The following is an 84,662-nucleotide window of genomic DNA, read 5'->3' as shown; positions in this document are numbered from 1 at the left end:
GACAAACGCCACCAAGCTACTGCTCGGCTTGAGGGTGACAATTCGGACGCGGGGTGGAGCAGCTCGGTAGCTCGTCGGGCTCATAACCCGAAGGTCGTCGGTTCAAATCCGGCCCCCGCAACCAACTTTCTGTACGTTCCCTTCCTGCATTGCCAATGATTGAACAATCCTTCTTGATGCTCGTCACCATCTGGTGATTGCTGCTATTTCTGACGCTTTTTCAAGACCAAAACTGGTCGTATCAACCATTTGTTGGGTATCATCAGGTATCTCTTCATGGATGAGGCACGCGCCTGTGATCACTCCCTTCACCTATCTTCCTCCTGCTATTGAAAGCCGGGATGCCACGCTGGCCGAAGCCCTTGCCCAAGGGCTGCCGTTGCAACTGCTGCTGATCGCCGAAGAGCAGAAGGAGTCCTTGCTTTCGCTCCCCGCCCTTGCGGGTCTCCAGACCCAGCTTGCGCTGGGGAAAAAAGCGCCCTTTACCCTGATGCATGGCAATACCCTGTTGCAGGTGATGTTTGTGGCCGGCAGTGTGACGCGGGATCACCGCCTCTATAAACAGATCAGAGGCTGGATTGCTCCTCTTTCTGGGCTCAATGTGGAGCGGCTCGGGCTGCATCTGGAAGGTTTTTCTCCCTCCGAGCGAGTGATGCTGGCCGAAGTGATGTTGTCAGCCCTGCTTGCCGCCAATATTTCGTTGCCCACCAGCAAGCGCCGCAGTGAAAGCAGCTGGAGCTATCAGCAAATCAAGGTTTCACCCGTGGTGGTGCTGGACTTGGCGCGCCTCTACAGCGAAGCGGGGGGCAACGGGCTGGCTCGCCATCTGGCGGTGTTGCCTGCCTCCGAGTTGACGGCCGCCAGCTATCGCGAGTTTGTCAGCAAGCTGGCGCAAGATGAGGGGTGGCAGTGCCATCACTATGATCAGGCACAGCTGGCCGAGCTGGGGGCGGGGGCGTTTCTGGCCGTTGCTCGTGGTTCGGAAGACAATCAGGGAGCCATGGTCAAGCTCAGCTACTACCCGCCCAAGCCGGTGCGCCGCATTGCACTGGTGGGCAAGGGAATTTGTCACGACTCCGGCGGTTACAACCTCAAGGTCTCTGGCAGCATGTATGGCATGCATCTGGACATGGGGGGCAGCGCGGTGGCGCTGGGGGCCCTCTACGCCATCAGCCGAGCTCAGCTACCCTACGAGGTACACTGCTGGCTGGCCATTGCCGAGAACCATATCGGCCCTCACGCCTATCGCCCCGGTGAGGTGGTGACTGCCATCACTGGCACCTCCATCGAGGTGGTCGATACCGATGCCGAAGGGCGAATGGTATTGGCCGACACCCTGGCGATGGCGGTGCAGGATACTCCGGATCTGCTGCTCGATTATGCGACCCTGACTGGGGCCTGCAAACGGGCGCTGGGTAGCCGCTACAGCGGTGTCTTTACCAATCGCAGCGAATGGATGGCATCACTGGTCAATCTGGGTCAGCGCAGCGGTGAGCGGATCTGGCCCTTCCCGCTTGATGACGATTACGACGACAACATCGAGAGCGAGTGGGCCGATTTGTTGCAGTGTGCACCGGGCAGTTCGCCGGATCACATTGATGCGGCCCGTTTCCTCGCCCACTTCGTGCCCGAGCAGACCCCCTGGCTGCACTTCGACCTTAGCGGTTTTCGCAACAAGGGGGGCAATGGGGTGGTCTCCAGCGAAGTGACCGGCTTTGGCGTGCGTCTCACGCTGGATCTGCTGGCCAGCCCGCTTGGCAGAGTTGGTCGCCAAGCCTCTGAATAATCTGAATGATAACAAGGAGTTATGTGAAACAACCAAGCTATGACTGGGTGCTGTTCGATTTGGATGAAACCCTGCTCGATTTTCCGGTCGCCTCTGCGCTGACGCACACCCTGCAGATCTATGGCGTACAGGCTGATGACGCCAGCATGGCGCAGTACCACGCCCTCAACCACGGGCTCTGGCAGCAGTACAACGACGGCGAGATCGATGCAACGGCGTTGCAGCAGACCCGCTTCTCCCTCTTTGCCCAGCAGGTTGCCGCCGATCCCATGGCGATGAACAACACCTTTCTGGAGCAAATCATTGCCCTTAGCATGCCTCTCGAAGGGGTGGTCGAGACCCTGCAGCAGCTGCGCAGCAAGGTGCGGATGGGGATCATCACCAATGGTTTCAGCGTGCCTCAGCGGGGGCGGCTCGGCAAACTGGGCTGGAGCGAGTGGTTCGAGCCGCTGGTGATCTCCGACGAGATCCGGGTGACCAAGCCGGCGCCAGCCATTTTCCAGCACACTCTTTCCTTGATGGGGCAGCCGGATCCTGCGCGGGTGCTGATGGTGGGGGATAATCCGAAAACCGATATTGCCGGGGCGGCGGCGCAGGGGCTGGCAACCTGCTGGTACAACCCGGCGTGGCAAGCGGGCGAGTGCGATGCCACCCACGAAATCCACCACTTCGCCCACCTTGCCGACATTGTACTGGGACGCTGATAGCCAGGCTTAACCATCACGTTATCGGTGACCAAAACGTCCTGGCAAGTTGCAACCAGGGTTGTTTGAGACAGGATTGAGTTTGCTTGAGACAGTAAGGGGAGCTGATGCTCCCCTTACTTATGAGTATTTTCCTGTGAATGCAGGGATCTGAACTGATAGCGATCGAGGATCTGCTGATAGTCGGGACTCTGTTTCAATTGATCGATAGCCTGATTGATCCGCTGCAGTTGCGCCTCAGTAGTGCTCTCTTTGCTCAGCATCAGGTGAACCGGCGTGACTTCGATACGCAGCAGGGTATGCAGCTGATCCTGCGTTTCATCCTTATCCTGCCACCCCTACAGTCCGTGAGGATCCAGAATAAACCCCTGGATCCGACCCCCTTGCAACATCTTCAGCAGCTGATCCAGCCGCAGGCGTATCTGCAAGCGAGGCTGCAGCTCGGGCCTTGCCATCAACTGGCGGAAGGTATTGCCGTAATCAAAGCCCTTGAGCACCCCGATATGGAAGTCGGGGGTGTTGATCAACTGCTCCAGGGTGGTGATCCCGCGCCAGCGTTCGGCATCTTGCCGACGGATAATGATGGCCGTCTCCTCTTCCCGATAGGGGTGGCTGAAGCGGGCATATTGCTGCCGCTCGGCGGTGATATTGGCTGACATGGTCAGCTGAACCGTGCCGAATTTCAGCTCGTGCAGCACGCGAGCCCAGGGCATTTCATTGAATTTGGCCCGATAACCGGCCCGCAGGAAGATGGCGTTGAGCAGCTCCACATCCAGTCCCCGGAGCTGTTGCTGTTCATTGCGATAACTGAAGGGCTGCCAGTCGACCCAGCCCACGACCAATGACTCCTGTGCCGTAGCCTGGCAACACAAACACCATAACAACAAGAGTCTGTACACAACGCATACCCTCGAACAGGCTGATACGGTGAGTATTGGACAGGAACGACGGAGTAACCAGTGCTGAGGGTTGAGCGGATGCACAGATGTGCATCCCTCACAGTTCGTGGGCGTGGAATCCCTTGCGATAACGGGTTTCACAGCGCGGGCAGCGTTGCAGGGTCGGATCCTGTTCCAGCTGTTCGATGGAAAGCGGCTCTTCACAATCGGAGCAGAGGCCATAGAGGCCGAGATCCATCTGGCAGAGTGCCGCGTCGATCCGCTTGAGGCGGGCCACGCTCTGCTCTACCTTCGGCAGATCCAGCCGGCTGGTCAGTTCCACCAGTTGATCCTGCTCGCAGTGACCGACCTGTTCGGCCCACTCGTCACGGCGGCAGGCTTTGAGCTGACCGATCAGCGTTTCTCGTACTTGGGCCCAGTCTGACAGCAGGCGATTACGCCAGACAGTCAACTGTGCTTGCGTCATTTCACACACATTATCCCCCACAGGACAGACGACATATTCGGGGCAGTATAGGGATCCGATAACTCTATCAAGATGATATGCGTCAAGTTAAACGTGGTTAGCCGTGGCTTTTGGCTGCTTGCAGCAGGGCATCGCGGATGGGATCCGTCTCTTTGAGTACCCGGATCTCCTGAAACAGCAGGTCCGCTTCGGGATATTCCCGCTTGAGATAGCTGAACCACTGTTTGATGCGACTGGGGTAGTAGTCGGCTTTTTCGCTGGCCAGATCCTGCTCGGTATAGCTCACCATCAACTGCAGCACCTCGGCCCAGCTCATGTGCGGGCAGCCGGTTTTCATCACGTTGGCCAGATTGGGCAGGGAGATGGCGCCGCGCCCGACCATCAGGGCATCGCAACCCGAGACTCTGGCGCAGGTGAGGGCATCTTTATGATCCCAAATCTCGCCGTTGGCAGTGACGGGGATGGGCAGGGCGCGGCGAATGGCGTCCACATATTCCCAGTGGGCGGGGGCCTTGTACCCTTCGCGCTTGGTGCGGGCATGAACGGCCAGCTCGTTGGCGCCCCCCTGGAGGACCGCCTGAGCGTTCTCCAGATAGAGCTCCTTGTCATCGTAACCGAGACGAATTTTTGCGCTCACCGGCAGATGGGCGGGCACTGCCTCGCGCACCGCCTTGACGATGCGGTAGATGGTTTCGGGCTCTTTGAGCAGCACCGCACCGCCTTTGCTCTTGTTGACCGTAGGGGCGGGACAGCCGAAGTTGAGATCGACGCCGGGGGAGCCCAGCTCGATGGCGCGCACGGCGTTCTCGGCCAGCCACTCGGGGTGTTGCCCCAGCAGTTGTACTCGCACCGGGGTGCCTGCGCGGGTTTTGCCATCTTGTAGCAGTTCAGGGCAGAGGCGGTAGAACACCTTGGCGGGTAGCAGCTGATCGACGACCCGGATAAACTCGCTCACGCAGAGATCGTAATCATTGACGGAGGTGAGAACCTCCCGCATCAGGTGATCCAGTACCCCCTGCATGGGGGCCAAAATAACGCGCATAACGGCTTTCCGACGAGAGTGGCAAGAAAAAAGAGCGCAGATTGTAGTGGGGTTGCGGCCCGCTGTCAGCACCCGCTCAAACTCTGTTAGGCTAGAGGGAGATAAATCACGCAAGGAGAAGGAATGAAGCGTTGGTGTCTGATGGCGCTCGGGTGGCTGGCATTTGCCACCGGTATCGTAGGCATTGTGCTGCCGCTGTTGCCGACTACCCCCTTCATGTTGCTGGCTGCCGCCCTGTTTGCCCGCTCGTCGCCCCGTTTTCATCGCTGGTTGCTGACCCATCCCTGGTTTGGCCCGCCCATCGTGGATTGGCAGCAGTATCGCGGTATTCGTCGTCAGGCCAGACGGCGCGCCATTATCTTCATTTTGCTCACCTTTTCGGTGTCGCTGGCGGTGGTGCCACTGCTGTGGGTCAAGGGGCTGCTGGTTGTCATAATGGTGATCCTGCTCACCTGGTTAATGCGTCTGCCAGTGCTGGAGCCAGTTGCAATGGCGAAGTGAAGTCCCTAAGCTATTTCAGCAATAATGCTATGGAGTCGGCCTGTCATTTTTGCGTGACAGGCTTTTTTATTTCCCGCAGAAGGGAATTGAGAAAAAATGGCCACCCCTGGGTCAAAAAAATAAGCGGTCAACACATGAATCCGGAAACCCTGAAATTTATCGAAGCAAGCATCAAGACCATTCCCGACTATCCGAAGCCGGGCATTCTGTTTCGTGACATTACCAGCCTGATTGAGAACGCCGAGGCCTTCAAGGCCACCATCGATCTACTGGCCAATCATTATCGTGATCAAGGGATCACCAAGATTGTTGGCACCGAAGCTCGCGGCTTCATCTTTGGCGCGCCGGTTGCCTATGCCATGGGGCTGGGCTTCGTGCCGGTCCGCAAGCCGGGCAAGCTGCCGCGCGAAGTGATCGAGGAGTCCTATGCCCTCGAGTACGGCACCGACACCCTGCAACTGCACACCGATGCCATCGTGCCCGGTGACAAGGTGCTGGTCGTGGACGATCTGCTGGCGACCGGTGGTACCGTCGATGCGACCGTCAAGCTGATCCGCCGTGCCGGTGGTGAAGTGGCCGATGCGGCCTTCATCATCTCCCTGCCGTCTCTGGGTGGCGATGCCCGCCTGACTGCCGCTGGCATCAAGGTGGTCTCACTGGTCGAGCTGGCCGGCGAGTAATGCCTCTTCGGCCCGATCCTCTGCATCGGGCCTGCATTGAACCGATGCCCTTGCGGGCATCGGTTTGAAAATCAAGCGATCCCTCCCGCTCTCACCGATAGCCGATACAGCCAGCCCGCCATTTGTGTTAGCATCCGGCCCCAATGCCCTGTCTTCCCTGCATGATGGATTTATGAGCTATCAGGTTCTGGCGCGTAAATGGCGCCCCCATACGTTTGAACAAGTGGTAGGCCAGCAACATGTGCTGACCGCCTTGACCAACGCCCTGGATCAGGGACGGCTGCATCACGCCTATCTGCTGAGCGGTACCCGCGGGGTCGGCAAAACCACCATCGCCCGTATTCTGGCCAAGAGCCTCAACTGCGAGCAGGGGATCAGCAGCCACCCATGCGGTGTCTGCGATACCTGCCGCGAGATCGATCAGGGCAACTTTGTCGACCTGCTGGAGATTGACGCGGCGTCGCGAACCAAGGTGGAAGATACCCGCGAGCTGCTCGACAACGTGCAGTACCGTCCGGCCCGCGGCCGCTTCAAGGTCTACCTCATCGATGAAGTGCACATGTTGTCGCGCCACAGCTTCAACGCGTTGCTGAAAACCCTGGAAGAGCCCCCCCCCTATGTGAAGTTTCTGCTGGCTACCACGGATCCGCAGAAGCTGCCCATTACCATTCTCTCGCGCTGCCTGCAGTTTCATCTGAAGAGTCTGGATCAGACCCAGATCGCCAAGCAGCTCGAATGGGTGCTGGATCAGGAGGGGCAGCCCTTCGAACCGCGCGCCCTGCTGGCCCTGGCCAAAGCCGCCGACGGCAGTATGCGAGATGCCCTGAGCCTGACCGATCAGGCGCTGGCCCACGGTAACGGCAGCGTGCGCCTCGAGAGCGTGCTGGCGATGCTGGGCACGCTCGATCACCGCCATCTGCACCAGCTGCTGGAAGCCATTTTGCGGCAAGATGCCCCCGCGACCATGGCCAAGATCACCGAGATCGCCACCCTGGGCCCCGATTTTGATCAGCTCCACGCCGAGCTGGAAGGCTTGCTCCATCGTATCGCCATGGCGCAGCTGCTGCCTGCCAGCGTGCAGGAGCAGGGGGCGGATGCTGATTCCCTGCTGCAACTGGCCAAGGCGATGAGCCCGGAAGAGGTGCAGCTCTGCTACCAGATCGTGCTGGGTGGCCGTAAAGATCTTCCCTGGGCCCCCGATGGCCGCACCGCGCTGGAGATGACCTGCCTGCGGATGCTCGCCTTCTCCCCAAGGCGCGATGCCCTGCATCCGGCCAGCCTCACTGCGTTGCCCCCGTCAATGACGAGCAGTGCGGCGAGCTGCGCTACTTCGGTTGCCTCTTTGCCGGGAAAGCGCCCGGCCGCTGAATCGGCCGCAGTGGCACCGATCAGCGGCGCCGTGCCTGCACCGCTAGCCAGCCCTGTTGCCAGCACGCCTGTTGCTACCAGTGCAGTGCCCGCGGTTGATGTCTCCCTGCCTGCGATGACGGATGACATCGGCAACCCCGCCGACAGCGAGGAGGATGCGCAAGCCGCCGAGCTGTTTAGTCAGCAGGATGAGTTGCTGCGTGAAGCTGCGGGCATGGGGTATCAACCCGAGCCCGAGTTGCCCCATGCGCAGCCCGATGTGTCTGCGCACTCAGCTGCACAGCCCGCAGATGCTGATGAACAAGCTTCTGCCGCAGCCGATACCGACTATTCCCGTGGCGAGCCGCTGACCGCCCCCTTCGAGCCCGCGCTCGCAGCGACAGCAACGCCTGTTGCCGCTGCTGAACAGGTATCAGCGGTATCGAGCATGCAGAGTCTGCTTGGCAAGCGAAATATGCTGCGCAGCCGCCAGCGAGGTCAGGATGCCCCGGCGGCGCCTGCGCCGCGCGCAGTACCAGTTGCGCCAGCTCGCCCTGTTGCGCTCGCTACTGCACCGGCCGTCGCGCAACAGCCTGTCTCTGTCAGCCAACCGGCCGGGCAGGGGATGGCGGCGATGGGTCACTATGATGATCTGCCGCCAGTGGATCTCTATGGCGATAGTTACGAGCCGCAGGGTGACAACGGGGAATACGAGGAGTACCTCAATCAGGGCTTTGCCGGGCAGACTCAGGTGATGAGCCACGCCCCTGTCACGGCACCGGCCCAGCCAACCGATCTGCCACCCTGGGATCTCGACGGGCAGCCGAGCTATCGACCCGGCGAGCGCAGCGCTGCGGCGCCTGCGGTGACGCCAGCACCTGCGACCCTGCCACCCGTTGCCACCACGGCGGTGGCTGCTGCACCCGTGACGCAGAGCGAACCCCCTCAGCCTGTGATGGAGACCATCGACTGGGATGAGCTCGAGAGCGACAGCGAGCCGCAAGAGGGAGAGGCGACTCGCCTTATCCCCTCCTCGCTGCTCAATGGTTGCGGCGACCCTTGGGCCGAGTTGATTGCCCACACTCAGGTGGGTGGTCGGCTGCGCCAGCTGGCCATCAACTCGGTGATGACGCGGGAAGGGGACAAGGTGCTGCTAACCCTCAAGCCCGAGCAGCGCCATCTGGTGAGCGACAAGGCGCGCGCCGATCTGGCCGAGATCATTGGGCCAGCGCTGGGACAACCGGTGCAGGTCGAGGTAACGCTCGGTGTGGTGCCTGACCAGGAGACCCCCCTCGAGATCGAGCACCGCCTTTATCTCGGGGTGCGCGAGCAGGTGACCCGGGATCTGGAGCAGGATCCCAACGTACAGTTTTTAGTTCAGCGGTTTGGTGCCGTGCTTCATCACGAGAGCATCGAGCCACTCAACCGCTAAATTCCGTGGCCGGGAGCTTGCTTCCGGTTGAAAAGCAGTTTGGCTGTCCCCATCTAGGACAGACAAGCCCACAGCCCGGCGCTGGATGCCGGATTTCAAGACGAGAGACGACATATGTTTGGTAAAGGTGGAATGGGGAACCTGATGAAACAGGCCCAACAGATGCAAGAGCGTATGCAGAAGGCGCAGGAGCAGCTGGCTCAGATGGAAGTGACCGGTGAAGCCGGTGCTGGCATGGTCAAGGTCACCATGACTGGTAGCCACAGCGTCCGTCGCATCGAGATCGACCCCTCCCTGATGGAAGATGACAAGGAGCTGCTGGAAGATCTGGTCGCCGCCGCTTGCAACGATGCCGTGCGTCGTGTGGAAGAGCAGAACAAGGCCAAGATGGGCGAGCTGACCGGTGGCATGCAACTGCCGCCGGGTTTTAAAATGCCCTTCTAAGGCGACTCTCCCCGCGCATTCTTGCTCCCTTGTCGCTAGCTAGCCATTCGGGCCACGGCAAGGGAAACGGCCGAGAGACCCAAAGACGCAGCGTTATTGCTCAGGCGATACGCTGCGTTTTTTATGGGCAGCCATGCTGGCGTGGACGGGCTCTAACTATCCCTTCTGCGGAGCGGTTGCTACAGTGCAGGCCGATTACGCCATGAAACGCAGTGCTTCGATTCGCCAAGGTGGCGCTATTTGTCGATACCCGCTATCGGATATCCCGGTTTGGCGTGGCCGGGCGGGAGCGGCATAATGGCGGCTTGCCGTATTGAGGAGATTGTATGAAATATATTGGAGCCCACGTCAGTGCGGCCGGCGGGGTGGAGAATACTATTGCCCGCGCCCAGGCCATCGGGGCCAACGCGTTTGCCCTCTTTACCAAGAATCAACGTCAGTGGCAGGCTGCCCCCTTGTCGGATGCCACCATCCGTGCCTTCAAGGCGGCTTGTGACAAGGCCGGTTTTCTGCCGGAGCAGATCCTGCCTCACGACAGCTATCTCATCAATCTGGGCCACCCGGATCCCGATGGTCTGGCCAAATCCCGCGATGCGTTTCTCGACGAGATGAAGCGTTGCGAGCAACTGGGGCTCTGTTATCTGAACTTCCACCCCGGTAGCCATCTCAAGCAAATTCCCGAATTGGCCAGCCTCAAGCTGGTGAGCGAGTCCATCAACTGGGCGTTGGAGCGTAGTGAAGGGGTGACGGCGGTAATCGAGAATACCGCCGGGCAGGGGACCAACCTCGGCTGGTCGTTCGAGCACCTAGCCACCATCATCGAGGGGGTGGAGGACAAGAGCCGGGTCGGGATCTGTTTCGATACTTGCCACGCCTTTGCCGCTGGCTACGATCTGCGCACTGCCGAGAGCTGCGCTGCCGTCTTTGCCGAGTTCGACCGCACGGTGGGTTTTCACTATCTCAAGGGGATGCATATCAACGGCGCCAAGTGTACCTTCGGTAGCCGGGTCGATCGCCACCACAGCTTGCGGGAGGGCAATCTGGGGGAGGCTGTATTCCACCACATCATGAATGATGATCGCTTCGATCGCATTCCGCTGATCCTCGAGACCATTGACGAGTCCATCTGGGGCGAGGAGATCAGCTGGTTGCGCAGTCTGGCGCAGTGATACCGAACATGCGAATCAAAGAGAGGGAGCCGTGGCTCCCTCTCTGCTTTTTCCGTCATTGGCGGGCGGGCGTGCCAGCGGCGCTCCGAGCGCGCGTTACTCTGCGCGGCTCACCTCGGCATCCTTCACCTGAGTCCGGCAGAAGTGGATAAAGTGGCGCAGGGAGGTGGAGTGGTACTTCTGCTTGTGCCAGATAAGGGAGAGCTGGCGCGGGAAGCGGCGGGAGAGTGGCAGGGCGATCAGCCGCCCATCTGCCAGGCGATCCGAGGCTGCCAGCCGGGAGATAAAGGAGATGCCAAGCCCCTTCTCCACCGCCAGCATCACCGCCTCCAGGGTGTTGAGTTCAAGCCCTGGTTGCCAGCGGGGCAGCTCGGGCTGGATCTGCTGGATAAACTGCTCGCGGCTGCCCGATTGCGCTTCACGCAATACCCAGGTTTCGCCCCCCAGTCGGGAGAGGGAGAGTTCCTTCTTGTTGGCAAGCGGGTGACCGGGTGGGGCCACCACCAGCATCTCGTCCTGCAGCCAGGGTTCGGCGAGCAGGTCGGGGTGGTGGTTCTCCCCCTCGATCAGTGCCATATCCAGCTCGAAGTTGGCCAGCGCATGGCAGAGCAGGTGAGTGTTGTTGATGGTCACCTTGGGGGGGAGCCCCAACTCCTGTTTGCTGCTGGCGAGCAGGGTGGGGAGCAGGTAGTTGCCGATGGTCTGGCTGGCACCAAGGCGCAGCTGGCCGCTCGGTTCGGCATCGGGGCTGAACAGGTTCTCGATATCCTGCATCCGGGTCAGCAGCTCTTCGGCGGCCGGTTGCAGCAGGCGCCCCTCATTGTTGAGCTGTAATCTGGGGTGAATGCGGTCAAACAACGGGGTGGAGAGCTGGCGCTCCAGCTCCTGCAGCGACTGGGAGACGGCCCCCTTGCTCAGGCAGAGCTCGTTGGCGGCAAGGCCAAGGTTTCCATAACGGGCAATGGTGGCGAACACTTTCAGCTGCTGCAGGGTCAGTTTCATCGTGTTTGGTTTTCCTGAATGATTGATTTAATTCATTTAGATATCGTAAACGATAAGGGACCATTATCCTATCGCCATCGTCATCAATAGAAAGGTGTCATCATGATCGCAAGAACCCGTAAATCACTGGCTGCCGCCCCAACCCCAATGGCGGGTCTGGCGCTGGGCATCGCTAGCCTTGGTTGGTGTTGGGAAAATGCCGGTCACTTCGATGGCCGGATGCAACTGCTGGGCGCTGCCATTGCGGCCGTGCTGCTGGTGATCCTGACCTTCAAGTTTCTGCTTCACCCCCGCCTGCTGTTGCAGGATCTCGCTCACCCTGTGGTGGGCAGTGTGGTTCCGACCTATGCCATGGGCACCATGGTGGTCTCCAAAGCGCTGGGTATGATTGCGCCGCAAGCGGGTGAGGCCCTCTGGCTGTTTGCCGTGGCGGTTCACCTGCTGTTCCTGGCCACCTTTATCTGGCATCGCGCCAAAGAGTTTGAAATCCACCACATGGTGCCGAGCTGGTTCGTGCCGCCAGTGGGGATCATCGTGGCTGACGTCGCCTTCCCGGGTGGTCAGTTTGCCCCGCTGGCCAACGGTCTGCTCTGGTTCGGGATCATCTGCTACGGCCTGATGCTGCCGCTGATGCTCTATCGCCTGATCTTCAGCCATGAAGTGCCGGATGCCGCCAAACCGACCATCGCCATTCTGGCGGCCCCTGCCAGCCTCTCTCTGGCTGGTTACCTGACCGTCAGCCAGGAGCCGTCACTGCTGCTGGTGGCCGTGCTGTTGGGGATTGCCATCCTGATGACCGGTATCATCTATCTGGCCTTCATCAAACTGCTGCGTTTGCCCTTCTCGCCAGGTTATGCCGCCTTCACCTTCCCGCTGGTGATCGGTGCCACCGCTCTGTTCAAAGTGGCCCATCTGGTTGAAGGGTTTGCGCAAGGCAGTCACTACGTCGAGCAGATCAGACTGCTGGCCCACTTCGAGCTGGGGGTGGCTACCGTGATCGTCGGGTATGTGGCACTGCGTTACCTGATGTTTTTTCTGCCGCAGCGTGATACCGAAATGAATAACGGCATGGCCCGCCAGGGCGCTCACCATTAAATCTTGAAGAAGATGTGACATCGGGAAATGGATAAGCAGTGCGCTCCGAGAGCGACGGGATAAACGACCAGTCATACGATGGATGGACAAAGAGCCTCCACCCTGGTTGTGTAACGAGCAAAATGCCCCGCAGTGCGGGGCATTTTTTTATGGTTTTTTGATGTGGCGCCCGTGGCGGGCTATTTGCCATGGATTTAACTGGTATTACCTGTCAGGACGACTACAATGCAGCACCACTTTTTCGCTCGACCCCAATACATGTCGTCCCAAGATCCCGTATTTGACTCCTCTTTTGAAGCCCGTTTTCTGCATCCCCGCTACTGGTTCAGCTGGCTGGCGCTCGGCGTGCTGATGTTGCTCGCCTTTGTGCCGGTGCGATTGCGCGACCGTTTGGCCGAAGCCTTGGCACCGCTGGTGTTTCGTATCTCGAAAAAACAGATCTATATCGCCAGAACCAATCTGGAGATCTGCTTCCCGGACAAGAGCCCGGAAGAGCGGGATGCCATTGCACTGACCTCGATCCGGGTCGGCCTCAAGAGTCTGTTGGGATTTGGCGAGTTCACCATGCGCAGTCAGCGTTATCTGATGAGCCGGATGCAGGTGAGCGGTTGGGAGCATATCGAGGCGGAGCGGGCTGCCGGTCGTCCGGTGATCCTGGTGGTGCCCCATACCTGGCCGGTGGATGCCGCCGGTTACTGCTTCACCCAGCGCGGGGTGCCGATGTGCACCATGATGAAACGGGCGCGCAATCCGGTGTTTGACTGGCACCTCAACCGTGCACGGGCCAAGAACGGTTGCCGCGTCTATGAGCGCAGCGCCGGGATCAAGGCGGTGATCAGGACCATCAAGAGCGGTCGCAGCTTCTTCTATCTGCCGGATCAGGATCATGGCCGCGCGAAGAGCATCTTCGCCCCCTTCTTTGGCTATCCCAAAGCGACCCTGCCTGCCTTGCCCCGTCTGGTGCAGGTCAGTGGCGCCAAGGCGGTGCCGCTGCTCGCCTGCTATGACGAAGAGAACCACTGCTACCGGCTGGAGATTGAGGCACCGTTCGACAACTATCCCACCGAGGATGTGATGGCCGATACCTGTCGCATGAACGACATGGTGCAACAGCAGCTGATGCGCCATCCGGGTCAATACATGTGGTTCCTCAAGATCTTCGATACCCGTGAAGATCAGGAGGGGCTGGATGGCCTCTACGAAGAGGGGATACGCCGGATCCGCAAGGGATTGTCGCCCCACGGCTGACCCAGAATTTGGATTGATTGAAATGGCCCCATGTGGGCCATTTTTTATGATAACTCGTCTGATCAGTGCCTTGCAGGCTGATGGCCAGCCTCCCCAGGGTAGAAAAAAATGTCAGGATAACTACAATAACCGTTTGTTTTTGATGACTTGATGGCCGCCATGTCTGCGTTAGATCCGGTATTTGATACCTCATTTCATAGCCGCCTGCTGCATCCCAAATGGTGGGGCAGCTGGTGTGCGCTGGGCCTGCTCTCCCTGCTGGCATTTACCCCCGCGAGACTGAGGGATCGCTTTGCCGATCTGGTCTCTCCAACCCTGCTGCGTTTTTCGAAAAAGCAGGCCTATATCGCCGATACCAATCTCAAGATCTGCTTTCCCGAGCTGGATGCCGCCGCACGGCAGGCGCTGCTGCTCAAATCGATCCGGGTCGGGCTCAAGACCTTTATGGGCTTTGGCGAGCTCAGCTGGCGCAGCAAGGCGCGGCTGACCCGCCGCATCAAGGTCACCGGCTGGGAGCATGTGCAAGCGGAGCAAGCCGCGGGCCGCCCGGTGATCCTGGTGGTGCCTCACACTTGGGCGGTTGACATGATTGGTCGCTACTTCTCCATGATGGGCATCGAGATGTGCACCATGATGAAGAGCCCGAAAGATCAGGTGTTCGACTGGTACATCAACCGCGAGCGGGCCAAAGCAGGCAAGGTCTATGAGCGCAGCGCCGGCATCAAACCGGCGATCAAGTCGATCCGCGCTGGTGCCAGTTTTTTCTACCTGCCGGATCAGGATCACGGCCGCGAGGCGAGCGTGTTTGTTCCCTTCTTTGGCCGCCCCAAGGCAACCCTGCCAGCCTTGCCCAAGCTGGTGAAGCTGACCGGTGCCAGGGCCGTGCCCATCTTCGCCAGCTATGACGAGGATGAGGGGTGCTATCTGCTGGAGATTGAGCCGCCGTTTGACCCTTATCCCACTGCCGATCTGCTGGCAGACGTCAACGCCATGAACCGGGTGGTGGAGATGCAGGTGGCGCGCCATCCCGAGCAGTACATGTGGTTTCTCAAGATCTTCGAAACCCTGGAGCATCAGGAGGGGGATGACGGCCTCTATGAAGCGGGGATCCAGCGCATTCGTCAGGGCTTGCCGCCCGAACCTTGAAAATTGGCCCGCTTGCGGGCCATTTTTGTTGGCATAGGCGCCTTTCGTATTTGGTCTGCTGCTGGTGGTTTTTAAGGCGAACGGGTGGACAAAAACAGCGCAAACAGGGGATAACAGGGTGTCTTATGAAAGGGAGAAGCAGGTGAGCGTGCGCGGAGCTATCTTCGAGAGCGGAAATAGGGTAAAAGGGCGGCCATGAAAATTCCAAATCGAATCCAACCTCTGGTTGATGACGGCCTGGTCGATGAGGTCGTCAGCCGGTTGATGAGCGGCAAAGAGGCCGACGTCTATGTGGTGCGCTGCGGCGACGAGATCCGCTGCGCCAAAGTCTATAAAGAGGCGTCCAAGCGCAGCTTCAAGCAGGCCGTGGTCTATCAGGAGGGGCGCAAGGTGCGCAACAGCCGCAGCGCTCGCGCCATGGAAAAAGGCTCCAAGTACGGCCGCAAACAGCATGAAGAGGTGTGGCAGAACACCGAGGTCGACGCCCTGTTCAAGCTGGCGGCGGCCGGTGTGCGGGTGCCGCAGCCCTATGTCTGCCTCGATGGTGTCCTCTTGATGGAACTTATCACCGATGAGGATGGCAATGTCGCGCCGCGCCTCAACGATGTGGCGCTTACCCCCGAGCAGGCAGTCATCGATCACCACAAGGTGATCCGCTATGTGGTGCGGATGCTCTGCGCCGGTCTTATTCACGGCGATCTCTCGGAGTTCAACGTGCTGGTGGATGAGCAGGGCCCCGTGATCATCGATCTGCCGCAGGTGGTCGATGCCGCCGCCAACAACCAGGCCAAGGCAATGCTGGAGCGGGACGTCAACAATATGCGCAACTACTACGGCATGTATGCCCCCGAGCTGCTCAAGACCCGTTATGCCCAGGAGATGTGGGCGCTGTTTGAAGATGGCAAACTCACCCCCGATAGCGAGCTGACCGGTCACTTTGAAGAGAGCCGCGCCGCCATCGATCTCGATTCGGTGCTGCAGGAGATTGAGAGCGCCGAGGAGGAGGCCTATGCCCGTCAGGCCCGGATGAAGGCGGAGCAGGAAGACAGCTACTAACGGTCTTGCCACGTTCGCAAAAAGAGCGCCTTCGGGGCGCTCTTTTTATTACTGCTGCGGCTATGGTCGGCTGGGGCAGGGGGCTAGCTGATACATCTCCAGCCAGTTGCGATCCCCCGGATGGAAGCGCCGCCCCAGCAACACGCCCCCGGCAGCCGTAATGACCTTGCGGGAAGCCAGATTGTCTAGGTCACAGCAGATCAGCACCGGCGCCACCAGTACCTGTTGTTGCACCCAGCGCAGCAGCACGGTCGCGGCTCCTTCGCCACGGCGAGAGGGGCGGGTTTCGTAACCGATATGACCGAGCCATTGGCGGGTTGCCTCATTGTCACCGTGACGCAGGCGCAGGGTGGCGATGATCTCCTCGCCATCGAGGGCAAAATAGGTGGTGGTCGGCAGGTATCCACTGGGCAAGTTGCGTCCTTTGGCGTGATCCAGCAGGCTCTGTAGCCAGCCGTCCGGGTCAAATTGCGCCACCTGATAGAGCGGCTGTCCGTCCTCGGCGCATTCGGTGACATAGCGCCGGTAAGCCGGGGCATCTGCCAGCCTGGCCGGTCGGCACTGCAGAGCGAGCACTGCGCTCATGACAGGAGCGCGCAGGGCGGCAGCGGCTGCGGCTCGTTGTGGTGGAGCTCCTGCACGCAGGCCCGTTGCCTCCCAGCCTGTTTGGCGGCGTAAAGGGCCTGATCCGCGCGCAGGTAGGCCGCTTCAAACCCCTCGTCAGTGTGCAGCGAGGTGAGGCCGATGCTGAGGCTGATGGGGCCACCGGCCAGCGCCCGGGTCGCCTCGGCGATCTGCTGTTGCAGGCTGTGACAGTAGTCGGGCAGGGTCTGCGGGTCCGCCATCAACAGCAGGGCCAGCTCATCGCCGCCAAGCCGACCGGCCATGCCCTCAGCAGGCAGGGTATTGGCGATCACCCGACCCACGGCCCGCAGCATGGCATCACCGGCGGGGTGGCCGTGGCGGTCATTGATCTGCTTGAAGTTGTCCAGATCGATCAGCAGCAGCTGGCCGGGGCTTGTCACCTCGCGGGCGCGCAGGGTCACCTGGCGTTCGAAATAGTGGCGGCTGAACAGGCCGGTCAGCTCATCCTGATTGGCGCGCCGCTCCAGCTTGCGCTGGGTGGCCAGCAGGGCTTGCTGTTGGCGGGTGTGGACCAGGCTCAGCAGCAGATAACTGCGGGCGATAGTAAAGAGCAGGCTGAGCAGGATCACAGGCCCGAGCAGCGGGTCGGTGAAGGAGTTGGCCGCCAGCTCCGGCTGCCAGAGGTGTTTGGCGATCCGCAGTAGTTGCAACAGCAGTTGCAGGCCGAGCAGCAGAATGGCAAAGCGCAGCACCCGATAGACGGGGGCCAGCCGCTGGTAGCGCCAGAGCTGCCAGATAAGCAGCGCAATCTGCAGCGAGAGCACGCCGGAGAGCACGATGATCCGGCTATGCACATCAAAGAGGGGTTGCTGCAGGGCGGTCAGGGCAAACAGGACGAAACCGCCGAGGGTAACGGCGGGTAGCAGCCAGCCCAGTTGATCGGCTTCACGGCGAAAGAAGTGGCGCATCCCCCGTTCATAGAGCAGGGTGGTCGACATCAACAGCAGGTTGGTGCAGAGAATATTGGCAAGGGATGCATTTCCCTCGAGGGGGCGCAGCAGCAGGCAGCAAAAAGCCCCCGCGATAACCAGTTCCCCCGCTGACCAGTAGATCAATGCCCTGATCTGGCGATGGGTGTGCCACATGGCGGCGAAAATGGTGGCGACCCCCACATGTGACAGCGTGACGAACAGCACCAGACTCAACAACTGGGCCGAGGAAAACAGACTTGGCATCAAGGAGCTCTCTGGGAAGTCACCTGTGAACGAACAGGCGATGGGGTATCGCCCGCTGGCAGTGGCCGATCACAACATGAATCCAACCTATTATCAATGGGTTAAATGGCCGAATGTGCTCACCTCCGACTTCTTGCACGATGGCAACTGCTGACTCGATTTATCAGAGCGCAAGAGGGCATTTTATTGTCTTGTCAGTCAATTTCGCTGCGTGAAAGGTGGTTGTGTTGGCGGCAGGGTGAACCCAACCGCCAGACGTTGTGCTAATCGCAGGTTGCAGCAGGCAAGCGCATTACGATGGCCTCCCTGTCCAGATGGGTCAGCAGACGGCGCACGTCGTCGAGGCGGATGATCAGAGTAGCGGTGTTGACCAGCGGATGGCACTGCACCTGTTCGGCCTGCCAGATGGCCTCGTCCACCACCAGCTCTACCGCTTTTTCCCTGTCGCGCACCATGGCGAGCAGGGTCACCGAGCCTGGGGTAAGGCCGAGCACCGCATCGAGCCGCTCGGGGGAGCCAAAGCTCAGCCGCTTGACGCCGAGCATGGCTGCCAGCGCCTTGAGATCGACCCGGCGCTCCTCCGGACTCACCACCAGAAACAGCCGCTCGCTTTTCGGATCGCGCAAAAAGAGGTTCTTGGTCTTGGCGGCGGGCAGGTCGGGCAGCAGCCTGCTCGCTTCCTCACAGGTAAACACCGGGGGATGGTCAAAGCGCTGGTAGGGGATAGCCAGCTGATCCAACAGGGAATAGATTGCCACAAAGACTCCTTTCGTCGGCGAAGAGTGGTAAGAACGGGATGGGCGGGAATAACGACCGGATCGAGCTTACCAGTTTGACTCTCGCCTCGCAGCCAGCGTGACGATTGCGAGCAGGCACTGTATGAACGTACAATAGTCCCATTCTCGGACAGCCCCTTTACGCTTCATGACTGCAACCCAGCCCACCGTACCCGCCACTCCGCCCCTCGACGGTTTTATCCTGACCCGCCACGGTCGGGACGTGCGCGGTCGCAACGGGCAGCCTGCAACCACCGAAATCGTGATGTGGCTCTGGAGCGCGCAGGGGCCGGTGCGGGTGGTGGTGCCGGGGCAGGAGCCGGTGTTCTTTTTGCCACAGAGCCACATGGTAGAAGCCGCCGAGCTGTTCAAAGGGGCCGGGGTGAGCGGGCGGTTTCGCCGCCTGCCGATGCACACCTTCGACGGTCGCCCTGTGGTGGGCTGCTATTTCACCACCCTGAGCGCCTTTCACCGCGCTATCGAGCTGCTGCTTATTCGCGGACTGGAGCACTTCGAGGCGGATATCCGGCTGCCGGAGCGCTTCCTGATGGAGCGTTTCATCACAGCTGGCGTGCGCTTCGATGGCCGGGCTGTAAAAAAGGGGGGCAAGCAGGGCTACTGGGAGGTCAACGAGGCGCGCTGCGCGCCGCAGGCGGTGACACCGACCCTCTCCTGGGTGTCGCTCGACGTGGAGTGCGCCATGGACGGGGCCCTCTTCTCGGTCGGTCTTTACAGCGAACAGGATGCGCGGGTCATCATGATCGGCACCCCGGAAGCGGATGCCGACAGCTGGGGCACCCAGGTCCAGTGGGTGGCGGATGAAAGCGCCCTGCTTGGCGCGCTGGAGACCTGGTTCAGCCTGCACGACCCCGATCTGGTGATTGGCTGGAACGTGGTCAATTTTGACTTTCGTCTGCTGCTGCGCCGCGCCGAGCTTAACAAGCGGCGGCTGCGGCTCGGGCGGGGGCGCGAACTCTGCTTCTGGCGCTCGTCACGGGGCGATCCCCAAACCGGCAACGTCATCATTCCCGGGCGCATGGTGCTCGACGGCATCGATACCCTCAAAAGCGCCACCTGGCAGTTTGCCAGCTACAGCCTGGATGCGGTGGCGAGCGAACTACTCGGCCGTGGCAAGGATATCGAGGACGTGGCCAATCGGGGGGAGAAGATCACCGAGCTGTTCCACTCCGACAAGGAGGCGCTGGCCCGCTATAACCTGGAAGATTGCAAACTGGTGTGGGAGATCTTCGACTACTGCCACCTTATCCCCTTTGCCATCGAGCGCGCCTCCCTCACCGGTCTTGAGCTGGACAGGGTAGGGGGCTCGGTGGCGGCCTTTACCAACCTCTATCTGCCGCGGCTCCATCGTGGCGGCTACGTGGCCCCCAATTTGCCAGCCGACGGGGGGCTGGCGAGCCCCGGTGGCTATGTGATGGACTCCAAACCCGGTCTCTATCGCCATGTGCTGGTGCTCGATTTCAAGAGCCTCTATCCCAGCATCATCCGCACCTTTTGCATCGACCCCATGGGACTTATCGAGGGGCTGCAGCATCCCGAGCACGCTATTCCGGGCTTTCGCGGCGCCATGTTCTCCCGCGAGCGACACTTCTTGCCGGATCTCATCGCTACCTTGTGGGCGGCACGGGACAGAGCCAAGGCTGCCAGCAACAAGGCACTCTCCCAGGCCATCAAGATCATCATGAACTCCTTCTACGGCGTGCTGGGGTCGGGGGGCTGCCGTTTCTATGATCCGCGCCTTGCCTCATCTATCACCCTGCGTGGCCACAGCATCATGCAGCAGACCCGCGAGTGGATTGAGGCGAAGGGGTTCGAGGTGATCTATGGCGATACTGACTCCACCTTTGTCCATCTGGGGCGCGAGACCAGCCCCGATGAGGCGGACGAGATTGGCCAGCGACTGGCGCAAATGATCAACGACAACTGGGCTGCACTGATCAGGCGCGAGTTCGATCTGCCGAGCTATCTGGAGATCCAGTACGAGACCCACTACCGCCGTTTTCTGATGCCCACCATCCGCGGGCTGGAGAAGGGCAGCAAGAAGCGCTATGCGGGGCTGGTTGGCAAGGCCAGTGAGGGGAGTGAACAGCTGGTATTCAAGGGGCTCGAATCGGTGCGCACCGACTGGACCATGCTGGCCAAGCAGTTTCAGACCCGCCTCTATGAGCTGGTGTTTCACGATGAAGATCCCAGCGGCTATGTGCGCACCATGGTGGATGAGACCCGCGCCGGTCGTCACGACGATCTGCTTATCTACCGCAAACGGCTGCGCCAGAAGCTCGAAGAGTATCAGAAGAATGTGCCGCCCCATGTGCGGGCGGCGCGGCTGGCCGATGAGGAGAACCTGCGCCGCGGACTGCCCCAGCGCTATCAGCATCGGGGCGCCATCGCCTATCTGATGACCCTCAATGGCCCCGAACCGCTGGAGTACCGGCGCAGCGCCATCGATTACGAGCACTATATCGACAAGCAGTTGCGGCCCATTGCCGATGCCATCCTGCCCTTTATTGGTGAGTCGTTCGACCGGATCTGTGGTCAGCAGCTGGATCTTTTCTGATTGGTGCAAGTTGGCACTTTACTTCCCATGAATACTGGATAAAAATACAGTTATAAATCATGGAGAAGTTTCCTATGCGTCTTGAAATCATCATCGACAGAAAACATCAGATCCCGACCTCGACCATGGAGGCGCTGCGTCAGGAGCTGCTCAAGCAGCTTGGCGAAAAATTCCCCGACATCCATGTGCGGGTCGCACCGGGCAGTGCCATGGCCCTGACCGTTAGCCGAGCCAGCAAGGAAGACAAAGAGCTGGCCGAAGCCATGGTGCAGGAGGTGTGGGAGAACGCCGACAGCTGGATGCCGGAAGAGAACGTCGCCTCCTGATCCCGCACTGTCAGTGGATAACACGGGCGTTGGATACATGGGCGGCGGATAAACGTGCATGCCCGCTACTGATCCGCCGCTCCCCGGACAACAAAAAACGCAGCCAGGTGGCTGCGTTTTTTGTGGGTGGTGAGAGGTTCGCGGTGGCTTGTCTGGCTCTGGGTTGAGCCTGGCCCGTTACAACCCCGCCCAGCTTTTCAGGCTCTGTTGCTGCACCCGGCGATTGGCTTCGCGGATCTCCCCTTTGGCGCGCAGATCGGCCAGCGCAATGGGGAGTGCGGCGCGGATCTCGCCACTGCTCATTCCGGCCTTGAGGGCCGGGTGATAGGCCATCTTGAGCAGCACATAGTCCAGCCCGGTCAAAAAGCTGTCGATGCTGTTGTCATTGAAGATGGAGGGGAACACCTTGTCCGAGTCGTTGGGCAGCCCCATCACCTGGGTGAACTCCTCCACCACGCAGTCGAGAAAGCGTCCCTTGGCCCGGCTGTAGTCTACCGGAATGATGATGGTGGCACGGCTGATCTCGTGTTTTGCATTGGTTGCGAAGTTGGCAAGGCAGAGCCCCTCCTTGAGCGCCATCTTGACCGATGGATCCCCCCCCATGGTGCGGTTGGCCCAGCTCTTCATCTTGCTGTAGTCGGTCATGATCAGGGTGAGGTTGGGCTTTGCGGTCACCATGCTGATGGGATGGCCGGTGATGCGAGCCAGATGGGCCGCCTGAACCTTCACCACGTCGGCCTGTAGCGGCTTGTCACCCGACTCGTTGATAAGCTGCAGCCGGATCGGCTGCTGCCAGCGGGCGAAACGGGTCTGCCTGGCTTCGCCATACTCCCGCTCCATGGCGATGGCCATAAAGCTCTCGACCAGATAGCTATCGCTCTGCCAGCGCTCATCGGCTCGGGCGCTGTGGCCCGCGAGCAGAAGCAGCAGGGCCAGCAACCTGCGTGACGTGAAGCGGGGACGAGCAGTACGGTTCACGTTAGCCAATACCAAAGTGGCAATAAAGCGGGTGGCACCAAAGGGGGTGGCGGCAAATGACATGTTTCCTCCCTGAAACGGTTGTCAGCCTAGCGGTTGGCCTTGTCGATGTCGCGCCAGGTGAGCCAGAGCCTGAGATCAAACTCCAGTTGATGATAGTCCGGCTCCATATGCTGGCAGAGCTGGTAGAAACTCTTGTTGTGATCCTTCTCTTTGATATGGGCCAGCTCGTGCACCACGATCATTTTCAGGAACGGGGGCGGCGCCTCCTTGAACAGGGCGGCGATGCGGATCTCGTTCTTGGCCTTGAGCTTGCTGCCCTGTACCCGGCTGACGTAGGTGTGCAGGCCGAGGGCATCCTTGATCACGTTGATCTTGCCATCGAACACCACCTTTGACAGGGGCGCCGAGCTCTTGAGGTAGCGGTTCTTCAGCTCCATGGTGTAGGCAAGCAGCGCCTTGTCGCTCTGGATCTGGTGGCTTTCCGGATAGCGTTTGGCCAGCATCTCTCCCAGCTTGCCCGCCGCAATCAGCTGCTGTACCTGTGCCTTGAGAGGGTCGGGATAGCCGCCCAGATAAGTCAGTTCCGCCATGGTGTCACTCGTTACATCAAAAAGAGCGTCATTGTAGTTATCTCGGGCGGGCTTGCCTACTGCGGGCCGTCGCTGCAAGGGGCTTTGGCGCAAGAAAAAGGGCGGCCATTGCAACAATGGCCGCCCTGCGGGGCGTGATGGGTGATCAGCGTCGGCGATAGAGACCCGGATCCACCTCTTCATAGTGGCTGGTCAGGTATTGATAGAAGGCAAGATGGGAAGGGGAGCTGGGTTTTTTCAGCTCTTCGCTCACCCGATCCGGCTTGGCGATGATGAACTTCGGGCTCTGGCGCTGGATATCGGCCAGCACCCGCTCGCGCACGTCATAGGGCGGATTGACGTTGGCAAAGAAGAGGTAGGCGGACGCTGGCTGGCGATCGGTCCAGAGATAATATTGTGGCTGGATGCCATCGACCCAGATCTTGTCGCTCGGGACTGTCTCGGCCTTGATGCGATCGACCCGTACCTGCGCCGCCGGATTGAAAGGGCGACCCTTGAGGGTGCCTTCCCAGGCGTTGTTGATCATCAGCAGCAGCATGGCCAGCGTCGCCAGCCAGGGGGTGGCACTGCGCACATCCCAAGCGCGCCAGAGGGGGATGAGGATCAGCACCGGCAGCGCCCACAGCAGGCTGGTGCCGAGCACCTCGTTGACCCGCTCGAGGGACCACTCCTTGGTGCTCCAGCCAAAAGCGAGCTGCTGGGCCAGCAGCCAGCTGGCGGTCAAGACGACCAGCGAGATGCAGAGCAGGCCGATCGCATCAGCCTGCTGTTCGCTGCGATCCAGCAATACCGCCAGCGGCAGCACCGCCAGTTGCAGATAGAGGACGTCGTAGTGATCGAACACATGGCCGGAGACCGAGTTGGCGATCAGGGTAAACAGCACCCCAAACAGGGTCGCCAGCAGGGCGGGCAGATACCACTCCTGACGGCGGCTCAGCATCAGAATGATGAAGGCGGGTAGCAGCATGATAAGGCCGGTGCGCAGCAGGCCGACGGCGCCCACCATGGGGGAGAAGCCGTTGCCGTAGCTCCCTTCGAAGAAGATGTCGAAGGCGTAGTATTTGAAGGCCGCCAGCAGATCATGTTGCTGGAAGTAGGCGTAAAGCGGGCCACCAATCAGCGCCAACCCCAGCAGGCTGGAGATGAGCAGCAAGATGGCGTCACGCCACTTTTCGTGCAGACACCAGTGGCAGAACAGCACCAGATACCAGGCACCCCAGAAAGCGCCGTTGTTGGTGCGCATCCAGGCGACGATGGCGAAGGTGAGGGCCGCCACCAGCGCGGGCCACCAGCGAAATCCCTTGTCCAGCAGCAGGGTGATGAAGGCCCACTGGGCGATGAGGGCGAGATGGAAGGTCCAGTCCTCGGTCATGTTGCCGTAGTAGTAACGGGTGCCGTAGAGAGCAAGCACCGCCAGCATGGCGCCGAGACGCGCCTTGAACGAGAGGCCAAGTTGGGCAAAGGCTTGCCAGCTGGCCAGCAGTCCGAGCCAGCAGAGCACCCACTCCAGCGCCCAGATCCCGACAAAACCCCCCATTCCATAGCCCAGCGCGTCGAGAGCGAAGATCATCGGCCCCTTGATGTCGATCATGTCGCGATAGAGCACGCCCCCTTCGCTCCACATCTTGCCCATCACCGCAAACAGCGAGGCATCAAAGCCCGGCGCCATGGCGTGGAAGAGCGGGTTGCGCAGACAGAAGAGCAGCGCCAGCAGGGCGGTCAACAGCACGATGGCTGGCTTGATACCCGGGTTGACGCGAGGGGGAGTGAAACGGATGGAGTGATTCATGAAGTCGCCTGTTCCTGCAGCTGGTCTTGAAAGCGGGCCTATCTTGCCGAGCTAGTGAGTGCGATGCAATGGGGCGGGCCCGTGTGGGGCAAATATTCTCGAAAAAGCCCGGTTCTTGCAGGGAACCGGGCGCTGGCTGCGGCAATTTTGGCCGTCAGGGGATGTGGCAAAGGCATCCCCCCGATATCAACTGAAGTACTCAAGCAGGGGCGGCTGCGCTTCCAGCGTGGGCAGGTGGCGAGCCCAGCGGATAAAAGCGTCGGCCAGGGTGATACCGAGCTCCTGATTGTGCTGGGTCAGGGTGCGCGCCAGTGCGGTGTAACCCTCCTTGCCGGAGGCGGTATAGGCGCTCGACACCCCGCGATAGACCTGTTCGGCATTGACCGCTTGCCACTGGCCGGGAGTGGCTTCCCACTCCAGCCGGGTGATGCGCTGGCCCTTGGGCCGATCGGCCTGATAGGTGAATCGCACCCCTGCGGTGTAGGGGAAGCTGCCGTTGCCATTGCCGACCACGCCGTTGTTGGTGGCGTTGTCGATGGCATTTTCCAGCGCTTCCGCCAATTCGTGACCGTGCACCCGATAGAGGGTGAGGGGAATGGCAAACGGCAGCAGGCGACCGGCGATATCCGCTTCGCTCAGGGGGCCCGGCTCCAGCGAGCAGCGCACGCCGCCAGCATTGTGCAGGGCAAAGTCCACCTCGCCTACCTGTTCACGGGCGGCGGTCAGCATGGCGCGGGCCACCAGCGGGGCGAGCTGGCTGCCGTGGGGCAGGGTGGCATCCGGCAGCCGCTGATGGGGAAGTGGCGCCGCCAGTCGGGTGACGATGCGCTGGCTCATTGTCTCTATCTCAGGCCGATAGCGTTTGGCCAGATGTTGTTCAAGCTGTGGATCCGGTTCGCAGAAGGTGAGCCCGACAGGTGGCGTGGAGGCAAACGGCCAGGGTTGCCAGGGGAGCCACTCCAGCTGCCCCTGACTCTGCACGACGCGGCCCGACTCATCGAAGGTGAGCTCGCAGACACCGAGGCAGATGGCGCTGTGGCCAGCATGCAAAATCGCCACCCCGTTGTTCATCAGCGGATAACTGCCTTCGCTTGGCAGACCCAGCGGCGCGAGGTCGCCGAGCAGGCTGTGGGTGTGGCCACCGATGATGAGGCTGAGCTCGGGGAAGCGCTCGGCCAGCAGCTTGTCCTGATCCAGCCCGAGGTGGCTCAGCAGCACGATATGGTGGATCCCTTCGCGCTTGATCTCCTGCAGCACCCGGGTGAGGGTGTCGGCGACTGCGTGGAAACGGGTGTGGGGATCCGGGTTGGCGATGGCAGCCATCTGGGCGAGGGTGATGCCGAGCAGCGCAAAGGGAACCCCGTCGATCACCTGACGATGCCAGGGCTGATGGGCGTCGTAGAGGTGGGGAATATCCCACAGCCCAAGCGGCGTGTCGGCAGGCTCCTGACTGTTGTCCAGATTGGCGGCCAGCACCGGAAAATCGAGCTGGCGCAAGAACTCCACCAGCGGGCCGTTACCCAGATCGAATTCGTGGTTGCCAAGTACCATGGCATCGGGGGCCAGCATGGCGAGCAGGTCGGCGTTGGCGCGCCCTTTGAAGCGGTTGAAATAGAGAGAGCCCTGAAAGGAGTCGCCACCGTGCAGAAACAGAAAACGCTGACTGGCTGCTGCGGCTTTGGCACGCAGTTGGGTCAGTCGGGTCAGGATCCGGGCATAACCGCCGCACTGGGTGCGCCATTGGCCTTCACCGACAGGGGAGAAGCTCATGGGCGCGCCATCGAAGTGGGAGTGGCAATCACTGAAATGGGCAAGTTGAACCGTAATACTCATCTCGGTCCTCCTTAGGGGAAAATGAGCACCGAGTCTACTGCAAAGGGGGGGGAGGATACCAGCCCGGCAGGGTGCCGGGCTGGTCAATGATCAGGCGGGTACCATGATCTGGGTGGCGACGATCACCACCAGCAGGCCGACGGCGACCGGCATACTGGTGCGCTTGACCACCTCGAACGGCGAGAGCTTGCCCATCCCCGCACAGGCGACCACCACCCCGGAGACTGGAGAAATGGTGCGACCCAGGTTGGAGGCTTGCAGCATCGGGATCACCAGATAGGCCGGGTTGATGCCAAGGCTGCTGGCCAGGTTGGGGATCAACTCTACGAAGGCGTAGAAGGGGGCATTGCCCGAGCCGGTGGTGAAGGCGGCCAGGGTGGTGATCACTACCAGTGACAGCATCATGATCAGGCCGCCCGAACCGAGATCCTGCGCGTGAGCCAGCAGGGTGTCGATAAAGCCGATGGTCATCAGACCCTGGGCGAAGACGCCGGCACCGACCAGCAGCATGACCACACCGGCAAAGGCATCAGCCATGTTGCGCCAGCAGACCTGCAGACCGTCCAGCAGCTCCTTGCCATTGCGGATGCGGACAAGTTCCAGCAGGCTGGCCAGCACCATGCATATGACGATGATGGTGACGATGTCCAGCTGTGGACCCCATTTACCGTCAAACGCCAGTACCCCGATGATTGGGGTGAACGGCAGGATGGCGTAGAAAGCGGGGGCGGTAGTCACCAGATCACCCGGGGCGACCGGCTCGTTGTGCTCACCGGATTTTTGATCAAGGTAGCGCTGCCAGAAGAAGTGGGTCACCGCCATGCAGGCGATCGCCACCAGCGAGATGGGCAGGGTCAGCTTGAAGGCAAAATCCAGCAGCGGCATGTTGGCGGCCTGAGCGGCCATCACCACGTCCCCTGAGGTCGGTGCCAGAATGATGGCGGCTGGCGAGGCGCACACGGCCGCAGCCGCGCCACGGGAGATCCCCATGTTGACCATCAGCGGGAACAGGGTGGCCATCAACAGCACGCCGAGGCCGGTGGCGGAGCTGACCGCCAGCGACATGGCACAGGCCACCAGATAGGCAGCCACCAGCAGGATATAGGGGGACTTGATGATGCCGAGCGGTTTGCTGGCCAGCTTGACCAGAATGGTGTTGGCGCCGATATGGCTCATGTAGCCGGCGAAGCCGCACAGCACCATGATCAGCATCCCCAGTCCACCGCCACGGTCATTGAGCAGGAAGCGGACGTATTCGAAGATATCGGTTGCGATATAACCGGTGCTGACCACCTTGCTCGGCAGTACCGGCTTGCCCATCATGGCGGTGATGACCAGCAGCAGCAAGCCGCCGCTCAGCAGCACCCCGGTTGCGGAGTATCCTTTGAAAATGGCACGGCCCACCACCAGGGTGACCAGGGTGCCAACGATGAGTTCCAGCATATGTTGCCTTCTGATTGGATGAGAGTGGAGGGAGTCTATTCCGATAGGGGTAGAGTGGCGACTGGAAACAGGATGTTGTGTGAGCTAAATCAACGTTTAACCCCATGAACAGAATTAAAGAAAGGTAAAGGTACTTTACCCAGCGGGTTTGGCTACCTACCCTTGCCAGCCTTGGTTGTCCTTTGAGGCTTTTATATGGTGGTTGGTGATTTTTCAGGCATTAAACGCTCTATTTTCCTGCTTGCGATGCTATTTTCACCTACTTGCGTGTTTGCGGTAACCAATGACGGTTTTCATCAAACCGGTCCTCATCAGGCGGTCGCCATGCGGCGTCTCATGGCTCCTCACTCTTACGGCGTACTGGTGGTTGCCGAGGGTAACAGACCCCGTTTTGCCGCGCTGGCATCCAAAACCACCGAAGCAAACTGCCTGGCCCGTCATGCCATCCGGGTAGATGGGGTTGCGTTGCTGGTCACCCCGAGATTCTATGCCAAAGAGGGAAAACGGGGACTTTGCGAGCTGTGGCTCAATGAGGGGGCAGATCAGGACTTTTTTGCCAACCGTCTTAAAAATGATCATTTTATTCAGATAGATGGTCATGACATCAATGTGAAAAACTATCACCTCGACTGGCAGCGCATCAGCCGTCATGCTCAATAAAAATACAGTTTTGGCCTTGTGCCATACTCTGCTCACGCAACCTGTGAGCGTGCTCTGATTTCTGGGCGCATCATTGTATTGCGCCGCCTCGTCGTCACACATAGGCTATACCCGTCATCTGTGTGGCGGTGGGGTTCACCAAGGTTGGTACTCCGCCCGTGCAATCAAGGAAGGTAGTCTGGCATGGTCAGCAAGGTTTATGGAGTAGTGGGGGTCGGGTTGTTGCTGTTGCCCCTGATGAGTCAGGCTCAGCCGAGCCGGCCGCAAGTGGTGCCAGAGTCCCGCATCAATGTCCGTTTTTATGAGGTCAATGCAACCAGTCCGGAGCAGCTTGCCCGGGCGATTGCCCAGAGTGCTCCCAAGGTGAATGGCAAGCCCGTACTCGGCAAGGCGAGTTATCAAGTGGACTGGCAGCTGGATACCGAGCAGTTGCCGGGTCGCTGCCAGCTCAACCGGGTGACGGTGACCACCAACGCCACTGTGTTGCTGCCCCGCTGGCGTCAGAGCGCGAACAGTAACGATCCTGCCCGCCAGCGCTGGGGGCGGCTGCTCTCCAGCATGTTTGACTACGAATCCCGCTTCAAGGAGATGGTGCTGCAAGGGGCCAATCAGGTGGGTGGCGCCATTGCGGGATTACCCGGTCATGCAGATTGCCAGGCGCTGCGCTATGCCGCGTGGGCAGCGGGCAGTGGCGAGCTGAACAAGATCAAGGGACGGCTCGACGGATTCCAGCGTCAGACAGGTTACGGCGAACAGCTCGGGGTGCACTGGCCCAAGTAAGCGCTATCTCAAGACGCAATATTCAGCATCGCACGATTTGATAAATAGAATGGCCGCCTGATGGGCGGCCATTCTATTTGTTTGCAGAGTCCGGTTCAGACCAGCGCTTTGCCCTTGAGCAGCTTGCGTACCCAGTAACGGGCAGGGTGGAGCGCTTCCAGCAGATCGGCGGCCAGCGGTAGGGGATCGCCGCAGATCTCGCTGGCGAGCTGCTCGCCACAGAGCGGCGCCGAGCAGAGGCCCCGCGAGCCGAGCGCCCCCAGCACATAGAGGCCGGGGTGAAGGGGGAGTGGCTGGGCGTTGTGCTGATCATGCTGCAGTTGCGCATAGTGATCCGCCAGACCTTGCAGTCTGGCCACTGGCCCCACCACCGGCAGGTGATCCCGGCTGGCACAACGCACCCCCACGCGCGCCTCGTTGCCGCTCACATCCACCTCGGCTGGCCAGGTTTGCTCCGGCAGGCAGGCTTGCAACCGCACCTGATTCTGGATTTGCTCCTCGACACGAAAATCAAGGCTGCTCTGATTGCGGCCATAGCTGGCACCGATGCAGTGGTGAGCGTTGTGCATTGGCGTGAGGTAGCCATCGTAGCAGAGCACGGTCTTGAGCTGACGCAAGCTGGCCGTGGTCGGCACATGGCTCACCTGACCGCGCACCGGATAGAGCGGCAGCTCGGCAAAGGGGAGCAATGCTGGCAACTGGTGACCGGCAGCGACCACCAGATTGGGGGCCTGCCAGTGGCGGCCGTCCTGGCTCTCTATGTGCCAAGCATCTGTCTGCTCGGCAATGGCAACCACCTCGGTGTTGAACACCACCTCAAGCAGGCCGCTGGCTTGCGCCTCTTTCAGGGCGGCTCGGGTGAGATCGGCCGGACAGAGCCAGCCCCCCAGCGGGTAACTGACGCCGCTGTGGCCACAGGGCAGGCCAACCACCTGCTCTACCTCTGCTGTAGAGAGGGGATGCATCAGTTCGGACGGGAAGGGGCCCTGGCTCATTTTCGCCAGCTTGGCTGCCGATTTGTCGTCATAGCCGAGCTGGGTCACTCCACATAATTCGAAAGCGATAGGATGGCGTTCGGCCAACGCCAGCAGCCGTTGGCGGGCATAGCCAAAGGCGAGCGAATAGAAGCGTGACAGGGCATCGTGCTCGCCGTTGAGCAGGGGATAGAGCGCCCCCTGGCGGTTGCCGGAGGCGCCGGTGGCCGGTTCGCCATCTGCACACAGCAACGTCACCTTGCGACCCCGCTCCACCAGAGAGAGCGCCGTCATGGCCGAGGCGATGCCGCCGCCGATGATCACCACCTCGCCAGTGCGTCCGGCAGGACGGGCATACCAGGGGGCGATGGTCTGCTGCGGCTGCTTGTCGGTGCGATCCCCCACCAGCATCTCCCGCTTGCTGCCGTGGCCCTTCACCTTCTTCATGGCAAAACCGGAGGCAATCAGGCCACGACGGACAAAACCGGCACAGGTAAAGGTGGCGATGGAGCAATCGGGACGGGCGAGGCGAGCGAGACCATCAAACAGTTCCTGTGTCCACATCTCCGGGTTCTTGGCCGGGGAGAAACCATCCAGATACCAGGCGTCCACCAGACCTTCTGCCCGGTGAGGCACCTGCGGCAGCATATCCTTGATGTCGCCAAACCAGAGATCGAGGCGAATGCGGCCACCCGCAAAATGAAGGCGGTGGCAACCGGAAACCGGCAGCGGCCATTGGGCGACAAGATCCTGACTCAAGTGGCCAAGTTCAGGCCAGGCGGCCAGCGCCTTGCACAGATCGTCTTGGGTCAGGGGGTATTTCTCGAAACTGATGAAGTGCAGACGGGAGCCGTTACCGGATTGGGGCGCCTGTTCCAGGAAGGCTTGCATTGTCGCCAGAAAGTTAAGGCCTGTGCCGAAACCTGTTTCACCTATCACGAAACTGTCACTATCGTGGTGCGAAAATCGCGCAGGTAGCCGGTTTTGCTGCAAAAAGACGTAGCGGGTTTCACTTAGACCGTTATCATTGGAAAAGTACACATCCCCGAAGTCACTGGAGACAGGAGTTCCCGCTTCATTCCAGTCCAATCGGGCATGATGTAAGGATGTTTGACTCACGTTTTCCTCGGCTCGCGTCACAAAATCGCGGGCATTCTACGTGAAAGCAGACCAGTTTGGCAGCCGAAAGCGGGTAGACTTGGCGCCAGTTTTTCCAGACGAGATGAATTAATGAGAAGAGCAGTGATCACCGGTATCGGCGTCATCTCCAGTATCGGCAACAACAAGGAAGAAGTGCTGGCCTCCCTGAAAGCAGGTAAATCCGGCATCACCTATTCCGAGCAGTTCGAGCAGCACAACCTGCGCAGCCGTGTCTGGGGTAACATCAAACTCGATCCGTCTGAACTGATCGACCGTAAAGTCATGCGTTTCATGGGCGACGCTGCGGCCTACGCCTACCTCTCCATGCAGCAGGCCATTGAAGATGCCGGTCTGGCGGAAGATCAGGTCTCCAACGAGCGTACCGGCCTGGTGGTCGGTTCAGGTGGTGCCTCCGGCAAGAACACCTCGGAATCTGTGGATATCGCCCGCGAGAAAGGGGTCAAGCGTGTGGGTCCTTACATGGTGCCACGCACCATGTCTTCCACCACCTCTGCTTGCCTCGCGACCCCGTTCCAGATCAAGGGTGTCAACTACTCCATCAGCTCAGCTTGCGCCACCTCTGCGCACTGCATCGGTCACGCGCTTGAGCTGATCCAGCTTGGCAAACAGGATGTGGTCTTCGCCGGTGGCGGTGAAGAGCTGGACTGGTCCTCTACCATCCAGTTTGACGCCATGGGTGCCCTCTCCACCAAGTACAACGACACGCCGGAACAAGCGTCCCGTACCTATGATGCGAACCGCGACGGTTTCGTTATCTCCGGTGGCGGCGGCATTCTGGTGATCGAAGAGCTGGAACATGCGCTGGCCCGTGGCGCTCACATCTATGCCGAGCTGACCGGTTACGGTGCTACCTCCGATGGCTATGACATGGTCGCGCCGAGCGGTGAAGGCGCGGTGCGTTGCATGAAGATGGCGATGCAGGGTGTCGGCAAGGTTGATTACATCAACACCCACGGTACCTCCACTCCGGTCGGTGATACCAAAGAGCTGGAAGCTATCCAGACGCTGTTTGGCGCCAACGGTCCCAAGATCTCTGCCACCAAGGCGATGACCGGCCATGCGCTGGGCGCTGCGGGCGTGCACGAGGCTGTCTACTCCCTGTTGATGATGGAACACGGCTTTATCGCCCCCAGCATCAACATCGAGACCCTGGACGAGAAAGCGGAAGGTCTGCCCATCGTGCGCGAGTACGAAGCGGCCGAACTCAATACCGTCATGTCCAACAGCTTCGGCTTTGGCGGTACCAACGCCTCTCTGGTGTTCAGCAAGTTCAAAGGCTGATATCCGGTTGATATGAAAAAAGCGCCTCAGGGCGCTTTTTTTGTCTTCGGGATCTGCCATCACTCATTGCAGAGCAGAGCAGAGCAGAGCAGAGCAGAGCAGAGCAGAGCAGAGCAGAGCAGAGCAGAGCAGAGCATCGGCCATTGTGGAATAGGAAGAGTGGGTTAGTGGCAGAGTTCAGCGCAGATGGTGGGGGGGGGGGGGAGGTGACGCCACACCAATGAGCCTGATCTACATCTCTCTAGCGGGGCAGATAGCAAGAAGGGAGCCTGATGCTCCCTTCTTTGTTAGCGGTAATGTGATGGCTGCTGGCTAGAACCAGAAGCCGATGATAAAGGAGCCCGCAAGGGTCAGCATCACGTTGGCCACCGCATAGGTACCGGCATAGCCGAGCGCCGGAATGGAGCTGTTGGCTGCCTCGTTGACCACATCCATCGCCGGGGCACAGGTACGGGCACCTGTGATGGCACCGAGCAGCAGCGCCGGGTTCATCTTGAGCACCCAGACCCCGAACAGATAGCCTACCAGCACCGGCAAGGTGGTCACCAGCATGCCGGAGAAGAGCACTACCGTACCCACCTCGCTGAGGTGGTCGAGGATGCCGCCACCGGCTTTCAGGCCCGTGCTTACCATAAAGACCGCCAGACCGAGATCCTTGGCCAATCTGAGCGCGCCGGGCGGCACATAGCCTACCGTCGGGTGGTTGGCCCGCAGGTAACCCATCAGAATGCCCGCCAGCAGCAGGCCGACGGCGTTGCCGAGACCGAATTCGATCTGACCGAACACCAGCGAAACGGAGCCGATCAGCAGGCCAAGCACAAAGAAGGTGGTGAAAGCCACCAGGTCCGTGGTCTGGCTGTGGATGCTGATAAAGCCGATCTTGTTGGCCAGCAGTTTGACCCGTTGCTTCTCGCCGCTGATCTGCAGCACGTCGCCCTTTTGCAGCATGATGTTGCGATCGAACGGCATCTCGATTTGGGAGCGCACTACCCGGTTGAGGAAGCACCCTTTCTCGGTGAGGTTGAGCTCCACCAGATGGCGGCCGACCACTGAGTCGTTTTTCACCACTATCTCTTCGGTGACGATCTGCAGGTCGAGCAGGTTGCGATCAAATACCTCTTTACCGTTGCGGTAGTTGACGTCCAGCTTCTCGTGGCTCTCGGGATAGCCCACCAGGGCGATCTCGTCCCCTTCCTGAATGACGGCATCTCCATCGGGGCTTGCGAGAATGCCGTTGCGGCGGATCCGCTCTACATAGCAGCCGGTATGGGGATAGATGCCGGTCTCCCGCAGGGTACGACCACCTATCCATGCCGCCAGCTCGGGGCCAACCCGATAGGCGCGGATGATGGGCAGATAGGTCTTGCGACTCTCGCTGTCGGAGAGACCCCGCTCACGGGCGATTTTTTGTGCCTCGGTATTGAGGTCGAGGCGAGCCAGTGAGGGGAGGTAGCGCACCACCAGCATCAGACCCACCAGACCCACCAGATAGGTCAGGGCGTAGCCGATGCCCATGTTGTCCAGCACCGCCTGCATATCGGTTTGATGAGGCAGGTTGAGCAGACCACTGCGCAAGGCATCCTGGGCACCCACCAGCGCCGGGGTCGAGGTGAGGGAACCCGCCAGGATCCCCGCCGCCATGCCCGGCCCCAGATTGAAGAACTTGGCCAGCCCCACCGTCAGCAGCAGGGCAGTCAGCAAGATCACCAAGGTCAGGGTGATGTAGTGGATGCCGTCGCGCAGGAATACGCTGAAGAAGTGGGGGCCAGCCTCAATCCCCACACAGAAGATGAACAGCATAAAGCCGACGTTTTCAGTGGTGGCTGCAAATTCGAAGCCCATCTGGCCGAACAGCAGGGCGGTAAACAGCACACCGATGGTGTTGCCAATCTGAAAGTTGCCAATTCGCACCTTGCCAAGCAGCAGGCCGAAGGCCAATACCACGAACAGCAGCAGGGAGTCGCTTTGATGTAGCAGTGTCACGAAATCTATGGTCATGCCCGGAAAAACCGAGGAAAAAAGTGGGGTCGATATTGTGCCGGATCTATCCCCAATAAAGAAGCGCAAGGGAGCGATTAATCGGACGTTATCGGACGCTATTTGTGGAACCGGCGGCGTGATAGGGAGACAAGCGGATGAAATCTGGCAATTTTTGCTGTAACCGTCGTTGTCAATTAGTGAAATCAGCTGTCCGCGACCGAAGTGCTCTGGCGCAGGCCGATATTTTAGATTCTGCTGTCCGGCCGCTTGGCGGGGATCAGTTTCAGCAGATTCAACCGATGGCCGCCATGGTTGGCTGAGGGTCAAATCAGCTTGATATTTGCCCGTTCGCCCACGGGAAAAGGGTTGGCAAAAAGATGCCTCTGAAAAGTGCCAATAGAGCCTGTCACTAGGTGGTTCCGGAGGGAGCAAAAAAACAGCATAAAATCAGGTTGGCCAGCAAAATGACTCTTCGCCGGGGGCCATCAAGGGCAATCCCGCGTCCTGACAGGGCTTGCTGCACTTACCCACAGAATCTGTGGATAACCCTGTTTATGAAACTTGTTCATCGCCCTGAAAGCCGCGCCAGCACTGGGATGCAAGGGCTGTTCAAAAAATACCGGAAGAAAAATGTTTGTATAAAAATCAAATAGTTAGATGCGACAGGAGAAAACTCTGTCGAGCAGGAACGGGTAACAAAAGGGAGCGTCAGCAGCAAGAAGGATCTTGTGCATTAAAATTGGCAGAGGAGGGCACTAAAGTGGATAACTTGCACCGAGATGGTGAGGAATTGGCTCCCCCGACTGGACTTGAACCAGTGACATACGGATTAACAGTCCGCCGTTCTACCGACTGAACTACGGGGGAACATCAGGCAAGGAGGAGCATCATACAGAAGGTGTCCGAGGTGGTCAAGCCATTCGCGGGATGATGGCACGGGTGTACCGCTGCCAAACCCTCGGTTACACTGCTCCTCTGCTGTTTTGTGTCGGGAGTGTTCATGAGCAAATTGTTCAAGTTAGCCAGCCAGTTTCAACCCGCCGGGGATCAGCCCACGGCGATTGCCCAACTGCTGGATGGCATCGAGTCAGGGCTGGCCCATCAGACCCTGCTCGGGGTGACCGGTTCGGGCAAGACCTTCACCATGGCCAACGTCATCGCCACCCTGAACCGCCCGACCATGATCCTGGCTCCCAACAAGACCCTGGCCGCCCAGCTCTATGGCGAGATGAAGGAGTTCTTCCCCGACAACGCTGTAGAGTATTTCGTCTCCTACTACGACTATTACCAGCCCGAAGCCTATGTGCCGACCACCGACACCTTTATAGAGAAGGATGCCTCGATCAACGATCATATCGAGCAGATGCGATTGTCCGCCACCAAGGCGCTGCTGGAGCGGCGCGACGTGGTGATTGTCGCCTCGGTGTCGGCCATCTATGGTCTGGGGGATCCCCAAGCTTATCTGAGCATGATGCTGCATCTCAAAGTGGGGGATGTGATCAACCAGCGGGATATCCTGCGCCGTCTCGCCGAGCTGCAGTACACCCGTAACGACATGGCGTTTCAACGCGGCACCTTCCGGGTGCGCGGTGAAGTGATCGATATTTATCCTGCAGAATCGGACAAGCTGGCCCTGCGGGTGGAGCTGTTTGACGAGGAGGTGGAGCGCCTCTCCCAGTTCGACCCGCTGACCGGCGCCATCGAGCAGACGGTGGTGCGCTATACCATCTACCCCAAGACCCACTACGCAACCCCGCGGGAGACCATTCTGGGGGCTATCGAGCATATCAAGGAGGAGCTGCGCAGTCGCCGCGAGCAGCTGTTGTCCCTCAACAAGCTGGTTGAAGAGCAGCGCATCAGCCAGCGTACCCAGTTCGACATGGAGATGATGCAGGAGCTGGGTTACTGCTCCGGTATCGAGAACTACAGCCGCTACCTCTCCGGCCGTGCGCCGGGGGAGCCGCCGCCGACCCTGTTTGACTACCTGCCGGGGGACGGTCTGCTCATCATCGACGAGTCCCACGTCACGGTGCCGCAGATCGGCGCCATGTTCAAAGGGGACCGCTCCCGCAAGGAGACTCTGGTGGAGTACGGCTTCCGGCTCCCCTCTGCGCTGGACAACCGGCCGCTCAAGTTCGACGAATTTGAAGCGCTGATGCCGCAGACGGTATTTGTCTCGGCGACTCCCGGCCCCTACGAGCTGGAGAAGTCCGGCGGCGATGTGGTGCAGCAGGTGGTGCGCCCAACCGGCTTGCTCGATCCGGAGATCGAGGTGCGTCCTGTGACCACGCAGGTGGACGATCTGCTCTCCGAGATCCGCAAGCGGGTCGCCGTCGAGGAACGGGTGCTGGTTACTACCCTGACCAAGCGGATGGCGGAAGACTTGACCGAGTATCTGGCGGAGCACGACGTCAAGGTGCGCTATCTCCACTCCGATATCGACACGGTCGAGCGGGTGGAGATCATTCGCGATCTGCGCCTTGGCAAGTTCGATGTGCTGGTGGGCATCAACCTGTTGCGGGAAGGTCTCGACATGCCGGAGGTGTCGCTGGTGGCGATTCTGGATGCAGATAAAGAGGGCTTCCTGCGTTCGACCCGCTCGCTGATCCAGACCATCGGCCGGGCGGCGCGTAACCTCAACGGCAAGGTCATTCTCTACGGCGATACCATCACCAACTCAATGAAGGTAGCCATTGAGGAGACCGAGCGGCGCCGCGCCGTGCAGCATGCCCATAACCTCAAGCATGGGATCACCCCCAAAGGGCTCAACAAGTCCATTGGCGATGTGATGGACATGGGAGGCAGCCGCACGGCAGGCAAACCTGGCAAGGGGATGCGCAAGGCGGCCGAGCTGCAAGGGGAGTACCATGTCCGCTCTGCCAGCGAGATTGCCAAAGAGATCAAGCGGATGGAGGAGCAGATGTTCCAGCATGCCCGGGATCTGGAGTTCGAACAGGCGGCGGCACTGCGGGATCAGATCCAGCGGTTGCGCAGCGAGTTGATCGAATCATGAGCCGCAAACGCTGGCTAATTTGGCAACGACTGCGTCGTCTCTATCAGGGCTTTCGCCATCCCGGTACCCCCTGGTGGGCGAGGGGGCTGGTGATCCTTATCCTGCTCTATGGCATCAGTCCGGTGGATCTTATCCCTGACGTGGTGCCCTTGCTGGGTTGGTTCGATGATGTGACCCTGCTGCTGGTGTTGCTATGGGGTTGGGAGCGTTGTCTGCCCCCTGCAGTGCGCAGCGAGCTGGAACAGGCCTCCTAGTTCACCTTTTCAACACGGTGCTCGGCATCTCTCTTTGTGATCCCACCCTCGAAGGAAGCGGAAAAACGGTTTCATTTGAAGGTGGGCACTGCAGGATGAAAAAGAGGCAGGCCCGGTGATTGTCGCCCGGATGGCATTGGCGTAGACTCCACGCCGTTCACTTTATGGGTATGGAAAAAATGGATCTGATCCTCTTTGCAATCGACTTTATCCTGCACGTTGACGTGCACTTGAAAGAGCTGTTCGAGAACTATGGCGTCTGGGTTTACGCCATCCTGTTTCTGATCATCTTCTGTGAAACCGGGTTGGTAGTGACGCCGTTCCTGCCGGGTGACTCCCTGCTGTTTGCCGCCGGTGCGCTTACTGTGGGCAGCGTGCTGGACGTCCATACCCTGGCGGCCGTGCTGATCATCGCTGCCGTGCTGGGCAACGTGGTCAACTACACCATTGGTCACTTCTTCGGCGAGCAGCTGTTCCGCAACCCGGACTCCAAAATCTTCCGCCGGGATTATCTGGAGAAGACCCACGCCTTCTATGCCAAGCATGGTGGCAAGACCATCATCATCACCCGCTTCCTGCCCATCGTGCGTACCTTTGCGCCGTTCGTGGCAGGGATGGGGGCCATGACCTATCCGCGCTTCCTGGCGTTCAACCTGGTTGGCGGCCTGCTGTGGGTACTCTCCTTCGTTTATGCCGGTCACTTCTTTGGCAATCTGCCGGTGGTGCGTCACAACTTTACCCTGCTGATCTTCGGCATCATCGGTATCTCCCTGTTGCCCATGGTAATCGGCGCGGTCAAGGCCAAGATGAGTACAGCCAAGGCATAACCAGAAATACGGTCAACCAGAATGAGAAGGGGGAGCCATTATGGCTCCCCCTTTTTATCTCCACGCGGGCATGACACTCAGTTGCAGCAGCGCCCTTTCACCAGATTGCCGATGGCCACTACGGTGAAGACCAACAGGTAAGCGGCGAAGATGACGACCAGCCACTGGGGCATGGAGTAACCGAAGAACTGCCAGGTGATCTGGGCACAATCCCCTTCCGGCATAAAGAGCCAGGGGAGCCACTGATCGAGCGGAGCCCAGCTCGGGAAGTCGGCAAACGGGCTGCAGACGTTGAACGGGGAGGGGTTAACCTGATAGTCCACATGCTTGAGGGCCAGCTGGAAGCCGCGGAAGGCACTGTAGCCCCATAGCAACATGGCACTCCAGCGAACATACCACTTATCCGGCGCCACCATGCCGAGCAGACCAGCGGCCAGCACACCCAGGGTCGCCAACCGTTCGTAAACACACATCACGCACGGGGAGAGGCCCAGCACATGCTGGAAGAAGAGGGCGCACAACTCGAGGAACAGGGCTGATGCTGCCAACAGGCCCCAGGCCAGCCGATGGGCGGCAATACGGCGGAGAAACTCGATCATCTCATTGATCTCTCAGAAAAAACAGTGGCTGAATTAGAGCAGAGCGGGGCAGAAAAGAAAAGGGCCCTGAAAGGGCCCTCGGAAACCGTCGCAACGGATTAATGCAGTGCCGGTTGTACCGCTGGCAGCGCACTCTCCATCACCAGCCATCCGTGCTGATAGAACCACTCGGTGGCAGGACCAAGCAGTAATTCGACAGAGAAAAAGCCGATCAGCCCCAGCACCAGGGTGTAGGGCAGCGCCATCCAGACCATGCGGCCATAGGAGAGACGCAGCAGCGGCGCCAATGCCGAAGTGAGCATAAACAGGAAGGCGGCCTGACCATTGGGGGTGGCAACCGACGGCAGGTTGGTACCTGTGTTGATGGCTACCGCCAGCAGATCGAACTGGGCGCGGTCGATGGCACCATTGAGCATGGCCGTCTTCACCTCATTGATGTAGACGGTGCCGACAAAGACGTTGTCACTGACCATGGAGAGCACCCCGTTGGCCAGATAGAAGAGGGCCAGCTGGTTCTCCGGTTTGGCTGCCAGTACCAGCTGGATCACCGGCTTGAACAGCTGCTGATCGATGATGACGGCGACTACGCTGAAGAAGACCGCCAGCAGGGCGGTGAAGGGGAGTGCCTCCTGGAAGGCTTTACCCAGCGAGTGCTCCTCGGTGATCCCGGTCAGGGAGGTGGCCAGCACGATGACCGAGAGGCCAATCAGACCAACGGCTGCTAGGTGCATGGCGAGACCGACGATCAGCCAGACCGCAATCAATGCCTGAACGATCAGCTTGGCCTTGTCTTGTGGGCTGCGTTTTGCCTCTTCGTAGCGGTTGTACTCCTCCATGATGGCACGCACCGTGTCCGGCAGGCGGGCGCCATAGCCAAACCAGCGGAACTGTTCCACCAGCACGCAGGTCAGCAGACCACAGATAAAGACGGGGACGGTGACGGGAGACATGCGAATGGCAAATTCGGCGAAGTTCCAGCTGGCTTGCTCGCCGATGATGAGGTTTTGCGGCTCGCCCACCAGAGTGCAGACACCACCCAGCGCGGTACCGATGGCGGCATGCATCATCAGACTGCGCAGGAAGGCGCGAAAATCATCGAGATCCTGGCGATTGAGCTCGGCGACTTCCTTATCATCGGTATGGTCATGGCTGTGACCAAACTCCTTGCCGGACGAGACCTTGTGATAGATAGCGTAAAAGCCGGTGGCGACGCTGATCACCACAGCAATCACGGTCAGGGCATCGAGAAAAGCTGACAGGAAGGCGGAGACCAGACAGAAGGAGAGGGAGAGCAGGATCTTGGAGCGTACGCCGATCAGCAGCTTGGTGAAGACATAGAGCAGCAGCTGCTTCATGAAATAGATGCCTGCCACCATGAACACCAGCAACAGCAGCACCTCGATATTGGCGACCAGCTCGTGCTTGACCTGATCGGCGGAGGTCATGCCGATCAACACGGCTTCGATCGCGAGCAGGCCACCCGGTTGCAGGGGGTAGCACTTGAGGGCCATGGCCAGGGTGAAGATAAACTCAACGACCAGTAACCAGCCCGCAATGAAAGGATCAAGGTGGAAGGCAATCGGATTGATCACCAGAAATAGCAAGATGGCGCTTTTATACCACTGTGGTGCATTGCCCAAGAAGTTCTTGGCGAATGCCTGCCCTAGGCTTATTGGCATGATAATGGGTCTCAACTTTGTTGTTAGGATCTGCTTCTATGCAGTCAAGGATGATTCGACCTGTGCCTCCGGATGTTGGCCTTTATCTGTCTGATTCCTCGTGATTTTAATCAAAAAGCGTGACGATTATAAATGATAGCCGATGGATCTCTGCCCATCTGTCTGTTTTATAACCACCTTGTCGGGGTTGGCTGGCTCCCTCGTGGCGATTAGATACATATTCCCAACACTATATTTGCCATATGTGAGCAGAGGACTGACCTTATGCTTGCCAGCCATCATCGCTTTGATATCATTCGTCAGCCTTTTTACGCATTACAACAGAGTCAATTCATGGTTATAAAAGCGCAGAGCCCAGCTGGGTTTGCCGAGGAATACATCATCGAGTCCATCTGGAACAATCGCTTTCCTCCCGGATCTATTCTGCCCGCCGAGCGTGAATTATCCGAGTTGATCGGGGTGACGCGGACCACCTTGCGCGAAGTGCTGCAGCGACTGGCCCGTGATGGCTGGTTGACCATACAGCATGGCAAGCCGACCAAGGTGAACAATTTCTGGGAAACCTCCGGCCTCAATATTCTGGAGACGTTGGCTCGTCTGGATCAGGACAAGGTACCTGATCTGATAGCTCAGCTGCTCTCCGCCCGTACCCATATCTGCACCATCTTTATCCGCGGGGCGATCCGCCACAATCCGGAACAGGCCGCCGAGATCCTGCGTGGCGCCGATGGGGTCGAGAACAACGCCCAGGCTTATGCCGAGTTCGATTATCGCCTGCACCACCAGCTGGCGTTTGCTTCCGGCAATCCGATCTACGCTTTGATCCTGAACGGTTTCAAAGGGTTGTACAGCCGAGTTGGCAGCTACTACTTCTCCGACAAGCAGGCCCGCGAGACCGCAGATGCCTACTACAAGACTCTGCTCAATCTGGCGGAGACCAAGAACCACGAAGCCGTGTTCATGACGGTGCGTCAGTACGGTATCGAGTCCGGCAAGCTGTGGACCCGCCTGCGTCAGGACATGCCAAGCGATCTGTGCGACAACTGATCCCTTGCCTGTGCTGTCCAAGAAACGCGCCATCCGGCGCGTTTTTTTATTCTGCCGTGTTTGTGTCTATCCTTGATTGGCGGTGGTAATTGCTTGAACTGCATGGATATTTGGCCAAAAAGCTTGATCCAGCGCAAATGAACCCTGCATTTATCACTTTGGTGGCATAGGACCCAACCGCTGATTGAGGTCAAATGGAGGCATCAAGAGCGGAGCCAATATCCGCCAGAAGGAACACACCTTTCACCGGATGAAGGACACAACAATGAGTCTTCTTGAACACACCATCTGGACAGTACTGGGATACGGGGCCATGCCCTTTATCTTTCTGAGCGGATTCGTGGCGGTGGCAGTGACCTGTTGCATGCTGCTGAACGCGTTCGGGGTACAGTCCGCCGAGAAGTGAGTCGCTTCTCCATGCCGCCAAATGCCAGTCTTCGGACTGGCATTTGTTTTTTGTGTCTTTTAAAGCACTTATCCCGGCAGGGAAGGGGAAATCTTTGGTCAGGATGGTCGAACCTGCCGCCGATTTTGATTACACTGGCGCCCGTATTTCCCACTCACCCTTCTCTTATCAGGTGTTCAAGGTTTTCTATGGCTCTCAAGGCAACCGTATTCAAGGCCCAGATCAGTTTGTCTGATATGGATCGCAATCTGTATCAGGACTTCTCCCTCACGCTGGCACGCCACCCCTCCGAAACCGATGAGCGGATGATGATCCGGCTGGCGGCCTTTGCCTGGCACGCCGCTGAGCGACTGGAATTCACCAAGGGATTGAGCGCCGATGACGAACCCGAGCTCTGGTGCAAGAACTACTCGGACGAAATAGAGCTCTGGATCGAGCTGGGCCAACCCGATGAAAAACGGCTCAAAAAAGCCTGCAACCGCGCCCGTCAGGTGGTGCTCTATCTCTACGGCGGTCGTGGCACCAGCGTCTGGTGGAAGCAGAACCAGGGCAAGCTGAGCCAGCATGACAACCTCAGCATCATCGAACTCTCCGACAGCCAGACTCTGCCGCTCACCGCCATGGTCGAGCGCACCATGCAGCTCACCTGCACTATCTCCGATGGTCAGCTCTGGGTCAGTAACGGCGCACTGGAAGTGACGCTGGATCCGGTGGTGCTGATGGGCAAACCGGCCCGCGAACTGTAACGGACGCAGCCCATGTTCAGCGCCTTGCTCAATATCGTCATTCCGGTGTTCGGTGTGGTCGGGCTCGGTGCACTCTACGGGCGATTGCGACCGGGGGCTGCGCTCGGTTACGTCAATCGGGCCAATATCGAGCTGTTTACCCCTGCGCTGGTCTTCTCCGCGCTGGTCAAGTATCCGCTGGCGCTGGCGGAGCATCTGCCGCTGATTGCGGCGGGGGCGCTGGTTATTCTGTTACCCGGTCTGCTGCTCGCACTGCTCAAACTCAAAGGGATTGAGCGGGCAGCCCTGATCTTGCCCGCCATGTTCCGAAATACCGGCAATCTCGGTATCCCCTTGATGGTGCTGGCGTTTGGCGAGCAGCAACTGGGGGCCATCGTGATCCTCTTTGTGCTCTCCAATCTGCTGCACTTTTCGGTCGGCATGTTTATCCTCTCGGCCAATACCTCCCGCTGGCTGTGGCTGCGCAGCCCTGTGCTGTGGGCCGCGCTGGCAGGTTTGCTGGTGGCCAACCTGCACATTTCGCTGCCGGAATATGTGGTGACAACGGCCTATCTGCTCGGCCAGATCTCGGTGCCCCTGATGCTCTTTGCGCTGGGCATTCGCCTGATGGAGGGGGAGCTTGATCACCTTGGCCTCGCGCTCAAGTGCAACCTGCTCTATCTGCTGGCGGGGGGATTGTCGCTGCTGCTGGCGATCTGGCTGTTGCCGCTCAAGACGGAGTGGATCCCGCTGTTGATGTTGTCGGTTTCCTTGCCCCCTGCTGTGTTGAATTACATGCTCTGCGAGCAGTATCACTGCCAGCCGGACAAGGTGGCCAGTATCGTGCTCGGCGGCAATGCCCTCTCTGTGCTGGTGATCCCGCTGGCGGTCTGGCTGGCACTTCATCTGCCCGGCTAAGCCAGATTGCATTGGTGCGACGGTGCGACTCACTGGCCAATTGCTTGATCGAACCGAGTCACAGTCGTTCGCATCTCATCCTTGCAGGGGAAAGTTAACCTATCAGGATCAGCAAGCTCTTCCATGCCATCTCTGTCCATCATTGCCTCCGTAATATATCTGTCGTCCCCCTATCCAACCCCGAGCCCCGGGCCTGACGGCGACAGCTATAGTTGAAAAAGAGCTGACTGACACTGTTTAACCAATGCCAGTGAGGGAAACCGGATGAGCACAAGTGAGCAATCTGAGCCTGTGGGGCAGGCAAAATCGCGCTATGACCCGGCATTGCCTACCGGTTATGACTGGCGCAGACACCGCCGTTTTATCCTCAGTGGCGGTGGTTACAAGGCGGAATGTCGCCGTCGCAACTGGTTTCTGGAGTTGCTCAACCCGGTGCCCTATGTGGTGGTGCGCGACATAGCCATCGGCGGCATCGGCATTCTGGGGGCCATACGGTTGAAAGAGGGGGATGAGCTGGTGATTGCCATTCCCTCTGGCGAGAAGCTGCGCGGTCTGGTCGTGAGATCCCAGTCAGACCCACTCTTTCCCAAACTCTATCGCACCGGTATTCGTCTGCATCGTTATCCGACGGCCGAGCTGTTTGCCCGCTGGCAAAGTTACATTCAGCCGCAAGATAAAGCGGATTTCGACCATGAGTGCCAAGTCTTGAAACAGGTACGCGGCGCGTGAACCAAATGTCTTTTCAGAGGTTGTTTTCCCCACATTCAGCATGATCCGCCGATGGAGTCCGCAGTTCAGCAGGCTTGGCTGACCCGAGTGGTTTATCTCACTGCATGTGTTTTCATCTTTATGTTTTTATTGAATTTTATCTGTGCCTCTGAAGTTGTGGAGGATACGGATCATTTTCCCTTTTCGTGATCCCCCCCGAAGTAGTTCCCCCTGATATCCCTTAGTATCTGGCCAGCATGACTCCCTTTAGGGGGAGGATAACAAGAACAAAAAGGAATGATGGATGAGATCCGTGAGCAACCAGTGTCTGTTGATGCAGATCCAGCCGACCATCTTGCGCTTTGCCAAGATGCTGGCCAGTGTGCTGCAGCTTGAGGTCGAGATTGTGGATGCCGATATGGTTCGGGTGGCTGGCACCGGGCCCTATGGCAAATTCTTTGGACGTCAGCTGGAGGGGGATTCCCGCCTGCTGCGCTATGTGATTGATAACCAGCGGGAGAAGATCGTTACCCACACCAGCGATGATCCCGTGTGTGACGGTTGTACCTGCAAGGAGAGCTGCCGTGAGCGCGCCTTCCTCGGGGTGCCCATCATGGTGGACGAGCGCTGCATCGGGGTGATCAGTCTGGTGGCTTTCAGCGACGAGCAGCAGGCGCGCCTTAACAACAATCTGCAGGATGTGTGTGACTATGTGCGCCACATCTCCACCATCTTTGTGGCCAAGTTGCTCGATTCACGCGGGCTGTCGGACGGGGTCAACAAGGTGTTCCTCAATCTGATGACCAACATGGATCAGGGTTGCCTGCTGCTCGATGACAAGAGTCAACTGCTCTACGCCAACGAGGCGGCACTCCATCATCTGGGTTGCCAGCAGGAACAGCTGCAGGGGCGCGAAGTGGGGATCCGCCCGCTCACCTTCTCCCAACAGGGGCTGAGTGGTCATCTTCAGCACATCATCACCTTTGAAGGTCGTCAGGAGCTGATCATTGGCCAGCTACACCATGTGCAGGGCCAGCAGCTCTTTCTGATGGCGTTTCACCAGTCCCACTCCGGTCAGGTTCAGGAGCCGGATCCGGATGTGCGGATCGATCAGCTGATCGGCGAGAGCAAGCCGATGCGCACCCTCAAGCGACTGCTGCACCGCATCGCCCAGAGTCCCTCCAGCGTGCTGATTTGTGGCGAGAGTGGCACCGGTAAAGAGGTGGTGGCACGCGCTGTCCATCGCCTGAGTCCCCGTCAGGACAAGCCTTTCATCGCCATCAACTGTGCCGCCATTCCCGAACAACTGCTGGAGAGCGAGCTGTTTGGTTATGTGAAGGGCTCCTTTACCGGTGCCTCCAGCGGTGGCAAACAGGGTCTGATCCAGGCGGCCCATCAGGGCACCCTGTTCCTTGACGAGATTGGCGACATGCCGCTCACCATGCAGGCCAAGCTGCTGCGGGTACTGGAGCTGCGGGAGGTGACCCCCATCGGGGCCAGCCGACCGGTGCCGGTGGATATTCGCATCATCGCCGCTACTCACCAGCATCTCGATCAATACATCGCCGAGGGGAAGTTTCGTGAAGATCTCTATTACCGCATCAACGTCATCCCTCTCAACCTGCCGCCGCTGCGGGAGCGGGAAGGGGACGTGGAGCTGCTGACCCACTACTTCCTCAACCTGCACACCAGCCGCATTGGCATCGTCTATCCCGGTTTGGCGCCCGAGGTGATGGCGTTGCTCAAGGGGTATCGCTGGCCGGGCAACGTGCGCGAGCTCAGCAACCTCATCGAATATCTGGTCAACGTCAGCCAGGCGGGCGAGGTGATTGACGCCGGCCTGCTGCCCCCCAACATCATCCGCAATCAGGAGCCCCATCACGTCTCCGCCCAGTCGATCCCGGTGACCAATCTGGATGCGGCGTTCAATGTCCCTGCCACGGCTCCGCTCGCCGCCACGCCGGAGAAGCTGCCTGAACCCGTTCCGGGTGAGAGCGGCCTTGAGAGCATGGAGAAACAGATGATAGAAGAGACCCTGCAGCGGCTCGGCAACAAGAAACTGGCTGCACAGGCGCTGGGGATTGGGATTGCTACCCTCTATCGCAAGATAAAGAAGTACGAGATTGCCGTGCAGAGCTGAGGCGCTGGCGGCATCTATCCGGCCCGTGTCGTTTATCAGACGACACGGGTTTTTTTATGGGAACAAGGCTTTGCGCCATTGCCGAATTGTGCTGAACGAATTGGCGGGGCAGGGGATTGGCTGCATGGCAGAATGCAAAAAGCCCGCTCGATGAGCGGGCTTTTTTAATCTGGTGCGTCCTAGTGGATTCGAACCACCGACCCCCACCATGTCAAGGTGATGCTCTAACCAGCTGAGCTAAGGACGCAGGGTGCGCAATTCGACTTTTATTTCTTTATGCAGAAGTGGTGGGTTTAATTGGATTCGAACCAACGACCCCTACCATGTCAAGGTAGTGCTCTAACCAACTGAGCTATAAACCCACATCTGGAATATCTGCAAAGTTTTTAAACTGAATGGTGCGTCCTAGTGGATTCGAACCACCGACCCCCACCATGTCAAGGTGATGCTCTAACCAGCTGAGCTAAGGACGCATAATCAGTGTTCTGTAATGGTGCGTCCTAGTGGATTCGAACCACCGACCCCCACCATGTCAAGGTGGTGCTCTAACCAGCTGAGCTAAGGACGCATCACAGAAAAAGTGGTGGGTTTAATTGGATTCGAACCAACGACCCCTACCATGTCAAGGTAGTGCTCTAACCAACTGAGCTATAAACCCACTTTCTCTTACTTCACTACGCCAGCGCTGCTGACGTGGTCGGCATACTACCCATGCCCCCCAAGGCTGTCAACAGGCCATATGCACAAAGGAGACTGTTTGCCCAGTTCTTGCGCAGCCTGTTGATTTTGCAGGCGAGTTGTCGCTTGCCAAGCCCTGTTACTGAGATCGCGACAGGGTAGTGCAGGCTTCCGGAGTGGCAAAGCGGCCATAGATGTAGCGCAATCTCGCCCCCAGCATCAGGGCCGCACTGGTGAGGCCGACGATAAAGCCGATCCAGAAGCCCTGCGGCCCCATCCGCGGCACCAGCCAGTCGGTCAGACCCAGGATCATGCCGGTGGGCAGCCCCAGTCCCCAGTAGGCGACGATGGTGACGTAGAAAATCGCCTGGGTATCCTTGTAACCGCGCAGCGCAGCGGCCGCGACCACCTGCACCGAGTCGGAGATTTGATAGATGGCGGCGAAGAACAGCAAAATGGCCGCCAGGACGATCACCTGCTGATCATCGGTATAGATGGAGGCGATCTGCTCGCGCAGCAGCACCGTCATGGCGGCAGTGGCAGCAGCGATGGCCATCCCCAGCATCAAGCCGGTGCGAGCCGCCACCCGGGCGTGATGGGGTTGCCCTTCGCCGATGCTGTGACCGACCCGGATGGTGACACCCACCCCGATGGAGAGGGGCAGCATAAAGACCAGGCTGGAGAAGTTGAGGGCAATCTGGTGGCTCGCCACCGTCTCGGCGCCGAAGGGGGCCAGCATCAGGGCCACCACGGTAAACAGGGTCACCTCGCAGAAGATCGCCATGGCGATGGGGAAGCCCAAGCGGAACAAGCGCCAGATCCGGCTGCCGTTGGGGCGAGCCAGCTGGGAGAAGAGGCGGATCTCGGTGAAGTGACGGGAGAGCTTCACATAGAGGATCATCGCCAGCAGCATGGCCCACAGCACGATGGCCGTGGCCACGCCACAGCCGACCCCGCCCAGTTTCGGCATGCCGAAGTGGCCGTGAATGAAGATGTAGTTGGCGGGAATATTGACCGCCAGCCCGACAAAGCCGATCACCATGGTAGGCATGGTGTGGGAGAGCCCCTCACTGAAGTTGCGCAGCACCTGGAACAGCACGAACGCGGGAAGGCCCCACAGAATTGCGTGCAGATAACCAGTGGTCTTGGCCGCCATCACCGGCTCCACATCCATGAACTGCAACGCCAGCGGGCTGTAATAAAGCGCAATCATCGCCAGCGGGGTGACGATCAGTGCCAGCCAGAAACCCTGATGAACGGCCGGGCGAATTGCCTCCCGTTTACGGGCGCCATTGAGCTGGGAGACGATGGGGGTGAGCGCCATGATGATCCCCTGCACCAGCAGGATCACCGGTAGCCAGAAGCTGGACGCCACTGACACGGCAGCCAGATCGACAGCACTCACCTGTCCCGCCATCACGGTATCGACGAAGTTCATGGCGACCTGGGCGACCTGGGCGACCAGTATGGGGCTGGCTAGACGGACGAGCTGCTTCGCCTCGGACCAATAACGTTGCACTGACACCTCCGAGTGGATCAGATAAGAGTAAAAAAGAGCGGAAATCGGGAAGAGCCTTTGCACTTTCGGACGAAAGTGCAAAGGGTGGGGGAGGCATTCTAGCCTGAAATTCAGCCAGGACGAAATAGTTGCCACCCCGAGGGGCAGGATCAGGCGTCTTCGTGATCGCTGATCAGCAGGTTGGCAGCGGCATAGGCAGCCTGTTCACGCAGTTCGGCGGGTACCCGCTCATCGGCGGCGACCGCGTTGAGGGCGCGAATAGTGGCGGCAATGGCGTTTGGCACATAGCCCTGTTCACCGGATCCAATCTGGTTATAGGCGATACGGATCGCTTCACAGCACTCATAAACCATCATGATTTGCTTCCTTGAAAGTAAAAAGGCGAGCAAATATAGCGGTTTTGCTCCCATTTTGTCAGTCTCGCGGTTGTAATTTGCGGCAAGCCCGTTAGTTTGGTTACCCCCTTTTCCTGTTTCGGCCTCTTTGATGCTGTTCTCTTCGCGCAACTCACTGGCGATCTTTCTGACGCTGTTTGCACTTCTCGCCCTGACGCTTAAGGATGGCGCAGACAAATATCTGGTACTCCATGGCTACTCCGTGATGGAGATGGTCTGGTTTCGCTTCTTTGTTCCTTTCCTCGGTCTGCTGCTGTTGTTGCCAAGGCGCACCATGTCGGCGCTGCTGGCGGTGGATCGCTGGCTATTGTTGCGCTCGCTGCTGTTTCTGGTCTGTGCGCTGGTCTCGGTGATTGCGCTGGCCCATGTACCGCTCAACGTCTACACCATCATTTGCCAGCTTGGTTCGCTGGCTTTCGTGGTGGCGGGCGTGATCTTTTTCAGGGAGCGGCTGACCCGGGGCAAGGTGGCGGCCGTGCTGTTGGGGTTGTTTGGCGTGCTGGTGGTGACCCATCCTGACGGGGGCGACGCGAACCTCTACTATCTGCTGCCACTGGTCATTGTACTGGCCAACACCGGCTACAACCTCATCACCAAGCTGGTGGATCCACATCTGACCACCCTCGATATCCTAATCGTCACCTGCTTCATGCTGGGGATGGTGGCAATGGTCGCACTCTGCTGGCAGCCTGCACAGTGGCGCTTTCCGGCGCTTGCCGACTGGCCCTATCTGCTGGCGCTACCAGTGGTGACCCTGCTCTCCCAATATTGCCTTATCAAGGCGATGCAGTATGCGCAGGCCTCTACTCTGGCGCCCTTCTTCTATTTCCAGATCTTTTTTTCTACCCTCTGCGGCTATCTGATGTTTGGTGAAATGCCGACCCTCAGTAGTATGGCGGGGGGTCTGCTCATCGTGCTGGCTGGCATAGTGGTCATCCATTCCCAGCGCCGGGCTCGTGTGCTGGCGCGGTCTGAGGCGGCGGAGCAGGTGTGACAGTTTGTACGAAACGAATTGTGTAAAAAACGGATTATGTAAAAGAAGCGGCCACAGGCCGCGATAAAAAACAGAGCGTGTTACCAGAAACAAAGAGGTGATGATGTTTACCGGAATTGTGCAAGGTGTGGCCGAGCTGGTCGCCATCGAAGAGAGTGCTTCATTTCGTACCCACGTGATCCGCATGCCCAGCCGGGAGTGGGGGGAAGGGCTGGCCCTCGGCGCTTCGGTCGCCCACAACGGCTGCTGCTTGACCGTTACCCGGGTAGAGGGTGAGCTGGTCAGCTTCGATCTGATGCAGGAGACCCTGCGCCTGACCAACCTCGGCAAGCTGCAGGTGGGGGACAAGGTCAATGTGGAGCGGGCTGCCCGCTTTGGCGATGAGATCGGCGGTCATGCCATGTCTGGCCATATTATCGGCATGGCAGAGGTTACCTCGGTGATCGATACACCCAACAACCGTCAGGTGTGGTATCGCCTTGCTCCCGAGCTGATGAAATATGTGCTGACCAAGGGATACATCGGCATCGACGGCATCAGCCTGACCATAGGTGAGGTGCGCGAGCAGGAGTTTTGCGTTCACTTGATCCCCGAGACCCTGGCTCGCACCAACCTGGGTTGGGTCAAGGCCGGCTGGCCGACCAATATCGAGATCGATCCCCAGACCCAGGCCATCGTCGATACGGTGGAGCGGGTACTGGCGGTGCGCGCGGGTCACTGAAAGGAAACGGCTCGGTGTCAATCCCCTCATAAGCAAGGGCCTGCAGTGTGCAGGCCCTTGTTATTTACATGGTGAAAATATCCACTCAACTTTCTATGGCTCGCAGTCACAACATCTGCTCAGCTCTTTGCGACTTGCAGGCAAAACAGATGCTCGGCCTTTTGTGACTCGCAATCAAAACAGTTGCTCGTCGTCTGCATCCACAAACAACTGCAAACAGTCGCGGGCTTCGTCGCGGTGAAGCCGCAGGTGGATCGGATTGCAACAGGCCATGCAATCTTCGTAAAACTCCTGATCACCCTGGCTGGCATCCAGCTCGACCCGGGTATGGTGGCCGCAGTGGGGGCAGACGATGCGCTTGCTGGTGTACTCGATCATGATAACCTCCTCGGGCCCTGGGGCCGCCTATCTACCCTGATTCTAGTCGGGCTGCAGGGGGTTAACCGCGAGCAAACGCACGTTTATGACAGAGATCAAGCCTGAGCGATGGCAAGGTGCAACCGGTTGGAGTGGTCGTGTGCGAGAGGAACAATCTGGTTGAGAATGACAGGTGAAAAGAGGGGAATTGCCAACGGTTGTTTGGCAATCACAGGGGGCTGGAGCCCCCTGCGGATATGAGAACGCGAGCGCAGCAAGGCGCCGATAGGCGCTACTTGACCCAGCTGGCCAACATGTCGGCATTCAGCTCGGCCAGCGAGCCTAGCTGGTAGTTGGCGATGGCCAAACGTGGGTCACCCACTAAAGCCGGATCCGGCACGATCAGCGCGGTCATGGAGGCCGCCTTGGCTGCCAGCAGACCGGTAAAGCTATCTTCGATGGCCAGACAATGAACCGGCTCTACCCCCAGTTTCTCGGCGGCGTGGATGTAGACATCCGGGTGCGGTTTGCCGAAACGTTCGATTTCCGCAGAGTGAACCGCCATAAAGCGATCGCGAATGCCAAGTTTGCCGAGCACTGCTTCTACCATCGCAAAGGGGGAGGAAGTGGCCAGACCCACTTTCAGGCCGCGGGCTTCGATAAGGTCGAGCGCCTTCAGCACACCGGCTTTGGCCTGACCTTCGGAGAGGATCAGGGCGTTGACCCGATCCAGAATGCGCTGTACCACCTCTTCCTGAGTTGGGCCGCTCCACGGGCGCAGGCGATACCAGTGGGCAACCAGCTGATCGATGCGCACGCCGATGGTCGACTCACAATCCTCGACGGTGTGGGGGTGACCCAGTTCGGAGAAAACGGCGATCTGGGCCCGTTGCCAAAAGGGTTCCGAGTCGATCAGAACACCATCCATATCGAAGATCACGGCAGCTAACATCTTGTACTCCTGACAAATTTGAAGAGGGGATTATAAGCCTGACGGGGAAATGCAAAAGGGGCATTACCATGCCCCTTGCGCCCGATCACATCGGCAAACGTTTGTTTTGCTGTGACAAAAAATGCCCTTAGAACAGTACTTCGACCTTGGCGGCCACGGCTTTGGCTTTTTCCACCGCATCCTGGCAATCCTCTGCGCGGGCCAGCGCCACGCCGAGACGGCGGCGACCGGCGATCTCCGGTTTGCCAAACAGTCGCAGCTGGGCGCCCGGCACCTTGGCAAGCGCCTCGCCAATCCCCTGATAGCGGATATCCTGACTGTGCCCTTCGCGCAGCACCACGGCAGAGGCGCTCGGCCCGTACTGGGTGATGGTGCCGACCGGCAGCCCCAGAATGGCGCGCACGTGGAGGGCGAACTCGGAGAGATCCTGCGAGATCAGGGTCACCATGCCGGTATCGTGGGGGCGCGGCGAGACTTCGCTGAACCACACCTCGTCGCCCTTGATGAAGAGCTCGACCCCGAACAGGCCGTAACCACCGAGGGCCTCAACCACCTTGGCGGCCACCTCTTTGGAGCGGGCCAGCGCCAGCTCGCTCATCACCTGCGGCTGCCAGGATTCGCGGTAGTCGCCATCTTCCTGCCGGTGGCCGATCGGCTCGCAGAAGTGAATGCCATCGACGGCGCGTACCGTGAGCAGGGTGATCTCGTACTCGAAGGGAACGAAGCCCTCGACGATCACCTTGCCACGACCGGCGCGGCCGCCTTCCTGGGCGTAGGTCCAGCTCTCATCGAGCTTGGCGAGATCGCGCAGTACACTCTGCCCCTTGCCGGACGAACTCATCACAGGTTTCACCACACATGGCAGGCCGATAGCCTCGACTGCGGCGACAAACTCCTCTTTGCTTTGGGCAAAACGGTAGGGTGAGGTGGGCAGACCCAGGGTCTCGGCGGCGAGGCGGCGGATCCCTTCCCGGTTCATGGTGAGCTGGGTAGCGCGGGCGTTGGGCACTACCTTGACCCCTTCTTGCTCAAGGGCCGCCAGGGTATCGGTGGCAATCGCTTCAATCTCGGGGATGATGAGGTCGGGTTTAACCTCGGCGACCAGGGCACGCAGGGCGTTGCCATCGAGCATATCCAGCACGTGGGCTTTGTGCGCCACCTGCATGGCGGGGGCATTGGGGTAGCGGTCGGCGGCGATCACTTCGATCCCGAACCGTTGCAACTCGATGGCGACCTCCTTGCCGAGTTCGCCGGAGCCCAGCAGCAGGGCACGGGTGGCGCCGGGGCGGGTTGCGGTTCCAAACATACGATCTCTCCTGATGTCGATGGTCATTGTTGATGATCGCTATCGCACGAATAGCGGACAAAAAAAGAGGCACGCATGGCGTACCTCAGGAAACGGGTTTGTGAGCGCGCTGCTCCAGATGGGTCAGCAAGGTAATGGCGCCAATGATGATGGCGGCGCCAAGCCACAGACGGCCGGGGGGCGCCCAGCCAAATACCAGCCAGCCCGCCAGCACGTTCATCGGCAGCTTGGCAAAATCGAAAGGCTGCACGAAGGAGGCCTCCGCCACGCTGTAAGCGCGGACGATGGACATCTGGGCCAGTGCCGTCAGCACGCCGGAGGCGGCAACCAGCAGCCACTGGCTCTCGCTTGGCCACTGCCACTCCGGCAGTGCCAGCATGACGTTGAAGGGGGTACTGAAGATAAGCAGATACACCACTATGGTGTGGGATGATTCGTTGGCTGCCTGATAGCGTACCATCAGGGAGTAGCCGGCCCAGAACAGCGCCGCCGCCACCGGCAGCAGAGAGGCCCAGTTGAACTCGTCAGTCCAGGGGGCGAGGATCAGCATGGCGCCGGCAAAGCCCACCAGGGTGGCCAGAATGCGGGTGCGGCTCACCTGCTCCTTGAGCAGCAGGGCGGAGCCCAGGGTGGCAAACAGCGGCGAGGTCATCAGTAGGGCGATCCCCTGCCAGATGGGGACGGGGTACGCCAGTGCCCAGAGCCAGAGCTGGATGCCGATCACCGCCAACAATACCCGCAACAGGTGCAACCGGAACTGATTGGTCATCAGGGATTGGCGCAGGCCATGGCGAACCAGCCAGGGCAGCAGGCAGATCAGGGCGATCAGGTATTGATGAAAAGCGACCTGAGTCGATGGGAGGCCAAGCTTGAAGCTGACATACTGGCTCAGGCTGTTGACGGCGGCGAAGCAGAGTCCTGCCACCATCATCCAGACTGCACCGGCCAGAGGAGAGTGCCTGCGTGAGGGTATCATGGGATCCGGGTCGCTGGAAAAAAGTGCGGCGGATCATAACGGCAATCGTTTGTTCTGCCAAGGGTTGAAGCGCGGCCGCAGGGTTGGCTGGCGAGGAAGTGGCCTTGCATCAAAAAATTTGAACAAGTTGAGCATCTATTTTCGCTATCAGCAAATAAGCACAATGTTTAGAGTGACCTCCATCGACAGCAACGCTGTTCAACCGACAACCAAATGGAGTTTCACCATGGCCAATATCCTCGTACTCAAATCCAGCATCCTGGGTCAATATTCCCAATCCAACGCCCTGATCGACGGCTTCCTGGCTGACCATCAGGATGATGCCGTCACCGTGCGTGATCTGGCTGCCCTCAACCTGCCGGTGCTGGATGGCGAGTTGGCCTCCGGCCTGCGCGGTGGTGACAACCTCAATGAACGTCAACTGGCGGTGATCGCCCAGTCTGACGAGCTGATCGCCGAACTCAAAGCGAGTGACTTGGTGGTGATTGCGGCCCCCATGTACAACTTCAACATCCCGACCCAGCTGAAAAACTGGATCGATCTGGTAGCTCGCGCTGGCGTCACCTTCCGCTACACCGAGACCGGTCCGGTCGGCCTGGTTGAAAATACCCGTGCGCTGGTGATCAGCCCCCGCGGCGGCATGCACGTTGGCAGCGCCACCGATCTGTTCACACCCTACATGCGTACCGTGCTCGGTTTCATCGGTATCAAAGAGGTGGATTTCATCTACGCCGAGGGGATGGGTATGGGTCCGGATGCCCAGAGCAAGGGGATGGAAGCGGCCAAAGCGCAGCTTGAGGCTCTGGCTATCTAAGAGCTCTCTATCCTGTCAGGGATTATCTCTTCAAGGGGTTGTGCCGCCAGATACAAGAACGCAGCCATCAGGCTGCGTTTGTTTTTGGGCTGGTGTGATTGCGACAGACGTTGCTGCTACAGAGAGTATCGCGGCAAGCGGTTGGTATAGATGTTCCGGCGGAGTCACTACTCCATCATAAAACGGCGACAACCGCGCACCAGCAGCAATGCCACCGCGACCAGCAGGCCAAGCAAGAGGGTGGTCAGCCACTGTTCGGTACTTTGCGGCATGTGGGGCGTGAAGAGGCTGATCATCAACAGGGTACAGAGCGTGATCAACAGGCTCTGTCGGGTCATCAATATCATGGGGTCATCCTTGGTTTGCTCACCTGAAACGATTTTAATGCCCTCTTGTGACAGGGTGATGTATCCGTGCATCACCCTGTTGGGGCTCTTCAGACCATATCAGGTTTTTACCGCAGGGCCAGTGCCTTCACTGGCGCTGTGATCCCGATCCCGCTAGCTCTCTTTATCTGAACTGTTTCTGCGCTGGCTGGTAGTGAAAATCGCCGCTGGCGAGCCGCGCTTCCAGTGCTGCCTGATCGATCTCCTGCGCCTTGCAGAGATCATCCAGATCGTCATAGCGATCACGCAGCTGCATATTGACGACGCTCAGCAGCATGTTGATGTCCATGGTGGCGAACTTTTTCAAATCCATGATTATTTCTCCCGATCCAGTGATTGCAGCTGCTCAATGGCGGCGCTGACGCTGTGCAGATGCTGGCGGATCGCCTCGCGGGATTCGCTAGGCAGATAGTCGGTCAGGGTATGTTGCCAACTGCCAGCTTCACTCTTGAGCTGCAGGAAGAGGGCGAGCCCGGCATTGGTGAGGGAGACCAGGCTGATGCGTTTGTCCTGCTCGCTGCTCTCGGTAAAGATGATCCCTTTTTCGACCAGACGGCGGATCTCGCGGGAGATGCGTACCTTGTCCATGCCGCTCGCCTCGACCAGCTCTTTCTGGCTGATGGGGTAGTTGGGGCCGAGCACCATCATCAGGCGCCATTGCGGCACGGTCAGCTGGTAACGCTGTTCATAAAACTGTTCGAAGGTATCCCGTAGCATCTCGGCGGCATGTACCAACTGATAGGGCGGGTAGTGAGCGAGTAACGCTATGATTTTTGACATATTACACCCTGCTGTGACGGCTGCATCAGATGCAGTTTCTTTTGATACTTTGACATTGATGATACGAAACTCAAGCTGATTTGTCTGACCCGGTTGCGATGAAATGTGCGGTGGCGCACGCCCTCAAGGAAAAACCGGGTCTGACCGACGGGATTTTAAGCCAACGCTGTTCAGCCTTTACGCAACCAGATGAGGGCGTTTTGCTTGAGCCAGGCCTCGCGTGTGTGGATGGCGTAGAGCGCGGCCTCGTCGCGGCTGCCCGCTTGCCAGCTTTGTGGCTCCTGTTTGGGCAGCTTGCGCTGACCCAGCAGGCAGGCCGGAATGTGCGGGTTGGCCTCGATGGCGACCAGCAGATGGGGCTTGGCTGCCTCGGCACCCTCGGTAGCAAAGACCATCAGCGCCTTGTTATAGAGCAACCAGCTGGAGGCTTCATCGAAGCGCACCAGCAGGGCGGCCAACGCCTGCCAATCCCCTTGCAGTGCATAGAGGGTGGAGAGGTTGTAGCGGCAACCCAGCTCATCGGCCATGCAGATTGTAAGCAGCGCCAGATACTCCGCTTTGGCCTCGCCCAGTTTGCCAAGGCGCAGCAGGCAGTCGGCGCGGCCGGCTCTGGCGGCCAGCAGAGGACGCAGCTCGGGGGCACTCCAGCCGTGACCGGCGATTTGCTGCCAGAAGGCGTCGTCAAAGAGCGGAGTGGCATCAGCGATGATCTTCTCGAACCAGCCGAGGCGGGCCTGATGATCGCGGCAGCTGTCGGCCCGCTCGAACCAGGTCTGCCACTGTTGGGCCTGCTCGCCATTGAGGGCCACATCAGCGCTGGGGGCGGCCTGATACTGGTCGAGGTTGAGCAGCTGGTTGAGGGCGGTTTTCATGTTCTGGCGCTGGCGTTTGCAGAACTCGACAAAGGGGAGTTCACTGGCGGCGGCGCTATAGAGCATCTGGGCCATCTGCTTGTCGCGAAACAGGCTCAGCTCGGCGGCCAGACTGAAGCGGTACTGGGTGGTTGGGTCGTTCAAATCCTTCGGCTTGGGCCAGGTGGCAAAACCCATGCTGAAGCCATAACACCATTGACCGAGGGGGTGGCTCTGTTCGAACACCTGCTCGGGGTTATCGCTGGGCAGGCGGCACTGGCTGGGCAGGGCCAGCTGAGCGTCGTCGGCTTGGGATTCCAGCTCGGCGATCAGGTGGTTGAGGGCTTCTGCGCTTTTTTCATCCAACTCGGCATCCTGTTCCAGCAGACCAGCCAGCGGGCGTTGCCAGTCAGGGCTTTCCGGCCCCACCAGACGAGCACAGAGAAAACCGTGCAGGGCCGGGTAGGTCATGTCCTGATCGCTGTGGCTCTGGATCCATTGATTAAGATGGCGGGTACGAGTGGATGGGTTCATCGACAGTTCCTCTGGATTTGAACAGCCGCGAAGTCTACCTAAAAGTGGGGTTATTTGCAGCAAATGGCCGCCTGTTTGGCGATTTAATCACCATTGGCGGATAAGATAAGGGCGAAAGAGCGGCCAGTGGTGGCTTGGGGACTAGGCCGGATCACCGCTCTTGAGGTAACATGCGCGCCCATAGGGGCCATGTTCAGTTGGCCCATCCGGGTAATGAAAAAAGAGAGCACCATGATACAGATTGGCAAGATGAACACCCTCACCGTTGTTGAACTCGAAGATCGTGGCGCCTGGCTTGCGGCCGATGAGTACGGTGAACTGCTGCTGCCCAAGCGTCAACTGCCGGAAGGGGTGAAAGAGGGGGATAGCGTGCAGGTCTTCCTCTATCTGGATGCTGATTGCGAGCCGGTGATCACCACCGACAAGCCATTTGCCATGGTGGACGAATTTGCCGGTCTGAAAGTGGTCAATGCCAACAAGATTGGTGCCTTCCTCGACTGGGGCATGAAAAAGGATCTGTTTGTGCCCAGCCGCGAGCAGAACAAGCCGATGCAGGTGGGCCACGTTTATCTGGTGCGTCTGCAACTGGATAACGAAGGGCGCATGGTCGGCACCAGCCGCATCGAGCGTTTCCTGACCCCGGCCGGCAGCAACTTCAAGGTCGGTGACGAAGTGACCGCGCTGCCGGGGGAGCACTCGCCCCTTGGCATCAAGGTGATCGTCAACGGTCAGTATCCCGGCATGCTGTTCAAGAACGAAGTGTTTGGCCGAGTGATGACCGGTCGGCCGCAAACCGCCTGGGTCAAGCAGGTGCGCGAAGATGGCAAGCTGGATCTGACCCTGCAAAAGCCGGGTCTGGCGCGGGTTGATGACGCTGGTGAGCGCATTCTGAGCCGGATGAAAAAGCAGGGCGGCAGTCTGGCGGTGGGTGACAAGAGCGAACCCGAGCTCATCTACAAGCTGTTCAGCATGAGCAAGGGCACCTTCAAGAAGGCGATCGGCGGCCTCTACAAGCAGGGCAAGATCGTCATCGAAGATAACGCCATCACTCTGGTGGCCACAGAGACCGACTCGGCAGTGGATAGCGAATAAGATGCCGAGCCCCTGTGTTGGCCTCTGCAAGGCGAAAGATGGGCTTTGCCTTGGTTGTGGCCGCACCCTGACCGAGATCGGCCACTGGTCGGCGATGGATAGCAAGGCCCAGCTGGCGGTGATGGCCGAGCTGAATGGCTCGAAAAGCACCCACCGCTGTCCGGGTTGTGGCGAACCGGCCTATTGCGCCGTCTCTGCCGGTCAGACCATCGCCCAGTGCTGGTGCAGCCAGTTGCCGGTATTGCCGATGCAGGAGGCCAGCGCTTGCTGGTGCCGCCGCTGTCTGGCCAAGGCCATCGCGGCGCAGGATTAGCAGAGAACAGCAATAAGAGTGCACAGAAACAAGAAAGGCGCCGATGGCGCCTTTTTTATGCCTGCTGCTGGCGATGCCAGCGCACATGCACTTGATCTTCGGTCAGCAGACGGGGCAGTAGGAAGGTGGCGAAGATCACCTCAAACTCATCCTGATGATCCAGCAAACCGACCCACACTTCGACCCAGCGCTCCATATCGACCGGCTCACCCAGCTCGGTCGACCAGTCGGCATTGGGCAGAGTCGCCTCCACGGCGCCACGCTGCTCAAACTCCAGGGTGATGTCGACTATTTGTTCGGGGGCCAGCATATCGGCGGCCTGCTCAAGAAACTGATCATAGGCCCATTCGACCAGCTGATCCGGGGTACGCTGTTCCATGAAATCACTCCAGATACATCGAGGTTCGCTACTGTAACAATTATTGGCTGTGGCGGCCAGACCAGTACGCCGGGCGTGGCTGGCCTGTCCAAGTTGCCGTTGGGGGAGTATGGTTAAGGCGCGGATCATCTGGCAGGGAGTAAGGGGATGAAGCAGCGGGGACGGCGGCAACAGATCAAGCGACGGCGCGAGGCCTGGTGGTGGCACTATCTGCCGCTTCACCGCGAGACGGTGGGCGGCCATCTGGGCCCACCGGAGAAACCCGATGAGCCCTGAGGATCAGTCTGCCTGATGCACCCGATTGAGGGTGATCTGGCCCAGTTGACCCATTTGGCGGCGGATCCAGACCGAGCGCTTCTGCACATAGGGTGACGGGGGCTTGACCCGATAGCGCCACGGATTGGGCAGGGCGGCGGCCAGCAGGGATGACTCGTAGCGGGTCAAGCGGCTGGCCGGTTTGCCAAAGTAGGTACGGGCGGCGGCTTCGGCGCCATAGATGCCGGGGCCGAACTCCACGATATTGAGATAGACCTCGAGAATGCGGGCCTTGTCCCAACCCAGCTCCATCAGCAGGGTAAACCAGGCCTCCAGCCCCTTGCGCAGGAAACTGCGATCACTCCACATAAAGAGGTTCTTGGCGGTCTGCTGGCTGAGGGTGCTGGCGCCGCGCACCCGTTCGCTGTGCTGGTTGTGCTTGAGTGCCGCGTTGATGGCATCCATGTCAAAGCCGTTGTGCTCGGCAAAGCGCTGATCCTCGGCGGCGATCACCGCCAGTTGCAGCTCTTTGGAGATGGACTCCAGATCTACCCATTCATGGCGTACCTGGGTGATCTTGGCGGGCGGAAAGAGGGCCCGCTCAATACGCCAGCTCCACATCGGCGGATCGATAAAACGCAGCAAGGCGACCGAGCCGACCGAGCAGAGCAGCCCGGCCAGCGCGATCTTGCCTGCCCACCTCAACACCCGGCGCCCAAGGGATGCAGATGGACGCTCAGGGGCCACAGAGTCAGGGTCAGACTCCCACTGATAGTGGCTCGGATCATCGGGATCCGGAATTATTGGGGCAGCCATTCGATGTGGCAGAACTTCTCGTCAACACGGCGGGAGAGCAGCATGCGGGCAAACAAGTGCTCATACTCTTGTTCTTCATTGCCAAGGCCTACCCAGATCTCGGCATAGTCGGTGTCGCTCACCGCAAATCCCACGTCCGCTTCCCAGTCATCGGCTGGGTCGGTTTCGGCCAGCAGGCCGCGGTCGTTGAACTCCTGATTGAAACGGGCGATCTCCTGCTCCGGCAGGTTGTCAGAGGCCAGCTCCATAAAGAGTTCGAGGGCGGTATCGAGCAGTTCCTCGACGCTGTGCATTTCGTCATTCATAGACATAAGCGGTCTGTTCCAGAAAAGAGAAAAAGGTGCCAGCGCAGATCACTGCCTGCGGGGCGGCGCTATTCTAGCGGTCGGCAGACCCCTTGGCGAGATGATGCGAGCCGCTGTGACCTGTTTTTGTGCCAATAAAAAACCGGATCCAGTGACAGGATCCGGTCTTCATTGGGGGAAGGGGTCACGCATAGGGCGTCAGCTCATCCCTTCTTGTCATCGGCGAAGGTGATGTTGAGCTCCAGTACTGACAGCTCATCACTCTTCTGATCCAGTTGGACGGTTATCTTCTCCGGATCAATGTTGACGTATTTGCGGATCACATCGAGGATGTCCTGCTTGAGCTGGGGCAGGTAATCCGGCCCCCCTCTGGATGAACGCTCGTGAGCAACAATGATCTGCAACCGCTCTTTGGCCAGTTGTGCGGTGTTCTGTTTCTTGTTGGAACGAAAATAATCCAATAATGACATGTTTAACTCCCGAACAGTCGGCTAAAGAAGCCCTTCTTCTCTTCTTCCAGAAAACGAAATTCCTTGGCATCGCCCAGCAGGCGGGACACCGCATCTTCGTAGGCCTGACCGGCATCGGACTCCTTGTCCAGAATAACCGGTTCGCCGGAGTTGGAGGCGCGCAGCACCGCCTGGGACTCCGGGATCACCCCGAGCAGCGGGATGGCCAGGATCTCCTGCACATCCTGCACGCTCAGCATGTCGCCGCGGTTGACGCGGGTCGGGCAGTAGCGGGTCAGCAGCAGGTGCTCCTTGATGGGGTCTTCGCCACGCTCGGCGCGACGGGACTTGGAGGCCAGGATGCCAAGGATGCGGTCGGAGTCACGCACAGAAGAGACTTCCGGGTTGGTGGTGACGATCGCTTCATCGGCAAAATAGAGTGCCATCAGTGCGCCCGCCTCGATCCCCGCCGGGGAGTCGCAGACGATGTAATCGAACTTCATCTCCGCCAGCTGATCCAGGATCTTCTCGACCCCCTCACGGGTGAGGGCATCTTTGTCCCGGGTCTGGGAGGCGGGCAGGATAAACAGATTTTCCGAGCGTTTGTCCTTGATCAGCGCCTGATTGAGGTTTGCTTCCCCATTGATGACGTTGACGAAGTCATACACCACGCGCCGCTCGCAGCCCATGATGAGATCCAGGTTTCTCAGACCGATGTCAAAGTCAATGACCACTGTCTTGTGACCACGCTGGGCTAAGCCGGTGCTCAGGGCCGCACTGGTTGTGGTCTTGCCAACGCCACCTTTACCCGATGTAACGACTATGATTCGCGCCATTCTCGCTTCCTTGTAACTCTATTTGATACGGTCTATTCGGAGTTGTTCGTTGTCCAGCCGGACGTGTACCGGTTGCTGGATCAGGCCTGCCGGCAATGCATCGCTCAGCTGGAATGTGCCCGCGATGGAGAGCAGCTCGGCCTGTAATTGCTGGCAATAGATCCGGGCCTGGGTGTTTCCCCGGGCACCGGCAATGGCTCTGCCACGCAGGGTGCCATAAATATGAATGCTGTCGTCGGCGAGCACTTCAGCTCCCGGACTGACGGACCCCAGCACCACCAGCGAGGTGCCGGCGGCGTAAATCTGCTGGCCGGAACGAACCGGTCCCACATGTACCTTGCTCGGGATCAAGGGGGCGGGTTCGGGCTCGGGAACCACCTCAGGGGCGGCTGGCGCGGGGGCAGGCTCGGGTTCCGGTTCGCTCTTGCGACTCTTGCCCGAGGCCATCACGGCCAGTCCCACCGCCTTGGCGGCTGTCTTCATCTCTTCACTGCGCGCCCCCGTGATGCCGACCAGCACAAACTCTTCGGACTCCACCAGCTCCTTGAGCTGTTCGAAATCGGGAATATGTTCCAGTCGGGAAACATTGATCACCAGCGGCGCACAATTAAAAAAGTAGGGTGCCTGGGCCACTTTTTCGGCCAACAACTGACGTATCCGCTCAGGCTCGCCATCGCTGATATGCAACACAGAAATAGTGAAGGTGGTCCCTTTCAATTCGTTATCGCGCTCAACCATGAATCTTCCCCGAGGCAGAGATGCTAATCCGTTATTGTTATTCAATTCCTGATGTTATAGTTTGCCCCCATCAGAGGCAATAAACTCGTCGGATTATATCAATTTCCATGTTGTGTGCAGTCTATAAAAGTCGCAAAAAAGCCGAGACCTACCTTTTTGTTGAAAAAAGAGAGGATTTCTCCCGCGTTCCCGAGCCACTGCTGAGCGCATTCGGGCGTCCCGAGCTGGTGTTGATGACCAAGCTGGATCCGGCCAAGCCCTTGGGGCTGGCTGATGTCGGCAAGGTAATGGAGGCGCTGACGACTCAGGGCTTCTACCTGCAGGTGCCGCCGCCCCCCGAGAATTTGCTGGAGCAGCACAAGGCCAGCCTGAAAAAAACATCCTGAATATCTAGCCCCGTTGTGCGTTCTGCCAAGCGGGGCTAATTCTTTGTGACTCTGCATGACGCATTCCGGCTCCGGAGAGGTAGCTTGCGATAATCCCGTGACAGGATCTGGCCAAATTAAACCCTCCCTTTGGTGATATTCACTTTTCGCTGTTTAAATAGAAAGTCAATCTGCTCCCAACACCATATCCTCAACCTTTGCTGGCGCTCACAAAAATAGCGAGTGGCGCCCGCTCATATCCTCCATTTCAACGGCTATTGGCTCATTCATCGATTATTTTCAGCCTCTTCCTTGGGCGCTTTTTTGGCCTCCACTGCGTGATGAGTTGTCTATCAAATGGGGCGTGAAGAGGGCGGTGATAACGGTGCTAAAACCAGTTTGCGCGATGAGCTGTGACCAAAGTGATGAGCTAACCCCCTGTTTGCGTACTTGATTGTTTGCTCTGATCTCGAAAGTGCCACACAGATGGCTATCAGCATGTACTTCGCAAGGGTGAGCGGTAACCGCGTCTTGCCAAACAAGGGGATGACCAAAGGGGGGGGGGATATTGAGCTGAGGGGCCATCTCGATATCGATTAGTTGTGAAATCGTGGCTGGGGCAAGATAGCTGGTACAGGTTTCATATCGGGGCGTAATGTCCCTTTCAATGCATTGATAAAAGTTAATCAAGGCATGTCATCAGAGAGGCATGCAGACAAGGCAATCCGCATTGCGGTGGCGTAGCAGGGGTATATCAGCGACGCCCTACAGTGAAATGGTCGGTATGCCGGTATTAAGTGCCCGGCATCCCATTCGGGCAATAAAAAAGGCGGGATATCCCGCCTTTGTTCAGATGAGGGTCGCAACCCTTATTTATTCGCAAGCAACCTGCATCACCTTGATGGCCAGACCACCACGGGAGGTTTCACGGTACTTGGAGTCCATGTCCTTGCCGGTGATGTACATGGTCTCGATCACCTTGTCCAGGGAGACGCGCGGCTTGGAGGTACGACGCAGGGCCATACGGGAGGCGTTGACTGCCTTCATGGCTGCGATGGCGTTACGCTCGATGCAAGGCACCTGTACCTGACCGGCAACCGGATCACAGGTCAGACCCAGGTTGTGCTCCATACCGATTTCAGCGGCTTCGCAAACGTGCTCCGGGCTACCGCCCATCAGCTCGGTCAGACCGGCAGCGGCCATGGAGCAGGAGACACCCACTTCACCCTGACAGCCCACTTCGGCGCCGGAGATGGAGGCGTTCATCTTGTAGAGGATACCGACGGCACCGGCAGCCAGATAGAAACGGGTGTACTCGTCGCGGCCAACCGGCTGGATGAACTTGTCGTAGTAAGCCAGTACGGCTGGGATGATACCGGCAGCGCCGTTGGTCGGTGCAGTGACCACGCGGCCACCGGCAGCGTTCTCTTCACTCACGGCCAGAGCGAACATGTTGACCCAGTCAACGATGTTCATCGGATCGCTCGAGAGGTTCTCGTTGGTGTTGAGCTGACGGTAGAGCGGCGCGGCACGACGGGGTACGCGCAGCGGGCCGGAGAGAACGCCTTCGGTACGGCAGCCGCGCTCGATACCTTCGCGCATAGTGTTCCAGATCTTGCCGAACTTCTTGTAGATCTCTTCCGGAGTGTTGAAGCACTTCTCGTTTTCCATCATCAGGGCAGAGATGGAGAGACCGGTCTGGCTGCAGTGGGCAACCAGCTCAGCGGCGCTCTTGAACGGATAGCGTACGGACATGTCGCCGCTGTCAGCCTTGCCGAAGTTCTCTTCGTCAACGATGAAGCCACCACCGATGGAGTAGTAGGTCTTGCTGTAAACCACTTCATCTTCGATCAGGGCAGTCAGCTTCATGCCGTTTTCGTGCAGCGGCAGGGCTTCGTCGTGGAATACCATGGCGTCACGCGGGAAGCTGACGGTATGGCAGTGCAGGCCGATCGGCAGGCGCTCGGTCTGTTCAACACGGGAGATAAACTCGGGGATGGCATCGATATCGACATTTTCCGGCAGGTTGCCAGCCAGGCCCATGATGATGGCAGTGTCGGTATGGTGGCCTTTGCCAGTCCAGGAGAGGGAGCCGTAAACATCGACATTGATCCGGGTTACATCGCGGATCTTGCCGCCCGCGCGCAGCTCGTCAACAAACTGTTTGGCCGCTTTCATCGGGCCAACAGTGTGGGAAGAAGAGGGGCCTACACCGATTTTGAAGATATCAAAAACGCTGATCATGTCACTATTACCTCAGGGTAGAAGGGGGCGGCATGCCCACTCACAGAAATTTGGGAGATCCATGGGACGCGCTTGTCAGCGCAGGTCACAGAACCAGATAACCGTAGTGTAACGGCTCTCGACCTAAAAAAAGTTGAAATAGATCTATTTTTGTTGAATCTGAGGCGCGAGTATAAAATTTATTTTTGTGCTTATCCATTTTGTTAAGCGTTTGCCCATAAAAATACCCGGCGATGCCGGGCATTTCGGAACCAAATGGAGTCATTTGCCGTTTTTTAACATTCGGTAATGTTAACGGCGAGGCCGCCACGGGCCGTCTCCTTGTATTTGGTCTTCATGTCGTTGCCGGTCTCCCACATGGTCTTGATCACCTTGTCCAGCGACACCTTGTGCTCGCCAGTGCCGCGCAGGGCGAGGCGGGCGGCATTGATCGCCTTGACCGCCCCCATGGCGTTGCGCTCGATGCAGGGCACCTGCACCAGTCCGCCTATGGGATCGCAGGTGAGGCCGAGATTGTGCTCCATGCCTATTTCGGCGGCGTTCTCCACCATGGCCGGGCTGCCCCCCAGCAGTTCGGTCAGCGCGCCAGCCGCCATGGAGCAGGCAACCCCAACTTCACCCTGACAACCCACTTCGGCGCCGGAGAGGGAGGCGTTCTTCTTATATAAGATGCCGATGGCAGCCGCGGTGAGGAAGTAGCGGATCAGCGTCTCGTCATCCACCTTGTGCACGAAGCGATCGTAGTAGTGCAGCACGGCGGGGATGATGCCCGCAGCGCCATTGGTGGGAGCGGTGACCACCCGGCCACCGGCGGCGTTCTCTTCGTTGACCGCCAGCGCAAAGAGATCGACCCACTCCATCACCATCAGCGGATCCTTGTTGAAGTTGGTCTCGCAGCTTAGCTGGCGGAACAGTCCCGGGGCGCGGCGCCGTACCTTGAGGCCGCCCGGCAGCACCCCTTCGCTCTTGCAGCCACGATCGACGCAGCCTTGCATCGCCTGCCAGATCTTGCGCAGCCCCGCTTTTATCTGCTCATCGCTGCGAAATACCCGCTCATTGGCGAGGATCAGCCCCGAGATGGAGAGGCCGCTCTCCTGACAGTGGGCCAGCAGCTGGGCGCCGCTGTCGAACGGGTAGGGGACTGGGTGTTCGGCATCGGACTTGGCGGCCTCTTCTTTGGCGGTGGCAAAATGGCTCTCTTCAATGATGAAGCCGCCCCCGATGGAGTAGTAGGTCTGGCTGAAGCGCAGGTTTTCCTCTTTATCAAAGGCCCGCAGAGTCATGCCGTTGGTGTGGGCCGGCAGGGTCTTGCGGCGGTTGAAGATGATGGCACCGGTGCGGGGAAAATGGCTTGGTTGCTCGCCTGCCAACTGCAGGCTCTGCTCATTTTCCACTTGAGCCAGAATGGCGGGAATCGCATCGATATCGACCGATTCCGGTTCAAAGCCAGATAACCCCAGAATGATAGCCTTGCCGGTACCGTGCCCTTTGCCGGTCTGGCCCAGCGAGCCGTAACACTCCACTTCGACCCGCATGACTTGTGGCAGATGCCCTTGAAGCTTGAGCTGCTGGACGAAGGCATAAGAGGCACGCATGGGGCCGACGGTATGGGAAGAGGAGGGGCCAATTCCGATGGAAAACAGGTCAAACACGCTGATCATGACATCAATCCGGTGATGGTTTATGTCTGTTTATTCTAGGATTTTTGCCATGGATAGGAAGCGGGGATGTGCGGTGCTGTGACATGGACACAGATAATGGGGCTGGGGGGCCAATAAGGTTGAAGGGGCTGATCCCCTTCAACCGGCCTGATCAGTCGAGAAATTCGCACAGATAAGCTGTGGGGGTTTTCACTTCCAGTTTGAAGGAGGAGTGACCGGCCACCAGGAAGGATTCACCCTGGTTGTAGGTGTGCCACTCATCTTCATCAGCCAGCTGGATGGTGAGGGCGCCCTTGATCACCGTCATCCGCTCGGGGGCGGCGGTGTTGAACAGGTAGTCACCGGCGTTCATCACCCCGACGGTTGATTTCTCGCCTTTTTGTTCGAAACCGATGGATTTTACATTTCCGTCGAAATACTCGTTAACTTTCAGCATCTTTACATCCCTGTGTGTACGTTTGTGCAGCCAAACTAGCACAATCTTTTGCCAGTTGTCATGGGGGATGAGGTAAAAATCGCCGAGACCGCTTTGAATCTTCACTTTTTCGCAAACTTATTAATAGCCAAGGTTAATGATTTGCTGATTTAAAACAGCAATTAATTGTGAGATAACACGCGCAAACAGGGGAATGGGCAGCCGCTCATTCCCCTGTTTGGTTAATTGCACTGGGAAAAGTGTGAATTTTGCTACATAAAGGAACATATTGTGTTAACTAAAGGACTCATTAAAAACATCGGCTTCCAGGTTGTGGTCGCCATGGTACTGGGCGCAGTGGTCGGCGCGTTCATGGGTGAACAAGCCACCGTGTTTGCACCGCTCGGTACCCTGTTTATCCAGCTGATCAAGATGCTGGTGATCCCGCTGGTGGCGGTAGCCATCCTCTCCGGCGCCGCCAATCTGGGCGCCAGCCCGGCTGCGGGCAAGATCGGGGCAGCGACGCTGGCTTTCTTCCTCGTGACCTCCGCGTTGGCCGTGTTGCTGGCGCTGGTGATGGGGCAGATTTTCAAGCCGGGTGTCGGGGTCGATTTCGCTTCCGTCGCCTCCATGTTTGGTGGTGACTACGCCGATAAAGGGGCGCTGCCGGATGCAGTCGCCACCCTGCTTGGCATGATCCCCACCAACGTCTTCAACTCCCTCAACGAAGCGAACATCCTGCAGATCCTGGTGTTCTGCATGTTCCTCGGCATTGCGCTGGCCAAACAACCACGCGAGCGGGCCAAGCCACTGGTCGATGGGCTCAATACCCTGGTGGATGCCTTCGTCTGGATGATCAACAAGGTGATGATCATCGCACCACTCGGGGTGTTCGGTCTGATGGCGGAAGCCATCGGTACTTATGGCTTCGACGTGCTGACCCTGGTGCTCAAGCTATTCGTGGTTTATGTGGCTGCCATCCTCATATTCGGCTTTGTGGTCTACCCGCTGCTGGTGATGATGTTCTCCAACACGCCGGTAATGAAGTACCTCTCTGCCATGAAGAAGCCGCAGATCGTTGCCTTCTCCACCGCCTCTTCCATGGCGACCCTGCCGGTCAATATGGAGACCTGCGAGCATGATCTGAAAGTGACCAACGCGACCGCCTCCTTCGTGTTGCCGCTGGGTGCCACCATCAACATGAGCGGCAACGCCATCTATTACGGTCTGGTCGCCATCTTCTTCGCGCAGGTTTACAACATCGATCTGAGCGTCGGTGCCTGGGCGGCCATCATTGTGACCTCCACTCTGGGGGCGATCGGTCAGGCCGGTGTGCCGGGCCCAAGCTTCCTGGTGGTTGCCGTACTGCTGGCGGCCGGGATCCCCATTGAAGGGTTGCCGCTGCTGTTCGCGCTGGATCGTCTGTTCGACATGATCCGCACCTCCCTCAATATCACCGGCGATGCGGCCTGTGCTGTCATTGTTGACCGCTTCAGCCCGGAATATGACCCAGAGCGTTGGAACAAGGCATAATTGCTTTGAGCTGGACTGAGATATAACAGCCTTAAGCTGACACTGCGTAACGCGAGCCCCTGCCATGATGGCGGGGGCTTTTTTATATCTGCCGGGCAAGTATCAGAGCAAAGATGTGCACAAGAGATTGCTGACGGATTTAGCTGTGTTGAATGGAGAGCACGGGAGGGAAAACATCAGTTGTGGGCATGGGCCGTATGGCGTCAACCGCCCTGTTGTAGATGCCGGGGTAGGGGATTGTCAAACGGTGGGTAACAAAAAGGGGAGCTTTGCTCCCCTCGGATATGATCTGCTGCTGGTTCTACTCCATCAGGTCATATGGTTAAACCATCCTGGTTACACCCTTGTGGCGAAAGAAACAGCGTCAACGTGATGAAATCATATCTATGTTGATCATCTCGGAATTATTACTGAAAAGCGCCAGTTGGTGGCGATTAAACAGACATGGCAAAGAGGGTCGGTCCGGATTGATGCCTCTCTATCCGGCTCAGAACTGTGACAGTGAGGGCAGAGAGACAGCAACCAGGGTGAAAAACACCGTGAAAACGGCAGTAACGACAAACTCTTTCATTTTTCTCTCCCTAAGTTGTTGGTTGATGTAATCAAGATACCATATCAAGGGGGTAAAACAAGGTGTAAATTGATAAAATAGCTGCTTTATGTGTATGGTTGGTTGAGATGGCTATTTTTGTCATATTGAGCTGATTTTATCACCTGCTCTGGTATGTCAGGCATTCAAGATTCTGTTTTTATGATTATTTCATTTAAATTCAACTGGTTGGTGTGCTGCCGGTTGGTTTGGTGGTGGGTTTTGTGTGGGGCTTAAATGGCATTTTATAAGTTTTCACCCTCGTAATAGTGTCATTGAGGCCATAAAAAGTGTGCAGGGAAATGATTTGACGATTCCTGACGTAGATAGCCCATCCAAAATAAGTCTATGGAGACAATCTGGTTTCCAGCCCTTGTCGCACCATCACTTTATCAGTCCGGAGTCTCCGCATTTTTACAGTAATGCACTGGGTTTATAGGGAGGAGAGCGGTGCATCAGGGAGATACAGAGTGGCAGCTGGCTGTTTTATCACCGCCAATTTCCCCGTTGGCCTCGGAAGAGACATGGCCGCAGCAAGAGTGAGGTGCGCAATAGGCCAGATGCGTATTCTCTGGCTGGGCTGGGCTGGGCTGGGCTGGGCTGGGCGCGAGCAGCGATCTGCGTGGCCGGTGCATCTGCGTGAGTCATGTGATTGTAATTCGAGAGCAGGGCCGGAGCATGGTTGGGTAAGATATCTGAATCCCCTCTACAAGATTGAGATATAAAAAGCGGTGTATGACGAGGAGGCTGAACAAGCTCGTTTCAGGGTCGACAGAGCGCAGGTCAACGCAATCCGGTTTGCAGTGATAAAAGATCCACGACAATACCGGAACTCTGTTCGTAGGCTGAAGCCGGTTGCTGTGAGGAGAGGAAGGCTGGTGATCAGTCAGATGGCGCAAGGGTTGGGATCAGGCAACCCGTATGGTGAGGGGCAAACAGCGTGCCGATGCACCAGTTTGCTTGAGATATAAAAAAACCCTCCGATGGAGGGTTTTTGTCATCAACAGCCGGTTAAAAGCCGCGTGGCTTAGAACAGGGTGGTGGAGAGGTTGTAAAGCTCCTGATCGAACGGACGCTTCATGTTCTCGATGCAGTCGATGATGTCGTGGTGTACCAGCTCGTTGCGCTGGATACCGACGCAGCGACCACCGTGACCAGCCAGCAGCTGCTCAACGGCGTAAGCACCCATACGGCTGGACATGATGCGGTCACGGGCAGTCGGGGCACCGCCACGCTGGATGTGGCCCAGAATGGTGGCGCGGGTTTCACGACCGGTCAGGGCTTCGATGTCTTTAGCCAGTGCGTTCACGTCGGTAACGTGCTCGCAGATGGTGATGATGGCGTGCTTCTTGCCCTTGGCTTCGCCTTCCTTGATCTGCTTGAGCAGCTTCTCTTTGTCGAAGGCTACTTCCGGCACGATCACATACTCGGCACCACCGGCAACGGCGGCAGACATGGCCAGATCGCCACAGTGGCGGCCCATGATCTCGACCACGGAGATACGGTGGTGGGAGCTGCAGGTGTCGCGCAGACGGTCGATGGCGTCAACCACCACGTTCAGAGCAGTATCAAAACCGATGGTGAAGTCGGTACCGGCGATGTCGTTGTCGATGGTGCCCGGCAGGCCGATGCAGGGGAAACCCTCTTCGGTCAGCTTCTTGGCACCCATGTAGGAGCCGTCACCACCGATGACGACCAGCGCATCGATACCGTGTTTTTTCAGGTTTTCGATCGCTTCGGCGCGCACTGCGGGGTCTTTGAAAGCAGGGAAACGGGCGGAGCCGAGGAAAGTACCACCACGGTTCACCACGTCGGAGACGCTGTGACGCTCCAGCTTGACGATGCGATCCTGGTGCAGACCGAGGTAGCCATCATAAATACCGTAAACTTCCAGGCCATGATGCAAACCGGCGCGAACCACGGCGCGAATGGCTGCGTTCATACCGGGTGCGTCGCCACCACTGGTCAAAACACCAATACGTTTGATTTGTTTGGTCATGAGTGCCTCTGGATCTGAGTTGTCAAATACGAATGTTTAAATAGACAAGCCACTTTTACTATATCGGCTTTCATATGGGATGCGGGGGCCACCATAGGAAAAGCGATACAAGAGAGGGGACGAGCCCCTCTCTTTGCCGTCATCAGCGATTACTTGGCAGCGCCAGCAATGATCTGGGAGAAGTCGTCCACTTTCAGGGACGCACCACCGACCAGGCCACCGTCGATGTCCGGTTGACCGAACAGGTCGGCTGCAGTGGCACCAGTGACGGAACCGCCGTACAGGATCTGTACTTTGGCAGCAACGGCGGCATCAAAACCGGCCAGGTACTGACGGATGTGAGCGTGAACGGACTGAGCGATCTCCGGAGTGGCAGTCTTGCCAGTACCGATGGCCCATACCGGCTCGTAAGCGATAACGGCGTTGTTGAAGGAGGCGATACCGCAACGGTCGATAACGGCTTTCAGCTGGGTCTCAACCACGTTCTTGGTCACGCCGGCTTCGAACTGCTCCAGAGTTTCACCGATGCACAGAACCGGCACCAGGCCGCCTTTCTGGATCGCTTCGTACTTGGCAGCAACCACGTCGTCAGTCTCTGCGTGCAGGGTACGACGCTCGCTGTGGCCGACCAGAGAGTAGGTGCAACCAAAAGCTTTCAGCATGGAGGGGGCGTTTTCGCCGGTGAAGGCACCAGACTCGTGAACGTCAGCGTTCTGGGCACCGTAGGCAATCTTGCTGCCAGCGGTCAGTTGCTCAACCAGACCCAAAAAGATAACCGGCGGGCAGACGGCGACTTGCACAGAAGGATGAGCGGCAGCAGCCGGGGTCAGTCCTTTGATCAGAGCTTCTACAGAAGCTTTGGTGCCGTTCAGTTTCCAGTTACCCATTACCAGGTGCTGTCTCATCTTGTATATCTCCTAGGCATTTGATTGCGCGACATTATATGAATTGAACCGAGCCCAAGATAGCTGACCCGGCGGCAAATGACGTAATTTTTTTTCGCTTTCCTGATCCAAATCAGGAATGAAACGCTTGATCGCTCATTCGTTAACCTGCCCCCGCAAGCGAGCCCACCATACCCCAATCCATTCGTGGATGGCAGCTTCGGAATACATCAGATAACGCCCTTTGGGTAAATAACTGTAGAGCGGCTGGGGTACCTGACTCTGCTTGGCGGTGTAATCGGTGGGGGCCGGCACGGCCTTGAGTCCCTGACCCTGATAGAGGGCCATGGCCCGGGGCAAATGAGTGGCCGAACTGACCAGCGCGACCTCTTTTCCCTTGAGGTGACGACTGATACTGACCGCCTCATCATGAGTGTCTTTGTTGTTTTCAAACAACGTCATCCGCGAACGAGGTATGCCGAGGCTCTCGGCCATCCGGGCGTTGACCTCGGCATTGGAGAGGGTATCCCCCGACACATAGCCGGAGAACACCAGCTCGGCTTCGGGATAGGCCTGGGCAAGGCGAACCCCCTCCAGAGTCCGTGCCAGCGAGATATTGTTCTGCCAACTGCGCATCGGTACCGCCGGATCGCTGACATGACCGTTGCCGAGCACCACGATGGCATCGATGTTGGGATGCTGGCTCACCTCGAACGGCGGGAAGGTCTGCTCCAGCCCGCGGGCCAGTTCATAGCTCACCGGCCGCATCCCCATCAGGGCCACAATGAGCAGCGAGAGGGTGGCCAGCAGCTTGCCGGTTTTCTGAAAACGGGTGAACCAGAGCAGCAGCAGGGCGACCAGCAGCAGGGAGAGGGAGAAGGGGAGCGGCATCAACAGCTGACCCAGCCACTTTTTGAGCACAAACACGACAGACACTTCCTTGAGTTTTCAGCAAATTCGGGATGTGACAGAATACCTCTCTTTTTTGGGATGGCCACAGCCCTGTGGCGCTAATGTTGAGTTTCTCCTTGAAGCACGATCAGAGTTTTGACGGGCGCGCCGACAAGTTCGCCCGCAACATTTACGACTCCACCAAGGGGCGCATCCGCACCACCATTGTCTGGAGCGACATCGAAGCCTGCCTGGCCCGCCTTGGCAACCGTCCGCTGCGCATCCTCGATGCGGGGGGCGGTTTTGGCTATTTCGCCCAGAAGCTGGCGGCCATGGGCCATCAGGTGGAGCTGTGCGATCTGTCAGCAGAAATGCTGGAACTGGCCCGCAGCCAGATCGCCGAGAAGGGGCTGGAAGACAAAATTCGTCTCATCCATTGCCCCATTCAGGATCTGAAGCAACACGTGACCGGGACCTTTGATCTGGTGCTCTGCCATGCGGTGCTGGAGTGGCTTGCCGAGCCGCGCCAGACCTTGCTGGGTCTGTTCCCTTTCGTCAATGCCGGGGGCATACTGTCGCTGCTTTTCTACAACCGTCATGGTTTGCTGTTCCAGAGCCTGGTGGTGGGTAATTTTGACTATGTGCGCCTTGGCCTTCGCAAGAAGCGCCAGACTGCGCTTACACCCACCAATCCCCAATTGCCGGAGCAGGTCTATGACTGGATTGGTCGCGGGGGGCTGCGCATCATCGGCAAGACCGGGGTGCGGGTGATCCACGACTATATGCGTCACAAGCAGGATCAGGTGGAGAAGTTCGACGATCTGCTGGCCATGGAGCAGCAATATTGCCGTCAGGAGCCTTTTGTCGCCCTCGGTCGCTATATCCATGTGATGGCCCAGAAGCCGGCCAGCTGATTGCTCGCGGTTCACTTAAATGTGAACCATGTTTTCGATGCTACCGGATGTAGCCGCGCGCACGATTTTGCGCCCAATACAACAACGAGATGACAACATCATGATGAGTACATCCCGTACCCTGCCAGAGCGTTCTTTGCCGGAGCTAGTAGGGTGGGTCAGGCAGGAGGGGTTGGCGTTGAGCCTGCCGACCGACCGGCTGGCCTTTCTGATTGCAATCAAGACGCTATCCGAAGATGAGTCGGACCTGTCGGAAGCGGCGCTGCACGATGCCTTTGGCTATGTCAGCAGCGCCTTCGGCCAGATGGATGAGACCCTCACCGGTCGCGCCAACAACGCCATCAACGATCTCATTCGCCAGCAGCTGCTGTCGCGCTTCAATACCGACATGGTGGCGGGGGAGAGCCTCTACCGCCTGTCGCGCCTGGGTGTGAGCATCGTCGACTTCTTTATGGATCAGCGTCAGGTTGACTCCATCAAGCTCTCCATTCTGCTCGAACACCTGGCTGCCGAGCTCGACACCGCCCGCAAGGCGGCGCTTGAGACCAACACCCGCGAGCAGTGGGATGCCGAGGTGCTGCCGCGCCTCACCTTCTCGCTGGAAGAGACCCTGGGGCGAATTGATCTCACCCAGCGTGCCATGGATGAGCAGCAGAATCAGGTCAAGAGCGAGATCGCGGCCCTGCTGACCCAGAACTGGGTCGATGCCATTCACAGCTGCGAAAAACTGCTGCACGAGACCGGCCAGACCCTGCGCGAGCTGCAGGATACTCTGGACGCTGCCGGCCACCGCCTGCAGGCAGGGCTGCTCAACATTCAGGAAGCGGCGCAGGGGCGCGACGATCTGTTTCACGTCGAGGAGCTGACTCACGCCTTGCAAGGGCGGCTCGACGTCATCACCAGCTGGGGTCAGCAGTGCATCGAGCTCTGGTCCCGCTACGACAGACACGTCCACAAATTTATCCGCAACGCCATCGATATGGACAAGAACCGCGCCTTCAGCCAGCGGCTGCGCGAGTCCATTCGCAACTTCGAGCAGCACAACTGGCAGCTGCGGGTGGCCGAAGAGCCCCGTCTGCTGGAGCTGCGCGACGAAACCATCGCCATCCACGACGAGGAGGTGACCGGTGAGGTGCCCCTCGAGATGGAGTACGTCGAGATGGTGGACATCAATCAGGAGCTGGCCGAGCGCATCGAGCGCTATCTGGCCCGCTACCCCGAGCAGGGCCAGCAGCTGGATCTGGCCGATGTGCTGCGGGAATACCTGCTGGACTACCCGGCCCATGCCCACTTCGATGTGGCGCGTCTTCTGATCGACCAGGCCGTGCGCCTGGGCCATGCCAGCGGCGAGCGCGAACTGCATCGTCAACCCGCATGGAAACCCATTAACCAAGCTGGATCCAAGGTTCAGGCCTATGTCATTGATCAATACTGAGTTTCCCTTGCCGCTGCGCCTTGCAGAGGCGATTGCCAACCCCTTGTTTCCACGCATCGACACCGCCTTGCGCTCCGGTCGTCACATCAGTGCCGACGAGTTCGAGCAGCACTCGGCACTGGTCGAATATCACAGCGAGCTGGAGATCTTCTACGGCCGCTATCAGGTGGAGCTGATCAAGGCGCCGGAAGGCTTCTTCTATCTGCGTCCGCGCCCGAGCTCCGACATCGGCACCACTGTGCTCTCCGAGCTCGATATGCTGGTGGGCAAGGTGCTCTGCTACCTCTACCTGAGCCCGGATCGTCTGGCTTCGGAAGGGGTATTCGCCATGGCCGAGCTGCAGGAGGAGGTGCTGAGCCTCGCCGACGAGAAGCAGCTGCTACGGATGGTCAACAGCCGCTCCGGCGGTACCGATCTCGACAAGAAGAAGTTGCTCGAAAAGATCCGTACCTCCATGCGCCGTCTGCGCCGTCTTGGCATGATCACCGCCCTTGGCAACGGGGATAAATTCCGGGTCAACGAATCGGTATTCCGTTTCGCCGCCGATGTGCGTTCCGATGAAGATCCGCGCGCCGTTCAGCTGCGGATGATCCAGGAGGGTGAAGCCATCTTCCACGACGACGAAATGCCGAGCAGCGACTCGCTCTTTGATGACATCGAGGCGGATCTCGATGAAGAACAACTGGATCTGGAGGTATAACCGGTGCGAGGCAAGTTCAAATCCCTGACCATGGTCAACTGGAACGGCTTCTTTGCCCGGACCTTCGATCTCGACCAGCTGGTCACTACCCTTTCCGGCGGCAACGGCGCGGGCAAGTCCACCACCATGGCGGCCTTTATCGCAGCGCTTATCCCCGACCAGTCACTGCTCCATTTCCGCAACACCACGGAAGCGGGATCGAGCAGCGCCTCCCGTGACAAGGGGCTCTATGGCAAACTGCAGCGCGGTCCTTGTTACTCGCTGCTGGAAGTGATGAACAGCCGCGAACAGCGGATCTGGGTCGGCGTCCACTTGGAGCAGATTCAAAATCGTGACAACAAGGTCAACATCACTCCGTTTGCACTGGTGGATGTACCAGAACATCTAGCGCCAACAGACTTGCTCATGGAAAAGTTGGATGATGGTCGGGGCAAAGTTCGTGCGTTTGCCGATTTGAGTCGGGCTGCGGCGAATCTTGGTGCACTGAAAGTCGCCAAATTCAATACGGTGACCGACTATCACAACTTCATGTTCGAGTTCGGCATCACCCCGAAGAAGCTGCGTGATCAAAAAGATCGCGGCAAGTTCTATCGCCTGATCGAAGCCTCCCTCTACGGCGGCATCTCCTCGTCCATCAGTCGTTCCCTGCGCGAATACCTGCTGCCGGAGAACTCCGGGGTACGCAAGGCGTTTGCAGACATGGAGGCGGCCATCTATGAAAACCGCCGCACGCTGGAGGCGATCAAGGAGACGCAAGGTCAGCGGGATCTGTTCAAGAACCTGATCACCGAAACCACCCACTATGTGGCCGCTGACTATGTGCGCAACGCCGCCGAGAAGAGCCGCCTCTCCGAGCTGGCCCTCAAAGCGCGCCAGGAGCTGGCCGACAAGCGCCGCATTCTGGCTGAAGAGAAACAGCGCGCCATCTATCTGGCGGATGAGGTGGAGCAGCTCACCAACCGCGAGAAACTGCTGACCGACGAGCTGGAGTCTGCCTCCGAGCATCTGGCCAAGGTGATGGCGGCCGTCAGCTTGCAGAAGAAGATCGAGATGTACCGCGCCGATCTGGCGGATCTCTCTGACAAACTCGAACAGCAGCAGGCGGTAGTGGAAGAGATCCATGGCCAACTGCTGGAGGTGGAAGAGCGCAAGGAGCTGGCGCAGGCCGAGGTAGACAGCCTCAAGACCCAGCTGGCCGACTACCAGCAGGCGCTCGATATCCAGCAGACCCGCGCCATCCAGTATCGTCAGGCGGTGCAGGCCCTCGATGCTGCTCGCGAGCAGTGCGAGCTGCCGGGGCTGACCGCCGAACAGGCGAGCGACACCCTGCATCAGTTCCGCGCAGCCGAGCAGAGCCTCACCAGCCGGGTGCTGGGGGCCGAGCAACAGCTGGCACTGGCCAAGGCGGCAGTGGCCGAGCACGAAGCGGCGCTGGCGCTGCTGCTCAGCATCGCTCCGGAAACAGTGCGCGAGGCCGCTTGGCCCACAGCCCAGGCGCTGCTCAAGCGTCACATCGAAGACAATGCTCGCATCGCGCAGGGGCAGGGGCTGCGCGCAGCGCTGGCTCGCCTCGAGAAAGAGAGCGAAAGCCAGAAGAGCCTCTTCAAGCTGCGTGACGAGCTGCAGCAGGCCTCTGGCCAGCTGATTGCCAGCAGCGACGAGCTGGAGATCTTCCTCGAAGCCCAGCGCACCCGTCAGGAGGAGCTCTCCGAGCAGCAGGCGGAGGTGAACCAGCGCCGCGCCAGCCTCGAGCATCAGGGCACCCAGCTGGGCCGTGATATTGCGGAGCTGACCAAGCTGGCGCCGCGCTGGCTGAAATCGTTCGAGAAGCTCGAGCAGCTGCGCGAGCAGAGCGGTTTGCCGCTCGCCACCGCCGAAGAGCTTTCGGCCGGTATGCAGACTGTGCTCGACAAGGAGCGCGAGTTCGAGCAGGAGAGCAACCGCATCGCGGCGCAGAAACAGGCGCTGGAGCTGCAAATTCGCAACCTGCAGTTGGGTGCTGGCGAGGCGGATCCCCGTCTTGCCCGCATCGCCGAGCAGGTGGGGGGCGTGCTGCTCTCCGATGTCTATGACGATATCTCCATCGACGATGCCCCTTACTACTCCGCGCTCTACGGCCCGGCTCGCAGCGCCCTAGTGGTGCTCGACCTCGAAGGCGCCATCGAGCGGCTGAAAAAGCTGGAAGATTGCCCGGAAGATATCTACCTGATTCAGGGCAACCCCGACTCCTTTGACGAGGATCTCGTGGAAGCGGACGAGCTGGGGGACGCCGTGCTGGTGCGCACCAGCAAGCGTCAGGTGCGCTTCTCACGCTATCCCGAGCTACCGCTGTTTGGTCGCGCCGCCCGTGAAAAGCGGATCGAGCAACTCGACCTTGAACGCGAAGGGCTCATCGAGGGTTACGCCAAGGCCGCTTTCGAGCAGCAGAAGTACCACCGTCTCTACGGTCACTTCCGCGACTTTATCGGTCAGCATCTGGATATCGCCTTCCGCCCCGACCCCGAAGCCGAAGTGCAGGCCAAGCAGGCCGAGCTGCGCGCGCTGCAAGGAGCCATCGGCGAGTGCGACAAGCAGCTGAGTGATGCCAAAGCGGCCGCAGCCCAGCTGACTCGCCATATCCAGCTGGTGCAGGGGATGCTGCCCTTTGCCCACCTGTTTGCCGAGACAGACCTAGCGGCCCGCCTCGAGGCGGCTCATGCCGATGTGGACGCGCTAAAACAGGCCGAAGCCTTTATCGCCAAGCACGGCAAGTCGCTGGAAAAACTGGAAACCATGGTGCAGGTGCTGCGTCAGGATCCGCAGGATCTTGCCGCGTTGCAGGCAGCTTACGATGAGGTGAGCGACCTGCTGGCCGAGCAGAAGCGACGTTGTTATGCCCTCGATCAGCTGGTGGCCCGTCTGCCGCACTTTGCTTATCAGGATGCGCAAGACCTGCTGGGCAAGGCGTCCGAGATGAGCGAGCGACTCAAAGAGAAGCTGAAAGCAGCCGAGCTGGCAGCCCGCACTGCCGGCGAGCAGCACAAGCAGATTGCCCTGCGCCACACCGAGGCGTTGCAGCTGCGTACCGCCCTCAACTCCAGCGTCGAGGCCAAGCGCCAGACCCTGACCGAGTTTGAGCAGGAGCTGGCGGCCATGGGGCTGACCCTCTCCGACGATATGGAAGAGAAGGCGCGCGCGCACAAGAAAGAGATCGAAGAGCTGCTGATCCGCACCCGTTCCCGTCGCACCAGCGCCGAGGCCCAGTTGCAGGTCACCAAGCGCGAGATTGAATCCCTCGGTGGTCGTCTCAAGCTGGAAGGCAAGGATTACTACAGCGCCCGTAAATCTCTGGTGGGCCACAAGGCGAGCTGGTCGCGGGTGGTGCGGCTGGCGCGGGAGACCGACGTCGAGAAGCGCCTCAACAAGCGCGAGCTGGCGTACCTCGACAGCGACGAGCTGCGCTCCATGTCGGACAAGGCCCTCGGCGCCCTGCGGGTGGCGGTGGCCCACGACGAGGCCCTGCGCGATGCACTGCGTCTCTCCGAGGGCAACCGCAGCACCGAGCAGAAAGTCGCCTTCTACGTGCAGGTCTACCGTTACCTCAAGGATCGCATCCGCAACGACATCATCCGCTCCGATGATCCGGTTGAGGCGATCGAGGAGATGGAGATCGAGCTGGCCCGTCTGGCCGATGAGCTCAAGCAGCGGGAAACCCATCTGTCCCTCTCCTCTCACGAGGTGGCGGCCAAGATCACCAACATCATCCGTCGCGAGCAGAACCGTATCCGGGTGCTCAACCAGGGCTTGCAGAACATCGCCTTCGGTCTTGTGCGCGGGGTGCGCCTCAACGTCAATATCCGCGAGGCCCACACCCGTCTGCTTACGGCGCTGGCCGATCAAACCGCCATGCACAACGATCTGTTCGCCGACAAGGAGCTCAGCTTCTCCGAGGCGATGGCCAAGCTGTTCCAGCGCCTCAATCCGCAGATCGAGCAGGGGGATCGCAGCTATCAGGTGATGGGCGACGTGCTGCTTGACTATCGCAACTATCTGGAGCTGGAGATCGAGGTGCAGCGCGGGGCCGATGGCTGGCTGCGGGCCGAGAGCGGTGCGCTCTCCACCGGTGAGGCGATCGGTACCGGTCAGGCCATCCTCTTGATGGTGCTGATCAGTTGGGAGGAGGAGTCCCGCCGTCTGCGCGGCAAGGATATCGCTCCGTGCCGTCTGTTGTTCCTCGACGAAGCGGCCCGTCTGGATGGCAAATCCATCGCCACCCTGTTCGAGCTGTGCGAGCGGCAGGATATGCAGCTGCTTATCGCGGCGCCTGAGAACATCAGCCCCGAGAAGGGCACCACCTACAAACTCATCCGTAAGGTACAGGGCAAGCACGAGCATGTGCATGTGGTGGGTCTGCGCGGTTTCGGCTTTGCCGACGACAAGCTGATCGCCTGACTCTGATGGGCAAATAGCAAGAGAAAAGGGAGGCATTCGCCTCCCTTTTTATTGGAGAAATATGGCAAAGTAGCGGCGCAGCCTGCGATGGGATAAGGCTGCGGATGAACGGGCTTGCCCGGTTCTGGTTAAGTATCCCTCTTGTTGTGCTGCGTTGCGGACGCAGATCTGAGGGTGCTTGCGTGCTCTTGTTGGCAAACAAGAGCAGGGAAGTGGCCCCTTGATTGTCTCTTGGGTGCAACAGTGGTGATTTAAAGCCAGTAATTATTGCAACAATCGCGGTGGCCACGGTGTTGGCAACAGGGCTGGGCGCCATGATGGCAAGGGGCCGCCTACATTGCAGTAGCTTGCCGGTATGGGGAGAATCTCCCCGTTACTGCGACGCGATATGATCAGCCGGGCTATCTATCCGGCAAGGTGAGCGAGGAGAAGTAGATGCGCAGCATCGGGAGAGAAGGAGTGGTGCAATCAGCCTGCAAAGGGGGGTTGTTGCTTGTTTGCCTGTTGCTGGCCGCCTGTAGCAGCCGTTATGACGAGAGCCACGGTGGCAGCTGGCGCGGCTATAGCGAGACCGGTTATGCCAGCTATTATGCCGACCGCTATCACGGTAAAAAGACCGCCAGCGGCGAGCTCTATCGCAACAACCTCAATAGCGCCGCCCATATGGAATTGCCCTTTGGCTCCATGGTGCGGGTGACCAACCTCGCCAACGGCAAGAGCGTAGTGGTCAAGGTCAATGACCGCGGCGCCTTTAAAAGCGGGCGAATTATCGATCTCTCCAAATCCGCCTTCGGCTCTATCGCCAACATTCGCGAAGGTGTTATCAAGGTAAAGGTTGAAGTGCTGTAAGGGAACTCCTAGCGTCAAAGTTGATGTATTGAAATATTGAGAGAAACGAATAGTAATTTTTCAGAGGGTAATTGAGTGTAATGAGTACAACCGATGTGGTTAGCACTATTGTGACAGTTATATCTCCATTTATTGGTGCAGCCTGTGGCGTCTATGTAGTACCAATAATAGAGAGAATGAAAAATAAATCTGCTATTTCACAACTTTTATCTAATTATAAAGAAGAGTTGAAAGATATTGAAATGCAGACTAAGAATCTATCTGTTGATTTATATGCCTCTCATCTAACACTGGAAAAGTATAAGTCTGGTGAAAGTAATTATGCTATGTTTTATGGGTTGAATACTATAGATGTTTATTTTTTAAATGATGTACTTAAAACAGCATACTCACGGCTCAGCTTTGATGAACGTAAGGCAATCAAAGCATTGATTTCTCTTATCAAAGAGTTTAATGAGATTAATAATCAGCTGGTTAACTTAATCTCTAGCGAAAATAAAAACTCACTTAATTTTAAAAGATCCATTAAATATGCAGCAAGTATCTATTGGATTTGCAACAAGTTGAACAATACATCCACTTTTAAGTATTCAGAAGACCATAATAATCAAGTGGAGCTAAATAAAGCACTTGAAGCATTGAATATTCCTCCTTTATAAGGTGAGGATTGACACAGTTCGTGTATATTTTGGAGAGTAATTATGGCGATTTTGAATATTTTGACGGCTCCCGATCCCAGGTTGAGGCTCAAGGCCGAGCGGGTTGAGGATATTGCTGCCGTACAGGGGCTGATCGATGACATGTTGGAGACCCTGTATGCGACGGAAAACGGGATTGGTTTAGCCGCGACTCAAGTCGGGCGCAAAGAGGCGATCGTTATTATCGATTTGTCCGAGAGCAGGGATCAGCCGCTGGTTTTGATTAATCCACAAGTGATAAGCGGTACTGAAAAGATGCTTGGGCAAGAGGGCTGTCTCTCCGTGCCGGATTATTACGCGGATGTCGAGCGTTACAGCTCGGTGGTGGTATCTGCACTGGATCGAAAAGGCAATCCGATCACCATCGAAAGCCGCGATTTTTTGGCCATTGTCATGCAGCATGAAATTGAGCATCTGGATGGCAACTTGTTCATTGATTACCTGTCACCGCTCAAGCGGCAGATGGCACTCAAACGAGTTAAAAAATCTCTGAAGTCCGCCAGCTAACATCTGCGGATAGTGGCTGGCTGTTTTTAGTTATGTGGAGAGCAGGCAGAATGAAAGTGGCAAGATGGAATGTCAGGGCACTGTTTGGCCGCAATAGCAATGAGGTGCGGGGACGTTATGGGCTGAAGGCCTTGCTGTTGCTGGGAACATTGTGGATCGCACTTCCCGTATCAGCCGATGAGGAGCAGTTGCCGGCCGAATATCGCCCCTTTGTGCAGCAGTTGGTCGATGCGGCAGAAGCCCGGGATCATCAGGCCCTTGCCAACCAGATGAAGTACCCCTTCAAGCAGGAGTATCCCATTCCTGCCATCAAAACCCCGGCGGAGATGCTGACCCGTTTTGATGAGGTGTTTGATGACGCCATATTAACAAGCATCGCTACATCCCGGGTCGGGCAGGATTGGCAGATCATGGGGTGGCGCGGCATTATGCTGGGCAGTGGCGAGGTCTGGATGGATTTTGATGGCAAGGTCATCGGTATCAATCATCAGACGGCGCAGGCCGCCAAATTGAAAGCCGAGCTTATCGCCAGGCAGAAGAGCGGTCTGCATCCCAGTGTGCGAGAGTACAAGAGCCCCGAACTGATGTGGCAGACCGAGAAATTTATCATCCGCATCGACGAGTTGGACGATGGTCACTATCGCTACGCCTCCTGGGCCAGGGGCAAGACGCTCGCCGACAAGCCGGATCTGGTGCTGAAAAATGGCACCGTCAGGGTGGAGGGGACGGGGGGCAATCATACCTATTTCTTCACGAGTGGCCCCTATCGCTACGAGTGCGCCGTCACCGTATTGGGTGA

80 protein-coding genes, 7 tRNA genes and 1 pseudogene (1 of these 88 only partly in view) are annotated in these 84,662 nt (G+C 58.7%); 44 read left to right on the top strand and 44 right to left on the bottom strand.

What is annotated here, in order from left to right:
- Positions 1 to 47 precede the first annotated feature (47 nt).
- The 3 genes from OKC31_RS12250 (at position 48) to yjjG (ending at position 2,490) form a co-directional block, all read left to right on the top strand.
- Positions 48 to 124 (top strand) — tRNA-Met (locus tag OKC31_RS12250).
- Between the two features lie 171 nt (positions 125 to 295).
- Entirely contained in the window at positions 296 to 1,786 is a 1,491-nt protein-coding gene (locus OKC31_RS12245; protein ID WP_270657044.1) for a M17 family metallopeptidase, read from the top strand.
- 23 nt (positions 1,787 to 1,809) lie between these two features.
- Entirely contained in the window at positions 1,810 to 2,490 is a 681-nt protein-coding gene (gene yjjG, locus OKC31_RS12240) for a pyrimidine 5'-nucleotidase (protein ID WP_270657030.1), read from the top strand.
- 116 nt (positions 2,491 to 2,606) lie between these two features.
- Here yjjG and OKC31_RS12235 read toward each other — a convergent pair.
- The 3 genes and pseudogenes from OKC31_RS12235 to dusC all read right to left on the bottom strand — a co-directional run bounded on the left by OKC31_RS12235 (position 2,607) and on the right by dusC (position 4,897).
- Positions 2,607 to 3,326 (bottom strand): annotated as a pseudogene (locus tag OKC31_RS12235) (substrate-binding periplasmic protein).
- A gap of 160 nt (positions 3,327 to 3,486) precedes the next feature.
- Positions 3,487 to 3,855: a TraR/DksA family transcriptional regulator gene (locus OKC31_RS12230; protein WP_005333451.1), complete on the bottom strand. Its 369-nt coding sequence runs from the start codon at positions 3,853 to 3,855 to the stop codon at positions 3,487 to 3,489.
- Between the two features lie 97 nt (positions 3,856 to 3,952).
- Positions 3,953 to 4,897: a tRNA dihydrouridine(16) synthase DusC gene (gene dusC, locus OKC31_RS12225; RefSeq protein ID WP_270657027.1), complete on the bottom strand. Its 945-nt coding sequence runs from the start codon at positions 4,895 to 4,897 to the stop codon at positions 3,953 to 3,955.
- Between the two features lie 123 nt (positions 4,898 to 5,020).
- Between dusC and OKC31_RS12220 the strand changes: the two genes are divergently transcribed.
- The 5 genes from OKC31_RS12220 (at position 5,021) to nfo (ending at position 10,470) form a co-directional block, all read left to right on the top strand.
- Complete coding sequence (locus tag OKC31_RS12220; RefSeq protein WP_019445809.1) at positions 5,021 to 5,398, top strand: YbaN family protein; 378 nt, start codon at positions 5,021 to 5,023, stop codon at positions 5,396 to 5,398.
- A gap of 134 nt (positions 5,399 to 5,532) precedes the next feature.
- Positions 5,533 to 6,078, top strand: a complete 546-nt coding sequence (gene apt, locus OKC31_RS12215; RefSeq protein ID WP_005352403.1) for an adenine phosphoribosyltransferase — start codon at positions 5,533 to 5,535, stop codon at positions 6,076 to 6,078.
- Between the two features lie 172 nt (positions 6,079 to 6,250).
- Positions 6,251 to 8,857, top strand: a complete 2,607-nt coding sequence (gene dnaX, locus OKC31_RS12210; RefSeq protein ID WP_270657026.1) for a DNA polymerase III subunit gamma/tau — start codon at positions 6,251 to 6,253, stop codon at positions 8,855 to 8,857.
- Between the two features lie 114 nt (positions 8,858 to 8,971).
- Positions 8,972 to 9,301 (top strand): YbaB/EbfC family nucleoid-associated protein, encoded by a 330-nt coding sequence (locus OKC31_RS12205; RefSeq protein ID WP_005333445.1) that lies wholly within the window; start codon positions 8,972 to 8,974, stop codon positions 9,299 to 9,301.
- 326 nt (positions 9,302 to 9,627) lie between these two features.
- Complete coding sequence (nfo, locus tag OKC31_RS12200) at positions 9,628 to 10,470, top strand: deoxyribonuclease IV (protein WP_139471831.1); 843 nt, start codon at positions 9,628 to 9,630, stop codon at positions 10,468 to 10,470.
- Between the two features lie 96 nt (positions 10,471 to 10,566).
- Here nfo and OKC31_RS12195 read toward each other — a convergent pair whose 3' ends face one another.
- Entirely contained in the window at positions 10,567 to 11,472 is a 906-nt protein-coding gene (locus OKC31_RS12195; protein ID WP_202005602.1) for a LysR substrate-binding domain-containing protein, read from the bottom strand.
- Positions 11,473 to 11,574: 102 nt separating this feature from the next.
- On the opposite strand from OKC31_RS12195, the gene OKC31_RS12190 reads away from it, so the two are divergent.
- The 4 genes from OKC31_RS12190 to OKC31_RS12175 all read left to right on the top strand — a co-directional run bounded on the left by OKC31_RS12190 (position 11,575) and on the right by OKC31_RS12175 (position 16,017).
- Positions 11,575 to 12,567 (top strand): TDT family transporter, encoded by a 993-nt coding sequence (locus OKC31_RS12190; RefSeq protein ID WP_247822708.1) that lies wholly within the window; start codon positions 11,575 to 11,577, stop codon positions 12,565 to 12,567.
- Between the two features lie 258 nt (positions 12,568 to 12,825).
- Entirely contained in the window at positions 12,826 to 13,815 is a 990-nt protein-coding gene (gene lpxM / locus OKC31_RS12185; protein WP_247822709.1) for a lauroyl-Kdo(2)-lipid IV(A) myristoyltransferase, read from the top strand.
- A 150-nt stretch (positions 13,816 to 13,965) separates the two neighbouring features.
- Complete coding sequence (locus OKC31_RS12180) at positions 13,966 to 14,961, top strand: LpxL/LpxP family acyltransferase (protein ID WP_162517379.1); 996 nt, start codon at positions 13,966 to 13,968, stop codon at positions 14,959 to 14,961.
- Positions 14,962 to 15,156: 195 nt separating this feature from the next.
- A complete protein-coding gene (locus OKC31_RS12175; RefSeq protein WP_019445814.1) occupies positions 15,157 to 16,017 on the top strand; it encodes a PA4780 family RIO1-like protein kinase in 861 nt (286 codons plus the stop codon).
- A 60-nt stretch (positions 16,018 to 16,077) separates the two neighbouring features.
- On the opposite strand, the gene OKC31_RS12170 is transcribed toward OKC31_RS12175, so the two are convergent.
- From OKC31_RS12170 to OKC31_RS12160, 3 genes are all read right to left on the bottom strand, one after another.
- On the bottom strand, positions 16,078 to 16,602 hold the full coding sequence (locus OKC31_RS12170; RefSeq protein WP_245096697.1) for a GNAT family N-acetyltransferase: 525 nt from the start codon (positions 16,600 to 16,602) through the stop codon (positions 16,078 to 16,080).
- Positions 16,599 to 17,837 carry a GGDEF domain-containing protein gene (locus tag OKC31_RS12165; RefSeq protein ID WP_247822710.1) on the bottom strand — a complete coding sequence of 413 codons (1,239 nt, stop codon included), beginning with the start codon at positions 17,835 to 17,837 and terminating at the stop codon, positions 16,599 to 16,601. Before OKC31_RS12165 ends, OKC31_RS12170 begins: the two co-directional genes overlap by 4 nt.
- 263 nt (positions 17,838 to 18,100) lie before the next feature.
- The gene (locus tag OKC31_RS12160) at positions 18,101 to 18,595 is read right to left on the bottom strand and encodes a prolyl-tRNA synthetase associated domain-containing protein (RefSeq protein WP_216948535.1); all 495 of its coding nucleotides are present in this window, start codon (positions 18,593 to 18,595) and stop codon (positions 18,101 to 18,103) included.
- A 166-nt stretch (positions 18,596 to 18,761) separates the two neighbouring features.
- On the opposite strand from OKC31_RS12160, the gene OKC31_RS12155 reads away from it, so the two are divergent.
- Together OKC31_RS12155 and OKC31_RS12150 are read left to right on the top strand one after the other, a co-directional pair.
- Positions 18,762 to 21,188: a DNA polymerase II gene (locus OKC31_RS12155; RefSeq protein ID WP_270657024.1), complete on the top strand. Its 2,427-nt coding sequence runs from the start codon at positions 18,762 to 18,764 to the stop codon at positions 21,186 to 21,188.
- Between the two features lie 74 nt (positions 21,189 to 21,262).
- Entirely contained in the window at positions 21,263 to 21,514 is a 252-nt protein-coding gene (locus tag OKC31_RS12150) for a DinI family protein (protein ID WP_005352362.1), read from the top strand.
- 177 nt (positions 21,515 to 21,691) lie between these two features.
- Here the strand turns inward: OKC31_RS12150 and OKC31_RS12145 are convergent, their stop codons facing one another.
- The 5 genes from OKC31_RS12145 to dcuC form a co-directional block, all read right to left on the bottom strand.
- Complete coding sequence (locus tag OKC31_RS12145) at positions 21,692 to 22,555, bottom strand: DUF2927 domain-containing protein (protein WP_236767233.1); 864 nt, start codon at positions 22,553 to 22,555, stop codon at positions 21,692 to 21,694.
- 26 nt (positions 22,556 to 22,581) lie between these two features.
- A complete protein-coding gene (locus OKC31_RS12140) occupies positions 22,582 to 23,085 on the bottom strand; it encodes a M48 family metallopeptidase (RefSeq protein WP_005333421.1) in 504 nt (167 codons plus the stop codon).
- 145 nt (positions 23,086 to 23,230) lie between these two features.
- Positions 23,231 to 24,874, bottom strand: a complete 1,644-nt coding sequence (locus OKC31_RS12135) for a hypothetical protein (protein ID WP_247822712.1) — start codon at positions 24,872 to 24,874, stop codon at positions 23,231 to 23,233.
- Between the two features lie 186 nt (positions 24,875 to 25,060).
- Entirely contained in the window at positions 25,061 to 26,707 is a 1,647-nt protein-coding gene (locus OKC31_RS12130; RefSeq protein ID WP_247822713.1) for a bifunctional metallophosphatase/5'-nucleotidase, read from the bottom strand.
- Between the two features lie 90 nt (positions 26,708 to 26,797).
- Positions 26,798 to 28,150 (bottom strand): anaerobic C4-dicarboxylate transporter DcuC, encoded by a 1,353-nt coding sequence (gene dcuC, locus OKC31_RS12125; RefSeq protein ID WP_270657022.1) that lies wholly within the window; start codon positions 28,148 to 28,150, stop codon positions 26,798 to 26,800.
- Between the two features lie 195 nt (positions 28,151 to 28,345).
- Between dcuC and OKC31_RS12120 the strand changes: the two genes are divergently transcribed.
- Positions 28,346 to 28,810 carry a hypothetical protein gene (locus tag OKC31_RS12120; RefSeq protein ID WP_069555799.1) on the top strand — a complete coding sequence of 155 codons (465 nt, stop codon included), beginning with the start codon at positions 28,346 to 28,348 and terminating at the stop codon, positions 28,808 to 28,810.
- Between the two features lie 183 nt (positions 28,811 to 28,993).
- On the top strand, positions 28,994 to 29,590 hold the full coding sequence (locus tag OKC31_RS12115; protein WP_064335946.1) for a DUF922 domain-containing protein: 597 nt from the start codon (positions 28,994 to 28,996) through the stop codon (positions 29,588 to 29,590).
- A gap of 95 nt (positions 29,591 to 29,685) precedes the next feature.
- On the opposite strand, the gene mnmC is transcribed toward OKC31_RS12115, so the two are convergent.
- The gene (gene mnmC, locus OKC31_RS12110) at positions 29,686 to 31,704 is read right to left on the bottom strand and encodes a bifunctional tRNA (5-methylaminomethyl-2-thiouridine)(34)-methyltransferase MnmD/FAD-dependent 5-carboxymethylaminomethyl-2-thiouridine(34) oxidoreductase MnmC (RefSeq protein ID WP_270657020.1); all 2,019 of its coding nucleotides are present in this window, start codon (positions 31,702 to 31,704) and stop codon (positions 29,686 to 29,688) included.
- 90 nt (positions 31,705 to 31,794) lie between these two features.
- Here mnmC and fabB point away from each other — a divergent pair, with 90 nt between their 5' ends.
- A complete protein-coding gene (gene fabB, locus OKC31_RS12105; RefSeq protein ID WP_194496353.1) occupies positions 31,795 to 33,006 on the top strand; it encodes a beta-ketoacyl-ACP synthase I in 1,212 nt (403 codons plus the stop codon).
- A 312-nt stretch (positions 33,007 to 33,318) separates the two neighbouring features.
- Here fabB and OKC31_RS12100 read toward each other — a convergent pair whose 3' ends face one another.
- Positions 33,319 to 35,004: an aspartate:alanine antiporter gene (locus tag OKC31_RS12100; protein ID WP_005336899.1), complete on the bottom strand. Its 1,686-nt coding sequence runs from the start codon at positions 35,002 to 35,004 to the stop codon at positions 33,319 to 33,321.
- A gap of 137 nt (positions 35,005 to 35,141) precedes the next feature.
- On the opposite strand from OKC31_RS12100, the gene OKC31_RS12095 reads away from it, so the two are divergent.
- Complete coding sequence (locus tag OKC31_RS12095; RefSeq protein WP_247822715.1) at positions 35,142 to 35,306, top strand: hypothetical protein; 165 nt, start codon at positions 35,142 to 35,144, stop codon at positions 35,304 to 35,306.
- 471 nt (positions 35,307 to 35,777) lie between these two features.
- Here the strand turns inward: OKC31_RS12095 and OKC31_RS12090 are convergent.
- Positions 35,778 to 35,853 (bottom strand) — tRNA-Asn (locus OKC31_RS12090).
- A 133-nt stretch (positions 35,854 to 35,986) separates the two neighbouring features.
- On the opposite strand from OKC31_RS12090, the gene uvrB reads away from it, so the two are divergent.
- The 3 genes from uvrB (at position 35,987) to OKC31_RS12075 (ending at position 39,080) form a co-directional block, all read left to right on the top strand.
- Positions 35,987 to 37,999 (top strand): excinuclease ABC subunit UvrB, encoded by a 2,013-nt coding sequence (gene uvrB, locus OKC31_RS12085; protein WP_247822716.1) that lies wholly within the window; start codon positions 35,987 to 35,989, stop codon positions 37,997 to 37,999.
- Positions 37,996 to 38,253: a YkvA family protein gene (locus OKC31_RS12080; protein WP_043820318.1), complete on the top strand. Its 258-nt coding sequence runs from the start codon at positions 37,996 to 37,998 to the stop codon at positions 38,251 to 38,253. The genes uvrB and OKC31_RS12080 overlap by 4 nt, the downstream gene beginning before the upstream one ends.
- A 179-nt stretch (positions 38,254 to 38,432) precedes the next feature.
- A complete protein-coding gene (locus tag OKC31_RS12075; protein ID WP_041202713.1) occupies positions 38,433 to 39,080 on the top strand; it encodes a DedA family protein in 648 nt (215 codons plus the stop codon).
- A 77-nt stretch (positions 39,081 to 39,157) separates the two neighbouring features.
- Here OKC31_RS12075 and dsbB read toward each other — a convergent pair whose 3' ends face one another.
- Together dsbB and nhaB are read right to left on the bottom strand one after the other, a co-directional pair.
- A complete protein-coding gene (gene dsbB / locus OKC31_RS12070) occupies positions 39,158 to 39,679 on the bottom strand; it encodes a disulfide bond formation protein DsbB (RefSeq protein WP_005336895.1) in 522 nt (173 codons plus the stop codon).
- 98 nt (positions 39,680 to 39,777) lie between these two features.
- Entirely contained in the window at positions 39,778 to 41,358 is a 1,581-nt protein-coding gene (gene nhaB / locus OKC31_RS12065; protein ID WP_064338053.1) for a Na(+)/H(+) antiporter NhaB, read from the bottom strand.
- Between the two features lie 333 nt (positions 41,359 to 41,691).
- Here nhaB and fadR point away from each other — a divergent pair, with 333 nt between their 5' ends.
- The 6 genes from fadR to OKC31_RS12035 all read left to right on the top strand — a co-directional run bounded on the left by fadR (position 41,692) and on the right by OKC31_RS12035 (position 47,302).
- Entirely contained in the window at positions 41,692 to 42,405 is a 714-nt protein-coding gene (gene fadR / locus OKC31_RS12060) for a fatty acid metabolism transcriptional regulator FadR (RefSeq protein WP_026034983.1), read from the top strand.
- 265 nt (positions 42,406 to 42,670) lie between these two features.
- Complete coding sequence (locus OKC31_RS12055) at positions 42,671 to 42,811, top strand: TIGR02808 family protein (RefSeq protein WP_005345965.1); 141 nt, start codon at positions 42,671 to 42,673, stop codon at positions 42,809 to 42,811.
- 188 nt (positions 42,812 to 42,999) lie between these two features.
- Positions 43,000 to 43,557 (top strand): YaeQ family protein, encoded by a 558-nt coding sequence (locus OKC31_RS12050; RefSeq protein ID WP_005336887.1) that lies wholly within the window; start codon positions 43,000 to 43,002, stop codon positions 43,555 to 43,557.
- A 12-nt stretch (positions 43,558 to 43,569) separates the two neighbouring features.
- Positions 43,570 to 44,454, top strand: a complete 885-nt coding sequence (locus OKC31_RS12045; RefSeq protein WP_270657018.1) for an AEC family transporter — start codon at positions 43,570 to 43,572, stop codon at positions 44,452 to 44,454.
- Between the two features lie 264 nt (positions 44,455 to 44,718).
- Complete coding sequence (locus OKC31_RS12040; protein WP_270657017.1) at positions 44,719 to 45,183, top strand: hypothetical protein; 465 nt, start codon at positions 44,719 to 44,721, stop codon at positions 45,181 to 45,183.
- A 283-nt stretch (positions 45,184 to 45,466) separates the two neighbouring features.
- The gene (locus OKC31_RS12035) at positions 45,467 to 47,302 is read left to right on the top strand and encodes a sigma 54-interacting transcriptional regulator (RefSeq protein ID WP_270657014.1); all 1,836 of its coding nucleotides are present in this window, start codon (positions 45,467 to 45,469) and stop codon (positions 47,300 to 47,302) included.
- Positions 47,303 to 47,472: 170 nt separating this feature from the next.
- Here the strand turns inward: OKC31_RS12035 and OKC31_RS12030 are convergent.
- The 7 genes from OKC31_RS12030 to OKC31_RS12000 all read right to left on the bottom strand — a co-directional run bounded on the left by OKC31_RS12030 (position 47,473) and on the right by OKC31_RS12000 (position 49,855).
- Positions 47,473 to 47,549, bottom strand: a tRNA-Val gene (locus OKC31_RS12030).
- A gap of 38 nt (positions 47,550 to 47,587) precedes the next feature.
- Positions 47,588 to 47,664 (bottom strand) — tRNA-Val (locus OKC31_RS12025).
- 34 nt (positions 47,665 to 47,698) lie between these two features.
- Positions 47,699 to 47,775, bottom strand: a tRNA-Val gene (locus OKC31_RS12020).
- An 18-nt stretch (positions 47,776 to 47,793) separates the two neighbouring features.
- Positions 47,794 to 47,870: transfer RNA gene (locus OKC31_RS12015), tRNA-Val, on the bottom strand.
- A gap of 13 nt (positions 47,871 to 47,883) precedes the next feature.
- A tRNA-Val gene (locus OKC31_RS12010) sits at positions 47,884 to 47,960 on the bottom strand.
- Positions 47,961 to 48,119: 159 nt separating this feature from the next.
- Complete coding sequence (locus tag OKC31_RS12005) at positions 48,120 to 49,499, bottom strand: MATE family efflux transporter (RefSeq protein WP_005360967.1); 1,380 nt, start codon at positions 49,497 to 49,499, stop codon at positions 48,120 to 48,122.
- 149 nt (positions 49,500 to 49,648) lie between these two features.
- Positions 49,649 to 49,855: a YaeP family protein gene (locus OKC31_RS12000; protein ID WP_005336882.1), complete on the bottom strand. Its 207-nt coding sequence runs from the start codon at positions 49,853 to 49,855 to the stop codon at positions 49,649 to 49,651.
- A 130-nt stretch (positions 49,856 to 49,985) separates the two neighbouring features.
- Here OKC31_RS12000 and OKC31_RS11995 point away from each other — a divergent pair, with 130 nt between their 5' ends.
- Both OKC31_RS11995 and OKC31_RS11990 read left to right on the top strand, forming a co-directional pair.
- Positions 49,986 to 50,888, top strand: coding sequence for a DMT family transporter (locus OKC31_RS11995; protein ID WP_270657013.1), 903 nt, complete (start codon positions 49,986 to 49,988; stop codon positions 50,886 to 50,888).
- Between the two features lie 103 nt (positions 50,889 to 50,991).
- Positions 50,992 to 51,609 (top strand): riboflavin synthase subunit alpha, encoded by a 618-nt coding sequence (locus OKC31_RS11990; protein WP_270657043.1) that lies wholly within the window; start codon positions 50,992 to 50,994, stop codon positions 51,607 to 51,609.
- 174 nt (positions 51,610 to 51,783) lie between these two features.
- On the opposite strand, the gene OKC31_RS11985 is transcribed toward OKC31_RS11990, so the two are convergent.
- The 4 genes from OKC31_RS11985 to OKC31_RS11970 all read right to left on the bottom strand — a co-directional run bounded on the left by OKC31_RS11985 (position 51,784) and on the right by OKC31_RS11970 (position 55,152).
- Positions 51,784 to 51,987, bottom strand: coding sequence for a CPXCG motif-containing cysteine-rich protein (locus OKC31_RS11985; RefSeq protein ID WP_005336871.1), 204 nt, complete (start codon positions 51,985 to 51,987; stop codon positions 51,784 to 51,786).
- 271 nt (positions 51,988 to 52,258) lie between these two features.
- A complete protein-coding gene (hxpB, locus tag OKC31_RS11980) occupies positions 52,259 to 52,918 on the bottom strand; it encodes a hexitol phosphatase HxpB (protein ID WP_270657012.1) in 660 nt (219 codons plus the stop codon).
- A gap of 127 nt (positions 52,919 to 53,045) precedes the next feature.
- A complete protein-coding gene (gene purT / locus OKC31_RS11975) occupies positions 53,046 to 54,224 on the bottom strand; it encodes a formate-dependent phosphoribosylglycinamide formyltransferase (RefSeq protein ID WP_270657011.1) in 1,179 nt (392 codons plus the stop codon).
- Between the two features lie 85 nt (positions 54,225 to 54,309).
- Positions 54,310 to 55,152 (bottom strand): DMT family transporter, encoded by an 843-nt coding sequence (locus tag OKC31_RS11970; RefSeq protein ID WP_270657042.1) that lies wholly within the window; start codon positions 55,150 to 55,152, stop codon positions 54,310 to 54,312.
- Between the two features lie 274 nt (positions 55,153 to 55,426).
- Between OKC31_RS11970 and OKC31_RS11965 the strand changes: the two genes are divergently transcribed.
- Positions 55,427 to 56,014, top strand: a complete 588-nt coding sequence (locus tag OKC31_RS11965; RefSeq protein WP_270657010.1) for an FMN-dependent NADH-azoreductase — start codon at positions 55,427 to 55,429, stop codon at positions 56,012 to 56,014.
- A gap of 167 nt (positions 56,015 to 56,181) precedes the next feature.
- Here the strand turns inward: OKC31_RS11965 and OKC31_RS11960 are convergent, their stop codons facing one another.
- The 4 genes from OKC31_RS11960 to OKC31_RS11945 form a co-directional block, all read right to left on the bottom strand.
- Positions 56,182 to 56,361: a hypothetical protein gene (locus OKC31_RS11960; RefSeq protein WP_075115065.1), complete on the bottom strand. Its 180-nt coding sequence runs from the start codon at positions 56,359 to 56,361 to the stop codon at positions 56,182 to 56,184.
- Between the two features lie 163 nt (positions 56,362 to 56,524).
- Complete coding sequence (locus OKC31_RS11955; protein ID WP_019445848.1) at positions 56,525 to 56,713, bottom strand: DUF4250 domain-containing protein; 189 nt, start codon at positions 56,711 to 56,713, stop codon at positions 56,525 to 56,527.
- Positions 56,714 to 56,715: 2 nt separating this feature from the next.
- Positions 56,716 to 57,180 (bottom strand): MarR family winged helix-turn-helix transcriptional regulator, encoded by a 465-nt coding sequence (locus OKC31_RS11950; protein ID WP_005336856.1) that lies wholly within the window; start codon positions 57,178 to 57,180, stop codon positions 56,716 to 56,718.
- A 170-nt stretch (positions 57,181 to 57,350) separates the two neighbouring features.
- Complete coding sequence (locus OKC31_RS11945; protein WP_199428270.1) at positions 57,351 to 58,565, bottom strand: UPF0149 family protein; 1,215 nt, start codon at positions 58,563 to 58,565, stop codon at positions 57,351 to 57,353.
- A 231-nt stretch (positions 58,566 to 58,796) separates the two neighbouring features.
- Between OKC31_RS11945 and OKC31_RS11940 the strand changes: the two genes are divergently transcribed.
- Both OKC31_RS11940 and OKC31_RS11935 read left to right on the top strand, forming a co-directional pair.
- Positions 58,797 to 59,657: a CvfB family protein gene (locus OKC31_RS11940; protein ID WP_005336853.1), complete on the top strand. Its 861-nt coding sequence runs from the start codon at positions 58,797 to 58,799 to the stop codon at positions 59,655 to 59,657.
- Position 59,658: 1 nt separating this feature from the next.
- Positions 59,659 to 59,970: a DUF1289 domain-containing protein gene (locus OKC31_RS11935; protein WP_005360950.1), complete on the top strand. Its 312-nt coding sequence runs from the start codon at positions 59,659 to 59,661 to the stop codon at positions 59,968 to 59,970.
- 55 nt (positions 59,971 to 60,025) lie between these two features.
- On the opposite strand, the gene OKC31_RS11930 is transcribed toward OKC31_RS11935, so the two are convergent.
- Entirely contained in the window at positions 60,026 to 60,349 is a 324-nt protein-coding gene (locus tag OKC31_RS11930; RefSeq protein WP_005336851.1) for an HI1450 family dsDNA-mimic protein, read from the bottom strand.
- A 147-nt stretch (positions 60,350 to 60,496) separates the two neighbouring features.
- Between OKC31_RS11930 and OKC31_RS11925 the strand changes: the two genes are divergently transcribed.
- Positions 60,497 to 60,625: a hypothetical protein gene (locus tag OKC31_RS11925; protein ID WP_019445852.1), complete on the top strand. Its 129-nt coding sequence runs from the start codon at positions 60,497 to 60,499 to the stop codon at positions 60,623 to 60,625.
- A 3-nt stretch (positions 60,626 to 60,628) separates the two neighbouring features.
- Here the strand turns inward: OKC31_RS11925 and mtgA are convergent, their stop codons facing one another.
- The 5 genes from mtgA to minC all read right to left on the bottom strand — a co-directional run bounded on the left by mtgA (position 60,629) and on the right by minC (position 63,748).
- On the bottom strand, positions 60,629 to 61,420 hold the full coding sequence (gene mtgA / locus OKC31_RS11920; protein WP_162516080.1) for a monofunctional biosynthetic peptidoglycan transglycosylase: 792 nt from the start codon (positions 61,418 to 61,420) through the stop codon (positions 60,629 to 60,631).
- Complete coding sequence (locus OKC31_RS11915) at positions 61,405 to 61,731, bottom strand: HI1450 family dsDNA-mimic protein (protein ID WP_005352317.1); 327 nt, start codon at positions 61,729 to 61,731, stop codon at positions 61,405 to 61,407. Before OKC31_RS11915 ends, mtgA begins: the two co-directional genes overlap by 16 nt.
- A gap of 197 nt (positions 61,732 to 61,928) precedes the next feature.
- A complete protein-coding gene (minE, locus tag OKC31_RS11910; protein ID WP_005336848.1) occupies positions 61,929 to 62,195 on the bottom strand; it encodes a cell division topological specificity factor MinE in 267 nt (88 codons plus the stop codon).
- Positions 62,196 to 62,197: 2 nt separating this feature from the next.
- Positions 62,198 to 63,010, bottom strand: coding sequence for a septum site-determining protein MinD (minD, locus tag OKC31_RS11905; protein ID WP_005336847.1), 813 nt, complete (start codon positions 63,008 to 63,010; stop codon positions 62,198 to 62,200).
- An 18-nt stretch (positions 63,011 to 63,028) separates the two neighbouring features.
- Entirely contained in the window at positions 63,029 to 63,748 is a 720-nt protein-coding gene (gene minC, locus OKC31_RS11900; protein ID WP_013723728.1) for a septum site-determining protein MinC, read from the bottom strand.
- A 107-nt stretch (positions 63,749 to 63,855) separates the two neighbouring features.
- Here minC and OKC31_RS11895 point away from each other — a divergent pair, with 107 nt between their 5' ends.
- Entirely contained in the window at positions 63,856 to 64,134 is a 279-nt protein-coding gene (locus tag OKC31_RS11895; protein WP_270657008.1) for a YcgL domain-containing protein, read from the top strand.
- Positions 64,135 to 64,986: 852 nt separating this feature from the next.
- Here OKC31_RS11895 and OKC31_RS11890 read toward each other — a convergent pair.
- From OKC31_RS11890 to ppnP, 3 genes are all read right to left on the bottom strand, one after another.
- On the bottom strand, positions 64,987 to 66,357 hold the full coding sequence (locus OKC31_RS11890; protein ID WP_005336844.1) for an L-serine ammonia-lyase: 1,371 nt from the start codon (positions 66,355 to 66,357) through the stop codon (positions 64,987 to 64,989).
- Positions 66,358 to 66,632: 275 nt separating this feature from the next.
- Positions 66,633 to 68,018 (bottom strand): L-serine ammonia-lyase, encoded by a 1,386-nt coding sequence (locus tag OKC31_RS11885; protein ID WP_270657006.1) that lies wholly within the window; start codon positions 68,016 to 68,018, stop codon positions 66,633 to 66,635.
- A 151-nt stretch (positions 68,019 to 68,169) separates the two neighbouring features.
- Positions 68,170 to 68,454, bottom strand: a complete 285-nt coding sequence (gene ppnP / locus OKC31_RS11880; RefSeq protein WP_042055930.1) for a pyrimidine/purine nucleoside phosphorylase — start codon at positions 68,452 to 68,454, stop codon at positions 68,170 to 68,172.
- 270 nt (positions 68,455 to 68,724) lie between these two features.
- On the opposite strand from ppnP, the gene OKC31_RS11875 reads away from it, so the two are divergent.
- Both OKC31_RS11875 and OKC31_RS11870 read left to right on the top strand, forming a co-directional pair.
- Positions 68,725 to 69,966 (top strand): dicarboxylate/amino acid:cation symporter, encoded by a 1,242-nt coding sequence (locus OKC31_RS11875; protein ID WP_005360943.1) that lies wholly within the window; start codon positions 68,725 to 68,727, stop codon positions 69,964 to 69,966.
- 64 nt (positions 69,967 to 70,030) lie between these two features.
- Positions 70,031 to 70,339, top strand: coding sequence for a hypothetical protein (locus OKC31_RS11870; protein WP_201905248.1), 309 nt, complete (start codon positions 70,031 to 70,033; stop codon positions 70,337 to 70,339).
- 1,243 nt (positions 70,340 to 71,582) lie between these two features.
- Here OKC31_RS11870 and pfkA read toward each other — a convergent pair.
- The 3 genes from pfkA to elyC form a co-directional block, all read right to left on the bottom strand.
- Positions 71,583 to 72,554: a 6-phosphofructokinase gene (pfkA, locus tag OKC31_RS11865; RefSeq protein WP_005336840.1), complete on the bottom strand. Its 972-nt coding sequence runs from the start codon at positions 72,552 to 72,554 to the stop codon at positions 71,583 to 71,585.
- Between the two features lie 149 nt (positions 72,555 to 72,703).
- Positions 72,704 to 73,459, bottom strand: a complete 756-nt coding sequence (tpiA, locus tag OKC31_RS11860) for a triose-phosphate isomerase (RefSeq protein ID WP_005336839.1) — start codon at positions 73,457 to 73,459, stop codon at positions 72,704 to 72,706.
- Positions 73,460 to 73,594: 135 nt separating this feature from the next.
- Entirely contained in the window at positions 73,595 to 74,365 is a 771-nt protein-coding gene (gene elyC / locus OKC31_RS11855) for an envelope biogenesis factor ElyC (protein WP_201905250.1), read from the bottom strand.
- A 101-nt stretch (positions 74,366 to 74,466) separates the two neighbouring features.
- Here elyC and cmoM point away from each other — a divergent pair, with 101 nt between their 5' ends.
- The 8 genes from cmoM to OKC31_RS11815 form a co-directional block, all read left to right on the top strand.
- Positions 74,467 to 75,243, top strand: coding sequence for a tRNA uridine 5-oxyacetic acid(34) methyltransferase CmoM (gene cmoM / locus OKC31_RS11850; protein ID WP_031227571.1), 777 nt, complete (start codon positions 74,467 to 74,469; stop codon positions 75,241 to 75,243).
- Positions 75,244 to 75,343: 100 nt separating this feature from the next.
- On the top strand, positions 75,344 to 76,678 hold the full coding sequence (gene mukF / locus OKC31_RS11845) for a chromosome partition protein MukF (RefSeq protein ID WP_005345760.1): 1,335 nt from the start codon (positions 75,344 to 75,346) through the stop codon (positions 76,676 to 76,678).
- Positions 76,659 to 77,378: a chromosome partition protein MukE gene (gene mukE, locus OKC31_RS11840; RefSeq protein WP_005345759.1), complete on the top strand. Its 720-nt coding sequence runs from the start codon at positions 76,659 to 76,661 to the stop codon at positions 77,376 to 77,378. The genes mukF and mukE overlap by 20 nt, the downstream gene beginning before the upstream one ends.
- Positions 77,379 to 77,381: 3 nt before the next feature.
- Positions 77,382 to 81,809, top strand: coding sequence for a chromosome partition protein MukB (mukB, locus tag OKC31_RS11835; protein ID WP_247822725.1), 4,428 nt, complete (start codon positions 77,382 to 77,384; stop codon positions 81,807 to 81,809).
- A 435-nt stretch (positions 81,810 to 82,244) separates the two neighbouring features.
- Positions 82,245 to 82,658 (top strand): septal ring lytic transglycosylase RlpA family protein, encoded by a 414-nt coding sequence (locus OKC31_RS11830; protein WP_247822726.1) that lies wholly within the window; start codon positions 82,245 to 82,247, stop codon positions 82,656 to 82,658.
- An 80-nt stretch (positions 82,659 to 82,738) separates the two neighbouring features.
- The gene (locus OKC31_RS11825; RefSeq protein WP_247822727.1) at positions 82,739 to 83,317 is read left to right on the top strand and encodes a hypothetical protein; all 579 of its coding nucleotides are present in this window, start codon (positions 82,739 to 82,741) and stop codon (positions 83,315 to 83,317) included.
- 42 nt (positions 83,318 to 83,359) lie between these two features.
- Positions 83,360 to 83,863, top strand: coding sequence for a peptide deformylase (gene def, locus OKC31_RS11820; RefSeq protein WP_247822728.1), 504 nt, complete (start codon positions 83,360 to 83,362; stop codon positions 83,861 to 83,863).
- Between the two features lie 50 nt (positions 83,864 to 83,913).
- Positions 83,914 to 84,662 carry the 5' portion of a hypothetical protein gene (locus tag OKC31_RS11815; protein ID WP_247822729.1) on the top strand. 82 nt of this gene lie beyond the right edge of the window, so only the first 749 of its 831 coding nucleotides appear in the window; its start codon is at positions 83,914 to 83,916; the stop codon falls past the right edge of the window.

The sequence above is a fragment of the Aeromonas sp. Y293-4 genome (assembly GCF_027705905.1).
GTDB lineage: Bacteria > Pseudomonadota > Gammaproteobacteria > Enterobacterales > Aeromonadaceae > Aeromonas > Aeromonas veronii.
Note: the sequence above shows the minus strand (reverse complement) of the source record. Positions and strands in the feature narration are given on the sequence as shown.

Bases quoted from the DNA above. Each gene is read 5' to 3' on its own strand.
- fabB (WP_194496353.1), top strand. From the start codon at position 31,795: ATGAGAAGAGCAGTGATCACCGGTATCGGCGTCATCTCCAGTATCGGC.
- lpxM (WP_247822709.1), top strand. From the start codon at position 12,826: ATGTCGTCCCAAGATCCCGTATTTGACTCCTCTTTTGAAGCCCGTTTT.
- mukE (WP_005345759.1), top strand. From the start codon at position 76,659: ATGTCATTGATCAATACTGAGTTTCCCTTGCCGCTGCGCCTTGCAGAG.
- OKC31_RS12035 (WP_270657014.1), top strand. From the start codon at position 45,467: ATGAGATCCGTGAGCAACCAGTGTCTGTTGATGCAGATCCAGCCGACC.
- OKC31_RS11915 (WP_005352317.1), bottom strand. From the start codon at position 61,731: ATGTCTATGAATGACGAAATGCACAGCGTCGAGGAACTGCTCGATACC.
- OKC31_RS11945 (WP_199428270.1), bottom strand. From the start codon at position 58,565: ATGAACCCATCCACTCGTACCCGCCATCTTAATCAATGGATCCAGAGC.
- uvrB (WP_247822716.1), top strand. From the start codon at position 35,987: ATGAGCAAATTGTTCAAGTTAGCCAGCCAGTTTCAACCCGCCGGGGAT.
- OKC31_RS12195 (WP_202005602.1), bottom strand. From the start codon at position 11,472: ATGAAACTGACCCTGCAGCAGCTGAAAGTGTTCGCCACCATTGCCCGT.
- mtgA (WP_162516080.1), bottom strand. From the start codon at position 61,420: ATGGCTGCCCCAATAATTCCGGATCCCGATGATCCGAGCCACTATCAG.
- OKC31_RS11895 (WP_270657008.1), top strand. From the start codon at position 63,856: ATGTTGTGTGCAGTCTATAAAAGTCGCAAAAAAGCCGAGACCTACCTT.
- fadR (WP_026034983.1), top strand. From the start codon at position 41,692: ATGGTTATAAAAGCGCAGAGCCCAGCTGGGTTTGCCGAGGAATACATC.
- OKC31_RS12050 (WP_005336887.1), top strand. From the start codon at position 43,000: ATGGCTCTCAAGGCAACCGTATTCAAGGCCCAGATCAGTTTGTCTGAT.
- OKC31_RS12040 (WP_270657017.1), top strand. From the start codon at position 44,719: ATGAGCACAAGTGAGCAATCTGAGCCTGTGGGGCAGGCAAAATCGCGC.
- minD (WP_005336847.1), bottom strand. From the start codon at position 63,010: ATGGCGCGAATCATAGTCGTTACATCGGGTAAAGGTGGCGTTGGCAAG.
- OKC31_RS11930 (WP_005336851.1), bottom strand. From the start codon at position 60,349: ATGGAACAGCGTACCCCGGATCAGCTGGTCGAATGGGCCTATGATCAG.
- OKC31_RS12220 (WP_019445809.1), top strand. From the start codon at position 5,021: ATGAAGCGTTGGTGTCTGATGGCGCTCGGGTGGCTGGCATTTGCCACC.
- dcuC (WP_270657022.1), bottom strand. From the start codon at position 28,150: ATGCTGGAACTCATCGTTGGCACCCTGGTCACCCTGGTGGTGGGCCGT.
- OKC31_RS11970 (WP_270657042.1), bottom strand. From the start codon at position 55,152: ATGGTGGCAGGACTCTGCTTCGCCGCCGTCAACAGCCTGAGCCAGTAT.
- OKC31_RS12140 (WP_005333421.1), bottom strand. From the start codon at position 23,085: ATGGCGGAACTGACTTATCTGGGCGGCTATCCCGACCCTCTCAAGGCA.
- OKC31_RS12170 (WP_245096697.1), bottom strand. From the start codon at position 16,602: ATGAGCGCAGTGCTCGCTCTGCAGTGCCGACCGGCCAGGCTGGCAGAT.
- OKC31_RS12095 (WP_247822715.1), top strand. From the start codon at position 35,142: ATGAAATCTGGCAATTTTTGCTGTAACCGTCGTTGTCAATTAGTGAAA.
- OKC31_RS12080 (WP_043820318.1), top strand. From the start codon at position 37,996: ATGAGCCGCAAACGCTGGCTAATTTGGCAACGACTGCGTCGTCTCTAT.
- dsbB (WP_005336895.1), bottom strand. From the start codon at position 39,679: ATGATCGAGTTTCTCCGCCGTATTGCCGCCCATCGGCTGGCCTGGGGC.
- OKC31_RS12100 (WP_005336899.1), bottom strand. From the start codon at position 35,004: ATGACCATAGATTTCGTGACACTGCTACATCAAAGCGACTCCCTGCTG.
- OKC31_RS12075 (WP_041202713.1), top strand. From the start codon at position 38,433: ATGGATCTGATCCTCTTTGCAATCGACTTTATCCTGCACGTTGACGTG.
- OKC31_RS11925 (WP_019445852.1), top strand. From the start codon at position 60,497: ATGAAGCAGCGGGGACGGCGGCAACAGATCAAGCGACGGCGCGAGGCC.
- OKC31_RS11990 (WP_270657043.1), top strand. From the start codon at position 50,992: ATGTTTACCGGAATTGTGCAAGGTGTGGCCGAGCTGGTCGCCATCGAA.
- OKC31_RS11955 (WP_019445848.1), bottom strand. From the start codon at position 56,713: ATGGATTTGAAAAAGTTCGCCACCATGGACATCAACATGCTGCTGAGC.
- pfkA (WP_005336840.1), bottom strand. From the start codon at position 72,554: ATGACCAAACAAATCAAACGTATTGGTGTTTTGACCAGTGGTGGCGAC.
- OKC31_RS12155 (WP_270657024.1), top strand. From the start codon at position 18,762: ATGACTGCAACCCAGCCCACCGTACCCGCCACTCCGCCCCTCGACGGT.
- OKC31_RS11960 (WP_075115065.1), bottom strand. From the start codon at position 56,361: ATGATATTGATGACCCGACAGAGCCTGTTGATCACGCTCTGTACCCTG.
- hxpB (WP_270657012.1), bottom strand. From the start codon at position 52,918: ATGTTAGCTGCCGTGATCTTCGATATGGATGGTGTTCTGATCGACTCG.
- OKC31_RS11985 (WP_005336871.1), bottom strand. From the start codon at position 51,987: ATGATCGAGTACACCAGCAAGCGCATCGTCTGCCCCCACTGCGGCCAC.
- ppnP (WP_042055930.1), bottom strand. From the start codon at position 68,454: ATGCTGAAAGTTAACGAGTATTTCGACGGAAATGTAAAATCCATCGGT.
- dnaX (WP_270657026.1), top strand. From the start codon at position 6,251: ATGAGCTATCAGGTTCTGGCGCGTAAATGGCGCCCCCATACGTTTGAA.
- OKC31_RS12175 (WP_019445814.1), top strand. From the start codon at position 15,157: ATGAAAATTCCAAATCGAATCCAACCTCTGGTTGATGACGGCCTGGTC.
- nfo (WP_139471831.1), top strand. From the start codon at position 9,628: ATGAAATATATTGGAGCCCACGTCAGTGCGGCCGGCGGGGTGGAGAAT.
- OKC31_RS11940 (WP_005336853.1), top strand. From the start codon at position 58,797: ATGATACAGATTGGCAAGATGAACACCCTCACCGTTGTTGAACTCGAA.
- OKC31_RS12115 (WP_064335946.1), top strand. From the start codon at position 28,994: ATGGTCAGCAAGGTTTATGGAGTAGTGGGGGTCGGGTTGTTGCTGTTG.
- OKC31_RS12205 (WP_005333445.1), top strand. From the start codon at position 8,972: ATGTTTGGTAAAGGTGGAATGGGGAACCTGATGAAACAGGCCCAACAG.
- dusC (WP_270657027.1), bottom strand. From the start codon at position 4,897: ATGCGCGTTATTTTGGCCCCCATGCAGGGGGTACTGGATCACCTGATG.
- OKC31_RS11995 (WP_270657013.1), top strand. From the start codon at position 49,986: ATGCTGTTCTCTTCGCGCAACTCACTGGCGATCTTTCTGACGCTGTTT.
- OKC31_RS11950 (WP_005336856.1), bottom strand. From the start codon at position 57,180: ATGTCAAAAATCATAGCGTTACTCGCTCACTACCCGCCCTATCAGTTG.
- OKC31_RS11885 (WP_270657006.1), bottom strand. From the start codon at position 68,018: ATGATCAGCGTGTTTGACCTGTTTTCCATCGGAATTGGCCCCTCCTCT.
- nhaB (WP_064338053.1), bottom strand. From the start codon at position 41,358: ATGCCAATAAGCCTAGGGCAGGCATTCGCCAAGAACTTCTTGGGCAAT.
- minC (WP_013723728.1), bottom strand. From the start codon at position 63,748: ATGGTTGAGCGCGATAACGAATTGAAAGGGACCACCTTCACTATTTCT.
- OKC31_RS12150 (WP_005352362.1), top strand. From the start codon at position 21,263: ATGCGTCTTGAAATCATCATCGACAGAAAACATCAGATCCCGACCTCG.
- OKC31_RS12055 (WP_005345965.1), top strand. From the start codon at position 42,671: ATGAGTCTTCTTGAACACACCATCTGGACAGTACTGGGATACGGGGCC.
- OKC31_RS12230 (WP_005333451.1), bottom strand. From the start codon at position 3,855: ATGACGCAAGCACAGTTGACTGTCTGGCGTAATCGCCTGCTGTCAGAC.
- tpiA (WP_005336839.1), bottom strand. From the start codon at position 73,459: ATGAGACAGCACCTGGTAATGGGTAACTGGAAACTGAACGGCACCAAA.
- OKC31_RS11870 (WP_201905248.1), top strand. From the start codon at position 70,031: ATGATGGCGGGGGCTTTTTTATATCTGCCGGGCAAGTATCAGAGCAAA.
- OKC31_RS11825 (WP_247822727.1), top strand. From the start codon at position 82,739: ATGAGTACAACCGATGTGGTTAGCACTATTGTGACAGTTATATCTCCA.
- mukF (WP_005345760.1), top strand. From the start codon at position 75,344: ATGATGAGTACATCCCGTACCCTGCCAGAGCGTTCTTTGCCGGAGCTA.
- apt (WP_005352403.1), top strand. From the start codon at position 5,533: ATGAATCCGGAAACCCTGAAATTTATCGAAGCAAGCATCAAGACCATT.
- minE (WP_005336848.1), bottom strand. From the start codon at position 62,195: ATGTCATTATTGGATTATTTTCGTTCCAACAAGAAACAGAACACCGCA.
- OKC31_RS11830 (WP_247822726.1), top strand. From the start codon at position 82,245: ATGCGCAGCATCGGGAGAGAAGGAGTGGTGCAATCAGCCTGCAAAGGG.
- OKC31_RS12190 (WP_247822708.1), top strand. From the start codon at position 11,575: ATGATCGCAAGAACCCGTAAATCACTGGCTGCCGCCCCAACCCCAATG.
- OKC31_RS12180 (WP_162517379.1), top strand. From the start codon at position 13,966: ATGGCCGCCATGTCTGCGTTAGATCCGGTATTTGATACCTCATTTCAT.
- OKC31_RS12000 (WP_005336882.1), bottom strand. From the start codon at position 49,855: ATGATGGTTTATGAGTGCTGTGAAGCGATCCGTATCGCCTATAACCAG.
- OKC31_RS11965 (WP_270657010.1), top strand. From the start codon at position 55,427: ATGGCCAATATCCTCGTACTCAAATCCAGCATCCTGGGTCAATATTCC.
- OKC31_RS11890 (WP_005336844.1), bottom strand. From the start codon at position 66,357: ATGATCAGCGTTTTTGATATCTTCAAAATCGGTGTAGGCCCCTCTTCT.
- def (WP_247822728.1), top strand. From the start codon at position 83,360: ATGGCGATTTTGAATATTTTGACGGCTCCCGATCCCAGGTTGAGGCTC.
- purT (WP_270657011.1), bottom strand. From the start codon at position 54,224: ATGTTTGGAACCGCAACCCGCCCCGGCGCCACCCGTGCCCTGCTGCTG.
- OKC31_RS12145 (WP_236767233.1), bottom strand. From the start codon at position 22,555: ATGTCATTTGCCGCCACCCCCTTTGGTGCCACCCGCTTTATTGCCACT.
- OKC31_RS12135 (WP_247822712.1), bottom strand. From the start codon at position 24,874: ATGAATCACTCCATCCGTTTCACTCCCCCTCGCGTCAACCCGGGTATC.
- OKC31_RS12165 (WP_247822710.1), bottom strand. From the start codon at position 17,837: ATGCCAAGTCTGTTTTCCTCGGCCCAGTTGTTGAGTCTGGTGCTGTTC.
- OKC31_RS12120 (WP_069555799.1), top strand. From the start codon at position 28,346: ATGGTGGTTGGTGATTTTTCAGGCATTAAACGCTCTATTTTCCTGCTT.
- OKC31_RS12045 (WP_270657018.1), top strand. From the start codon at position 43,570: ATGTTCAGCGCCTTGCTCAATATCGTCATTCCGGTGTTCGGTGTGGTC.
- OKC31_RS12130 (WP_247822713.1), bottom strand. From the start codon at position 26,707: ATGAGTATTACGGTTCAACTTGCCCATTTCAGTGATTGCCACTCCCAC.
- OKC31_RS11935 (WP_005360950.1), top strand. From the start codon at position 59,659: ATGCCGAGCCCCTGTGTTGGCCTCTGCAAGGCGAAAGATGGGCTTTGC.